General features: G+C 53.9%; 100 protein-coding genes, 3 pseudogenes and 1 riboswitch (2 of these 104 cut by a window edge). Of the genes and pseudogenes, 59 read left to right on the top strand and 44 right to left on the bottom strand.

Features of this window, described 5'->3' with window-relative positions:
* The 7 genes from ribF to rihC form a co-directional block, all read left to right on the top strand.
* A protein-coding gene (gene ribF, locus HV477_RS10440) for a bifunctional riboflavin kinase/FAD synthetase (RefSeq protein WP_000767311.1) crosses the window boundary here: on the top strand, window positions 1–124 show its 3' end. Its footprint begins 815 nt before the window's first position; the window shows 124 of its 939 coding nt (coding positions 816–939); the start codon falls outside the window, past its left edge; its stop codon occupies window positions 122–124.
* A gap of 44 nt (window positions 125–168) precedes the next feature.
* Window positions 169–3,003: an isoleucine--tRNA ligase gene (gene ileS / locus HV477_RS10435; RefSeq protein ID WP_001674865.1), complete on the top strand. Its 2,835-nt coding sequence runs from the start codon at window positions 169–171 to the stop codon at window positions 3,001–3,003.
* Window positions 3,003–3,503 carry a signal peptidase II gene (gene lspA, locus HV477_RS10430; protein WP_000042736.1) on the top strand — a complete coding sequence of 167 codons (501 nt, stop codon included), beginning with the start codon at window positions 3,003–3,005 and terminating at the stop codon, window positions 3,501–3,503. Before ileS ends, lspA begins: the two co-directional genes overlap by 1 nt.
* Before the next feature lie 154 nt (window positions 3,504–3,657).
* A complete protein-coding gene (fkpB, locus tag HV477_RS10425) occupies window positions 3,658–4,107 on the top strand; it encodes an FKBP-type peptidyl-prolyl cis-trans isomerase (RefSeq protein ID WP_000047269.1) in 450 nt (149 codons plus the stop codon).
* Window positions 4,108–4,109: 2 nt separating this feature from the next.
* Entirely contained in the window at window positions 4,110–5,060 is a 951-nt protein-coding gene (gene ispH, locus HV477_RS10420) for a 4-hydroxy-3-methylbut-2-enyl diphosphate reductase (RefSeq protein ID WP_001166422.1), read from the top strand.
* 199 nt (window positions 5,061–5,259) lie between these two features.
* Window positions 5,260–6,462, top strand: a complete 1,203-nt coding sequence (locus HV477_RS10415) for an XAC2610-related protein (protein ID WP_079898698.1) — start codon at window positions 5,260–5,262, stop codon at window positions 6,460–6,462.
* A gap of 15 nt (window positions 6,463–6,477) precedes the next feature.
* Window positions 6,478–7,398, top strand: a complete 921-nt coding sequence (gene rihC, locus HV477_RS10410) for a ribonucleoside hydrolase RihC (RefSeq protein ID WP_000127283.1) — start codon at window positions 6,478–6,480, stop codon at window positions 7,396–7,398.
* Between the two features lie 21 nt (window positions 7,399–7,419).
* Here the strand turns inward: rihC and HV477_RS10405 are convergent, their stop codons facing one another.
* The 6 genes from HV477_RS10405 to citS form a co-directional block, all read right to left on the bottom strand.
* Complete coding sequence (locus tag HV477_RS10405) at window positions 7,420–8,106, bottom strand: response regulator (RefSeq protein ID WP_000377406.1); 687 nt, start codon at window positions 8,104–8,106, stop codon at window positions 7,420–7,422.
* A 1-nt stretch (window position 8,107) separates the two neighbouring features.
* Window positions 8,108–9,727, bottom strand: coding sequence for a sensor histidine kinase (locus HV477_RS10400; RefSeq protein ID WP_001670823.1), 1,620 nt, complete (start codon window positions 9,725–9,727; stop codon window positions 8,108–8,110).
* A gap of 134 nt (window positions 9,728–9,861) precedes the next feature.
* Window positions 9,862–11,163 carry an oxalacetate decarboxylase subunit beta gene (locus HV477_RS10395; RefSeq protein ID WP_175064954.1) on the bottom strand — a complete coding sequence of 434 codons (1,302 nt, stop codon included), beginning with the start codon at window positions 11,161–11,163 and terminating at the stop codon, window positions 9,862–9,864.
* A gap of 15 nt (window positions 11,164–11,178) precedes the next feature.
* Window positions 11,179–12,945 (bottom strand): sodium-extruding oxaloacetate decarboxylase subunit alpha, encoded by a 1,767-nt coding sequence (oadA, locus tag HV477_RS10390; protein WP_079898694.1) that lies wholly within the window; start codon window positions 12,943–12,945, stop codon window positions 11,179–11,181.
* A 15-nt stretch (window positions 12,946–12,960) separates the two neighbouring features.
* Entirely contained in the window at window positions 12,961–13,200 is a 240-nt protein-coding gene (locus HV477_RS10385; RefSeq protein WP_001001155.1) for an oxaloacetate decarboxylase subunit gamma, read from the bottom strand.
* A 158-nt stretch (window positions 13,201–13,358) separates the two neighbouring features.
* Window positions 13,359–14,699, bottom strand: coding sequence for a citrate/sodium symporter CitS (citS, locus tag HV477_RS10380; RefSeq protein ID WP_000183602.1), 1,341 nt, complete (start codon window positions 14,697–14,699; stop codon window positions 13,359–13,361).
* Window positions 14,700–14,943: 244 nt separating this feature from the next.
* Between citS and citC the strand changes: the two genes are divergently transcribed.
* The 10 genes from citC to caiF all read left to right on the top strand — a co-directional run bounded on the left by citC (window position 14,944) and on the right by caiF (window position 27,062).
* On the top strand, window positions 14,944–15,987 hold the full coding sequence (gene citC / locus HV477_RS10375) for a [citrate (pro-3S)-lyase] ligase (RefSeq protein WP_072103227.1): 1,044 nt from the start codon (window positions 14,944–14,946) through the stop codon (window positions 15,985–15,987).
* 29 nt (window positions 15,988–16,016) lie between these two features.
* Window positions 16,017–16,310, top strand: a complete 294-nt coding sequence (gene citD, locus HV477_RS10370; RefSeq protein WP_000691461.1) for a citrate lyase acyl carrier protein — start codon at window positions 16,017–16,019, stop codon at window positions 16,308–16,310.
* Window positions 16,307–17,176 (top strand): citrate (pro-3S)-lyase subunit beta, encoded by an 870-nt coding sequence (gene citE / locus HV477_RS10365; RefSeq protein WP_001247809.1) that lies wholly within the window; start codon window positions 16,307–16,309, stop codon window positions 17,174–17,176. Before citD ends, citE begins: the two co-directional genes overlap by 4 nt.
* 10 nt (window positions 17,177–17,186) lie before the next feature.
* On the top strand, window positions 17,187–18,707 hold the full coding sequence (citF, locus tag HV477_RS10360) for a citrate lyase subunit alpha (RefSeq protein ID WP_000665574.1): 1,521 nt from the start codon (window positions 17,187–17,189) through the stop codon (window positions 18,705–18,707).
* Window positions 18,707–19,258: a citrate lyase holo-[acyl-carrier protein] synthase gene (citX, locus tag HV477_RS10355; RefSeq protein WP_079898692.1), complete on the top strand. Its 552-nt coding sequence runs from the start codon at window positions 18,707–18,709 to the stop codon at window positions 19,256–19,258. The genes citF and citX overlap by 1 nt, the downstream gene beginning before the upstream one ends.
* Window positions 19,236–20,144: a triphosphoribosyl-dephospho-CoA synthase CitG gene (gene citG / locus HV477_RS10350; protein ID WP_001103239.1), complete on the top strand. Its 909-nt coding sequence runs from the start codon at window positions 19,236–19,238 to the stop codon at window positions 20,142–20,144. Before citX ends, citG begins: the two co-directional genes overlap by 23 nt.
* Window positions 20,145–20,323: 179 nt before the next feature.
* The gene (gene dapB / locus HV477_RS10345) at window positions 20,324–21,145 is read left to right on the top strand and encodes a 4-hydroxy-tetrahydrodipicolinate reductase (protein WP_000544032.1); all 822 of its coding nucleotides are present in this window, start codon (window positions 20,324–20,326) and stop codon (window positions 21,143–21,145) included.
* 853 nt (window positions 21,146–21,998) lie between these two features.
* Window positions 21,999–23,147, top strand: a complete 1,149-nt coding sequence (gene carA / locus HV477_RS10335; RefSeq protein WP_000597284.1) for a glutamine-hydrolyzing carbamoyl-phosphate synthase small subunit — start codon at window positions 21,999–22,001, stop codon at window positions 23,145–23,147.
* An 18-nt stretch (window positions 23,148–23,165) separates the two neighbouring features.
* Window positions 23,166–26,393, top strand: a complete 3,228-nt coding sequence (gene carB / locus HV477_RS10330; RefSeq protein WP_079898690.1) for a carbamoyl-phosphate synthase large subunit — start codon at window positions 23,166–23,168, stop codon at window positions 26,391–26,393.
* Window positions 26,394–26,666: 273 nt separating this feature from the next.
* Window positions 26,667–27,062, top strand: coding sequence for a carnitine metabolism transcriptional regulator CaiF (caiF, locus tag HV477_RS10325; RefSeq protein ID WP_000333325.1), 396 nt, complete (start codon window positions 26,667–26,669; stop codon window positions 27,060–27,062).
* Between the two features lie 76 nt (window positions 27,063–27,138).
* Here caiF and caiE read toward each other — a convergent pair whose 3' ends face one another.
* From caiE to caiT, 6 genes are all read right to left on the bottom strand, one after another.
* Entirely contained in the window at window positions 27,139–27,735 is a 597-nt protein-coding gene (gene caiE / locus HV477_RS10320) for a carnitine operon protein CaiE (RefSeq protein WP_000122863.1), read from the bottom strand.
* Window positions 27,736–27,843: 108 nt separating this feature from the next.
* Window positions 27,844–28,629, bottom strand: a complete 786-nt coding sequence (gene caiD / locus HV477_RS10315) for a crotonobetainyl-CoA hydratase (RefSeq protein ID WP_000004376.1) — start codon at window positions 28,627–28,629, stop codon at window positions 27,844–27,846.
* A 53-nt stretch (window positions 28,630–28,682) separates the two neighbouring features.
* Window positions 28,683–30,236: a crotonobetaine/carnitine-CoA ligase gene (caiC, locus tag HV477_RS10310; RefSeq protein ID WP_079898689.1), complete on the bottom strand. Its 1,554-nt coding sequence runs from the start codon at window positions 30,234–30,236 to the stop codon at window positions 28,683–28,685.
* A gap of 62 nt (window positions 30,237–30,298) precedes the next feature.
* Window positions 30,299–31,516, bottom strand: coding sequence for an L-carnitine CoA-transferase (gene caiB, locus HV477_RS10305; protein WP_001016212.1), 1,218 nt, complete (start codon window positions 31,514–31,516; stop codon window positions 30,299–30,301).
* Window positions 31,517–31,627: 111 nt separating this feature from the next.
* Window positions 31,628–32,770 carry a crotonobetainyl-CoA dehydrogenase gene (gene caiA / locus HV477_RS10300; RefSeq protein ID WP_000347134.1) on the bottom strand — a complete coding sequence of 381 codons (1,143 nt, stop codon included), beginning with the start codon at window positions 32,768–32,770 and terminating at the stop codon, window positions 31,628–31,630.
* A 34-nt stretch (window positions 32,771–32,804) separates the two neighbouring features.
* Window positions 32,805–34,322, bottom strand: a complete 1,518-nt coding sequence (gene caiT, locus HV477_RS10295) for an L-carnitine/gamma-butyrobetaine antiporter (RefSeq protein ID WP_000787073.1) — start codon at window positions 34,320–34,322, stop codon at window positions 32,805–32,807.
* Window positions 34,323–34,802: 480 nt separating this feature from the next.
* Between caiT and HV477_RS10290 the strand changes: the two genes are divergently transcribed.
* From HV477_RS10290 to HV477_RS10260, 7 genes are all read left to right on the top strand, one after another.
* Window positions 34,803–35,573 (top strand): electron transfer flavoprotein FixA, encoded by a 771-nt coding sequence (locus HV477_RS10290; RefSeq protein ID WP_000692185.1) that lies wholly within the window; start codon window positions 34,803–34,805, stop codon window positions 35,571–35,573.
* Window positions 35,574–35,588: 15 nt separating this feature from the next.
* Window positions 35,589–36,530, top strand: coding sequence for an electron transfer flavoprotein subunit alpha/FixB family protein (locus HV477_RS10285; protein WP_079898688.1), 942 nt, complete (start codon window positions 35,589–35,591; stop codon window positions 36,528–36,530).
* A gap of 49 nt (window positions 36,531–36,579) precedes the next feature.
* Window positions 36,580–37,866, top strand: a complete 1,287-nt coding sequence (locus tag HV477_RS10280; protein WP_001287777.1) for an FAD-dependent oxidoreductase — start codon at window positions 36,580–36,582, stop codon at window positions 37,864–37,866.
* A complete protein-coding gene (fixX, locus tag HV477_RS10275) occupies window positions 37,863–38,150 on the top strand; it encodes a ferredoxin-like protein FixX (protein WP_000203736.1) in 288 nt (95 codons plus the stop codon). The genes HV477_RS10280 and fixX overlap by 4 nt, the downstream gene beginning before the upstream one ends.
* 146 nt (window positions 38,151–38,296) lie before the next feature.
* Window positions 38,297–39,637, top strand: a complete 1,341-nt coding sequence (locus HV477_RS10270) for an MFS transporter (protein ID WP_001674927.1) — start codon at window positions 38,297–38,299, stop codon at window positions 39,635–39,637.
* An 88-nt stretch (window positions 39,638–39,725) separates the two neighbouring features.
* Window positions 39,726–39,956: a YgdI/YgdR family lipoprotein gene (locus HV477_RS10265; RefSeq protein WP_001172090.1), complete on the top strand. Its 231-nt coding sequence runs from the start codon at window positions 39,726–39,728 to the stop codon at window positions 39,954–39,956.
* 299 nt (window positions 39,957–40,255) lie between these two features.
* Window positions 40,256–40,672 (top strand): hypothetical protein, encoded by a 417-nt coding sequence (locus tag HV477_RS10260; protein WP_162492987.1) that lies wholly within the window; start codon window positions 40,256–40,258, stop codon window positions 40,670–40,672.
* A 223-nt stretch (window positions 40,673–40,895) separates the two neighbouring features.
* Here HV477_RS10260 and srfN read toward each other — a convergent pair whose 3' ends face one another.
* Complete coding sequence (gene srfN / locus HV477_RS10255) at window positions 40,896–41,186, bottom strand: DUF1471 family virulence protein SrfN (protein ID WP_000745961.1); 291 nt, start codon at window positions 41,184–41,186, stop codon at window positions 40,896–40,898.
* An 897-nt stretch (window positions 41,187–42,083) separates the two neighbouring features.
* Here srfN and HV477_RS10250 point away from each other — a divergent pair.
* The gene (locus HV477_RS10250) at window positions 42,084–43,973 is read left to right on the top strand and encodes a sulfatase-like hydrolase/transferase (RefSeq protein WP_000066316.1); all 1,890 of its coding nucleotides are present in this window, start codon (window positions 42,084–42,086) and stop codon (window positions 43,971–43,973) included.
* Between the two features lie 350 nt (window positions 43,974–44,323).
* On the opposite strand, the pseudogene HV477_RS28995 reads toward HV477_RS10250, so the two are convergent.
* Window positions 44,324–44,404: pseudogene (locus HV477_RS28995) on the bottom strand (hypothetical protein); the annotation flags it as partial.
* 121 nt (window positions 44,405–44,525) lie between these two features.
* Here HV477_RS28995 and kefF point away from each other — a divergent pair.
* From kefF to folA, 3 genes are all read left to right on the top strand, one after another.
* On the top strand, window positions 44,526–45,056 hold the full coding sequence (kefF, locus tag HV477_RS10245) for a glutathione-regulated potassium-efflux system oxidoreductase KefF (RefSeq protein ID WP_000600708.1): 531 nt from the start codon (window positions 44,526–44,528) through the stop codon (window positions 45,054–45,056).
* A complete protein-coding gene (gene kefC / locus HV477_RS10240; protein ID WP_023234420.1) occupies window positions 45,049–46,911 on the top strand; it encodes a glutathione-regulated potassium-efflux system protein KefC in 1,863 nt (620 codons plus the stop codon). The genes kefF and kefC overlap by 8 nt, the downstream gene beginning before the upstream one ends.
* Window positions 46,912–47,108: 197 nt before the next feature.
* Window positions 47,109–47,588 carry a type 3 dihydrofolate reductase gene (gene folA, locus HV477_RS10235; RefSeq protein WP_000624379.1) on the top strand — a complete coding sequence of 160 codons (480 nt, stop codon included), beginning with the start codon at window positions 47,109–47,111 and terminating at the stop codon, window positions 47,586–47,588.
* Window positions 47,589–47,693: 105 nt separating this feature from the next.
* Here the strand turns inward: folA and apaH are convergent, their stop codons facing one another.
* From apaH to lptD, 6 genes are read right to left on the bottom strand one after another with little or no spacing between them, the layout of a single operon-like run.
* Complete coding sequence (gene apaH / locus HV477_RS10230) at window positions 47,694–48,542, bottom strand: bis(5'-nucleosyl)-tetraphosphatase (symmetrical) ApaH (protein WP_000257211.1); 849 nt, start codon at window positions 48,540–48,542, stop codon at window positions 47,694–47,696.
* A 10-nt stretch (window positions 48,543–48,552) separates the two neighbouring features.
* Entirely contained in the window at window positions 48,553–48,930 is a 378-nt protein-coding gene (gene apaG, locus HV477_RS10225; protein WP_000610894.1) for a Co2+/Mg2+ efflux protein ApaG, read from the bottom strand.
* Window positions 48,931–48,932: 2 nt separating this feature from the next.
* Window positions 48,933–49,754: a 16S rRNA (adenine(1518)-N(6)/adenine(1519)-N(6))-dimethyltransferase RsmA gene (gene rsmA / locus HV477_RS10220; protein ID WP_001065397.1), complete on the bottom strand. Its 822-nt coding sequence runs from the start codon at window positions 49,752–49,754 to the stop codon at window positions 48,933–48,935.
* Window positions 49,751–50,740 (bottom strand): 4-hydroxythreonine-4-phosphate dehydrogenase PdxA, encoded by a 990-nt coding sequence (pdxA, locus tag HV477_RS10215; protein ID WP_000093001.1) that lies wholly within the window; start codon window positions 50,738–50,740, stop codon window positions 49,751–49,753. Before pdxA ends, rsmA begins: the two co-directional genes overlap by 4 nt.
* Window positions 50,740–52,026 carry a peptidylprolyl isomerase SurA gene (surA, locus tag HV477_RS10210; protein ID WP_000800482.1) on the bottom strand — a complete coding sequence of 429 codons (1,287 nt, stop codon included), beginning with the start codon at window positions 52,024–52,026 and terminating at the stop codon, window positions 50,740–50,742. Before surA ends, pdxA begins: the two co-directional genes overlap by 1 nt.
* Window positions 52,027–52,079: 53 nt before the next feature.
* Window positions 52,080–54,440: an LPS assembly protein LptD gene (lptD, locus tag HV477_RS10205; protein WP_000746116.1), complete on the bottom strand. Its 2,361-nt coding sequence runs from the start codon at window positions 54,438–54,440 to the stop codon at window positions 52,080–52,082.
* A 253-nt stretch (window positions 54,441–54,693) separates the two neighbouring features.
* On the opposite strand from lptD, the gene djlA reads away from it, so the two are divergent.
* Window positions 54,694–55,506 carry a co-chaperone DjlA gene (djlA, locus tag HV477_RS10200; RefSeq protein ID WP_001200595.1) on the top strand — a complete coding sequence of 271 codons (813 nt, stop codon included), beginning with the start codon at window positions 54,694–54,696 and terminating at the stop codon, window positions 55,504–55,506.
* Window positions 55,507–55,600: 94 nt separating this feature from the next.
* On the opposite strand, the gene rluA is transcribed toward djlA, so the two are convergent.
* The 4 genes from rluA to HV477_RS10180 form a co-directional block, all read right to left on the bottom strand.
* On the bottom strand, window positions 55,601–56,260 hold the full coding sequence (rluA, locus tag HV477_RS10195; protein ID WP_000525198.1) for a bifunctional tRNA pseudouridine(32) synthase/23S rRNA pseudouridine(746) synthase RluA: 660 nt from the start codon (window positions 56,258–56,260) through the stop codon (window positions 55,601–55,603).
* Window positions 56,261–56,271: 11 nt separating this feature from the next.
* The gene (gene rapA, locus HV477_RS10190; protein WP_001116966.1) at window positions 56,272–59,178 is read right to left on the bottom strand and encodes an RNA polymerase-associated protein RapA; all 2,907 of its coding nucleotides are present in this window, start codon (window positions 59,176–59,178) and stop codon (window positions 56,272–56,274) included.
* A gap of 173 nt (window positions 59,179–59,351) precedes the next feature.
* Window positions 59,352–61,703 (bottom strand): DNA polymerase II, encoded by a 2,352-nt coding sequence (gene polB / locus HV477_RS10185; RefSeq protein ID WP_052932290.1) that lies wholly within the window; start codon window positions 61,701–61,703, stop codon window positions 59,352–59,354.
* Window positions 61,704–61,746: 43 nt separating this feature from the next.
* Window positions 61,747–62,367, bottom strand: coding sequence for a YdcF family protein (locus HV477_RS10180; RefSeq protein WP_000877512.1), 621 nt, complete (start codon window positions 62,365–62,367; stop codon window positions 61,747–61,749).
* Between the two features lie 517 nt (window positions 62,368–62,884).
* Between HV477_RS10180 and HV477_RS10170 the strand changes: the two genes are divergently transcribed.
* The gene (locus HV477_RS10170; protein ID WP_052932289.1) at window positions 62,885–63,304 is read left to right on the top strand and encodes a DUF4751 family protein; all 420 of its coding nucleotides are present in this window, start codon (window positions 62,885–62,887) and stop codon (window positions 63,302–63,304) included.
* A gap of 5 nt (window positions 63,305–63,309) precedes the next feature.
* Here the strand turns inward: HV477_RS10170 and araD are convergent, their stop codons facing one another.
* From araD to araB, 3 genes are all read right to left on the bottom strand, one after another.
* Window positions 63,310–64,005, bottom strand: coding sequence for an L-ribulose-5-phosphate 4-epimerase (gene araD / locus HV477_RS10165; RefSeq protein WP_000888684.1), 696 nt, complete (start codon window positions 64,003–64,005; stop codon window positions 63,310–63,312).
* A gap of 140 nt (window positions 64,006–64,145) precedes the next feature.
* Window positions 64,146–65,648 (bottom strand): L-arabinose isomerase, encoded by a 1,503-nt coding sequence (araA, locus tag HV477_RS10160; RefSeq protein WP_000151692.1) that lies wholly within the window; start codon window positions 65,646–65,648, stop codon window positions 64,146–64,148.
* 10 nt (window positions 65,649–65,658) lie between these two features.
* A complete protein-coding gene (araB, locus tag HV477_RS10155) occupies window positions 65,659–67,368 on the bottom strand; it encodes a ribulokinase (protein WP_000951812.1) in 1,710 nt (569 codons plus the stop codon).
* A 340-nt stretch (window positions 67,369–67,708) separates the two neighbouring features.
* On the opposite strand from araB, the gene araC reads away from it, so the two are divergent.
* Both araC and HV477_RS10145 read left to right on the top strand, forming a co-directional pair.
* Window positions 67,709–68,554 carry an arabinose operon transcriptional regulator AraC gene (gene araC / locus HV477_RS10150; RefSeq protein ID WP_000852387.1) on the top strand — a complete coding sequence of 282 codons (846 nt, stop codon included), beginning with the start codon at window positions 67,709–67,711 and terminating at the stop codon, window positions 68,552–68,554.
* A 118-nt stretch (window positions 68,555–68,672) separates the two neighbouring features.
* Complete coding sequence (locus tag HV477_RS10145; RefSeq protein WP_001148369.1) at window positions 68,673–69,440, top strand: DedA family protein; 768 nt, start codon at window positions 68,673–68,675, stop codon at window positions 69,438–69,440.
* Between the two features lie 38 nt (window positions 69,441–69,478).
* Here HV477_RS10145 and thiQ read toward each other — a convergent pair whose 3' ends face one another.
* The 4 genes from thiQ to sgrR all read right to left on the bottom strand — a co-directional run bounded on the left by thiQ (window position 69,479) and on the right by sgrR (window position 74,575).
* Entirely contained in the window at window positions 69,479–70,186 is a 708-nt protein-coding gene (gene thiQ / locus HV477_RS10140; RefSeq protein WP_079898685.1) for a thiamine ABC transporter ATP-binding protein ThiQ, read from the bottom strand.
* A complete protein-coding gene (gene thiP / locus HV477_RS10135) occupies window positions 70,170–71,780 on the bottom strand; it encodes a thiamine/thiamine pyrophosphate ABC transporter permease ThiP (protein WP_079898684.1) in 1,611 nt (536 codons plus the stop codon). The genes thiQ and thiP overlap by 17 nt, the downstream gene beginning before the upstream one ends.
* Window positions 71,756–72,739: a thiamine ABC transporter substrate binding subunit gene (thiB, locus tag HV477_RS10130; protein WP_175064953.1), complete on the bottom strand. Its 984-nt coding sequence runs from the start codon at window positions 72,737–72,739 to the stop codon at window positions 71,756–71,758. Before thiB ends, thiP begins: the two co-directional genes overlap by 25 nt.
* A gap of 31 nt (window positions 72,740–72,770) precedes the next feature.
* Window positions 72,771–72,870, bottom strand: a riboswitch (TPP riboswitch).
* Window positions 72,871–72,916: 46 nt separating this feature from the next.
* Entirely contained in the window at window positions 72,917–74,575 is a 1,659-nt protein-coding gene (gene sgrR, locus HV477_RS10125; protein WP_001139028.1) for an HTH-type transcriptional regulator SgrR, read from the bottom strand.
* A 92-nt stretch (window positions 74,576–74,667) separates the two neighbouring features.
* Between sgrR and sgrT the strand changes: the two genes are divergently transcribed.
* Both sgrT and HV477_RS10115 read left to right on the top strand, forming a co-directional pair.
* Window positions 74,668–74,790 carry a glucose uptake inhibitor SgrT gene (gene sgrT, locus HV477_RS10120; protein ID WP_001248755.1) on the top strand — a complete coding sequence of 41 codons (123 nt, stop codon included), beginning with the start codon at window positions 74,668–74,670 and terminating at the stop codon, window positions 74,788–74,790.
* A gap of 318 nt (window positions 74,791–75,108) precedes the next feature.
* Window positions 75,109–75,390 (top strand): DUF5339 family protein, encoded by a 282-nt coding sequence (locus tag HV477_RS10115; protein ID WP_000755258.1) that lies wholly within the window; start codon window positions 75,109–75,111, stop codon window positions 75,388–75,390.
* Window positions 75,391–75,443: 53 nt separating this feature from the next.
* Here HV477_RS10115 and leuD read toward each other — a convergent pair whose 3' ends face one another.
* The 5 genes from leuD to leuL form a co-directional block, all read right to left on the bottom strand.
* Window positions 75,444–76,049, bottom strand: a complete 606-nt coding sequence (gene leuD, locus HV477_RS10110; RefSeq protein WP_058215663.1) for a 3-isopropylmalate dehydratase small subunit — start codon at window positions 76,047–76,049, stop codon at window positions 75,444–75,446.
* A 10-nt stretch (window positions 76,050–76,059) separates the two neighbouring features.
* Window positions 76,060–77,460, bottom strand: coding sequence for a 3-isopropylmalate dehydratase large subunit (gene leuC, locus HV477_RS10105; protein ID WP_001140632.1), 1,401 nt, complete (start codon window positions 77,458–77,460; stop codon window positions 76,060–76,062).
* 2 nt (window positions 77,461–77,462) lie between these two features.
* A complete protein-coding gene (gene leuB / locus HV477_RS10100; RefSeq protein ID WP_079898682.1) occupies window positions 77,463–78,554 on the bottom strand; it encodes a 3-isopropylmalate dehydrogenase in 1,092 nt (363 codons plus the stop codon).
* Window positions 78,554–80,125, bottom strand: a complete 1,572-nt coding sequence (leuA, locus tag HV477_RS10095; protein WP_000082819.1) for a 2-isopropylmalate synthase — start codon at window positions 80,123–80,125, stop codon at window positions 78,554–78,556. Before leuA ends, leuB begins: the two co-directional genes overlap by 1 nt.
* Window positions 80,126–80,212: 87 nt before the next feature.
* A complete protein-coding gene (gene leuL, locus HV477_RS10090) occupies window positions 80,213–80,299 on the bottom strand; it encodes a leu operon leader peptide (protein ID WP_001575587.1) in 87 nt (28 codons plus the stop codon).
* A gap of 656 nt (window positions 80,300–80,955) precedes the next feature.
* Between leuL and leuO the strand changes: the two genes are divergently transcribed.
* The 23 genes from leuO (at window position 80,956) to mutT (ending at window position 108,328) form a co-directional block, all read left to right on the top strand.
* Entirely contained in the window at window positions 80,956–81,900 is a 945-nt protein-coding gene (gene leuO, locus HV477_RS10085; RefSeq protein ID WP_001115420.1) for a transcriptional regulator LeuO, read from the top strand.
* Window positions 81,901–82,221: 321 nt separating this feature from the next.
* Window positions 82,222–83,946, top strand: a complete 1,725-nt coding sequence (gene ilvI / locus HV477_RS10080) for an acetolactate synthase 3 large subunit (RefSeq protein ID WP_001748923.1) — start codon at window positions 82,222–82,224, stop codon at window positions 83,944–83,946.
* A gap of 2 nt (window positions 83,947–83,948) precedes the next feature.
* Entirely contained in the window at window positions 83,949–84,440 is a 492-nt protein-coding gene (gene ilvN, locus HV477_RS10075) for an acetolactate synthase small subunit (RefSeq protein ID WP_001563086.1), read from the top strand.
* Window positions 84,441–84,723: 283 nt separating this feature from the next.
* Complete coding sequence (gene cra / locus HV477_RS10070; protein WP_000762406.1) at window positions 84,724–85,728, top strand: catabolite repressor/activator; 1,005 nt, start codon at window positions 84,724–84,726, stop codon at window positions 85,726–85,728.
* A 605-nt stretch (window positions 85,729–86,333) separates the two neighbouring features.
* Window positions 86,334–86,792 (top strand): division/cell wall cluster transcriptional repressor MraZ, encoded by a 459-nt coding sequence (mraZ, locus tag HV477_RS10065; protein ID WP_000488294.1) that lies wholly within the window; start codon window positions 86,334–86,336, stop codon window positions 86,790–86,792.
* Between the two features lies 1 nt (window position 86,793).
* Complete coding sequence (rsmH, locus tag HV477_RS10060; RefSeq protein WP_000970444.1) at window positions 86,794–87,735, top strand: 16S rRNA (cytosine(1402)-N(4))-methyltransferase RsmH; 942 nt, start codon at window positions 86,794–86,796, stop codon at window positions 87,733–87,735.
* Window positions 87,732–88,097 carry a cell division protein FtsL gene (gene ftsL, locus HV477_RS10055; protein ID WP_000625651.1) on the top strand — a complete coding sequence of 122 codons (366 nt, stop codon included), beginning with the start codon at window positions 87,732–87,734 and terminating at the stop codon, window positions 88,095–88,097. Before rsmH ends, ftsL begins: the two co-directional genes overlap by 4 nt.
* A gap of 15 nt (window positions 88,098–88,112) precedes the next feature.
* The gene (ftsI, locus tag HV477_RS10050) at window positions 88,113–89,879 is read left to right on the top strand and encodes a peptidoglycan glycosyltransferase FtsI (RefSeq protein ID WP_000642235.1); all 1,767 of its coding nucleotides are present in this window, start codon (window positions 88,113–88,115) and stop codon (window positions 89,877–89,879) included.
* Window positions 89,866–91,353 (top strand): UDP-N-acetylmuramoyl-L-alanyl-D-glutamate--2,6-diaminopimelate ligase, encoded by a 1,488-nt coding sequence (murE, locus tag HV477_RS10045; protein WP_024146780.1) that lies wholly within the window; start codon window positions 89,866–89,868, stop codon window positions 91,351–91,353. The genes ftsI and murE overlap by 14 nt, the downstream gene beginning before the upstream one ends.
* The gene (gene murF, locus HV477_RS10040; protein WP_000626636.1) at window positions 91,350–92,708 is read left to right on the top strand and encodes a UDP-N-acetylmuramoyl-tripeptide--D-alanyl-D-alanine ligase; all 1,359 of its coding nucleotides are present in this window, start codon (window positions 91,350–91,352) and stop codon (window positions 92,706–92,708) included. Before murE ends, murF begins: the two co-directional genes overlap by 4 nt.
* Complete coding sequence (gene mraY, locus HV477_RS10035; protein WP_000964141.1) at window positions 92,702–93,784, top strand: phospho-N-acetylmuramoyl-pentapeptide-transferase; 1,083 nt, start codon at window positions 92,702–92,704, stop codon at window positions 93,782–93,784. Before murF ends, mraY begins: the two co-directional genes overlap by 7 nt.
* Before the next feature lie 2 nt (window positions 93,785–93,786).
* Complete coding sequence (gene murD / locus HV477_RS10030) at window positions 93,787–95,103, top strand: UDP-N-acetylmuramoyl-L-alanine--D-glutamate ligase (protein ID WP_000796443.1); 1,317 nt, start codon at window positions 93,787–93,789, stop codon at window positions 95,101–95,103.
* Window positions 95,103–96,347: a cell division protein FtsW gene (gene ftsW, locus HV477_RS10025; protein ID WP_001239803.1), complete on the top strand. Its 1,245-nt coding sequence runs from the start codon at window positions 95,103–95,105 to the stop codon at window positions 96,345–96,347. Before murD ends, ftsW begins: the two co-directional genes overlap by 1 nt.
* Window positions 96,344–97,411: an undecaprenyldiphospho-muramoylpentapeptide beta-N-acetylglucosaminyltransferase gene (gene murG, locus HV477_RS10020; RefSeq protein WP_000016611.1), complete on the top strand. Its 1,068-nt coding sequence runs from the start codon at window positions 96,344–96,346 to the stop codon at window positions 97,409–97,411. The genes ftsW and murG overlap by 4 nt, the downstream gene beginning before the upstream one ends.
* Before the next feature lie 118 nt (window positions 97,412–97,529).
* A complete protein-coding gene (murC, locus tag HV477_RS10015; protein ID WP_001096076.1) occupies window positions 97,530–99,005 on the top strand; it encodes a UDP-N-acetylmuramate--L-alanine ligase in 1,476 nt (491 codons plus the stop codon).
* Complete coding sequence (locus tag HV477_RS10010) at window positions 98,998–99,918, top strand: D-alanine--D-alanine ligase (protein ID WP_000763891.1); 921 nt, start codon at window positions 98,998–99,000, stop codon at window positions 99,916–99,918. Before murC ends, HV477_RS10010 begins: the two co-directional genes overlap by 8 nt.
* Before the next feature lies 1 nt (window position 99,919).
* Entirely contained in the window at window positions 99,920–100,750 is an 831-nt protein-coding gene (gene ftsQ, locus HV477_RS10005) for a cell division protein FtsQ (RefSeq protein WP_000075728.1), read from the top strand.
* On the top strand, window positions 100,747–102,009 hold the full coding sequence (gene ftsA / locus HV477_RS10000; protein WP_000588463.1) for a cell division protein FtsA: 1,263 nt from the start codon (window positions 100,747–100,749) through the stop codon (window positions 102,007–102,009). The genes ftsQ and ftsA overlap by 4 nt, the downstream gene beginning before the upstream one ends.
* Window positions 102,010–102,069: 60 nt before the next feature.
* On the top strand, window positions 102,070–103,221 hold the full coding sequence (gene ftsZ, locus HV477_RS09995; RefSeq protein ID WP_000462785.1) for a cell division protein FtsZ: 1,152 nt from the start codon (window positions 102,070–102,072) through the stop codon (window positions 103,219–103,221).
* A 100-nt stretch (window positions 103,222–103,321) separates the two neighbouring features.
* Window positions 103,322–104,239 (top strand): UDP-3-O-acyl-N-acetylglucosamine deacetylase, encoded by a 918-nt coding sequence (gene lpxC / locus HV477_RS09990; RefSeq protein WP_000595487.1) that lies wholly within the window; start codon window positions 103,322–103,324, stop codon window positions 104,237–104,239.
* 277 nt (window positions 104,240–104,516) lie between these two features.
* Entirely contained in the window at window positions 104,517–105,014 is a 498-nt protein-coding gene (secM, locus tag HV477_RS09985) for a secA translation cis-regulator SecM (RefSeq protein ID WP_000014336.1), read from the top strand.
* A gap of 61 nt (window positions 105,015–105,075) precedes the next feature.
* Window positions 105,076–107,781, top strand: a complete 2,706-nt coding sequence (gene secA, locus HV477_RS09980; protein ID WP_000905756.1) for a preprotein translocase subunit SecA — start codon at window positions 105,076–105,078, stop codon at window positions 107,779–107,781.
* 151 nt (window positions 107,782–107,932) lie between these two features.
* A complete protein-coding gene (gene mutT / locus HV477_RS09975) occupies window positions 107,933–108,328 on the top strand; it encodes an 8-oxo-dGTP diphosphatase MutT (protein WP_023261251.1) in 396 nt (131 codons plus the stop codon).
* A gap of 33 nt (window positions 108,329–108,361) precedes the next feature.
* Here mutT and HV477_RS28395 read toward each other — a convergent pair.
* Window positions 108,362–108,514: pseudogene (locus HV477_RS28395) on the bottom strand (aldo/keto reductase); the annotation flags it as partial.
* A 28-nt stretch (window positions 108,515–108,542) separates the two neighbouring features.
* Between HV477_RS28395 and HV477_RS09970 the strand changes: the two are divergent.
* Window positions 108,543–108,653, top strand: a pseudogene (locus HV477_RS09970) (LysR family transcriptional regulator); the annotation flags it as partial.
* Here the strand turns inward: HV477_RS09970 and yacG are convergent.
* The 3 genes from yacG to coaE are packed head-to-tail and all read right to left on the bottom strand — an operon-like array spanning window position 108,650 to window position 110,214.
* Window positions 108,650–108,841 carry a DNA gyrase inhibitor YacG gene (yacG, locus tag HV477_RS09965; RefSeq protein WP_001286419.1) on the bottom strand — a complete coding sequence of 64 codons (192 nt, stop codon included), beginning with the start codon at window positions 108,839–108,841 and terminating at the stop codon, window positions 108,650–108,652. The pseudogene HV477_RS09970 and the gene yacG overlap by 4 nt on opposite strands.
* A 9-nt stretch (window positions 108,842–108,850) precedes the next feature.
* Entirely contained in the window at window positions 108,851–109,594 is a 744-nt protein-coding gene (gene zapD / locus HV477_RS09960; protein WP_000557443.1) for a cell division protein ZapD, read from the bottom strand.
* Window positions 109,594–110,214, bottom strand: a complete 621-nt coding sequence (coaE, locus tag HV477_RS09955; protein ID WP_001270913.1) for a dephospho-CoA kinase — start codon at window positions 110,212–110,214, stop codon at window positions 109,594–109,596. The genes zapD and coaE overlap by 1 nt, the downstream gene beginning before the upstream one ends.
* A 225-nt stretch (window positions 110,215–110,439) precedes the next feature.
* Between coaE and HV477_RS09950 the strand changes: the two genes are divergently transcribed.
* A complete protein-coding gene (locus HV477_RS09950; RefSeq protein WP_001217358.1) occupies window positions 110,440–111,483 on the top strand; it encodes a GMP reductase in 1,044 nt (347 codons plus the stop codon).
* Window positions 111,484–111,513: 30 nt separating this feature from the next.
* Here the strand turns inward: HV477_RS09950 and hofC are convergent, their stop codons facing one another.
* From hofC to nadC, 4 genes are all read right to left on the bottom strand, one after another.
* Window positions 111,514–112,716: a protein transport protein HofC gene (gene hofC, locus HV477_RS09945; RefSeq protein ID WP_048591361.1), complete on the bottom strand. Its 1,203-nt coding sequence runs from the start codon at window positions 112,714–112,716 to the stop codon at window positions 111,514–111,516.
* The gene (gene gspE, locus HV477_RS09940) at window positions 112,706–114,091 is read right to left on the bottom strand and encodes a type II secretion system protein GspE (protein WP_079898681.1); all 1,386 of its coding nucleotides are present in this window, start codon (window positions 114,089–114,091) and stop codon (window positions 112,706–112,708) included. Before gspE ends, hofC begins: the two co-directional genes overlap by 11 nt.
* 9 nt (window positions 114,092–114,100) lie before the next feature.
* Complete coding sequence (ppdD, locus tag HV477_RS09935; RefSeq protein WP_000414989.1) at window positions 114,101–114,538, bottom strand: prepilin peptidase-dependent pilin; 438 nt, start codon at window positions 114,536–114,538, stop codon at window positions 114,101–114,103.
* 221 nt (window positions 114,539–114,759) lie between these two features.
* Window positions 114,760–115,343 carry the 3' portion of a carboxylating nicotinate-nucleotide diphosphorylase gene (gene nadC / locus HV477_RS09930; RefSeq protein ID WP_001135134.1) on the bottom strand. Its footprint extends 310 nt past the window's final position, so 584 of the gene's 894 nt are visible here — the last part of the coding sequence; its start codon lies beyond the right edge, outside the window — the gene reads right to left on this strand; it ends in the stop codon at window positions 114,760–114,762.

The raw sequence follows: 115,343 nt of genomic DNA, 5'->3' as shown, positions 1-115,343 counted from the left end.
TGTAATACTGCGTAAAAAGATACGTAATGAGCAGCGATTTGCGTCGCTTGATGAGCTAAAAGCGCAAATCGCACGCGATGAGTTAACGGCCCGCAAGTTTTTTGGGCTAGCCGGGCAGGTGTAACCCTGACGGTGTTTATCAAACCGAAATACGGAACCGAGAATCTGATGAGTGACTATAAATCGACCCTGAATTTGCCGGAAACAGGGTTCCCGATGCGCGGCGACCTCGCCAAGCGTGAACCGGGAATGCTGGCGCGTTGGACCGATGATGATCTGTACGGCATCATTCGTGCGGCCAAAAAAGGCAAAAAAACCTTCATTCTGCATGATGGCCCTCCATATGCGAATGGCAGCATTCATATTGGTCACTCAGTTAACAAGATTCTGAAAGACATTATCGTGAAGTCCAAAGGGCTGTCTGGATTTGACTCGCCTTACGTGCCGGGCTGGGACTGTCACGGTCTGCCTATCGAGCTGAAAGTCGAGCAGGAGTTCGGTAAGCCGGGCGAGAAATTCACCGCCGCTGAATTCCGCGCCAAGTGCCGCGAATATGCCGCTACGCAGGTTGACGGCCAGCGTAAAGACTTCATTCGTCTGGGCGTGTTGGGCGACTGGTCGCATCCGTACCTGACCATGGACTTCAAAACCGAAGCCAACATCATCCGCGCGCTGGGCAGAATTATCAAAAACGGTCATCTGCACAAAGGCGCTAAGCCGGTGCACTGGTGCGTTGACTGTCGTTCCGCGCTGGCGGAAGCGGAAGTTGAATATTACGACAAAACGTCGCCGTCTATCGACGTGGCGTTCCGTGCCGTCGATCAGGATGCGGTGAAAGCGAAGTTTGGTTTGCCGGGCGTGAGCGGCCCTGTGTCGCTGGTTATCTGGACCACCACGCCGTGGACGCTGCCGGCTAACCGCGCCATCTCCCTGGCGCCGGACTTTGATTATGCGCTGGTGCAGATCGACGGTCAGGCGGTGATCCTGGCGAAAGATCTGGTTGAAAGCGTCATGCAGCGTATTGGCGCGGCTGAATACACCATTCTCGGCACCGTTAAAGGCGCGGAGCTGGAACTGCTGCGCTTTACCCATCCGTTTATGGGCTTTGACGTGCCGGCGATCCTCGGTGATCACGTCACCCTGGATGCTGGTACCGGTGCCGTTCACACCGCACCTGGCCATGGCCCGGACGACTATGTGATTGGTCAGAAATACGGTCTGGAAACGGCTAACCCGGTTGGCCCGGACGGCGCTTACCTGCCAGGCACATATCCAACGCTTGACGGTGTTAACGTCTTCAAGGCGAACGATATCGTTATTGAACTGCTGAAAGAAAAAGGCGCGCTACTGCATGTCGAAAAAATGCAGCACAGCTATCCGTGCTGTTGGCGTCACAAAACGCCGATCATTTTCCGCGCGACCCCGCAGTGGTTCGTCAGCATGGATAAAGAAGGGCTTCGTCAACAGTCGCTGAAAGAGATCAAAGGCGTTCAGTGGATCCCGGACTGGGGTCAGGCGCGTATTGAATCAATGGTCGCTAACCGTCCTGACTGGTGTATCTCACGTCAGCGTACCTGGGGCGTACCGATGTCGCTGTTCGTGCATAAAGAAACGCAGGAGCTGCTGCCGATTGAGCGTACTCTGGCGGCGATGGAAGAGGTGGCGAAACGCGTTGAAGTTGACGGTATCCAGGCGTGGTGGGATCTCGACCCGAAAGAGATCCTCGGCGAAGATGCCGATCAATACGAGAAAGTTCCGGATACGTTGGACGTTTGGTTTGATTCCGGTTCCACCAGTTACTCCGTGGTTGATGCACGTCCGGAATTCGCCGGCCATGCTGCCGATATGTATCTGGAAGGGTCTGACCAGCATCGCGGCTGGTTTATGTCCTCCCTGATGATTAGCGTGGCGATGAAAGGCAAAGCGCCATACCGCCAGGTACTGACTCACGGCTTCACCGTCGATGGTCAGGGGCGCAAGATGTCCAAGTCCATCGGTAACACCGTGTCGCCGCAGGATGTGATGAATAAACTGGGCGCGGATATCCTGCGTCTGTGGGTAGCGTCTACTGACTATACCGGCGAAATGGCGGTCTCTGACGAAATCCTGAAACGTGCTGCCGACAGCTATCGCCGTATCCGTAATACCGCGCGCTTCCTGCTGGCGAACCTTAATGGCTTCAATCCGGCCACCGATATGGTCAAACCGGAAGAGATGGTGGTGCTGGACAGGTGGGCGGTGGGCTGCGCGAAAACGGCGCAGCAAGAGATTCTGAAGGCATACGAAGCTTACGACTTCCATGAAGTGGTACAGCGCCTGATGCGCTTCTGCTCCGTTGAAATGGGGTCGTTCTACCTCGACATCATCAAAGACCGCCAGTACACCGCGAAGGCCGATAGCGTCGCGCGTCGTAGCTGCCAGACTGCGCTGTATCATATCGCAGAGGCGCTGGTTCGCTGGATGGCGCCGATCATGTCCTTCACGGCTGATGAAATCTGGGGCTACCTGCCGGGCGAGCGTGAAAAATATGTCTTCACCGGCGAATGGTACGACGGGTTGTTTGGCCTGGAAGAGAATGAAGAATTTAATGACGCATTCTGGGACGATGTCCGCTATATCAAGGACCAGGTCAACAAAGAGCTGGAAAATCAGAAAGCCAATGGCATCAAATCGAACCTGGAAGCAAAAGTGACGCTGAAATATGCTGACGATGCTAACGGTACGATCAAGAAGCTGAAACTGTTGGGCGAAGAGGTCAGATTTATCTTCATTACTTCCCAGTTCGTGATTTCTGAGCAAGCGGGGGGTATTGATGATGAAAATATTCAGTACAATGCTGGTAATACGACAGTTCAGGCAGTGGTAACGCGTGCCGAGGGTGATAAGTGTCCGCGCTGCTGGCACTACACTACTGATGTCGGCAAGGTGGCGGAACATGCAGATATCTGCGGACGCTGTGTCAGCAACATCGCCGGTAATGGCGAACAACGTAAATTTGCCTGATGAGTAAACCACTCTGTTCAACAGGACTACGCTGGCTATGGCTGGTAGTAGTCGTGCTGATTATCGATTTGGGCAGCAAATACCTGATCCTCCAGAATTTCGCTCTGGGGGATACGGTAGGGCTGTTCCCGTCGCTTAATCTGCATTATGCGCGTAACTACGGCGCGGCTTTTAGCTTCCTGGCGGATAGCGGCGGCTGGCAGCGCTGGTTCTTTGCCGGGATTGCGATAGGGATCTGCGTAATTCTTTTGGTGATGATGTATCGCTCGAAAGCGACGCAGAAGCTGAATAACATCGCTTATGCGCTCATTATTGGCGGCGCGCTGGGTAATTTGTTCGATCGTCTGTGGCACGGCTTCGTTGTCGATATGATCGATTTTTACGTCGGCGACTGGCATTTCGCGACGTTCAACCTTGCCGATAGCGCGATCTGTATCGGCGCGGCGCTGATTGTACTGGAAGGCTTTTTGCCGAAGCCGACAGCGAAAGAACAGGCATAAGCGTAAATACCGGGTGGCGCTTATCCGGTTTTGTAGGCCTGATAAGCGCAGCGCCATCAGGCAAACGTGGTGCCGGATGGCGGTGAAAACGCCTTATCCGGCCTACGGTTTTATCGTTCTTTGTGCCTCCGGGCAAAACACGTGAGCAATTTGCATGTCTAAATCCGTACAGAGCAACAGCGCGATCCTCGTTCACTTCACCCTGAAACTGGATGATGGCTCAACGGCGGAATCTACCCGCAATAACGGCAAGCCAGCCCTGTTTCGTCTTGGCGATACCTCGCTTTCCGAAGGTCTGGAGCAGCAGCTTCTGGGGTTGAAAGAAGGGGAAAAGAAAGCGTTTTCTCTGGAGCCTGACGCCGCGTTTGGCGTCCCCAGTCCGGACTTGATCCAGTATTTCTCGCGCCGTGAGTTTATGGCGGCGGGCGAACCGGAAGTCGGGGCGATTATGCTTTTTACCGCAATGGATGGCAGCGAAATGCCTGGCGTGATTCGCGAAATTAACGGCGACTCGATTACCGTTGATTTTAACCATCCGCTGGCCGGGCATACCGTTCACTTTGATATTGAAGTGCTGGAAATCGATCCGGCGCTGGAGGCATAAACATGCAGATCCTGTTGGCCAACCCACGCGGTTTTTGCGCCGGGGTAGACCGCGCTATCAGCATTGTTGAAAATGCGCTCGCCATTTACGGCGCGCCAATTTACGTTCGGCACGAAGTCGTGCATAACCGCTATGTAGTGGACAGCCTGCGCAAGCGCGGGGCGATCTTTATAGAGCAAATTAGCGAAGTGCCGGATGGCGCCATTCTGATTTTCTCCGCTCACGGGGTTTCCCAGGCGGTGCGTAACGAGGCGAAAAGCCGCGATCTTACCGTTTTTGACGCCACCTGCCCGCTGGTGACGAAAGTCCATATGGAAGTGGCGCGCGCCAGCCGTCGCGGTGAAGAATCTATTCTCATCGGCCACGCCGGGCACCCGGAAGTGGAAGGCACCATGGGTCAGTACAGCAACCCGGAAGGGGGGATGTACCTGGTTGAGTCGCCAGAGGACGTCTGGACGCTGAATGTCAAAAATGAAGGCAAGCTCTCCTTCATGACGCAAACCACGCTTTCCGTGGACGATACGTCCGATGTGATTGATGCGCTGCGTAAACGCTTTCCGAAAATCGTCGGCCCGCGCAAAGACGATATTTGCTATGCCACTACTAATCGTCAGGAAGCGGTGCGGGCGTTGGCGGAGCAGGCTGACGTGGTGCTGGTGGTCGGCTCGAAAAACTCTTCTAACTCTAACCGGCTGGCGGAACTGGCCCAACGGATGGGAAGAACCGCGTTTCTTATCGACGATGCGGCGGATATCCAGGAGGCGTGGGTGAAAGAAGCCGCCTGCGTCGGCGTCACCGCAGGCGCTTCCGCGCCGGATATTCTGGTGCAGAATGTTATTGCGCGTCTGCGCGAGTTTGGCGGCGGCGAAGCCGTCACGCTTGAGGGGCGCGAAGAAAATATTGTTTTCGAAGTGCCGAAAGAGCTGCGTGTGGATGTTCGTGAAGTCGAATAAGATTTCACAATTCAGAAATCTGCCCGATGACGCTACGTTGACCAGATCTTAAGGATTTCTTTTGATATTCAATGTGCGACAGGAAAAATAAGGCGTAGTCGTCATCCGTTGCTAATGCCCCACCTTTTTGCTATTCATCTGAAAAACCAGCACAATCGTTGCTGGTTTTTGGGTTGTAATGCCTACAGGGATAAGGGAAATGGGCAAAATAAAATATGGATTGCCAACGTTACTCGCCATCGGCTTTTGGATGGACGCGGCAAGCGCTACGGTGCTGGAGCTACCTGCCTGGGAGCGAAACTATACCGGGACTATCGCGGGGAAACCGGTAAACGTTAATATCACGCGATTTGGTAACTCTCTTAATGGGTATTACTGCTATGAACCTTGCAATCAGCACAAGGCAGTGATTGTTCTACGCGGCTCACTCCAGGATAAAGAGGTGCATCTTGAAGAACGCGTAAAGGCGCTTTCGGGTTACTGGAATGCGGAAATCTCCAGCAGTGAGATTAAAGGCGAATGGACGTCCGCAGATAAAAAACGACATTTTCCTGTTGCCCTTATCTATTACAAACCTAAAAACTCCCCTGATATTGTGCTGGTCACGAACACGAATGATGCAGGGGGTTACGACCCTTCCAAAGAGATTGATTGCGGCAATACGCCGGCCATTTCGGCGATAAAATTATACCGTGATGGTAAACTCATACAGACCTTAGATACCGCCTCGGTGGGCACTTGTAGCCCGTTTATGCCTCAATGGGGGGATGTCAATTTTGATGGCTACCCGGATCTATCGATTGTAACAGAGTTACTTGCTGGGCCGGATGCTCCAGTTCAAACATGGCTCTATGACCCCGCCAAACAGCGTTATGTTGATGCGCCAGCGTCTTATCAGGAAATCACTTCACCAGAGATCGATGCTGAACATAAACAGATTGTCAGCTATTGGCGCGGCGGTTGCTGCAGCCATGGCGTCAATGTGTATCGCTGGAAAGGAAAAACGATTGAACTGATCGATCGCGGTGAAAGCTACTTTCAGCCTGTGATCAGTAAAGGCAAAATGTATAACTGCTACATGACACCTTCCTACGCTGATGGGCGTATTATTTATCCGCTAGTACGTAAAAATGGTCATTTGACGCCGCCTCTTAGCCTTGATGGGACGTGTCAATCTTTTTGGCTAACCGGTAATGTTCGTACCGTGATTCAGGCAGAAAAACCCGGCGCTGAGCCCGAATTTCTTGAGATTCAGTGGCAGGAAAACAAAGCATCGCCAGGGCGTTTTTGCCCATTAGTTCCGTTTGTCGAAGGTGATAAGCTAAGTCCGCGTCTGGTGACGGATGACGATGTGCCTGATGCCTGTATCAGTCGCGCTGAGTATGAAGATATAAAACAATAGGTCAGGAGAGCATTAATGACAGCATCCCTACACATTATTCTTGATACCGATCCGGGCATTGATGACGCGGCTGCGATTGCCGCTGCGCTGTTCGCCCCCCAGCTTGATCTGCAACTAATAACCACCGTTGCCGGCAACGTTTCGGTTGAAAAAACGACCCGTAATGCGTTGCAGCTTCTGCATTTCTGGAACAGCGATATCCCACTTGCCCAGGGGGCCGCGACGCCGCTGCTGCGTCCGTTACGCGATGCGGCATACGTCCACGGCGAATCCGGTATGGAAGGCTATGATTTTGTCGACCATCAGCGCCAACCGTTGGCGAAGCCTGCGTTTATCGCTATCCGGGATGTGCTGATGAACGCCCCGGAGCCCATGACATTAGTGGCGATTGGGCCATTGACCAATATTGCGTTGCTACTGATGCACTATCCGGAGTGTGCGTGTAACATTCGCCGTCTGGTGTTGATGGGCGGTTCCGCAGGGCGCGGCAATTTTACGCCTAATGCTGAATTTAACATTGCTGTCGATCCGGAGGCCGCGGCGCTGGTGTTCCGCAGCGGTCTGGAGATTGTGATGTGTGGGCTGGACGTCACGAATCAGGCAATGCTCTCGCCAGATTTTCTGAATAAACTGCCCGCGCTGAATCGCACCGGTAAGATGTTGCACAGCCTGTTCAACCATTATCGCAGCGGTAGTATGCGCACTGGCGTCCGGATGCACGATCTCTGCGCGATCGCCTGGCTGGTGCGTCCGGAGCTTTTTACCCTGCAATCCTGTTTTGTGGCCGTAGAAACGCAGGGGCAATATACCGCCGGTACCACGGTGGTGGATATTGAAGGGCGTCTGGGGCAGCCCGCCAACGCGCAGGTGGCGCTGGCGCTGGATGTGGACGGTTTTCGTCAGTGGGTGGCTGAGGTGTTTGCCTATGCGCCGTAATTACATGTTGGCGCCATAATCTCATACTTTGCCGCGATAGAGCCTCTCCGGCCTGCCCACTTTCCCGTAGCTGATCTCCGCTTCGAGAAAGTTATTTTTCACGCCTTGTTCCAGATAGCGTCGGGCAGTGGTTTTACTGCTGCCCAGAATTTGCGCCAGAGTGTCTGCTGTATGTACTGCCTGCGGGTCGGCGAATATTTGTCGTACCCGGTTGAAGGTGTTTTCATCAATTCCCCGCAGTCCGCTATTCGGTTCTGCGGTTTGTTCTTTGGCCTGGATATTAAATAAGGCATCAACGTGCGTCTGGTTTGCCTGCTCACTGGAACGTAACGAACTGCGGTAACGGGTGAACCGCTCCAGGGTATGCTGCAGGCGCTGATAATGTACCGGCTTAATCAGATAATCGAATACGCCCATGCGTAAGGCATCGCTGATGGTATCCATATGATTGTCGGCGGTAATGAAAATAATTCGCCCCGTGTAGTTGGTGCTGATGGTATGACGAATTAAATCGATCCCTTTGCCATCGGGTAAAAAATTATCCAATAGAATTAACTGTGGTTGATAGAGGCGTATTTGCTTCTTCGCACTTTCCAGTTTGTCTGCGATGCCGACGATTGAAAACTGGGGAAAAATCTTGATGGTGTCCACCAGGATTTCCGCTAGCATCGGTTCGTCTTCAACGATGAGTGTCGTAATGCTATCCATGTTATTCTTCTCTGGTAAAAGGGATATAGAGGGTAAAAATGGTGCCAAAAGGATTATTGTTATCGACGATAATGTCGCCATTGGCCTGCTTGACGTAGCTGTGCACCAACCATAATCCAATTCCGTGATCGCCGTTGTTGTGGGTGGTCACTCCACGCTCGAAAATATGCTGGCGGATATTTTCGTCAATACCACATCCCTGATCGGCAACTTCAATAATGACTTCATTACCTTCGCTATTGATCAGGCACTCAATCTGTCGCGAGCCTTCGCGATTGAGCAGGGTGGCGTTATAGGCGTTGTCCAATAAATTGCCAACAATCGAAATCCATTCATTATGCGAGAGCGATGACGGCAGGTGTTCAACAAAGCTTGAAGGATCGAAAATCAGCTCCAGCCCCAGCTCTTTTGCCCGATAATATTTACCGATTAATAGCCCCGCAAGGTGGTGGTCGCGGAAATTATGGGAAATAAAATCGAGTACTTTCTGGTGGCTTTCCGACTGCTGCTGAATCAGCGCCAGCGCATTATCGTAGCGCTTCAGGAACAGCAGTCCGGCAATGGTGGAAATAAGGTTGCGATGCTCATGCTGCACGGCGCGCAGGTTATCGGCGTATTGCCGCACCTGACTTAACTGCAGGCTGAGTGTATTGATATCGTCTTTGTTGCGAAAGCTAATAACCCAGCCCTGAGGCTGGTTGTCAATAATGACCGCCATGCGACTGGCGATGACTTTCATTTGGTTAAAGGTGACGATCTCATCTTTTTTGTTTTTTTGCGGCGCATCGTAAAAGAAGGCCTCCGGCAACACGACATGGTGGATTGCATAGCCAATGAGTTCAGACTCCGGTTGGCTCAGATTCAGTAAGCGGCGAGCCGTTTGGTTAATAGCGGTAATACGGTGATGGGAGTCAATGGCGATCAACCCTTCAAATACCGACTCAAACAACACGCTTTGCTGAATTAATAGTTGTGAAAGCTGCTGCGGCTCCATGTTAAGCATCTGCTTTTTAATATGCAGCGAGAAGCGGCGGGCGCAGTACAACAGCACCAGCAGCAGTAACGCCATCGGGAACAGCAACGAGCTGATTTGTAAGTTAAGCCAGCTCTCCAACTGTTCCAGAGTATAGCCGACGGAAACAATACCGATGACTTTACCGGTACTGTCCTGAATCGGGGATTTACCACGTAAGGAAGAGCCTAATGAACCTTTGCGCACCGATACGTAGCTTTTAGCGTTATACAGCGCGTCGTCGCTATCGCCGCCCTCCATATATTTGCCGATCTCATCCGGGTTGACGTGATACAGTCGCTGACCTTTTTCGTTGCCAACGGTAATGTAAGTCGCGTCCGAAAACGAGCGCATTGGGTCAATCAGCGCTTTGATGCGTGACAAATCATGCGCCTCTACGGCTTCAACTAATTCTGGCATAGCGGATATTTGCATTGCCTGAATAAGCGCACGTTGGCCCACCTGATAATGCAGGCGTTCTTTCGTGATATCGGTCAGATACCAGGTGATTGCCAGCATCACGATGGTGGATGTAAACAGGATCAGTAGAAATATCCGGTTTTGAAACGAGTGTCTGGCAAACCAGCGTGTAATTTCCCGTATAAACATATTGGTATTTAAATATTTAATTACGGTATTTTCTTGCATTCGGCATCACCGGAACCTGAACCAGTTCATACTTACTTTTCTTTCAGAAAAAATTTGGATGAAAATGGGATACGACATGCGTATCCCATCCACTATTACATCGCCAGCACGTATTTCAGCATCACGCCCGCGGCAATGGCCGAGCCAATCACCCCGGCCACGTTCGGCCCCATCGCGTGCATCAGCAGGAAGTTCTGCGCGTCTGATTCCAGGCCCACCTTGTTCGATACGCGGGCCGCCATCGGCACCGCCGACACCCCCGCCGAACCGATAAGCGGGTTGATTTTGTTCTTACTGCACAGGTTCAGCAGCTTCGCCATCAGCACCCCGGCCGCCGTCCCGATACCGAACGCAATCACCCCCAGCAGCAGAATGCCCAGCGTCTGCGGCTGCAGGAACTTGTCCGCCACCAGCTTCGCGCCCACCGACAGTCCGAGGAAGATGGTGACGATATTAATCAGCCCGTTCTGTACCGTGTCGCTCAGACGCTCCACCACGCCGCTTTCACGCATCAGGTTGCCAAAGCAGAACATCCCCAGCAGCGGTGCGGCGTCCGGCAACAGCAGGGCCACCAGCATGAGCAACACCACCGGGAAGAGGATTTTTTCCCGCTTGCTGACGGTGCGCAGCTGCACCATGCGGATTTTCCGCTCCGTCTCGCTGGTCAGCGCCTTCATAATCGGCGGCTGGATTAACGGCACCAGCGCCATATACGAGTACGCCGCCACCGCGATGGCCCCCAGCAGCTCCGGCGCCAGCTTGCCCGACAGATAAATCGCCGTCGGGCCGTCCGCGCCGCCGATAATGCCGATGGCCGCCGCCTGCGGCAGGGTGAAGGAAATCAGGCCGAAGTAGTTCAGCGTCAGCGCCCCCAGCACGGTGGCGAAGATGCCGAACTGCGCCGCCGCCCCCAGCAGCAGGGTGCGCGGGTTGGCCAGCAGCGGGCCGAAGTCGGTCATCGCCCCCACGCCCATGAAGATGACCAGCGGCGCGACGCCGGAGCCAATCGCCACTTTGTAAAACAGCGCCAGCACCCCCGGCGTGTAGCCCATGTCCACCGCCAGGTTCTCCATCTGGCTCTGCACCGACGGCAGCGCCAGCGCTAATGCCTCTTTAATGGCGTGCACGTCCGGCGCGCAGTTAAGCTTCGCGGCAATCACCGCCAGCTGCCCGGCGTCGTGATGCGCCAGCAGGCTTTCCAGCGCGGTCAGCGCCATGCCCGCTTCCGGGATGTTGGAGAGCAGCCCGCCGAAGCCAATCGGCAGCAGCAGTAACGGTTCGAACTTCTTCGCAATCGCCAGCCACAGCAGCAGCAGGCTCACCAGCAGCATGATGGCCTGGCCGATGCCAAGGTGCATCAGCCCCATGCCCTGAAGCAGGGCGTTCAGACTTTCCATTTCCGCTCCTCGTCCTTACGCCAGCGTCATCAGGGTGTCACCGACGGAGACCGCGTCGCCGGACTTCACCGCGATACCGCGGACGGTGCCGGCCTGCGCGGCGCGGATTTCGGTTTCCATCTTCATGGCTTCCAGAATCAGCAGCACATCGCCTTCGGCCACCGTCTGGCCTTCAGCGGCAATCACCTTCCAGATGTTGCCCGCCAGCGGCGCGGTGACCGGTGTGCCGGCGCCTGCCGGGGCGGCAGCGGCCGGCGCGGAGGCAGGAACGGCTGCCGTCAGCTGGCTGATATCGCCGCCGTCGCTGACCTTCACCACAAAGGCTTTGCCTTCCACTTCCACGGTGTAGATACCGGAGGCGGCAGGCTTCTCTGATTTTGCCACCGGCTGCGCGGCTTCCGCCTGCGGCACCGGCTCAAACGCCGCCGGGTTATGGCGGTTCTCAAGGAATTTGAGGCCAATCTGCGGGAACAGCGCCACGGTGAGCACGTCGTCGATAGCGTTTCCCGCAAGCTGAATACCCTTCTCCTGCGCCTGACGCCTGACGTCCGCTTCCAGTTCAGCCAGTTCCGGTTTGAGTAAATCCGCCGGACGGCAGGTCACCGGAGCGCCCCCTTCCAGCACCCGCGCCTGTAACGCGGCGTTCACCGGCACCGGCGTGTGGCCGTACTCGCCTTTCAGAATGCCCGCCGTTTCTTTGGCGATGGTTTTGTAGCGTTCGCCGGTCAGGACGTTGAGCACCGCCTGGGTGCCGACAATCTGCGAGGTGGGGGTCACCAGCGGGATAAAGCCGAGGTCCTCGCGCACGCGGGGGATTTCCGCCAGCACCTGGTCGAGTTTGTCCGCCGCGTTCTGCTGCTTCAGCTGGCCTTCCAGGTTAGTGAGCATTCCGCCCGGCACCTGGGCCACCAGAATGCGGCTGTCGTAGCCCTTCAGCTGGCCTTCAAAGGCATGGTATTTTTTGCGCACCTCGCGGAAGTAGGCGGCGATGTTTTCCAGCTTCAGGATATCCAGCCCGGTGTCGTGCTCAGTACCTGCCAACGTCGCCACCAGCGCCTCGGTGGCCGGGTGGCCGTAGGTGGCGCTCATGGAGGAAATCGCCGTGTCCACGCCGTCAACGCCCGCCTCGATAGCCTTCAGCAGGGCCATCTCCGCCATCCCGGTGGTGGCGTGGCAGTGCAGGTGCAGGCGCACGTCATAGCGTTTTTTGATTTCGCTGACCAGCTCATACGCCGCCACTGGCGTCAGGATACCGGACATATCCTTGATGGCAATCGAGTCGACGCCGGTTTCCAGCAGCTGTTCGGTCAGGTCCAGCCAGGTCTGCAGGGTGTGGGCCGGGCTGGTGGTGTAGGAGAGGGTGCCCTGGGCGTGCGCCCCGTGGCTGCGTACCGCCTGCAGGGCGGCCTTCATATTGCGCGGGTCGTTCATGGCGTCGAAGACGCGGAAGACGTCCATGCCGTTTTTGACGGCGCGTTCGACGAAGCGTTCCACCACGTCATCGGCGTAGTGGCGATAGCCGAGCAGGTTCTGGCCGCGCAGCAGCATCTGCAGGGGAGTCTTCGGCATGGCCTTTTTAAGCTCGCGCAGGCGCAGCCACGGGTCTTCGCCGAGAAAGCGGATACAGGCGTCAAAGGTGGCGCCGCCCCAGCACTCCAGCGAGCCGTAGCCCACGTCATCGAGCTGAGCGGCAATCGGCAGCATATCGTCAAGACGCAGGCGGGTGGCGAAAAGGGACTGGTGGGCGTCGCGCAGGACGACGTCGGTAATGGAAATGGTCATGGATCCCTCCGGGAATTAAGCGTTAAGGCGGTGATGGTGAATGGCGGCGGCAATCACCGGCTTTAAGCGGGTGAAGTCGTCCACGACGGGAACGGCACGCGGTGCGGGCGCGGCGACGGGTTCCGGGAAGAAGCGAGTAATCACGGCAGACATGCCGCGAATGGCAAAGATGAGCAGGAACAGAAAGCTCAGTACGAACCCCATCCCTAAAAACATCAGGGTGAAACCTTCACCCAGTAGTACAGCTTCATTCATGAATCATTTTCCATAATGAGAGGCACGACGGTGGCCTTGACGACAGCCTTCCTGGTGAATCCGGCTAAGGAGTAGAGTGGATTTCCCTTGGCCACCTCTGGCTTTGGCCTCTACTTTTCTCCAGGTCGTTTGCTGCCAAGACACCGCCGTGCGTTTTTTTACACCATCATGCTGAACACGATGCTAGCGATAACCAGCACAATACCGCCGCCCAGACGAGAGGAAATTTGTGCATATGAAATGAGGTTCATACGGTTACAGGCGGAGAGCACTTCCAGATCGCCGGAGCCGCCGCGGTTGGCCATACAAAGACCCGCAGTAATGGATGATTCAATCGGGTAGAAGCCAATCAACCAGCCCCCGATAGCCGCGCCGACGACTGCGCCGACCACAATGATTGCGGCGATAACGACGTTGGCGAACGTCAGGGCATCGATGATCTCTTGCAGATCGGTGTAGCAAACACCCACACCGACCATCAGCACCCACAGTAGCTGTTTGGAGAAGAAGTCAGAAAGACGTTTCGCCCCGGCTTTAATCTCCGGTGAGCAAAGACCTGATGCGTTCAGCGCAGCAACAATCAGGACCATCCAGGCGAAGTAGTGAATAGAGACGCCGCCGATGCTTGGCAGAATTTTCTTGGCAACAACATAGGCCAGCAGGAAGCAGGTGGTGGATAACACCATGCCAACCGCCGTTTCACGATGGGTAATCTGACCGGCCTTTTCATCATCTTCGGTTTTGAAGGAAGCCTTACGAACCAACTCACCTTCACCGCTAAGCCAGGTGTATTTTTTGCCTATCATATCGAGGAGGGCGGCGAAAATAATGGCGAAGATATTCGCAATGGTCAGAATAGCAATAGCCGTTGAGTAATACTCTTCGCGAGAACGTCCGGTAACCGAGTGATAAATTTCAGACAGAGGCACGGCGCCCGCGCCGTTACCACCGCCCATAATCGGCAGAACGTACAGCATCATGATACGGTCGACCGGGATACCGAAGCACAGACCAATGACGATACCGAAAAGGGACGCGCCGACAATCCCGGCGAGGATGGTTGGGATATAGCCCAGCAGTGATTTTAATAGCAGCTTACGGTTTACCGACAGGATCGCGCCTGTGATCAACACTGCGATAAACAGGTTAAGGAAGTTGCTTTTATCCATTACGTTGCTGATCGCATCAATTTCTTTCTGCGTAAATATGCCAGCATAGACAAAATAAGCTGCAACCAGAAATATCATAACCGGTGCGCCGCCAATATATTTATTGAAGATCGGTAAACGTTTGCCGATTTCACCAAAAATGGCCCCCATCACAAACATAAGGGCAAAACCACCGACTAAGTCAGTCGGTATAGCATTATAAAAATGAGAAAGTAATAAAGTAATTAATGCAAAAGCATAAAGCGGTAGCGGCATACCAAAGATTTTGAATCTGAGTAAATCGCTAGCCCCCTTTTTCTCCGTCGCCGAAGCCTGGGTCATGTTGGTCATAAACATTTTCCTGAGTATTGATGGATAACAAGACCCGCGCATACTAATAAATTCAATGAACCGTGAGATGTGACTATCTTCACTGAATGGTTGTGTTTTTAATTAATTTAATTATTTTTATTAACTCTGGTTAATTAAGGAAATAAAAACCATAAAGCTTATAAAAGCAAGGGGGAAAGTGTGATGTCTATTCCAGACGAGTAATACAAACGCTGGCGAAATATGCGACGTTATTTGCTGACGGATGCAGAATAGAGTGAATCTAATATTTAAACGCATTTATTTGCAAAAGGATGTATTGCGTCGCGAGTCGGTCGCCATGTTTCTGGAGGGCGTGGGACTCGCCCTGGAAGACGATTGTGAAATCGCGGTATGCGCATATTGGCAGGGTGAGATAGTCGGGTGCGGTTCTCTGGCCGGGAACGTACTGAAATGCATCGCCGTTTCCCCGGTTTTACAAGGGGAAGGGCTCAGCCTCAAACTGCTGACTGAACTGCTTACATTGGCCTACGAGTTAAACCGCAGCGAGCTTTTCCTGTTCACCAAGCCGCAAAATCGGCTGCTGTTTTCTGGCGCGGGGTTTTGGCCCATTGCGCAGGCAGGTGAGCTGGCGGTGTTAATGGAGAACAGCAGTGAACGGTTAGCGCGCTTTTGTCGCCAACTGGCGCTTTATCGTCAACCGGGAAAAACGATCGGCGCCATCGTCATGAACGCCAATCCGTTTACCTTGGGCCACCGTTATCTGGTGGAACAAGCAGCGGCAGCCTGTGACTGGCTGCATCTATTTGTGGTCAAAGAAGATGCTTCATTTTTTTCCTATACCGACCGTTGGGCGCTGATCGAACAAGGAATCGCGGGTATTGACAACGTCACGTTGCATTCCGGCTCCGCTTATATGATCTCGCGTGCGACGTTTCCCGGCTATTTCCTCAAAGAAAAAGGGGTTGTGGACGACTGCCATTGCCAGATCGATCTGCAACTCTTCCGTGAACATTTGGCTCCAGCGCTGGGGATTACCCATCGTTTTGTCGGCAGTGAACCGTTCTGTCCGCTGACCTGTGCCTATAACCAGCGAATGCACGACATTTTGCACGATCCGAAGCGTAGCGGCCCGGTTATTGAGGTCGTCGAGCTGGCTCGGGTGGAGAAAAACGGCGCGGCTATTTCCGCCTCTCGCGTCAGAAAACTGTATAGCGAACGTAATTGGCCGGCGATAAGCGCGCTGGTGCCTGCTGGCACCCTGGCATATCTGCAGCGGCATGCCGCCAGACACACTGAAACCATATGACGTAACACCGTTAACAAGGAACATAACTAATGAAAATCATTAAAGATGCCCTGGCAGGCACGCTGGAATCCAGCGATGTGATGATCAGGATTGGTCCATCCAGCGAGCCAGGAATTCGGCTGGAGCTAGAGAGTCTGGTGAAGCAGCAGTTTGGCGCGGCGATTGAGCAGGTGGTTCGGGAAACACTGGCGAAACTCGGCGTTGAACGCGCGCTGGTTAGCGTCGATGACAAAGGCGCGCTGGAGTGCATTTTACGCGCCCGAGTGCAGGCGGCGGCGCTGCGCGCTGCAGAACAAACGGAAATTCAATGGAGTGCGTTATGAGACCACGTCGCAGTATGTTGTTTATCCCCGGCGCAAATGCGGCCATGTTGAGCACCTCGTTTGTCTACGGTGCGGATGCGGTGATGTTCGACTTAGAAGACGCCGTAGCATTACGTGAGAAAGATACCGCCCGTCTTTTAGTCCATCACGCGCTTCAACATCCGTTCTATCAGGATGTTGAAAAAGTGGTGCGCATTAATCCACTGAACACGCCATTCGGTCTGGCCGATCTTGAGGCCGTCGTGCGTGGTGGCGCGGATATCGTGCGTCTGCCGAAAACCGACAGCAAAAACGATGTGCTGGAGCTGGAAGCGCAGGTTGAACGGATCGAGCGTGAATGTGGACGTGAAGTCGGCAGTACCAGGCTAATGGCGGCGATCGAATCAGCGAAAGGCGTGGTCAATGCCGTCGACATCGCCACCTCCAGCCCGCGCATGGTGGCAATTGCGCTGGCGGCATTTGATTACGTGATGGATATGGGCACCTGCCGGGGCGATGGCACCGAGCTGTTCTACGCCCGCTGCGCAGTGCTGCATGCGGCGCGCGTTGCGGGTATTGCCGCCTATGATGTCGTTTGGTCGGATATCAATAATGAAGAAGGCTTCCTGAAGGAAGTGCAGTTGGCGAAAGGGCTTGGTTTTAACGGTAAGTCCTTAGTGAACCCACGTCAGATTGAGCTGTTACATCAGGCTTATTCTCCGACACGTAAAGAAGTTGAGCATGCGTATGAGGTGATTGCCGCCGCTGAAGAGGCTGAGTCTCGCGGTCTGGGCGTCGTTTCACTCAACGGCAAAATGATTGACGGCCCGATTATCGACCACGCGCGCAAAGTGGTGGCGCTGTCGGCTTCCGGTATTCGTGATTAAGGAAGGAACCATGAAAGAGACTGTAACCATGCTCAACCAGCAATATGTCGTACCGGAAGGATTACAGCCCTACCAGGGGGTAACAGCGAACAGCCCGTGGCTTGCCAGTGAAACGGAAAAGCGTCGGCGTAAAATTTGTGACTCGCTTGAAGAGGCTATCCGTCGTTCCGGGCTTAAAAATGGCATGACGATATCCTTCCACCATGCGTTTCGTGGTGGCGACAAAGTCGTCAATATGGTGATGGCGAAGCTGGCGGAAATGGGATTCCGCGATCTGACGCTTGCCTCCAGCTCATTAATCGATGCCCACTGGCCGCTTATCGAACACATTAAAAATGGCGTGGTACGGCAGATTTACACCTCCGGGCTGCGCGGCAAGTTAGGGGAAGAGATCTCCGCTGGCCTGATGGAAAACCCGGTACAGATCCACTCTCACGGCGGCCGCGTAAAACTGATTCAGAGCGGTGAGCTGAATATTGATGTCGCTTTCCTTGGCGTGCCGTGCTGCGACGAATTTGGTAATGCTAACGGCTTTAGCGGCAAGTCACGCTGCGGCTCTTTGGGGTATGCGCAGGTTGATGCGCAGTACGCTAAATGTGTGGTGCTCCTGACTGAAGAGTGGGTCGAATTTCCCAATTATCCGGCCAGTATCGCGCAGGATCAGGTTGATTTAATCGTGCAGGTGGATGAGGTAGGGGATCCGGAAAAAATCACCGCGGGCGCGATTCGTCTGTCCAGCAACCCGCGTGAACTGTTGATCGCCCGGCAGGCGGCCAATGTGATCGAACACTCAGGTTATTTTTGTGATGGTTTCTCGCTGCAAACCGGCACCGGTGGCGCATCTCTGGCGGTCACCCGTTTCCTGGAAGACAAAATGCGTCGCCACAACATTACGGCGAGTTTTGGCCTGGGCGGGATCACCGGCACCATGGTGGATCTGCATGAGAAAGGGTTGATCAAAGCGCTACTGGATACGCAATCATTCGATGGCGATGCGGCCCGTTCGCTGGCGCAGAATCCACATCATATTGAAATTTCGACCAATCAATACGCTAACCCCGCTTCTAAAGGCGCGGCATGCGAACGCCTGAACGTGGTGATGCTGAGCGCGCTGGAAATTGACGTGAATTTCAACGTTAACGTGATGACCGGTTCAAACGGCGTACTGCGTGGCGCATCGGGCGGCCATAGCGATACGGCAGCAGGTGCGGATCTGACTATTATCACTGCGCCGCTGGTGCGCGGGCGTATTCCTTGCGTGGTAGAAAAGGTGCTGACTACCGTCACGCCAGGGGCAAGCGTTGATGTGCTGGTTACCGACCATGGTATTGCGGTAAACCCCGCGCGTCAGGATCTGCTTGATAACCTGCGTGCTGCGGGCGTGGCGCTGACGACCATCGAACAACTGCAACAGCGCGCTGAGCAACTGACCGGTAAACCGCAGCCGATTGAGTTTACCGATCGGGTGGTGGCTGTGGTGCGTTATCGCGACGGTTCAGTGATTGACGTGATTCGCCAGGTTAAAGGCTGATGAAGGGCACAGACCTGCTGTACCAGGGCCAGGCAGTTACGCTGGAGGAGATGCTACAAGCGCGCGATAAACGTGCCGCCAGGCAGCGTCAGGCGTTGAACTGCTATCGGCTACCGTTGATTTCCCTCACGCTGGTTGCACCGGGCGCCGTTAAAAACTCAGCGGTCTGGCGGCGTGTCGCCGATTACGCAATTGCCGAAATACTGGCGCTTTGCGAACAGAAGGAGTGGGTCAGCGTCTGGGAAATGCAGGTAAATGAACGCAGCGGCCCGGAATGGATGGCAGCGGTCTGTGCGCCGGCAATGGCGTTGAAACAGCACATGTCGACACTAGAGATGAGCCATCCGTTAGGGCGGCTTTGGGACATCGACATTATTGATAGCGACGGTAAGTCGCTATCACGCCGTGAACTCGGGCATCCTGCCCGGCCATGTTTGATATGCCAGCAGGATGCTCATCTCTGTGCCCGGGGCAAGCATCACACCCTTGACCTTTTGTTGGATGAAATTGCACGAAGGATTGAATGCTATGAACGTGAGCGTTGTGACTGAACGGCGTACGCCAGCGTACTCATCGCTGGCGGCTGGCGAACTTAATGGGTTGGTTGCAAGAGCGCTGCTGACGGAAGCCAGGCTGACACCAAAACCCGGTCTGGTCGATATTCGTAATTCGGGAGCGCATAGGGATATGGATCTGGCGGCATTTGAACGTAGCACTACCGCCATTGCTCCGTGGATGGAAAAGTTTTTTATCATGGGCAACAACACGGCGGCGCTGGCGGCAGAAAATGTCCTGGTGATGCTGCGTCCGCTGGGGATGGCCTGTGAGAATGATATGCTACAGGCGACCAATGGTGTGAATACCCATCGCGGGGCGATTTTCGCTTTTGGCCTGCTGAGCGCAGCGATTGGCCGACTTCTCGCGCGGGGAGAACCGTTGGAGCAAAATCGTATCTGCGACCAGGTTGCTCGCCTGAGTCGGAATATTGTTGCCCACGAGCTCTCAGCAAAAAAAGCGGGAAAACTGACAAAGAGTGAAACCCATTTCCAGTGTTATGGCCTGTCGGGCGCGCGGGGAGAAGCGGAAAGCGGTTTTCGAACCGTCAGAACGCAGGCTTTGCCGGTGTTTAACCGGGTCGTGCAGGAGCATGACGATACCCATCTTGCCCTACTGCAAACATTGTTGCATCTGATGGCGTGGAATGATGATACCAATCTGGTGTCACGGGGAGGCCTGGAAGGGCTTTACTACGTGCAGCAGCAGGCACAAAAATTGTTGTGGCAAGGGGGCGTATTGGTTGAGGGGGGCATTGAAGCGATGCAGTCCCTCGATGATGAACTCATCCTGCGTAACTTAAGCCCTGGCGGTAGCGCGGATTTACTGGCAGTGACCTGGTTTTTAAGTCATTTTTCTGCCGGTTCCCTCTATTCTGAGTAAGTTTCTCTTCTTTCATTCTCTCCAGCAATGATTCATCCTGCGGGATGAATCATGTCTTTTACTGATATCGCTCCCTGTTTATCATTAATTTCTAATTATCGGCGATTTTAGATGGCGGCCTCCGGGCGCGCTGGTTACTCTGAAAACGGTTTACGCAATTTTTACAAAAGAGAATAGCTATGCATGAAGCACAAATCCGCGTCGCCATTGCCGGCGCCGGTGGCCGCATGGGACGGCAGTTAATCCAGGCCGCCATGGCGATGGAAGGTGTTCAGCTGGGTGCCGCGCTGGAGCGCGAAGGCTCTTCCTTGCTGGGCAGCGATGCTGGCGAACTGGCAGGGGCGGGAAAGTCCGGCGTGATCGTTCAAAGCAGCCTTGAGGCGGTAAAAGATGATTTTGACGTTTTCATCGATTTTACCCGTCCGGAAGGCACGTTGACGCATCTGGCGTTTTGCCGCCAGCATGGTAAAGGGATGGTGATTGGTACTACCGGCTTTGACGACGCCGGTAAACAAGCCATTCGCGAGGCGTCACAAGAGATTGCGATCGTTTTCGCCGCAAACTTTAGCGTCGGTGTTAACGTCATGCTCAAGCTGCTGGAGAAAGCCGCGAAGGTAATGGGCGACTATAGCGATATTGAAATTATTGAAGCGCACCACCGCCATAAAGTGGATGCACCGTCGGGTACGGCGCTGGCAATGGGCGAGGCAATCGCCGGGGCGCTGGATAAAAATCTGAAGGACTGCGCGGTCTACTCGCGTGAAGGTTATACCGGCGAGCGCGTACCGGGCACGATTGGCTTTGCGACCGTTCGGGCGGGCGACATCGTCGGCGAACATACCGCGATGTTTGCCGATATTGGCGAGCGCGTAGAGATTACGCATAAAGCTTCCAGCCGCATGACGTTTGCAAATGGCGCGTTGCGATCGGCGTTATGGCTAAAAACGAAGAAAAATGGGCTATTTGACATGCGGGATGTGCTGGGGCTGGATGTATTATAGCGACTAAATACCTTCGTGATGTGGTTGTGGTAATCAAGATTAATTGATTACAAAGGGCAATATATTATTGCCCTTTTGTTTTTTTGCCCCCCGGTTATTCGGTCAGATAAATAACGCCTTTCACCATTCATGTTTCGACAGTTTCTTCTCCCACGACATGTTCTGCCGCAGTGGCTTACCGTATGCAAAAGGCACCTCGACCAGACTGATATCCATCGGGGGGCTAGTGCTGTTCCTCGGGATCGTTTTATCTCTTTTGCTTCAATAGGTTAGCTTTTTTATGCTGTAGTGAGGCTGGTTGTGGTCCAATCGTATGCGCCTGTCTTAAAGAAAAAGAAGTTAGATCTTTATATCTAAATTGGAGTTATCATTATATTGTCTTAACTTGCTATTTTTTGTGATTTTATGATGCGATTGATTTGTTTTTTGTTTTTATAACAAGTTGATTTTTAAATTCTTTTCTTGGTTAATTTTCTTAATTTTGAATTTTTATTCATTTAATAACATTAGTGGCTATTAAATGAATTTTTATCGTTGTTTTTTGTTGTTTTAATGTGAAATTTGACCATTTGGTCCACTTTTTATCATGCCAGCCAGTTTTTTGCGAACTCAAGGAAGCGCAAGCGTTTTCTATCGTCACTTAGTTGATCTTTTTGCCTATTAAACAGAATAACTTCCTTATAATGTGCAAAATAACATAAAAAATACCCTCTTTAAGTTGACTTTTATCCGGCTTAACTTCAGAATGCCGCCGTTTGCCAGAAATCCACGGGTAAGCAAATTTGCATTGCTTCATACTGACTGAATGAATTAATATGCAAATAAAGTGAGTGAATATTCTCTGGAGGGTGTTTTGATTAAGTCAGCGCTATTGGTTCTGGAAGACGGAACCCAGTTTCACGGTCGGGCCATAGGGGCAACAGGTTCGGCGGTTGGGGAAGTCGTTTTCAATACTTCAATGACCGGTTATCAAGAAATCCTCACTGATCCTTCCTATTCCCGCCAAATCGTCACTCTTACTTATCCCCATATTGGTAATGTCGGCACCAATGAAGCCGATGAAGAATCTTCTCAGGTTCATGCGCAAGGTTTAGTGATTCGCGATCTGCCGTTGATTGCCAGCAACTTCCGTAACACAGAAGACCTCTCTTCTTACCTCAAACGGCATAACATTGTGGCGATTGCTGATATCGATACCCGCAAGCTGACCCGACTGCTGCGTGAGAAAGGCGCACAGAACGGCTGCATCATTGCAGGCGATAGCCCGGATGCGAAGCTGGCGCTGGAAAAAGCGAAAGCATTTCCTGGACTGAACGGTATGGATCTGGCGAAAGAAGTGACCACGACGGAAACTTACCGCTGGACGCAGGGTAGCTGGACGCTGAAAGACGGTTTACCGGAAGCGAAATCTGAGGATGACCTGCCGTTCCATGTGGTGGCCTATGATTTCGGCGCCAAACGCAACATCCTGCGCATGCTGGTGGATCGCGGCTGCCGCCTGACGGTGGTGCCAGCGCAAACCTCTGCTGAAGAGGTGCTGAAAATGAATCCGGACGGCATCTTCCTGTCGAACGGCCCTGGCGACCCGGCCCCGTGCGACTACGCCATCGAGGCGATTAAGAAATTCCTCCAGACCGACATTCCTGTGTTCGGCATCTGCCTCGGCCATCAGCTACTGGCGCTGGCGAGCGGTGCGAAGACCGTTAAGATGAAGTTCGGCCATCACGGCGGCAACCATCCGGTAAAAGATATGGACAGAAACGTGGTAATGATCACCGCGCAGAACCACGGCTTTGCGGTGGATGAAGACTCGCTGCCCGCCAACCTGCGCGTGACCCACAAGTCGCTGTTCGACGGCACCCTGCAAGGGATTCATCGTACCGACAAACCGGCGTTCAGCTTCCAGGGACACCCGGAGGCGAGCCCGGGCCCGCACGATGCGGCGCCGCTGTTCGACCACTTTATCGAGCTTATTGAGCAATACCGTCAGTCCGCGAAATAATCAGGAGTAATAAGAGCCATGCCAAAACGTACAGATATAAAAAGCATCCTGATTCTGGGCGCGGGTCCGATTGTTATCGGTCAGGCGTGTGAGTTTGACTACTCCGGCGCTCAGGCGTGTAAAGCCCTGCGCGAAGAGGGCTATCGCGTCATTCTGGTGAACTCCAACCCGGCCACCATCATGACCGACCCGGAAATGGCCGATGCCACCTACATCGAGCCGATTCACTGGGAAGTGGTACGCAAAATCATTGAAAAAGAGCGTCCGGATGCGGTGCTGCCGACCATGGGCGGCCAGACGGCGCTGAACTGCGCGCTGGAGCTGGAGCGTCAGGGCGTGCTGGAAGAGTTCAGTGTGACCATGATTGGCGCGACCGCCGACGCCATTGATAAAGCCGAAGACCGTCGTCGCTTCGATATCGCGATGAAGAAAATTGGTCTCGACACCGCGCGTTCCGGTATCGCGCACACCATGGAAGAAGCGCTGGCGGTTGCCGCTGATGTGGGCTTCCCGTGCATCATCCGTCCGTCCTTTACCATGGGCGGCACCGGCGGCGGTATCGCTTACAACCGTGAAGAGTTCGAAGAAATCTGCGAACGCGGTCTGGACCTCTCGCCAACCAACGAGCTGCTGATTGATGAATCGCTGATCGGCTGGAAAGAGTACGAGATGGAAGTGGTGCGTGATAAAAACGACAACTGCATCATCGTCTGCTCTATCGAAAACTTCGATGCGATGGGTATCCACACCGGTGACTCCATCACCGTGGCGCCCGCGCAGACCCTGACCGACAAAGAATACCAAATCATGCGTAACGCCTCGATGGCGGTACTGCGTGAAATCGGCGTCGAAACCGGCGGTTCTAACGTCCAGTTCGCAGTGAACCCGAAAAACGGTCGTCTGATCGTTATCGAAATGAACCCGCGCGTCTCCCGCTCCTCGGCGCTGGCGTCGAAAGCCACCGGTTTCCCGATTGCCAAAGTGGCGGCCAAACTGGCGGTGGGTTATACCCTCGACGAGCTGATGAACGACATCACCGGTGGCCGTACGCCGGCGTCGTTTGAGCCGTCTATTGACTACGTTGTCACCAAAATTCCGCGCTTTAACTTTGAGAAATTCGCCGGTGCCAACGACCGTCTGACCACCCAGATGAAATCGGTCGGGGAAGTGATGGCGATTGGTCGCACGCAGCAGGAATCCCTGCAGAAAGCGCTGCGTGGCCTGGAAGTGGGCGCCACCGGTTTCGACCCGAAAGTGAGCCTCGACGACCCGGAAGCGCTGACCAAAATCCGCCGCGAGCTGAAAGATGCGGGCGCAGATCGTATCTGGTACATCGCCGATGCTTTCCGTGCGGGCTTGTCTGTGGATGGCGTGTTCAACCTGACCAACATTGACCGCTGGTTCCTGGTTCAGATTGAAGAACTGGTGCGTCTGGAAGAGAAAGTGGCTGAAGTCGGTATTACCGGCCTCAACGCCGACTTCCTGCGTCAGCTCAAGCGTAAAGGGTTTGCCGATGCGCGTCTGGCAAAACTGGCTGGCGTACGCGAGGCGGAAATCCGTAAGCTGCGTGATCAGTATGACCTGCACCCGGTTTACAAACGCGTGGATACCTGCGCGGCGGAATTCGCCACCGATACCGCCTACATGTACTCCACTTATGAAGATGAGTGCGAAGCGAACCCGTCCGTTGACCGCGATAAAATCATGGTCCTCGGCGGCGGCCCGAACCGTATCGGCCAGGGTATCGAATTTGACTACTGCTGCGTACACGCCTCGCTGGCGCTGCGCGAAGACGGTTACGAGACCATCATGGTCAACTGTAACCCGGAAACCGTCTCCACCGACTACGACACTTCCGACCGCCTGTACTTCGAGCCGGTGACGCTGGAAGACGTGCTGGAAATCGTGCGCATCGAGAAGCCGAAAGGCGTTATCGTGCAGTACGGCGGCCAGACGCCGCTGAAGCTGGCGCGCGCGCTGGAAGCGGCAGGCGTGCCGGTTATCGGCACCAGCCCGGACGCCATCGACCGCGCGGAAGACCGCGAGCGCTTCCAGCACGCGGTTGACCGTCTGAAACTGAAGCAACCGGCCAACGCCACCGTCACTGCCATTGAACAAGCGGTTGAGAAGGCGAAAGAGATTGGCTACCCGCTGGTGGTGCGTCCTTCTTACGTGCTGGGCGGTCGGGCGATGGAAATCGTCTATGACGAAGCCGACCTGCGTCGCTACTTCCAGACGGCGGTCAGCGTCTCTAACGATGCGCCGGTGCTGCTGGACCGCTTCCTTGATGACGCGGTTGAAGTGGACGTGGACGCTATCTGCGACGGCGAAATGGTGCTGATTGGCGGCATTATGGAGCACATTGAGCAGGCGGGCGTACACTCCGGCGACTCCGCCTGTTCCCTGCCGGCCTACACGCTGAGCCAGGAAATTCAGGACGTGATGCGCCAGCAGGTGCAGAAGCTGGCCTTCGAGTTGCAGGTGCGCGGCCTGATGAACGTGCAGTTTGCGGTCAAGGACAACGAAGTCTACCTGATTGAAGTCAACCCGCGTGCGGCGCGTACCGTACCGTTCGTCTCCAAAGCCACCGGCGTTCCGCTGGCGAAAGTGGCGGCGCGCGTGATGGCCGGCAAATCGCTGACCGAGCAGGGCGTGACCCAAGAAATTATCCCGCCGTACTACTCGGTGAAAGAAGTGGTGCTGCCGTTCAACAAATTCCCCGGCGTTGACCCGCTGTTAGGGCCAGAAATGCGCTCCACCGGGGAAGTGATGGGCGTGGGCCGTACCTTCGCGGAAGCGTTCGCTAAGGCGCAGCTGGGCAGTAACTCCACCATGAAGAAACAGGGCCGTGCGCTGCTCTCCGTTCGCGAAGGCGACAAAGAGCGCGTGGTGGACCTGGCCGCTAAGCTGCTGAAACAGGGCTTTGAGCTGGATGCCACCCACGGTACGGCGATTGTGCTGGGCGAAGCCGGTATCAACCCGCGTCTGGTGAACAAGGTGCACGAAGGTCGTCCGCACATTCAGGACCGTATCAAGAATGGCGAATATACCTATATCATCAACACCACCGCAGGTCGCCGCGCGATTGAAGACTCCAGGGTGATTCGCCGCAGCGCGCTGCAGTATAAAGTGCATTATGACACCACCCTGAACGGCGGTTTTGCAACGACGATGGCGCTCAATGCCGATGCCACCGAGAAGGTAACCTCGGTGCAGGAAATGCACGCGCAGATCAAAAAGTCGTAAACAAAGGGTCCGGCGGATATTGCTCTAACCGGACCTGTAATATAATGTTGAAAGGGTTTCTGTAAAGAAACCCTTTTTTTATCTTGCGTAAGGTCATTCCTGGAGAAGTCCGTTTCCGTAACCACATTTTCAATGTAATAAGCACGATATTGCTCACACTAATCAATATTTAAGTCGCATACTATCTTGCATATCCACAATTTTAATATGGCTTAGTTTTTATTAGTTTGGACAGGCCGTAGCCAGATTTTTAATTTGTGAAATGGTGTGCTTATGTGTGAAAAATATGTTGAAAGACCGCTTTATTTGTTAATTGCTGACTGGATGATGGCAGAGAACCGATGGATCACGGCCAGGGAGATTTCCCGTCAATTTGATATTGAACATTGCAAAGCAATTAATACGCTCTCCTATATTCTGTCAGAAGTGGGGGAAATTGTTTGTGAAGTGAAGATGATCCCTAACCAAATTGCAGGACGAGGCTGCCAGTGCCAGCGTCTGGTGAAAGTCGTGAGTATCGACTCTCAACTCTATCGCCGATTGAATCATAATTTGCAGGAAAGAAAAGTGAGCGTGGCGAAAACACCGCGGCTGTCTGCCGTTCCCCCCACAGAGCTAAACCGTGAGCAGAAATGGCAGATGATGCTCTCCAAGAGTATGCGTCGCTAATTGTCTGTTTACCTGCTGGCGGGGTAAACGGTAATTGACGCGTAGGCCGGATAAGCGTGAGCGCATCCGGCATCAATTACTGTGCTGATTTTGGCTTCACGTCCGTCGTGCCTTTCAGGCGCGGCCGGTTTTCTTCGACCTGCGTTAACGGCTTCGTTTCAGATAACCCCGTTCGACAACGGATCGCAAGATCCTGATATTCTTTGGTGTTGAGGCGTTTCCAGTGCAGCTCCTGGTCCGTAACCTGGCGTAGTACGCGCGCCGGTGAACCCACCAGCAGTTGCCTTGCCTCACCCTGAAATCCGGCTTTGACAAAACTCATGGCGGCGACAATGCTCTCTTCGCCAATCACTGCGCCGTCCATAATGACGCTATTCATGCCGACCAGGGCGTCCCGTCCCACCACGCAGCCATGTAGAATAGCGCCGTGGCCGATATGGCCGTTTTCATGCACGATGGTATCGGTATCGCAGTAGCCATGCATGATGCAGCCATCCTGCAGATTAGAGCCTGCCTCCAGGATCAGGCGACCATAATCCCCACGCAATGACGCGAGTGGGCCAATATAAACACCGGCGCCCACGATGACATCGCCAATCAGCACGGCGCTGGGATGGACAAACGCGTCCGGATGCACCACCGGGATCAGTCCTTCAAAGGCGTAATAGCTCATAGTTGTACCTCGGTTTTTTGCTGGATGGCAGCGTAAACACCTTATCCGGCCTACGGTTGCGCATGTGCTGTAGGCCGGATGAGCGAAGCGCCATCCGGCATAGTCACATTAACGACCTTTCCACACCGGATCGCGTTTTTCGGCAAATGCCTGCGGTCCTTCGAGCGCATCTTCTGAATGCAGTACCGACGGATAATGCTTCAGCACGCCGCTGCGGATGTAGCGGTAGCCTTCTTCTACCGGCATTTCGCTGGTCGCGCGATAAATCTCTTTCAGCGCCGCGATAGCCAGCGGGGCGCTATTGACCAGTTGTTGCGCCAGTTCGCGCGCGCTATCCATCAGTTCGCTCTGGCTGACAACGCGGTTCACGATCCCCCAACGCAGCGCTTCTTCGGCGCTCATTCGTCTGCCGGTCATTACCATTTCGTTGACGATAGCCGGTGGCAGCAGCTTAGGCAGACGCAATACGCCGCCGCTGTCAGGCACGATGCCGAGCTTTGCTTCCGGCAGCGCAAAACTGGCGTTTTCGGCGCAGACAATAAAGTCCGCCGCCAGCGCCAGCTCAAAACCGCCGCCAAACGCGTAGCCGTTCACCGCGGCGATAACCGGCTTATCGAGGTCAAATATTTCGGTTAAACCAGCAAAGCCGCCGGGACCAAAATCAGCATCCGGCGCTTCACCTTCCGCTGCCGCTTTTAAGTCCCAGCCAGCAGAAAAGAATTTCTCCCCGCCGCCGGTAATGATTGCTACGCGTAATTCCGGATCGTCACGGAAATTAAGAAAAGCTTCACCCATTGCAAAGCTGGTTTTGGCGTCAATGGCATTCGCTTTAGGTCGGTCGAGGGTAATTTCCAGGATCGGGCCGTTACGGGTCAGATGTAATGACTCACTCATAGTTCATCTCCAGATAAATAGTTTCCCGGCGGGAGGGATTCCTGCCGGAAGGTTTATTTCAGATTTTTTTTGATTATTTTTCCTGAACAGTTGCGCGGCAGGTCGGTTCTGATCTCCATAAAAGAGGGAACCTTGAATTTCGCCATATTGTTTTCGCAGAAGCTGAAAAACTCGGCTTCGCTTAATGTTTCACCTTCATTAAGGACGATAAACGCTTTAATGGCCTCATCACGGATCGCGTCTTTAATACCGACCACCACAATGTCCTGAATTTTCGGATGCGCAGAAATAATATTTTCCAGCTCGACGCAGGAGACATTTTCCCCGCCGCGTTTAATCATGTTGCAGCGTCTGTCGACAAAATAGAAATAGCCATCCTCATCCTGGTAACCCGAATCACCGGTATGTAACCAGCCCTCTGGTTCCAGCGCCCCGGCGGTTGCCTCCGGCTGCATGTAATACTCTTTGAAGATAGTCTTGCCGGGGATGCCTTTAATACAGATTTCGCCAATTTCTCCGGCGGGCAGCGGGCGATTTTGATCGTCGCGAATTTCAGCTTCATAGCTAAAACCCACGCGACCAATGGAAGGCCAGCGCCGTTTGTCTCCGGGACGGTCGCCAATAATTCCGACAATGGTTTCAGTCATACCATAAGAGGTCAGCAGCCTGACGCCAAAGCGTTCGGTAAAGGCGTCTTTTTCCTGCGCGGATAGATTGAGATAGAACATCACTTCGCGCAGATGATGCTGCCTGTCCGTTGGCGCGGCGGGCTGGACCATCAGCGTGCGGATCATCATCGGAATGCACTCGGTCACCGTCGCCTGATATTTACGTACCTGATCCCAGAAGGCCCTGGCGCTGTACTTCTCCAGGAGCACAAAGGTGCTGCCGGCGGAAAAGGCTGGCATTGCGGCGGTACACTGACAGTCGATATGAAAAGCGGGCATCACCGTCATGTACACGTCATCATCGCGCAGGGCGATTTGCCAGGCAGAGTAATAGCCTGCAAAACGCAGGTTATAGTGGGTAATCACCACCCCTTTTGGACGCGAGGTGGTACCGGAGGTAAACAGAATTTCCGCCGTATCGTCAGTGGATAACACGGGCGTATAGCACAGCGTGGTGGACTGGCGGGATTGCAGTTGGGTAAAGTGACTCACGCCGTCGTCAGCCGGAAGCTGCTCGCCAATCAGACAGATATGATTAAGCGGAGTGCTATTGTCCTGGCGTATTTCACGGTACATAGGATAAAACTGGGCGCTGGTAACCAGCAGACTCACCTGGCTGTTTTGCAGGATCCAGGCGCTTTCTTCGCCCAGTAAGCGGGCATTAATCGGCACCATAATGGCACCGATTTTTGCCAGTCCAAACCAGCAAAAGATGAATTCCGGACAGTTATCCAGATGCAGCGCGACCCTATCACCCTTGCGGATCCCTAAGGAATAAAAAAGGTTCGCCGTGCGGTTAATCTCTTCATTGAGCGAAGCATAGCTAAACTGCCGAACGATTCCCTCACAGGATTCGAAAATTAACGCCGTTTTATCTCCGTACACCCCGGCCAGGTCGTCCCACATCTGACGTAAGTTTTGTCCGCCAACGATATCCATATTGCTTTATCCACTGAAATCAGGCGTGAGCGCTAACCGGAAAACCGATTAGCGCATCGCGTTTAATCCTCAACTTTGGCCAGGCCTTTGCCGACCAGTTCCTTAATATCTGCTTCGCTATAACCAATGTTTTTCAGAATGGCGGCGGTATCCATGCCGTGTGACGGCATGCCACGCCAGATTTTCCCTGGGTTGTTTTTAAATTTCGGCATGATGTTCGGCCCTTTACAGGTGCGACCGTCCATTGTTTGCCACTGAGTAATCGATTCGCGGGCAACGTACTGCGGATTACCTTCCAGTTCCGGAATGGTGAGCACCTTCGCACAGGCGATATTCAGCTCAGCAAAACGCGCCTGAACGTCGGCGATGGTGTGTGTTGCCAGCCAGGCGTCCAGTTTCTCTTCGACGAGCGGGCCGTAAGGGCATTCCACGCGATGGATGAGCTGCGTGCCTTCCGGAACTTCCGGCGTACCAAGAATATGGGCCAGGCCAATATCTTTAAAACACTCGTTGATTTGCGTGATGCCGACCAACTCCATGACGATGTAACCATCGGCGCATTTATACAGGCCGCAACCGGCGTAGTAGGGGTCTTTCCCTTTCGTCATACGTGGACAGATTTCGCCGCCGTTGAAGTAGTCCATCATGAAATACTGACCCATGCGCAGCATCACTTCGTACATGGCGATATCGATGCTTTCACCTTTACCCGTTTCGCGTACTTTGTGCAGGGCTGCCAGCGCGGCTGTCGTCGCGGTCATCCCGGAGAAGTAATCGGCGGTATACGGGAAGGCTGGCATCGGCTGATCAACGTCGCCGTTTTGGATCAGATAACCACTGAATGCCTGCGCGATGGTGTTATACGCCGGAAGATTGGTGTACTCCTCGGTACCATACTGGCCGAAGCCGGAAAGATGGGCAATGACCAGTTTCGGGTTATGCTCCCACAGCACTTCATCAGTAATACCACGGCGGGCAAAGGCCGGGCCTTTACTGGCTTCAATGAAAATATCGGTGGTTTCCATCAGTTTCAGAAACGCTTCCCGACCTTCATCTTTGAAAATATTCAGCGACAGGGCGTGCAGGTTGCGGCGTGAGAGCTGCGGGTAGTTAGGCTGTACGCGGATGGTATCGGCCCATGCGACGTTTTCAATCCAGATAACCTCGGCGCCCCATTCGGCGAACATCTGTCCGGCGAATGGACCGGCGATTTCGATTCCTGAAAAAACAACGCGTACCCCAGCAAGCGGGCCAAAGGTTGGCATTGGTAAATGATTCATCATTTTTCTCCTGGCATTTTTTGCGGTATGTAGGCCGGATAAGCACAGCGCCATCCGGCATGATTGCCTGATGGCGACGCCCCGCGTCTTATCAGGCCTACAAGGGATCGATTAGCGGTATTGCTTAAGTACCGCACGACCCAACGTCAGGATCTGCATTTCATCAGAACCACCAGAAACACGGTCAACGCGCAGGTCACGCCAGAAACGCGTGATGCGGTGGTTGCCCGCGATACCAACACCTCCCAGTACCTGCATGGCGGTGTCTACCACTTCAAACGCGGCGTTGGCGCAGAAGTATTTGCACATGGCCGCGTCGCCGGAGGTAATGGTGCCGTTATCCGCTTTCCACGCGGCTTCCAGCAGCATATTTTTCATGGAGTTCAGTTTGATCGCCATATGCGCAAACTTCTCCTGAATCAGCTGGAAACGGCCAATAGCTTCACCAAACTGCACGCGCTGATTCGCGTAACGCGCAGCGTCTTCAAAAGCGCACATTGCGGTACCGTAGTTGGTCAGCGCGACGAGGAAGCGTTCATGGTCAAACTCTTCTTTCACGCGGTTGAAGCCGTTACCTTCCCGACCGAACATGTCTTTCTCGTCCAGTTCAACGTCGTCAAAGGTGATTTCACAGCAGCTATCCATGCGCAGACCGAGTTTCTCCAGTTTGTTGACCTTGATACCCGCTTTGCTCATGTCCACAAACCACTCGGTGTAAACCGGTTTATCCGGCGATGCACCGTCTCTCGCCATGACCACGATGTAAGGGGTATAGGCGCTACTGGTGATAAAGCACTTACTGCCATTGAGATAAACCTTACCATTTTTGCGTGTATAAGTGGTTTTCAGACTACCAACATCCGATCCCGCTCCCGGTTCAGTGATAGCAGAGTTCCACATCTGCTTACCGGTGCCCCGGAACGCCATGATTTTATCAATTTGCTCCTGAGTCCCTTCACGCAGGAAAGTGTTAAAACCTCCCGGCAATTGGTACAACACGTAAGTTGGCGCGCCAAGACGTCCCAGCTCCATCCAGACGGCGGCGACGGTAACAAAACCCGCTTCCAGACCGCCGTGTTCTTCCGGGATCAGCAGGCTATCAATACCCATATCCGCCAGCGCTTTTACAAAACGCTCAGGGTAGACGCTGTCACGATCGCACTCGGCAAAATAAGCTTCCCAGTTCTCACTGGCCATCAGTTCGCGAATACCGGCGACAAACAGCTCCTGTTCGTCATTTAAGTTGAAATCCATCTTTCAGCCTCTTGATCAATTGGGTTAATAAGAATTACTTGTCTTTCCAGTGCACTTTGGCGTCTTTAATAAAGGACAGCGTCACCATAATGTTGACGAAGAACAGCGGACATCCTCCGGCGATAATCGCGGTCTGAATCGGCTTCAACCCACCCAGCGCCAGCAGAACGATACCGATGATGCCGACCAGCACCGACCAGCCGATACGCACTAACAGAGGCGGCTCTTCACCATCGCGAACTTCACGACAGGTCGACATCGCCAGGGTGTAAGAGCAGGCGTTAATCAGCGTGACGGTGGCAATAAAGCAGAGGATAAAGAAACCCCACATGGTGGCGGTGCTGAGCGGCAAGGCGGCCCAGGTTTCGATAATGGCGCGCGCCACGCCGTGTTGCTCAATGAGTTGCGGAATGTTGAGGATGTTTTTATCCATCAGCAGCAGCGTGTTGCTGCCCAGCACTGTCCACAGGATCCAGGTAGACGCGGTCAGACCCATCACCATCCCGAAGCACAGTTCACGTACGGTACGACCACGGGAAATACGGGCCAGGAAGATACTCATCTGGATGGCGTAAATAACCCACCACGCCCAGTAGAAAACGGTCCAGCCCTGTGGGAAGCCGCCTTTACCGATGGCGTCGGTATAGAACAGCATCCGTGGCAGATGCATTAACAGCATCCCGACGGAGTCGGTGAAGTAGTTCATGATGAAGCTGGCGCCGCTGACGATAAACACCCAGCCGAGCATCAGGAAGCTCAGGTAGCTACGCACATCGCTGGCGATTCTGACCCCTTTTTGCAGGCCGCAGGCCACGCAAATCGCGTTCAGAATGATCCAGCAGGTAATGATGATGGCATCCAATTGCAGCGTATGCGGAATACCGAACAGCCATTGCATACACTCGGTGACCAGCGGGGTAGCCAGACCGAGGCTGGTGCCCATCGCGAAGATCAGCGCCACCAGGTAGAAGTTATCGACGATGGTACCGAACAACCCTTTCGCATGCTTTTCACCGACGAGCGGTACCAGCGTGGAGCTGGGGCGGATGACATCCATCTTGCGTACAAAGAAGAAGTAGGCGAAGGCCACGGAAAGGAAGCTATAGGTTGCCCACGGCAGCGGCCCCCAGTGGAACAGGCTGTACGCCAGGCCTATCTCTTTCGCGCCCGTGGAATTTGGTTCCAGGCCGAACGGCGGGGTGGAGATATAGTAGTAGATCTCAATAGAGCCCCAGAACAGAACCGCAGCGGATGTACAGGAGGCGAACATCATGAAAATCCAGCTGGCGGTGCTAAACTCCGGTTTTTCGTCACCTAATCTCTTTTTGGCATAGGGGCCAAAAACCAGCCAGAACCAGCCGAAGAGCATGACGACCATATACCATTCAAATGCCCAACCCCAGACGTTGGTGACATAACTGAATACCGCATTAATAACGACGTTAGCGGCATCAAGATCTCTGACTGTTAGCCAGCAAAGTATCCCGACAATTATTAATGGCGGAAAAAAAACCTTCGGTTCAATTCCCGATTTTTTCTTTTCATTTTTCATAAGTGAATTCCAGTGTGAAAACGAAATTTATTTAGCGTGCCAGTCCATGAACGTTTGTTTATTTATTATTAATGATTTGTTGATAAGTTTTTAACCTCTGGGACGCCTCAATGAGTAACTCATGATGGGTATTCACTTCGGGTGATTCTGTTATCTTCGTCACACTTTTTTGCGTTGATTATTTTGTGTCTAAATTTTGATTTTTGCTTTATTTATCAATTGATTGGTTGTGGTTTTTTAACTTTTTTAAGTATCTGGCGTTCAATATTGTTGAGCCAGCAAACAATATTGAAAATTTTCATATTTGGCATATTTCTTTCAATATTGGTGAGGTGCGTAACACTATTGAAAGTTACGAATATCAATGTGTGACATTTTCAATATTGGTGATTAAGGTTTTATTTCCGAATTAAAGAGCGTGATATCTGTATTTAACACCGCCGATATAAATACGTTTCCTTCATGATTTCTGGAGATGCAATGAAGATAATTACTTGCTACAAATGCGTACCTGATGAGCAGGATATTGCGATTAATAATGCTGACGGAACACTCGATTTCAGCAAAGCGGATAGCAAAATCAGCCAATATGATCTGAATGCAATTGAAGCTGCTTGCCAGTTAAAACAGCAGTTGGGAGACGCTCAGGTTGTCGCCATGAGCGTTGGCGGCAAAGCGCTGACTAATGCAAAAGGGCGCAAAGATGTCCTCTCTCGTGGCCCTGATGAACTGATTGTGGTCATCGACGATCAATTTGAGCAGGCGCTGCCGCAACACACCGCTACCGCGCTGGCCGCCGCGGCGCAAAAATCAGGTTTCGATCTACTTATCTGCGGCGACGGTTCTTCCGATCTTTATGCTCAGCAGGTTGGTTTGCTGGTGGGCGAAGCGCTGAACATTCCGGCGATTAACGGCGTGAGTAAAATCCTCTCTCTTACCGACAGCACATTGACGGTAGAACGCGAACTGGAAGATGAAGTTGAAACGCTGAGCATCCCGCTCCCGGCGGTGATCGCGGTTTCCACCGACATTAACACCCCACAAATCCCTTCGATGAAAGCCATTCTTGGCGCGGCGAAAAAACCGGTTCAGGTCTGGTCGCCTGCGGATATCGGGCTGAACAGCGTACCCGCGTATTCCGCACAACAGGTTGCCGCACCGAAGCAGCGCGAGCGTCAGCGTGTGGTGATTGAAGGTGACGGTGAAGAACAAATCGCCGCGTTTGTCGAGAATCTGCGCAAAATCATTTAATTATCAGGGGATGTTATGAACAAATTTTCCAGTGTCTGGGTATTCAGCGATACCCCTTCTCGTCTGCCCGAACTGATGAGTGGCGCGCAGGCTGTAGGTGAAAAAGTTAACGCGTTCGTACTGAACGAAGCGGACAGCGCGACAGCATGTCATTTGGGCGCGGATCATGTCTGGCTGCTCAGCGGCAAACCAGAAGACCGCATGATCGAAGACTACGCTGCTGCGATGGCTGAGACTATTCGTCAGCATAGCGAGGGCGGCGCGGTGCTGCTGCCGAATACGCGTCGGGGCAAGCTGTTGGCGGCAAAACTGGGCTTTCGCTTGTCGGCTGCGGTTTCCAACGACGCCAGCGACGTCGCCCTGCAGGATGGAAAAGCGGCGGTTAAACATATGGTCTACGGCGGTCTGGCGATAGGGGCAGAAACCATCGCTTCGCCGTTTGCCGTGATCACACTCAGCAGCGGAACGTTTGACGCACAACAACCGGATGCTTCTCGCAGCGGCGAGATGCACACCGTGCAGTGGCAGGCTCCGGCCACTGCCGTGACCCGCACCGCAACCCAGGCGCGTCAGAGCAACAGCGTTGACCTCGACAAAGCGCGTCTGGTGGTCAGCGTGGGACGCGGCATCGGCAGCAAAGAGAATATCTCGCTGGCCGAAGCGCTGTGCCAGACGATTGGCGCCGAGCTGGCCTGTTCCCGCCCGGTGGCGGAAAACGAGAAGTGGATGGAGCACGAGCGCTACGTCGGTATCTCCAACCTGATGCTCAAGCCTGAACTGTATCTGGCAGTGGGGATCTCCGGGCAGATCCAACACATGGTCGGCGCCAACGGCGCGCAGACGATTTTCGCCATCAACAAAGATAAAAACGCGCCAATCTTCCAGTATGCGGATTTTGGCATCGTTGGCGATGCGCTGAAGATCCTGCCTGCGCTGACGGCTGCCTTAGCGCGATAAACCATTTCGGGCAGGATGCGAAGGTATCCTGCCGCTGACAGGAGTACGTATGTCCGAAGATATCTTTGATGCCATCATCGTGGGTGCAGGTCTGGCCGGTTCGGTTGCGGCGCTGGTGCTTGCTCGCGAAGGTGCACAGGTGCTGGTTATCGAGCGCGGCAATTCTGCTGGCGCGAAGAATGTCACCGGTGGGCGCTTGTATGCACATAGCCTGGAACGCATCATTCCCGGCTTTGCGGATCAGGCCCCCATTGAACGCATGATCACCCACGAAAAACTCGCCTTTATGACCGACAACGGGGCGATGACTATCGACTACTGTAATGGTGAAGATGCTTCAGCGTCGCAGGTTTCCTATTCCGTCTTACGCAGTAAATTTGACGCCTGGCTGATGGAGCAGGCCGAAGAGGCGGGGGCACAACTGATCACCGGTATTCGCGTCGATAACGTCGTTCAGCGTGATGGCAAAGTCGTGGGCGTGGAAGCCGATGGCGATATTCTGGAAGCCAAAGTCGTGATCCTCGCTGACGGGGTGAATTCTCTGCTGGCTGAAAAGCTGGGCATGACCAAGCGTGTTGAGGCATCGCATGTTGCTGTCGGCGTGAAGGAACTGATCGAATTGCCGAAGTCGGTCATTGAAGATCGTTTCCAGTTACAGGGCAACGAAGGTGCCGCCTGTCTGTTTGCCGGAGCGCCGACCGATGGTCTGATGGGCGGTGGCTTCCTGTATACGAATGAAACAACCCTTTCCCTGGGGCTGGTCTGCGGTCTTCATCATCTGAAAGACGCGAAAAAATCGGTCCCGCAAATGCTGGAAGATTTCAAACAGCATCCGGCCGTTGCGCCGCTGATCGCCGGTGGCAAGCTGGTGGAATATGCCGCGCACGTTGTACCCGAGGCGGGAATGAATATGCAGCCTGAACTGGTGGGCGATGGCGTACTGATTGCCGGGGATGCTGCCGGCATGTGTATGAACCTCGGCTTTACCATCCGTGGTATGGATCTCGCCATATCCGCAGGCGAAGCGGCGGCGAAGACGGTGCTTTCGGCGATGAAGCGCGACGATTTTAGCAAGCAGTCGCTGGGTGAATACCGTCAGCATCTGGACGAAGGTCCGATGCGCGATATGCGCATGTATCAGAAACTACCGGCTTTTCTTGATAATCCCCGCATGTTTACCGCTTATCCCGAAATGGCGGTCAATATCGCGCGCGACCTGTTCACCGTGGATGGCTCCGCTCCGGTGCCGATGCGTAAAAAAATCCTGCGCCATGCGAAGAAAGTGGGCTTCATTAATCTGATGAAAGATGGCCTGAAAGGAGTGACCGTATTATGACATCTCCCGTTAATGTGGACGTCAAGCTGGGCGTCAATAAGTTCAATGTGGATGAAGACAGCCCGCACATCATTCTCAAAACCGATCCTGATAAACAGGCGCTGGAGGTGCTGATTAAGGCCTGTCCGGCGGGACTGTATAAAAAGCAGGACGACGGCAGCGTTCGTTTTGATTACGCCGGGTGCCTGGAGTGCGGAACGTGCCGGATCCTCGGCCTTGATACGGCGCTGGAAAAATGGGAATACCCGCGCGGGACGTTTGGCGTGGAGTTCCGCTACGGCTAATAAGTACGAAGTTGTGCCCCCGTTGGCCGGATAAGATGCGGTAGCGTCGCCATCCGGCAATCATGTGGCGCCAATGCCGGATGGCGGCGGAAACGCCTTATCCGGCCTACAGATGCGCTTTGCCCGTGTTGAAACAGGACATCACCATGCAGCAGCCCAGGAACTTTGATGACCTTAAATTCTCCTCCATTCATCGCAGAATTATGCTGTGGGGAAGCGGCGGCCCGTTCCTTGATGGCTACGTGCTGGTGATCATTGGCGTGGCGCTGGAACAACTGACGCCGCTATTGCACCTTGATGCTGAATGGATTGGCGCGCTCGGCGCGGCTACGCTTGCCGGACTGTTTATCGGTACCTCGTTGTTTGGCTATATTTGCGATAAAGTCGGGCGGCGTAAAATGTTCCTGCTTGATATTATCGCTATCGGCGTTATCTCCGTGGCGACCATGTTTGTTTCCACGCCGCTTGAATTGCTGGTGATGCGCGTTTTAATTGGCATTGTTATCGGCGCGGATTACCCTATCGCCACTTCCATGATTACGGAGTTTTCCAACACCCGCCAGCGCGCGTTCTCCATCGGTTTTATCGCCGCGATGTGGTACGTCGGCGCGACCTGCGCCAACCTGGTGGGCTACTGGCTGTATGACATGGAAGGCGGCTGGCGCTGGATGCTTGGCAGCGCCTTTATCCCGTGCTTAATCATTTTGATTGGCCGCTTTGACCTGCCGGAATCGCCACGCTGGCTATTGCGAAAAGGACGGGTAAAAGAGTGCGAACAAATGATGATCAAACTGTTCGGCGAACCGGTCTGCTTTGACGATGAGCCGCCGCAGGAGACCCGCTTCCTGCAGTTGTTTAACCGCCGTCATTTTCCGTTTGTACTGTTCGTTGCGGCTATCTGGACCTGTCAGGTAATCCCGATGTTCGCTATCTATACCTTTGGGCCGCAGATCGTCGGGTTACTCGGCTGGGAGCAGGGGCGCAACGCGGCGCTCGGCAATGTGGTGATTAGCCTCTTTTTTATGCTGGGCTGTATACCGGCGATGTTCTGGCTAAACAGTATTGGCCGTCGCCCTCTGCTTATTGGCAGCTTCGCCATGATGACTATCGCGCTGGCGCTGCTGGGGCTGGTGTCAAATCTGGGCATCATACTGGTCGTGGTGGCGTTTGCGGTATACGCCTTCTTTTCCGGCGGACCGGGCATACTGCAATGGCTTTATCCTAATGAACTCTTCCCGACGGATATTCGCGCTTCGGCCGTGGGGGTTATCATGTCATTAAGCCGCATCGGAACCATTGTCTCCACCTGGGCATTACCGATTTTTATTACTCGTTACGGTATTAATAACGTCATGCTGATTGGCGCGTTGATTTCGTTAGTCGGGCTTGGCGTATCGGTGATGTTTGCCCCGGAAACTCGCGGCTTGACGCTAACACAGACCGGAAACATGACTTTGCGCGGAACGCCATCGGATAACCCTCATTAAGAGTGTTCTGCATTTCTCCCTGCTTTTCGCCAATAACGCTACAGTTAACAGTCACATGCTAAAACAACTGAAAAGCAGGGAGAACACCATGCAAAAACGTCTTATGACCGCACTGTTTACCGCAGCAACACTATTCACCGTCGCAGGATGCTCTTCTAACCAGGCGGTTGAAACCACGGATGGCAAAACTATTGTCACCGACGGGAAACCCGAGGTCGATAACGATACCGGTATGGTGTCTTACAAAAACGCCGCCACCGGGAAAACCGAACAGATTAACCGCGAACAGCTGAAAAATATGAGCGAGCTGGATAATTAATTCAATTTTTTCTGGTTAGCCGCTCAATAATATTCTCTCTTTATGCGCATCCATTTATTCCCATGCGAATAAACGGATGCCTGAACAGGCAGGGACGCCGGAAAACGTCGAAATACGTTAGACCATTCGCCCGTGTTCCCGCTTTCCCCACCGCGCTGTCCGCTTACATGAGGTTACCCTCATCAACATTTCTCTGAACAGCGGCTCAACATTTCCCGGAAAAAAACATATCGCAGGGCATTTATTCTTATGATTAGGTATAAATGATGAGGTATAAGGAACAGGAGTCTGTAATGAAACTGAAACTAATACCTTTTTATTTTCTCGCGCTATTTTCTGCCGCCTCCGGGGCTACGGAGATAAACGCCTGCAAAGACCTGATCGGAACATGGAAAACCACGGCAGATAACCCGCCTTATACCATGACAATATTGCCGCCAGTAGAAGGCTGCGGGGAAAAATGTGTGAAACTGAACGTACGGTATGAACTTGACGTGACTCACCGCAACGCGCTTTATTGCCATGAAGGACAAGAGGGGGTAAAAGGGCAGGGACCCATGGTGATAGCATTTGAAGGGGCGTATGGTGGACACGCTATTGGAACCTATAACCGACAGCTGCAATTACTTTGGGCTGGCGTAATACCGAAAAATAAAAAGGGGAAATGGATAACGAAAATGGAAAGTTACTGGTTCAGGCAGGTAAAAGCGCACTAAACATCATCTTAAAACAGCCCGCAAAACCGTCTTATTCACGAAGGGCTTACTGCCTGCGCGCGCACATTCCAACGGCTTGCCTGCCCCGGATGAACTGTTGATAAAAAAGAGGGCCAGCATCTGTTTCCAGACGGCCCTGAGTGGATTGTGACGTAACATGGCACCTTGCTGGCGCTCTCTTATTATTTCATGCCAGTGCCATCGTTATGGCGCAATCAGAGCTTTATTTCGTCGCATCGTTATAAACTTCGGCAACGGCTTCAAAATTCGGACCATGCTCACGTGCAGCGATAATATGGTAATATTTTCCGCCTTTCGCATCGGCTAATTCTGACAGTTTTTCGCGTAGATCAGAGGGTGAGGAAATCTGCCCGCCACTCTGGGACACATTTATGGTGCCGACCTTAACCAGTTTGAAGTGGCTGATTTCTTGTTTAGAGACCTGCTCTGCCGCAAGTGTGCTGAATGAAGCAACCGTTGCCAGTAATGCGGCGGCAATAATGCGTTTTTTCATAGTTCTGTTCCTGTTGCATTGATGATAAGGTTTGCGCAATATCAGTAATCCGTAACGAAATTATTTATCCCCTTCATACTTCAGGTTGCTTATGTGTTGGCTACGGATTACCCGGCCCATCCATGGGCCTCGCCCTGACGGACCGTCGCACGCGACGTTCAAATCTGCTCCCGGCAGATTTGTCGCTCACCTCAGTCACATAATTATCTATGCTCCTGGTAACTCACTCCCTTACCGCCTTTAAGCAACTCGAATTATTTTGGGTAATAACCTCGGTTGATTATCTTAAAATAGCCTTATTTGGTGTGACCGTCTTATATCTTGTTATAGTCACCTATTTATGTTGTTGTCAATGTAAAATAATGCGCTGCCAGTTAAAAAGAAACTTAACCCCCTGTAAATAATAATTTTTATATTATTTCTTGTAATGACGGAATTTTTATTGAATCACACGGCAATACGCTAGTTTTATTCATAAGCAACATAACAGAATTGAGTTATGTTTTAATTTCACAGAGTGATATTACCGGTTGTATGTCTATGGTTACGCGGCCTGTTACTGATAGTGTTTCTTTCGGGGGGATTTTATTGTAGCGGCATAGGGTAATCACCGTAGCTGAAGGGAAAAGGCACGAACACAGCACTATAGAGTATGTTTAATAATGTATTTTTTTATGAAGTAATGTCTGCAGTTGTATCTCTAAAATAAAAACAATGAACTTTTCATCTAAATAATTTTTCAGTGAATTATGGTTATTTATTAATATATTTCTAATTTGAAATACAAATCAATTTATAACACATATTCTTACCCGGAAGGCATTGATACATATCCACGCTTCCTCGTACAGTAATAAATGAATATGTGATAAAGTTACTGACTACAGGTATAATAATATGAGTAATAAAAAAAATCTGTCCGCAGAAGAGACGGATCTTACGCGTAGGAAACTGTTAACCAGTGCCGGTATTCTTGCCGCAGGCGGTATGCTATCCGGCGCGGTAAAGGCTGATGAAAAATGCGCCGTCAAGGCGAAACCGGCGTGGGATAAACCGTTTACTGGCGAAATCCCGGAAAAATTGCCAGAAGGATATAATATTCTGTTAGTCGTGACCGACCAGGAGCGTTTTTTTCCTACGTTTCCTTTCCCGGTACCCGGCAGAGAGCGGCTCATGAAAACGGGGGTGACATTCTGTAATCATCAGAATACCAGTAATGTCTGTACGCCTTCCCGCTCCGTATTGTATACCGGCTTACATATGCCCCAGACAAAGATGTTCGATAATCTGGGATTACCCTGGATGCCTTATGACCTTGACCCCGCTCTTGGAACCACAGGTCATATGATGCGGGAACTGGGATACTATACGGCCTATAAAGGTAAGTGGCATCTTACAGAAAAACTGGAGAAGCCTTTGCCTGACGAAAAAGATGAGGATATTGATGTCGGGGATATTCCTGAACCAGAATTACATAAAATTATGGAAAAATATGGTTTTGCTGACTATCACGGCATCGGCGATATTATAGGCCATAGTAAAGGCGGCTATTTTTATGATTCAACCACCACGGCTCAGACTATAAATTGGTTAAGATGCAAGGGGCAGCCCTTGAATGACCAACACAAGCCCTGGTTCCTGGCCGTTAACCTCGTTAATCCTCATGACGTCATGTTTATTGATACCGATAAAGAGGGAGAAAAGGTACAGTGGCGTGGCGAGTTGGATCAGGATGATAATACCCTGGCGCCCACGCAGCCGCCGGAAAACGAGCTTTATCAGGCAAGCTGGCCGAACTATCCGCTGCCGGCAAACAGGCATCAGTCATTCAATGAGCAGGGAAGACCGCCGGCGCATCTTGAATACCAGACGGCGCGCGCTGCGCTGGAAGGGCAGTTTCCTGATGAAGATCGTCGTTGGCGTAAACTGCTTGACTACTATTTCAACTGTATCCGCGATTGTGATACTCACCTTGACCGGATATTAAATGAACTTGATGCCCTCAAGTTAACTGATAAAACGATTGTTGTATTTACTGCCGATCATGGTGAATTAGGCGGAAGCCATCAGATGCACGGTAAAGGCGCTTCCGTTTATAAAGAACAGATCCATGTACCGATGATTATTTCCCACCCGGCGTACCCCGGTAATAAGAAATGTCAGGCGTTGACCTGTCATCTTGATATCGCGCCGACATTAGTTGGGCTGACCGGTTTGCCGGAAGAAAAACAGCACCAGGCGTTAGGCAACCGCAAAGGCGTTAATTTTAGCGGATTGCTAAAAAACCCGGAGGGCGTTGCGGTTAATGCGGTGAGAAATGCCAGCTTATATTGCTATGGCATGATCTTGTATACCGATGCCCATTATCTCCACCGCGTTATCGCGCTACAAAGAGATAAACAAAAAACGGTGGCGCAAATCAAGCAGGAAATATCCCATTTGCATCCTGATTTCAGCCATCGTTCAGGGACGCGGATGATTAACGATGGTCGTTATAAGTTTGCGCGTTATTTCTCGCTAAGGGAGCATAATACGCCGGAAACCTGGGAGGATCTTATTAAGTACAACGATCTTGAACTTTACGATCTTAAAAATGATCCCGATGAGAACCATAACCTTGCTGCTGATAAACAGAAATATCAGGATCTCATTCTTACGATGAATGAAAAACTGAATAAAATTATCAAAGACGAAATTGGCGTGGATGACGGCAGTTTTATGCCGGATGCGGCCCGTGAGCCGTGGGATCTTACTATTGAGCAGTTTAACCGCATGGCGAAAGATTAAGAGCCTGCCCATTAGGCTATTTTATTCGCCATTTTGGGACCGGGCAGTGCTCAAAATCCTCACGTACTACGTGTACGCTCCGGTTTCTGCGCGCTGGTCGGCCCCAAACTGGCTTCAACAATTACGCCTACTGGGCCAGGCTCTAAGTACCTGACCCATTAGGTTAATTTATGCGTCGGCGATCTGGCATCCAGCGTGTCTGGAGGTTCAGATGCTGTTGGCGCTGCGCTTATTGGGCCTGTGTCATCATGTAATGGATTGATATTACAGTCATTACAGGCAAATTTAGCGCAGCGCCGCCCGACAAGAAGGCCTTAAACCGATTGGTCAACGATTTAAGGCTGCCATCATCACCAACCTTTCCACACCGGATCGCGCTTTTCCGCAAACGCCTGCGGCCCTTCGAGAGCGTCTTCCGGGGGCAGGATGGCGTCAACTCCTGGCTGGCGTTAATTCAATTTTTTCTGGTTAGCCGCTCAATAATATTCACTATTAGCCTGGCGAATTTGTCACTACACTTTGTAATAAAAAACAGATCATCACAGGCTAATCATGATCCTCATTATTTATGCGCATCCGTATCCGCATCATTCTCATGCGAATAAGCGGATGCTTGAACAGGCAGGGACGCTGGAAAACGTCGAAATACGTTCGCTTTATCACCTCTATCCCGATTTCAATATTGACGTTGCCGCCGAGCAGGAGGCGCTGTCGCGCGCGAGTCTTATCGTCTGGCAGCATCCGATGCAGTGGTACAGCGTCCCTCCTTTACTCAAATTATGGATGGATAAAGTCCTCACCCACGGCTGGGCTTACGGTCATGGCGGTACGGCATTGCACGGTAAACATCTGCTGTGGGCGGTAACGACCGGCGGTGGTGAAAACCACTTTGCTATCGGTTCACATCCCGGATTTGACGTCCTTTCTCAGCCGCTACAGGCGACGGCGCTCTATTGCGGCCTCAAATGGCTGCCGCCGTTTGCCATGCACTGCACGTTCATTTGCGATAACGACACCTTACAGGCGCAGGCGCGTCAGTATAAACAGCGTTTACTGGCATGGCAGGAGGTGAATCATGGATAGCCATACTCTACTGCAGGCGCTGATCTATCTTGGTTCGGCGGCGCTGATTGTGCCGATTGCGGTACGTTTGGGCTTAGGATCGGTGCTGGGGTATCTGATTGCGGGTTGCATTATCGGCCCCTGGGGGCTACGGCTGGTAACGGACGCCGAATCTATTCTGCATTTTGCGGAAATCGGCGTCGTGCTGATGTTGTTTGTTATTGGGCTTGAGCTGGACCCGCAACGGTTATGGAAGCTGCGCGCCTCGGTATTTGGCGGCGGCGCGTTACAAATGGTGATCTGCGGCGGACTGATTGGTCTGTTCTGCATGTTTCTTGGCCTGCGTTGGCAGGTGGCGGAACTGATTGGTATGACGCTGGCGCTTTCGTCCACGGCTATCGCCATGCAGGCAATGAATGAGCGTAACCTGACCGTTTCGCAAGTAGGGCGTAGCGCATTTGCGGTGCTCTTGTTCCAGGATATCGCGGCGATCCCGCTGGTGGCGATGATTCCGCTGCTGGCCGCCAGCGGCGCATCCACCACGCTTGGCGCGTTTGCGCTGTCGGCGTTGAAAGTCGCAGGCGCGTTGGCGCTGGTGGTGCTGCTGGGACGCTACGTTACGCGCCCGGCGCTGCGCTTTGTCGCGCGTTCTGGTTTGCGGGAAGTGTTCAGCGCCGTGGCGCTATTTCTGGTGTTTGGTTTCGGCCTGTTGCTGGAAGAGGTTGGGCTGTCAATGGCGATGGGCGCGTTCCTGGCGGGCGTTCTGCTGGCGAGTTCGGAATATCGTCATGCGCTGGAAAGTGATATTGAACCCTTTAAGGGGTTGCTGCTGGGGCTGTTCTTTATTGGTGTCGGCATGTCGATTGATTTCGGCACGCTGGTGGAGAATCCGCTGCGCATTCTGCTGTTGTTGGCCGGTTTTCTGGCAATCAAAATCGTCATGTTGTGGCTGGTCGCGAGGCCGCTGGGCGTACCGGCAAAACAGCGTCGCTGGTTTGCCGTCTTATTAGGCCAGGGAAGTGAGTTTGCGTTTGTGGTTTTTGGCGCGGCGCAAATGGCGGATGTACTTGAGCCGGAATGGGCAAAAGCGCTGACGCTGGCGGTCGCGCTGTCGATGGCGGCAACGCCGATTTTTCTGGTGCTGCTGACGCGCATGGAGAAGACCGCGACGGGTGAAGCGCGCGAGGCGGATGAAATCGACGAAGAGCAACCGCGGGTTATTGTGGCCGGGTTTGGACGATTTGGTCAGATAGCCGGGCGTTTGCTGCTGTCGAGCGGGGTGAAGATGGTGGTGCTCGATCACGACCCCGATCATATCGAAACGCTGCGTAAATTCGGCATGAAGGTTTTTTATGGCGACGCGACGCGTATGGATTTGCTGGAATCTGCCGGAGCGGCGAAGGCGGAGGTATTGATTAACGCCATTGACGATCCGCAAACCAATTTGCAACTGAGTGAACTGGTGAAGTCGCATTTCCCGCATCTGCAGATTATCGCCCGCGCCCGTGATGTCGATCATTATATTCGCCTGCGCCAGGCTGGTGTGGCGATGCCCGAACGTGAAACCTTCGAAGGCGCGCTCAAAAGCGGGAGACAGGCGCTGGAAGCGCTGGGGCTGGGGCGTTATGAAGCCCGCGAGCGCGCGGATCTGTTCCGCCATTTTAATACCCGGATGGTGGAAGAGATGGCGAAAGGGGAAAACGATCCGTTATCTCGCGCCGCCGCCTATAAACGTACCAGCGCGATGTTGAGCGAAATTATTACCGAGGACCGGGAGCATCTGTCGTTGATTCAGCGCCACGGCTGGCAGGGAACGGCTGAGGGCAAACATTCCGGGGAGGCCGCTGATGAACCCGAGGTCAAACCGTCAATCTAAAGTAAAAAATGTGATGTTCTGCAAACTTTACTGCTAATTGGCTGTTTTTGAACTACTGTAATGCTGGCGCTCCACATCAAATGAGTGGCGTCGCCAGCAGAACGAAAAATTTTCGTGCTCATCCTCTTTTCGTCAGTCGACGAAAGATTGCGCTTTACGTATAGTGGCGGCAATTTTTTTGTATCAGGAAATAATTAATGATCAGTCTGATTGCGGCGTTAGCGGTGGATCGCGTCATCGGTATGGAAAACGCCATGCCGTGGAACCTGCCTGCCGATCTCGCCTGGTTTAAACGTAACACGTTAAATAAACCTGTCGTCATGGGACGTCACACCTGGGAGTCCATCGGACGCCCCTTACCGGGACGTAAAAATATTGTTATCAGCAGCCAGCCAGGCACCGACGATCGCGTGCAGTGGGTGAAGTCTGTCGATGAGGCGATTGCCGCTTGCGGCGATGCGCCGGAAATTATGGTCATTGGCGGCGGGCGCGTGTACGAGCAGTTCCTGCCAAAGGCGCAGAAGCTTTATCTGACGCATATTGATGCGGAAGTCGAAGGCGATACCCATTTTCCGGATTATGAACCGGATGACTGGGAATCGGTATTCAGTGAGTTTCACGATGCCGACGCGCAGAATTCTCACAGCTATTGTTTCGAGATTCTGGAACGTCGTTAACGCTGTAGTGCCGGATGGCGGCGAAACGCCTTATCCGGCCTACTCTTGAGCCAGATGTCGCCAGATGTAGGCCTGATAAGCGTAGCGCCATCAGGCATAAACCTATCAGGCGTTGACCGCTTCGCCTTCGCCCATATCCATCTGGCGGTTTGACGGCTGCACAAAATACTGTTTATCTTCCCAACGTAAACAGGTCAACTCCCCGCCCCAGCAGCAGCCGGTATCCAGCGCGTAAATACCTTCTGGCGTCCCTTTCCCTTCCAGCGACGCCCAGTGCCCGAACGCAATGCTGTAAGCCTCGCTCACCGGCCCCGGAATGGCGAACCACGGCTTCAGCGGCGCAGGGGCATTTTCCGGCGACGCTTTGCTGTACATATCCAGTTGACCGTTAGGAAAGCAGTAACGCATACGGGTAAAGGCATTAGTAATAAAGCGTAGCCGCGCCAGACCGCTTAACTCCGGCGACCAGTTATTCGGCATATCGCCATACATCGCGTCGAGGAAAAACGGGTACGAGTCGCTCGACAGCACCGCTTCAACATCGCGGGCGCACTCTTTTGCCGTCTGCAAATCCCACTGCGGGGTAATACCCGCATGCGCCATGACCAGCTTTTTCTCTTCATCTACCTGCAACAGCGGCTGACGGCGTAACCAATTCAACAGCTCATCGGCGTCCGGCGCTTCAAGAAGCGGGGTCAGCCGGTCTTTAGGTTTGTTGCGGCTAATCCCGGCGAATACGGCCAACAGGTGTAAATCGTGATTCCCCAGCACCAAACGCACGCTATTGCCAAGTGATTTGACGTAGCGTAACACGTCCAGCGAACCGGGACCGCGGGCGACCAAATCGCCAGTCAGCCATAGAGTGTCTGTATCTGGCGTAAATTCCACTTGCTGTAATAAGGCGATCAGTTCGTCGTAGCAACCGTGAACGTCGCCGATGAGATAAGTTGCCATTGTTATAATTTTAGTGAATGAGTGTAGGGACGGCGAGTCGAAACACGGGAATGTCGATGGTAAAGGCGTCGCCATTTTCATCGATCATTTCGTAATGACCCTGCATGGTGCCCAGCGGCGTTTCAATTACCGCGCCGCTGGTGTACTGATACTCTTCGCCAGGCGCAATGCGCGGCTGGACGCCAACCACACCTTCGCCCTGGACTTCGGTTTCACGGCCATGACCATTGGTAATCAGCCAGTAGCGGCCCAATAGCTGCACTGGCGCCCGGCCCAGATTGCGGATGGTTACGGTATAGGCAAAAACGTAACGTTCATCGTCAGGTGAGGATTGCGCCTCAATGTAGACGCTTTGCACCTGAATACACACTCTGGGCGAATTGATCATGTTTAACTCTCCTTCAAAGGCGCGTTTTCCGACAGATAGTTGGCCATCTGGCAGTACTGCGCGACAGAGATATTTTCCGCGCGCATTGCCGGGTCAATACCCATTTCCGTCAATGTCTCAACGCTAAAAAGATTGCCGAGACTGTTACGGATCGTTTTACGGCGCTGGTTAAAGGCCTCGGTGGTAATACGGCTCAACACGCGAATATCTTTAACCGGGTAAGGCATTGTTGCGTGTGGAACCAGACGCACCACGGCGGAGTCCACTTTGGGCGGCGGCGTGAAGGCGGATGGCGGCACTTCAAGCACCGGGATCACCTGACAGTAATATTGCGCCATCACGCTTAAACGACCATACGCTTTGCTGTTCGGCCCTGCAACCAGACGATTTACCACTTCTTTTTGCAACATAAAGTGCATGTCGGCAATGGCATCAGTATAGCTAAAGAGATGGAACATCAGCGGGGTGGAGATATTATAGGGCAGATTGCCGAACACACGCAGCGGTTGGCCCAACTGCGCAGACAGTTCGCCAAAGTTCATGGTCATGGCGTCCTGCTGATAAATAGTCAGCTTCGGCCCTAAGAACGGATGGGTTTGCAAACGCGCCGCCAGATCGCGGTCAAGTTCAATGACCGTGAGCTTATCCAGTCGTTCGCCGACCGGCTCCGTCAGCGCCGCCAGACCGGGGCCGATTTCAACCATCGCCTGGCCTTTTTGCGGATTAATAGCAGAAACAATACTGTCGATCACAAACCGATCGTTGAGAAAGTTTTGCCCGAAGCGTTTACGGGCTAAATGGCCCTGATGGACTCGATTATTCATTGGGTATTAACAATCATTTTGATGGCGAGATTAAGCGCCGTAATAAAACTGCCGACATCCGCTTTTCCTCGGCCCGCCAGTTCAAGCGCGGTGCCGTGATCAACGGAGGTTCGAATAAAAGGTAGGCCGAGCGTAATATTCACTCCCCGACCGAATCCCTGGTATTTTAGCACGGGCAGGCCCTGATCGTGGTACATCGCCAGCACCGCGTCGGCATTATCGAGATATTTGGGCTGAAACAGCGTATCAGCAGGTAGCGGCCCGTTGAGTTTCATTCCCTGCGCCCGCAGCTCGTCGAGTACCGGAATGATGGTGTCTATCTCTTCCGTGCCCATATGACCGCCTTCGCCCGCGTGCGGATTCAGGCCACAGACAAGAATGCGCGGTTCGGCAATACCAAATTTGGTCCGTAAATCGTGATGCAAAATAGCAATCACTTCGTGCAAAAGCGCAGGGGTGATGGCGTCTGCAATCGCCCGTAGCGGCAGATGCGTGGTCGCCAGCGCCACGCGAAGTTCTTCGGTTGCCAGCATCATCACGACTTTTTTCGCCTGCGAACGCTCTTCGAAAAACTCGGTATGACCGGTAAACGGAATGCCTGCGTCGTTAATAACGCCTTTGTGCACGGGGCCTGTGATCAGCGCGGCAAATTCACCGTTCAGACAGCCATCACACGCTCGCGCCAGCGTCTCTACCACGTAGGGGCCATTTTCTACCGTCAACTGACCGGGGATGGCAGGCGCGCGCAGCGAGACCGGCAATAGGGTCAGCGTTCCCGCGGGCTGCGGCGCAGCGGGGACATCAGGCGAGTAAGGGAGAAGCGAGAGGGGCAGGCCGAGCATGGCGGCCCGCTCCGTCAGGAGCGCGCCGTCCGCACAGACGACCAGTTCAATCGGCCACGCGCGTTGCGCCAGTTGGACGACAAGATCGGGGCCAATCCCGGCGGGTTCGCCGGGAGTGATAACAACGCGTTGCGCACTGCTCATTAGTTACTCAAAATCTTAACGTAAGCGCTGGCGCGCTGTTCTTGCATCCAGGTCGCCGCTTCTTCTGAGAACTTACGGTTCATCAGCATACGATAAGCGCGATCTTTCTGCGCCGCATCGGTTTTGTCTACCTTACGCGTATCCAGCAATTCGATCAGATGCCAGCCGAAAGAGGAGTGTACCGGCGCGCTTATTTGGCCTTTATGCAGCTTCGTCAGCGCGTCGCGGAACGCCGGATCGAAAATATCTGGCGTAGCCCAACCCAAATCACCGCCCTGGTTAGCGGAGCCCGGGTCCTGAGAGTACTCTTTCGCCGCAGCGGCAAAGGTGGTTTTACCACTCTTAATGTCAGCCGCGATTTCTTCCAGCTTCAGGCGCGCCTGCTGATCGTTCATGATCGGCGACGGCTTAAGCAGAATGTGACGAGCGTGAACTTCGGTCACGGAGATACTCTGGCTCTGACCGCGCAGGTCATTTACTTTCAGAATGTGGAAGCCGACGCCGGAGCGAATCGGGCCGACAATGTCGCCTTTCTTCGCGGTGCTCAGCGCCTGGGCGAAAATCCCCGGCAGCTCCTGGATACGGCCCCAGCCCATCTGACCGCCTTTTAACGCCTGCTGGTCGGCAGAGTAGGTAATCGCCAGTTTGCCGAAATCTGCGCCGTTACGCGCTTCTTCAACAATGCTTTCCGCCTGGCGCTGTGCGTCGTTAACCTGCTCGGAGGTTGGGTTTTCCGGCAGAGCAATCAGGATATGGCTCAGGTTCAGCTCGGTGCTGGCGTCGTTTTGGGTGCCAATCTGTTTTGCCAGCGCGTCAACTTCTTGCGGCAAAACGGTGATACGGCGACGAACCTCGTTGTTGCGCACTTCAGAGATAATCATCTCTTTACGAATCTGGTTACGGTAGGTTGAATAGTTCAGCCCATCGTAAGCCAGACGGCTGCGCATCTGATCCATCGTCATATTGTTTTGTTTGGCGATGTTGGCGATGGCCTGATCCAACTGCTCATCCGTGATCTTCACCCCCATCTTCTGACCCATCTGCAGGATAATTTGATCCATAATCAAACGTTCCAGGATCTGGTGACGCAGCGTGGCGTCGTCCGGAAGCTGCTGACCTGCCTGACCCGCGTTGAGTTTGACTGATTGCATTAAGCCATCAACGTCGCTTTCCAGCACGACGCCATTATTGACGACGGCTGCGACTTTATCGACTACCTGGGGGGCAGCGAAACTGGTATTCGCGATCATGGCGATACCGAGAAGCAGCGTTTTCCAGTTCTTCATACTTTTTCCATTTCAATTAACCGCAATGCGGATTACGTTGTAAATCAATCAGATTACATAGAGCTTTGGTACGGCAGAATGTTCGAACGCAACATTTCTTGCGTGCCGAGGCCGTAGTTAGAGCTCAAACCGCGCAGCTCAATGTTGAAGCCAATCGCGTTATCATAAATCGCGTGTTGTTTATCGTTATCCCAACCGTTCAGCTTACGTTCGTATCCGACGCGGATCGCATAGCAGCAAGAGTTGTACTGCAAGCCGAGCATCTGGTCTGCAGGTTTGCTCGAATTGGTATCGAAGTAGTACGCGCCGACAATCGACCAGCGATCGGCAATCGGCCAACTTGCCACCGCGCCCACCTGGTTGATGCCGTTTTTATACTGCTCTGCCGTGGAATAATACGAAGGCAACGTAGCCTGAATATATTCCGGGCTGGCATAGCGGTAGTTCAACTGTACCAGACGATCCTGATCCCGACGGTATTCGAGGCTGCTGCTGCTGGTAGCGACGCTATCCAGACGGGTATCGTACTGCACTCCGCTACGCAGCCCCCAGCGTTCTGAAATACGCCAGTAAGTGTCGCCTGCCCAAACCAGCGAACCGGTTTTGTCGTCATTCTCCCATTTAATGTTGTCATCGCCGGTGCGAGACTCCGTGAAATAGTAGATTTGACCAACAGAAACGTTAAAACGTTCAACGGCGGCATCATCATAAATGCGTGTTGTGACGCCGGTCGTGACCTGGTTGGCGGAAGCAATACGGTCGAGACCGCCATAAGTGCGGTCGCGGAACAGGCCGTTATAGTCGGATTGCAGCAAAGAAGAATCGTAGTTATAGATGCCGCTCTGGTCGCGGTACGGCACATACAGGTACTGCACGCGTGGTTCCAGCGTCTGGGTATACCCCGGCGCCAGCATCGCCATATCGCGTTCGAAGATGAGCTTACCGTCGACTTTAAACTGCGGCATGACGCGGTTAACCGAATCTTCCAGCTTATTTTTATTGTTTGGATCGCTGTTATAGCTGTCCAGATTCGTTTGCTGATAGTGCGTCGCCATCAGCTTCGCTTCGGTGTTCAGGCTGCCCCAGCGGTTGGAGAGCGGCAAATTAATGGTTGGCTCCAGGTGGACGCGGGTCGCTTCCGGCATATTGTCTTTGGTGTTGACGAAATGTACCGCCTGGCCGTAAATCCGGGTATCAAACGGCCCGAGATCGTTATGGTAGTAGTTAACGTCTAACTGCGGCTCCGCAGAGTAGCTGCTGGTGTTTTGATCGTTAAAGACCTGGAATTGTTTGGTCGACACCGTAGCGTCAAAGTTTTGTACGGCGTAGCCGACGCTGAATTTCTGCGTTGCGTAGCCGTCGGTACTGGAACCGTACTTACTGTCGAAATCATTAAAGTAGCTGGAGTCGCTGACTTTGGTGTAATCGACGTTAAAACGCCACACCTGATCCATCACGCCTGAGTGCTGCCAGTAGAATAACCAGCGGTGCTTATCGCCCTCTTTGGGATGATCGTCCTCGTAGACTTTATCAGAAGGCAGATAATCTAATTCCATCAACCCGGCGCCTGCCTGCGTGAGATAACGGAATTCGTTCTCCCACATAATATTGCCGCGGCGGTGCATATAGTGCGGGGTGATGGTGGCGTCCATATTGGGCGCGATGTTCCAGTAATACGGTAAGTAGAACTCGAAATAGTTCTTGGTCGTGTATTTCGCGTTCGGGATCAGGAAACCTGAGCGACGTTTGTCACCGACGGGTAGCTGTAAATAGGGGCTATAAAAGATCGGAACCGGACCTACTTTAAACCGGGCGTTCCAGATCTCCGCAACCTGTTCTTCACGGTCATGGATGACTTCACTCCCCACCACGCTCCAGGTATCGGAGCCAGGCAGACAGGAGGTAAAGCTGCCGTTTTCCAGAATGGTATAACGGTTTTCGCCGCGCTGCTTCATGAGATCGGCTTTACCGCGCCCCTGACGGCCCACCATCTGGTAATCGCCTTCCCAGACGTTCGTGTCTTTGGTGTTCAGGTTCGCCCAGCCCTTCGGCCCTTTAAGGATGACCTGATTGTCATCATAATGCACATTACCCAGCGCATCGACGGTGCGTACAGGTTCCGGCTGACCTTCCGCCTGCTTCTGATGAAGCTGCACTTCATCCGCTTGCAGGCGGCTATTCCCCTGCATAATGTCCACGTTGCCGGTAAAAACGGCATCGTCCGGGTAGTTACCTTTAGCGTTATCGGCATTGATAGTAACCGGCAGATCGTTGGTATCGCCTTTTACCAGAGGACGATCGTAGCTCGGCACGCCCAACATACACTGTGAGGCGAGATCGGCTGCCAGCCCCTGATGACTATAAAGGGCGCTGGCGATCATGGTGGCCAGAAGAGTGGGAATACGTTTTTTCATACGTTGTATTTATTGTTCCATCATCGGTAGCGTTGCGCGTGACAAACGGTCACAGCCTAACTTACTCATCTTCGCTGCGCCAGTGTTAATCCTGCCGTTTAGCGTCTGTGGTGTTAGGCACGGCATTGAATGACAGGTATGATAATGCAAATTATAGGCGATGTCCCACAATTGACCGTAGCCTTCATTCGCAGAAAAGCACCTTATTTTGTGGGAGATAGCCTCACCGATAGCGTAACGTTTTGGGGAGTCTATGCAGTACTGGGGAAAGATAATTGGCGTCGCCGTAGCCCTGATGATGGGCGGCGGCTTTTGGGGCGTGGTCCTGGGTCTGCTGGTGGGCCATATGTTCGACAAAGCCCGCAGCCGAAAAATGGCGTGGTTTGCCAACCAGCGGGAACGGCAGGCGCTGTTTTTTGCCACCACCTTTGAGGTAATGGGCCACTTAACCAAATCAAAAGGACGGGTGACGGAAGCGGATATTCATATCGCCAGTCAGTTGATGGATCGTATGAATTTACACGGCGATTCACGTACAGCCGCGCAGAACGCCTTTCGGGTCGGAAAAGCGGATAATTACCCATTACGTGAAAAGATGCGGCAGTTTCGTAGCGTCTGCTTCGGGCGTTTTGATCTGATCCGGATGTTTCTGGAAATTCAGATCCAGGCGGCGTTTGCCGATGGCTCGCTACACCCTAATGAGCGGGAAGTGCTGTATGTGATTGCGGAAGAGCTAGGTATTTCCCGCGTACAGTTCGATCAGTTTCTGCGCATGATGCAGGGCGGCGCGCAGTTTGGCGGCGGTTATCATCAACAGTCCGGCGGCGGCTGGCAGCAGGCGCAGCGCGGCCCGACGCTGGAAGATGCCTGTAATGTGCTGGGGGTTAAAACCACCGACGATGCAACCACCATTAAACGCGCTTATCGCAAACTGATGAGCGAGCATCATCCGGACAAACTGGTCGCGAAAGGTTTACCGCCGGAAATGATGGAAATGGCGAAGCAAAAAGCGCAGGAAATTCAGAAAGCGTATGAGCTAATCAAAGAACAGAAAGGCTTCAAGTGATTGAATTGCCGGATGCGACTAGCGCCTTATCCGGCCTACGTTAATGAATGTAGGCCGGGCAAGCGAAGCGCTCCGGCATAAATTGGCTCTGAATTTAAAAATCTGCCGGGACTTTAAACGTCATGCTGGTGCCGTAAGCGGGATGGGTAATGGTCAGCATTTCGGCGTGTAACTGCAAACGCGGCGCCAGCGACAACGCTTCCGGCGAAGCGTAAAACCGATCGCCTAAAATCGGGTGGCCTAACGCCAGCATATGCACACGAAGCTGATGCGAACGCCCGGTGATCGGTTTGAGCACCACGCGGGCGGTATTATCCGCCGCAAACTCCACCACGTTATATTCCGTTTGCGCCGGTTTGCCGGTTTCATAACACACTTTCTGCTTTGGCCGGTTCGGCCAGTCGCAGATGAGCGGTAAGTCAACCAGCCCTTCCGCCGGGGAGGGATGGCCCCATACGCGCGCCACATACTGCTTTTTCGGCTCACGTTCGCGGAACTGGCGTTTTAGCTCCCGCTCCGCGGCTTTGGTCAGCGCCACTACAATCACGCCGCTGGTGGCCATATCCAGACGATGCACCGATTCTGCCTGCGGGTAGTCGCGCTGGATACGCGTCATAATGCTGTCTTTGTGCGCTTCCAGACGCCCCGGCACGGACAACAGGCCGCTGGGCTTATTGACCACCATAATGTGCTCATCCTGATACAGGATAACCAGCCAGGGTTCCTGCGGCGGATTGTAGTTTTCCATCCCCATGTACGGCTCCGTTATTGGTGCGTGACGACGATAAGACGCAGCGCGTCCAGACGCCAGCCTGCCTGATTCAGGCTTTCCAGCACCTGCTGACGGTTGCTGTCGATAGCGGCAAGTTCGTCGTCGCGAATGTTCGGGTTGACGGCGCGCAGCGCTTCCAGACGCGACAGTTCCCCGGACAGTTTTTCATCCGCCTCGCGACGCGCGTTATCAATCAGCGCTCTGGCGGACTTTTCAATCTGCGTCTCGCCCAGTTGCAAAATGGCGTGGACGTCCTGTTGCACGGCGTTAACCAGTTTGCTGCCGGTGTGGCGATTCACGGCGCTGAGCTGACGGTTGAAGGTTTCAAACTCGACCTGGGCGGCCAGATTGTTGCCGTTTTTATCTAACAGCATACGTACCGGCGTCGGCGGCAGGAAGCGGTTCAGTTGTAGCTGTTTCGGCGCCTGCGCTTCCACGACGTAAACCAGTTCGACCAGCAGCGTGCCGACGGGCAGCGCTTTATTTTTCAACAGCGAAATGGTGCTGCTGCCGGTGTCGCCGGAGAGGATCAGATCCAGTCCGTTACGGATGAGCGGATGTTCCCAGGTAATAAACTGCGCATCTTCGCGAGACAGGGCTACGTCACGTTCAAACGTGATAGTACAGCCGTCTTCCGGCAGGCCGGGGAAATCCGGCACCAACATGTGGTCGGACGGCGTCAGCACGATCAGGTTGTCGCCGCGATCGTCCTGGTTAATGCCGACGATATCGAACAGGTTCATGGCGAACGCGATCAGGTTGGTGTCGTCGTCCTGTTCTTCAATGCTTTGTGCGAGCTGTTGGGCTTTTTCTCCGCCGTTGGAGTGGATCTCCAGCAGGCGGTCGCGGCCCTGTTCTAACTGGGCTTTTAGCGCTTCATGTTGTTCGCGGCAGGATTTGATCAGATCGTCAAACCCGTCGGTTTCTTCAGGCGCGGCCAGATAGTTAATCAGACTGGCGTAGGCTGAATCATAAATCGCGCGACCGGTCGGGCAGGTGTGCTCAAAGGCGTCCAGCCCTTCGTGATACCAGCGAACCAGCACCGACTGGGCGGTTTTTTCCAGGTACGGGACGTGGATCTGGATATCATGCGCCTGGCCGATACGATCCAGACGACCAATACGCTGTTCCAGCAGATCCGGGTTAAACGGCAAGTCGAACATCACCAGATTGCTGGCAAACTGGAAGTTACGTCCTTCGGAGCCGATTTCGGAACATAACAGCACCTGCGCGCCGGTATCTTCTTCGGCGAACCAGGCGGCGGCGCGGTCGCGTTCGATAATCGACATGCCCTCATGGAACACGGCGGCGCGGATGCCTTCGCGTTCGCGCAGCACCTGCTCCAGCTGTAACGCGGTGGTCGCTTTGGCGCAGATCACCAGCACTTTTTGCGAACGATGGCTGGTCAGATAGCCCATTAGCCACTCAACGCGTGGGTCGAAGTTCCACCAGGTGCCGGTATCGCCTTCGAACTCCTGATAAATTTGTTCCGGATAGAGCATATCGCGGGCGCGATCTTCCGCGCTTTTACGCGCGCCCATAATGCCGGAGACCTTAATGGCGGTCTGATACTGGGTCGGCAGCGGCAGTTTTACCGTATGCAGTTCACGTTTCGGGAACCCCTTGACGCCGTTACGGGTGTTGCGGAACAGAACGCGGCTGGTGCCGTGGCGATCCATCAGCATCGACACCAGCTCATCACGGGCGGCCTGCGCATCGTCGCGATCGCTATTAGCGGCCTGCAACAGCGGTTCAATATCCTGTTCGCCGATCAGATCGCCCAGCCTGTTCAGTTCGTCGTTGCTGAGTTTATTGCCCGCCAGCAGCATGGCCACCGCATCGGCGACAGGTCGGTAGTTTTTCTGTTCTTCGACAAACTGTTCGAAATCGTGGAAACGGTTCGGATCGAGCAGGCGCAGACGGGCGAAATGGCTTTCCATCCCCAGCTGTTCTGGCGTGGCGGTCAGCAGCAGCACGCCCGGCACGCGTTCAGCTAACTGTTCGATGGCCATATATTCACGGCTCGGCGCATCGGTACTCCACACCAGATGATGCGCTTCGTCGACCACCAGCAAATCCCACTCGGCGTCGCACAAATGTTCCAGACGCTGCTTATTACGGCGGGCGAAATCCAGCGAACAGATCACCAGTTGTTCGGTTTCAAACGGGTTATACGCGTCGTGCTGCGCTTCGGTATAGCGTTCGTCATCGAACAGCGCGAAGCGCAGGTTGAAACGGCGCAGCATTTCTACCAGCCACTGGTGTTGCAGGGTTTCCGGAACAATGATCAATACGCGTTCCGCCGCGCCGGATAATAACTGTTGATGCAGAATCATCCCGGCTTCAATGGTTTTACCTAAGCCCACTTCATCCGCCAGCAGTACGCGCGGCGCGTGGCGACGACCCACATCATGAGCGATATTAAGCTGATGCGGGATCAGGTTGGTCCGCTGACCGCGCAGACCGCTGTATGGCATCCGGTACTGCTCGCTCTGAAATTTACGGGCGCGATAGCGCAGCGCGAACCGATCCATTCGATCGATTTGACCGGCGAACAGACGATCCTGGGGCTTACTGAAAACCAACTTACTGTCGAGCAGGACCTCGCGCAACGTCACATTGGTCTCTTCGGTATCCAGGCGGGTGCCGACATAAACAAGCAGGCCATTTTCTTCTTTTACTTCATCGATATGTAGCTGCCAGCCTTCATGGCTTGTAATCGTATCGCCAGGGTTGAACATGACGCGGGTCACGGGAGAATCACTGCGCGCATACAGGCGGTTTTCCCCCGTGGACGGGAAAAGTAAGGTGACGGTTCGCGCATCCATCGCAACAACGGTTCCAAGTCCCAGCTCGCTTTCTGTATCGCTGATCCAGCGTTGACCAAGTGTAAAAGGCATATGTGTTCGGCTCTATATCTTTAATTACAGGCATTACTCGCCATTCCCAGGCGACAGCACTGGATAATTGCGAGTATACGACCCCGCTACCAGGCTAATGTGGTAGTGGCGTTAATTAGGTCCAGGAATGGAAAGGGCGCTATGGTACTGGAAGGCGGCGCTTTCGTCACGCGTCAAAATAGCCCCAGTTGCCCGGTCAGTAGTGTAGCAAAATTATCTTCAACGAAGGGAAGAATTCCTTCCGCCACGGGTTGTAGCTGGCGGGTAAGATAGTGTTCGTAATCCAGCGGCGACTGCTGGTAATCCACGGGCTCGGGGCCGTTAACAGTCCAGACATATTTTATGGCGCCGCGATTCTGATACTGCGCCGGACGACCCTGCTTCAGGTTTTGTTCATCCGCCAGCCGGGCGGCGCGAACGTGCGGCGGAACGTTACGTTGGTACTCATGTAAAGGGCGACGCAGACGCTTACGATAAACCAGCTGCGCGTCCAGTTCGCCCGCCATCAGTTTATCGATAGTCTCGCGCACATAGTCTTGATAAGGTTCATTGCGAAAAACGCGCAGATACAGCTCCTGTTGAAAGCGCTGCGCCAGCGGCGTCCAGTCGGTCCGCACCGTTTCCAGACCTTTAAATACCATGCGCTGGCTGTCGCCTTCCTGAATCAGGCCCGCGTAGCGTTTTTTACTGCCAGTATCCGCGCCGCGGATGGTCGGCATCAGAAAACGGCAAAAGTGGGTTTCAAACTCCAGCTCCAGCGCGCTGGTCAACTTTTGCTGTTGTAACGTCTGCGCCCACCATTCGTTCACGTGACGCACCAGCCTGTGCCCGATTTCCGCCGCATCGGCTTCTGAATGCGCGCGCCGGAGCCAGACGAAAGTGGAATCGGTATCGCCATAAATCACGTCATAACCCTGCGCCTCAATCAGCGCTTTGGTCTGGCGCATAATCGCATGACCGCGCATGGTGATTGACGACGCCAGACGGGGATCGAAAAAGCGACAGGCCGTGGTGCCGAGTACGCCATAAAAGGCGTTCATAATGATTTTAAGCGCCTGCGAGAGCGGTTTATTGCCCTGACGTTTGGCTTCATCGCGCCCGTGCCAGATTTGGCTAACAATTTCCGGCAGGCAGTGCTTTTCTCGTGAAAACCAGGCGTCAAGGAAACCTTCGGTACTGTGTTCCGGATCCGGCTGCGCCATGCCTTCGACCAGCCCGACGGGATCAATCAAAAACGTGCGGATAATCGACGGGTACAGGCTTTTATAATCCAGCACCAGTACTGAATCGTATAATCCGGGTTGTGAATCCATTACGTAGCCGCCGGGACTTGCCAGCGGCGGCACTTCGCCGAGATTGGGCGCGACATAGCCGGCGCGGTGCATTCGCGGAAAGTAAAGATGCCCGAATGCGGCGACCGAACCGCCGTGGCGATCGACCGGCAGGCCGTTGATCGTCGCGCGTTCCAGCAAAAACGGCATGATCTCGGTTTTATGGAAAATGCGCGTGACCAGCTCGCAGTCTTTCAGGTTGTAGGTGGCGAGGGCGGGTTTATCCTGGGCAAAGCGGCGATCGATCTCATCCATACGATCCCAGGGATTATCAATGGATTTTCCTTCGCCGAGCAGTTCCTGCGAGACGGCTTCCAGCGAAAAAGACGAAAAATTCCAGAACGCGGATTTAAGCGCGTCGATACCATCGATAATGACTCGCCCTCTGGCCTGGGCGAAAAAAACGCCGTTTTTGAAGCCATGTTCGCGCCACTCCAGTTCGCTATTGTCTCGCCCCAGCCGTAAAGGGATACGGTAGCGTTCGGCATGTTTTTGCAGCATACGCAGGTCGAACTGCACCACGTTCCAGCCGATGATGACGTCAGGATCATGTTCGGCAAACCAGGCGTTGAGTTTTTCCAGCAGCTGCGGGCGGCTGGCGACATACACAAGCTCGAAGTCCAGTTGGCGGTCATCGCCATTCGCCGGACCCAGCATATAAACGGTACGCTGGCCGCAGCCTTCCAGACCAATGCAATACAGTTCGCCGTGTCGCGTGGTTTCGATATCCAGCGAGACCCATTTTAGCGGCGGTCGATAGTCGGGGTGGGGTTTAAGACGCGCATTGCGGATAACGCCGTTGCGCATCTCGCCGTCTACCCAAACGGGCGACGTAATAAAACGCTCCATCAGGTAACGTTCCGGCGGGCGTACATCCGCTTCATAAACGGTGACGCCGTTTTCGCGCAGCAGTTTCTCCATCCGCATAAGCTGGCGGTGAGTACGGCAATACAGACCGGATACCGGCTGACGATGAAAGTCTCGCAGCTGGAGCGGCGTCAGGCGATAGTCTTTTTCCGCCTGTAGCAGCGAGGCGGCGCGGGAGGTCTGGCTGGTCGGAATAAACGCCACGGACTCTTGCGGCGCCAGCGTCGCCTGCACAGGGCCGTTGTCTGTCGCCAGCCAGAAAGAGACCTCCGTTCCTTGCGGCGTATCCCGCCAGTGCCGGGTTAAAATGAAACCTGCCTGCGCCACGATGATTACCTGTCTAAAAAATTCACGCTAATTATAACCTGTTTTAGGGGGTAATACTGTTATTTTGTACAGGCATATAACGTAAAAGCCGATATCCGCTGTAATAAAAAGTTTCTCGCAGTAAGAAGCGGGTTTGCGCCCACCAGGATTTATAGCGGGTGGATCGCGTGGGTGATGAGCGGCTATCGATACCATTATCCTGAGCGATAGTTTTCAGACGCAGCATATGCAGCGGATCGCTGACCAGTAACGCTGTGCGCCATTGTTGTTGTCGCAGTATCTGTTTTGCGTAACGAATATTTTCGCGCGTCACGGTAGAGCGCTCTTCAATAAAAATTGCCTTAGCCGGAATGCCTTTTTCCAGAACGTATTGACGGGCTATCGCCGCGTCGGAAACCGTTGCGCCAGCGCCGTAGCCGCCGGTTAATACCAACGCGCGGACAATGTGTTGTTGGTAAAGCCAGATGGCATGATCCAGTCTGGCCTGAAAAACGGGAGAAGGCGTTTTTCCGCTAACGCCTGCTCCTGCGACAATCGCGCAGTCAGCTACGCGCGTCTGGTTTTGCTGACTGAACTGATAAATAGCGATGGCATTATGGATAAACACCGTAGCCATAATGAGAATGATGCCTGCCGCGATTCTGATGATGTAGCGATATTTCATGAATGAGTTCGTTCCCCGTGACGGGTGTAATGGATATTTTAACGATAAAATGGCTTTTAGCGTCAGATATTTTTGCTGACGTATATTTATCAATATAATGATGCCGGTATATACAGCAGATATAATTACCCTATAACTGCTAATTTTGAATCATGTTTATTTACCATTTTTCCCCATGTATTAGCTGTTTTGTGTCAAGTCTGTTTTCATACATTCAGTATTTTTCAGAAAGGCGCTTGTTCGAATCTGTTACTTATTTCTCGGATTAACAAAAAAGCGATATTTTTTGTTTGTTTTAATTAATGAAAAGTGTAACAATTTCATTTGGAACATCCGCACCGTCAGGTAGAAATATAATATTCCAATTGGCCGCTATGGTTAAATAAAAATGGATTACAGTGCGAATTCGTCGGGAACTCTCTGCATAATTTAATTTTTATTTTAGAATATAATTTTATTTTGACTTTCGGGTGCGGGTGTTTTTATCAAAATTTGTGGTATTCGGGAATGATCTTTTATGAATGTGAGTATGCAGGCGCGTCTGGTAGGGAACGACCGTTATCTTTTCGTCAATACTCAACGCGCTAACCCTTCCATAAAAACCGTGAGTCGATTTTTTGAGTATAAAACATGGACAGAACAGATTTGGCGTACCGAAATTATTGAAAACGGCAATGCTTTTTTTCACTGGCAAGGACACGACAGAAAAAGCGGACATCGGGATACCATTATTAACTATCTGTTAAATGGGCAACGCTGGCAGTCAACAATCGAGGATTATATTTTCTTCCATGCGCTGGAAGGAAAAGTGTTGCAGGGATATTATAATAATATTATTGAATATGTGAGTTCTGATCATTACGTCTATCAAAGCGCATTTGCTGAATATATCACCGACCAGATTCATCAACGCGCCCCCCATGGGACGCGTTTTTAGAGGCATTACTGCCCGTAATAGGCTTTTGCGCCGTGTTTGCGTAGATAGTGTTTATCCAGCAGGGATTGCTGCATGTCGGGCAACTGCGGCGCAAGCTGGCGGCAGAAGATCCCCATATAGGCCACTTCTTCCAGCACGATGGCGTTATGCACTGCATCCTCGGCATTTTTACCCCAGGCAAACGGGCCGTGCGAATGGACAAGCACGCCGGGCATTTGAGCGGCGTCAATGCCTTGTTTTTCAAAGGCTTCAACAATAACATTGCCCGTTTCCCATTCATACTCGCCATTAATTTCCGCCTCGGTCATTTTGCGAGTGCAGGGAATCGTACCGTAGAAATAGTCGGCGTGGGTGGTGCCCGTCGCCGGAATCGGCTGACCCGCCTGCGCCCAGATAGTCGCGTGGCGCGAATGGGTGTGTACGATGCCGCCGATAGTCGGAAATGCCTGGTACAACAGACGGTGGGTTGGCGTATCGGACGACGGTTTCTTATGACCTTCAACGACTTCACCGGTCTCCAGGCTGACTACCACCATATCGTCAGCGGTCATGACGCTATAATCGACTCCGGACGGCTTAATCACCAGTACGCCGCGTTCGCGATCGACGGCGCTAACATTACCCCAGGTGAGGGTGACCAGGTTGTGTTTTGGCAGCGCCAGATTGGCTTCCAGTACCTGGCGTTTGAGATCTTCTAACATTGTTTTCTCCCTGCCGGATGGCGCTTCGCTTATCCGGCCTACGAGCGACGGTGTGCCGGATGGCGACACAAATGCCTTATTCGGCCTACAGGACCGTAGGCCCGGTAAACGCAGTGCCACCGGGCAATCCGTTTCACCAATTAACGTTTGAACCCGTAATACACCTCGTTCCAGCGCAGCGCGTCCTTAAAGGCCGGCAGACGGGTATCGTTATCAATCACCGCGATTTCGATATCGTGTATTTCTGCAAACTGGCGCATATCGTTCAGATCCAGCGCGTGGCTGAAGACGGTATGGTGCGCGCCGCCAGCCAGAATCCACGCTTCGGAGGCGGTCGGCAGATCCGGCTGCGCCTTCCACAGCGCGTTAGCCACCGGCAGTTTCGGCAGGGAGTGCGGCGTTTTTACGGTGTCAATGCAGTTGACCAGCAGACGATAACGATCGCCGAGGTCGATCAGGCTGGCGACGATCGCCGGGCCGGTTTGGGTATTGAAAATCAAACGCGCCGGATCTTCCTTGCCGCCAATGCCGAGGTGCTGGACGTCGAGGATCGGTTTCTCTTCCACTGCGATGGACGGACACACTTCCAGCATGTGCGAGCCGAGCACCAGATCGTTGCCTTTCTCGAAGTGGTAGGTGTAATCCTCCATAAATGAGGTGCCGCCCTGCAGACCGGTTGACATCACTTTCATAATGCGAAGCAGAGCGGCGGTTTTCCAGTCGCCTTCGCCCGCAAAGCCGTAGCCCTGTTGCATCAGACGCTGTACGGCCAGACCCGGAAGCTGTTTCAGACCGTGTAAATCTTCAAAGGTAGTAGTGAATGCGTGGAAGCCGCCCTGTTCCAGGAAACGCTTCATACCGAGTTCAATACGCGCCGCCTCCCGCACGTTCTGGCGTTTATCGCCGTGGATTTGGGTGGCGGGCGTCAGGGTATAGCTGCTTTCATACTCGTCAATCAGAGCGTTGATATCGCCGTCGCCGATAGAATTCACCACCTGCACCAGATCGCCGACCGCCCAGGTATTGACCGAAAAGCCAAATTTGATTTGCGCGGCCACTTTATCACCGTCAGTCACTGCGACTTCACGCATATTGTCGCCGAAGCGGCAGACTTTTAGCTGGCGGGTATCCTGTTTAGAGACCGCCTGGCGCATCCAGGCGCCGATACGCGTATGGGCCTCTTTATCCTGCCAGTGACCAGTGACGACCGCGTGCTGCTGGCGCATCCGCGCGCCGATAAAACCGAACTCACGACCGCCGTGCGCAGTCTGGTTCAGGTTCATAAAGTCCATATCGATGCTGTCCCACGGCAGGGCGGCGTTAAATTGGGTATGGAATTGCAGTAGTGGTTTGTTAAGAATACTCAGCCCGTTGATCCACATTTTGGCCGGGGAGAAGGTGTGCAGCCAGACCACCAGCCCTGCGCAGCGATCGTCATAATTGGCGTCACGACAAATGGCGGTAATCTCATCCGGCGAGGTGCCCAGCGGTTTTAATACCAGTTTACATGGCAGTTTGGCTTCGGTATTCAGCGCGTTGACCACATGCTCGGCATGTTGGGTGACCTGACGCAGGGTTTCTGCGCCATACAAATGCTGGCTGCCAATCACAAACCATACTTCATAATTATCAAAAATCGTCATTGTCGTGTCCTTAATGAGTCAGGATTGCCTGATTGGCCGGGGTCGTTGGCGCCGGCGCGGCAGTCGGAAGATAATGTTGTTCTGCGCTTAGCGCCCACTGCTGGTAGCGGCGGTAAAGCTGTTCGAAGCGTTGCGCCTGTTCAGGGTGGGGGCGCAGAGTGCGTTCTACCGCGCTTGCCATGCTTTGCTGGGCGGCAGGAATATCGGCATGGACTTTCGCAGCGACGGCGGCAAAGATAGCGGCGCCTAATGCGCAACACTGGTCGGAAGCGACGATCTGCAACGGACGATTCAGTACGTCGCAGCAGACCTGCATAATGACCTGATTTTTACGGGCGATGCCGCCAAGCGCCATCACGTTATTGACCGCGATACCTTGATCGGTAAAACACTCCTGAATGGCGCGCGCGCCGAAGGCGGTCGAGGCGACCAGACCGCCAAACAGCGCTGGCGCGTCGGTGGCGAGATTGAGATCGGTAATGACGCCTTTCAGACGCTGATTAGCGTTTGGCGTGCGGCGACCATTGAACCAGTCGAGCACCACCGGCAGGTGATCCAGGGACGGATTTTTCGCCCAGGCGTCGGTGAGCGCTGGCAGTAGCTGCTTCTGGCTGGCGTTAATCTGGGGTTTCAGTTCCGGGTGCTGCGCGGCAAGTTGCTCCAGCGGCCAGCTCAACACGCGGCTAAACCAGGCGTAGATATCGCCGAAAGCAGATTGCCCCGCTTCCAGACCGATAAAGTTCGGCACCACGCTGCCGTCAACCTGACCGCAAATGCCTTTCACGGCGCGATCCCCGACGCTCTGTTTATCCGCAATCAGAATGTCGCAGGTAGACGTGCCGATGACTTTTACCAGCGTATTGGGCTGCGCGCCCGCGCCGACCGCGCCCATGTGGCAGTCGAACGCGCCGCCGGAAATCACTACGCTTTCCGGCAAGTCGAGGCGCTGCGCCCATTCGGCGCACAGGGTGCCCACGGGCAGATCGGCGGTGAAGGTTTCGCTAAATAACGGGTAGCGCAGATGACGGTTAATGCACGGATCGAGTTCATCAAAGAAGCTCGCGGGCGGCAGACCGCCCCAGCTTTCATGCCACAGTGTTTTGTGCCCGGCGCTGCAGCGGCCACGGCGGATATCCTGCGGGCGAGTGGTGCCGGAAAGCAGCGCCGGCACCCAGTCACACAGTTCAATCCACGAGACGGCGGCCTGCGCGACGGCGCTATCCTGGCGGGTGACGTGCAGAATCTTCGCCCAGAACCATTCGCTGGAGTAAATGCCGCCAATATAGCGGGAGTAGTCGACCTTACCTGGCTTATGGCACAGACGAGTGATTTCGTCGGCTTCTTCCACGGCGGTGTGATCTTTCCACAGCACAAACATCGCATTCGGGTTCTCGGCGAACTCTGGACGCAGCGCCAGGACGTTACCGTCGGCGTCAATCGGCGCTGGCGTAGAGCCGGTGCTGTCAACGCCAATGCCAACGACATTTGCGCGTTGCGCGGCGCTTAATTGTGCCAGAACGGCTTTCAGCGCGGCCTCCATTGACTCCATGTAGTCGCGCGGATGATGACGGAACTGGTTGTTCGGGCCGTCGCAATAACGGCCTTCTTGCCAGCGCGGATACCACTCTACGCTGGTGGCGATCTCGTCGCCGGTGGCGCAGTCCACTGCCAGAGCGCGCACTGAATCACTGCCAAAATCGAGGCCAATTGCAATTGCCATCGTCTTACTCCATCCAGAAAAACAGGTATGGAGAAACAGTAGAGAGTCGCGGCAAAAACCGTCAGGCAGGATCCGCTAATCTTATGGACAAAAATGCTAATACTTTGCAAAGTGTGACGCTGTGCAAATATTCAATGTGGACATTCCAGCCATAGTTATAGACACTTCTGTTACTTAATTTTATCGCCTGAACTGTACGCTTTTGTTACAAAGCGCTTTTCACAAGCGGGGTTGATACGTGCTTTCATCAAGCGCAAGGTCTTGCGGAGACGTAAGCACTGTCGTCCTGGTCAATATGGACAATTTGTTTCTTCTCTGAACATCGGGGGGTAGAGAAATCATGGCTGAAACGCAAAATGATCCGCTATTGCCGGGATATTCATTTAATGCCCATCTGGTCGCCGGACTGACGCCAATTGAAGCGAATGGATATCTGGATTTTTTTATCGATCGTCCGTTGGGCATGAAGGGATATATTCTTAACCTGACCATCCGCGGAGAGGGCGTCATTAATAATAATGGCGAGCAGTTTGTCTGTCGGCCTGGCGATATATTATTGTTTCCGCCGGGCGAGATTCATCACTATGGACGGCATCCGGATGCCAGCGAGTGGTATCACCAGTGGGTTTATTTCCGGCCTCGCGCCTACTGGCAGGAGTGGCTGACCTGGCCGACAATCTTTGCTCAGACAGGATTTTTCCGCCCGGACGAGGCGCGCCAGCCGCATTTCAGCGAACTGTTCGGGCAGATCATCAGCGCCGGGCAAGGGGAAGGCCGCTATTCTGAGCTACTGGCGATCAATCTGCTGGAGCAGTTGTTGCTCAGACGTATGGCGGTAATTAATGAGTCGTTGCACCCGCCGATGGATAGCCGTGTGCGCGATGCCTGCCAGTATATCAGCGACCATCTGGCGGACAGTCATTTTGATATCGCCAGCGTCGCCCAGCATGTCTGCCTGTCGCCCTCCCGGTTATCGCATCTGTTCCGCCAGCAGTTAGGCATTAGCGTATTGAGCTGGCGCGAAGATCAGCGTATCAGCCAGGCGAAACTTCTGCTTAGCACTACGCGAATGCCGATAGCGACCGTTGGGCGCAATGTTGGATTTGACGATCAGCTCTATTTTTCGCGGGTATTTAAAAAATGCACCGGGGCAAGTCCTAGCGAGTTCAGGGCCGGATGTGAATAAAAAGTGAATGATGTGTCCACAAAGATGTCATAAGCCGTAACTATTCGGATAATTGACGGCTTGACGAAGGGGGACGGGGTAAGCAGAATCCCTGCTTCATCACGCTGACGGACACACTATGCAAGCACTGCTGGAACACTTTATCACCCAATCCACTCTGTATTCGCTCATCGCCGTGTTGCTGGTCGCCTTCCTGGAATCGCTGGCGCTGGTGGGGTTGATTTTACCCGGCACGGTACTGATGGCGGGGCTGGGCGCGCTTATCGGCAGCGGCGAGCTCAATTTTTGGCATGCCTGGCTGGTGGGTATTATCGGCTGTCTGATGGGCGACTGGATTTCGTTCTGGCTGGGGTGGCGCTTTAAAAAGCCGCTACACCGCTGGTCTTTTATGAAAAAGAACAAGTCGCTGCTGGATAAAACCGAACACGCGCTGCATCAGCACAGTATGTTCACGATCCTGGTCGGACGTTTTGTCGGTCCGACGAGGCCGCTGGTGCCGATGGTGGCAGGGATGCTGGATCTTCCCGTAGCGAAATTTATTGGGCCGAACTTGATTGGCTGTTTGCTGTGGCCGCCGTTTTATTTCCTGCCGGGCATTCTGGCGGGAGCGGCAATCGATATTCCTTCCGATATGCAGAGCGGAGATTTCAAATGGCTGCTGCTGGCGACGGCGTTGCTGCTGTGGGTCGGAGGCTGGCTATGCTGGCGGCTGTGGCGCAGCGGCAAAGCGGCAGTCGATCGTTTAACCGCGTATTTCCCCCGCAGCCGTTTGCTGTATCTGGCGCCGTTGACGCTCGGGATCGGCGTGGTCGCGCTGGTGGTGCTGGTTCGCCACCCGCTGATGCCGGTATATATCGATATTCTGCGCAAAGTTGTGGGTTACTAACGATTCCTTTGCCGGATGGCGGCTTCGCCTTATCCGGCCTACAAAAGATGGGATTTGATGCCCAATAGCGCTGAGGCGCTGGCTTGACCGCTTAGTAGCTCGTCTGTTTTGCCTTGCCACGCAATGCGTCCGTCGGCGATGACGATTGACCGGGGCGCAATTCGCGCCGCATCTTCCACGCTGTGCGAGACCATCAACAGCGTGAGCTGTCGCTCGCGGCAGATATCGCTGACCAACGTCAGCATCTCCTGGCGCAGCGCGGGATCGAGCGCGGAGAACGGTTCATCCAGCAGCAGTACCGGCTGTTCGCGTACCAGGCAGCGCGCCAGCGCTACCCGCTGACGCTGGCCGCCGGACAGTTCGCCCGGTAAACGCGTCATCAGACTCTCAATGCCCATCTGACGTGCGATAGCGTCCCGTTTTTCCCGCTGGCTGGCGTTGAGCGTTAACCCGGGGTTTAGCCCCAGACCGATATTTTGCTGCACATTCAGGTGGCCGAATAAATTATTCTCCTGAAACAGCATTGAGACCGGACGGCGTGAGGGCGGCGTAAGCGTATGATCTTCGCCGGCAATCAGTAACGTACCGCTGGCAGGCGCAAGAAAACCGGCAATTAAATTCAACAACGTGCTTTTCCCCGCGCCGCTGGGGCCAAGAATCGCCACCTGCTCGCCGCGTTCTACCGCCAGCGTAAAACGCATCGGCAAATGATGGTAAAGCCAGGTGATATCAATCAGTTTTAGCATGTCGGCCCGGTAGTTTCTCTATGAGGGTAAATAACGTAAAGCAGAGCAGCAATAGTATCAGCGCGGTCACCGCGCCGTCCTGGCTGCGGTAGGAGCCGATCTGCTGATACAGATAAAACGGCAGCGTGCGGAAATTGTCATTGCCGAAAAGCGCGACGACGCCAAAATCACCGATAGAAAGTACGCAGGCAAACGCCAGCGCCTGCGCCAGCGGACGTTTCAGCGCCCGCAGTTCCACGACCTTTAACCGCGACCAGCCTTCAATTCCTAATGACTGGCACAGCATTCCATAACGGGCGGTAATATCGCGCATTGGGTTTTCCAGGACTTTTAGCGCGTAGGGGATTGCCATCAGCGCATTGGTGAAAATCACGATGCCGTCGGCGGATTCCGGTAAGCCAATGCTGTTATTGAGCAGTAAAAAGAAGCCTGTCGCCAGTACGATCCCCGGCATCGCGAGGATCAACATCCCGCTGAGTTCTAGCGTTTGTCCGGCGAATAGTTGCTGGCGTTGGCGTAGCTCGCGGCTACTCCACAGCAGCATCATGGTCAGCGCCACACACAGAACGCCCGACGCCAGCGCAATGCGTAGCGATGTCCAGACAGCCTGCCACAGAATGGGTTGCGCCAGCACCTCCGGCAGGCTGCGGTTGACGCCATCGACCACCACGGCGACCAGCGGCGGAAGCAGCAGCAGCAGCGCCAGCACGATTAATAAGGCGTCCGTCAGACGGCTGTGGAGACGATCGTCAGGATCGCGCCAGCCCTGCGTCAGCGTCATCCCCGGCGCAATCGCTTTGCTCAACCGTTGGCTTAGCAGTACCAGCGCCAGGCAGCAGACCATCTGGATTAATGCCAGCATCGCCGCGCGGGCGGGATCGTAGTCATAACTGAGCGCCTGAAAGATAGCCAGTTCGATAGTGGTGGCCTGCGGGCCGCCGCCGAGCGACAGGACCGTTGCGAAACTGGCGAAGCAGAGCATAAAAATCAGCGCCGCGACGGGCGGAATTTGGCGGCGCAGCCACGGCCATTCGACAAAACGGAAAAAATGCCAGCCGCGCATACCGAGCTGGGCGGCGAGCTGGCGCTGCTCGCCGGGAATGCTTTCCAACGATTGCAGCAACAAACGGCTCGCCATTGGCAGATTAAAAAAGACGTGCGCCAGTAAAATGCCCTGCAAGCCGTAGGGGGAGAATGTCCACTGAAGCCCCAGCATCTGCCACAGCGAGGCCAGCCAGCCCTGACGGCCATACACGCTAAGAATGCCGAACACGGCAACCAGTACCGGCAGAATCAGCGTCATGGCGCACAGACGCAGCAGCGCCAGACGTCCAGGAAAACGGCGTCGATAAAGCGCGCGGGCGAGAAAAACCGCCGGGACCACAGACAGCACTGCGGACAGAAACGCCTGCCAGAATGAGAAGCGCACCACATGCCACAGGTAGCTATCCCGCCAGATTGTCGACCACGCGCCCGACGGCGCGTTCAGCCAAAGCGCCAGAAAGGCCGCCAGCGAGACGGTTATCATCAGCGCGGCGGCGCACAGCCCCGGAATCAGCCAGCCGGGAATTAACGGCTGACGGCGCGTTGCCATTCGCTAATCCATACCTGGCGTTGTGCTGCCACTTGTTGCGGCGTGAATTCCAGCGTTGTGGCGGGTTTGGCCAATGATTCAAACCCTGCGGGTAAGGCGACGTCCGCTACCGGGTACATCCAGTTGCCGGTGGGTATGGCGTTCTGAAACGCCGGAGAAACCATAAATTTGAGGAATTTCTCCGCCAGTTCCGGCTGCTTACTGGCGACGGTACGCGCCGCGACTTCTACCTGTAAGTAATGGCCTTCGCTGAAGTTCGCGGCGGCGTAATTGTCCTTCTTCTCTTCAATAATGTGATACGCCGGAGAGGTGGTGTAACTGAGCACCAAATCGCTTTCACCTTTCAGAAATAAACCGTAGGCCTCGCTCCAGCCTTTCGTCACCGTCACCGTTTTGGCCGCCAGTTTTTGCCAGGCCTGCGGCGCGTTATCGCCATAGACTTTGCGCATCCACAGTAACAGCCCCAGCCCTGGCGTACTGGTACGCGGGTCCTGATAAATCACCCGCCATTTTTGATCGCTCTCGACCAGTTCTTTCAGGCTTTTCGGCGGATTTTTCAGCTTGCTTTTATCGTAGACAAAGGCGAAATAGCCGTAATCGAACGGCACAAATGTGTCGTTTTTCCAGCCGCCGGGCACCTTGACCGTCTCATTCGCCACGCCGCTTTTGGCAAAGAGTTTAGTTTGCGTGGCCGCTTCCAGCAGATTGTTGTCCAGCCCCAACACCACATCGGCTTTGCTGTTCTTCCCCTCCATCCGCAGGCGGTTGAGCAGTGAAACGCCATCCTCCAGCGCCACCAGTTTCAGCTCGCAGTTGCAATCGGCTTCAAACGCTTTTTTCACCGCCGGGCCTGGCCCCCAGTCGGCGGCGAACGAGTCGTAGGTATAGACGGTGAGAACGGGTTTGGCGAAAGCAGGCGCCGCGCACAGGAGTAAAAGCGGAAGATATTTTTTTAACACTTTGCACCTCAGTTAAAGAGTGGCAAAGGACTTGAGAGGTAACCTCAAATCCCTTCGCCGGCATTATCCGGATCAGGTTCGACGGGTATTTTCTCAGCGCGCGCATGAGCGCGGCACCCCGTTGAGTTCGGCGTTAGTGTAGTGATTTTGTTGCCGGGCAGCAATCAAGAGCTGGCGTTAAGGATCTGGCGGCGCAAACCACGCCGATTTAAAATCAAACCAGCCGAGGGTATTCATGCGCAGCCCGCGCATACTGCGTTGTCCCTGGATAATCAGCCAGTGGTGGATCAACGGCACAATCGCTTTGTTGGCCAGCAGTTGCTGGCACCAGTTCGCCAGGTTCATCTCGCCAGCGCGCCACTGCGCGGCGTCGTCCTGCCAGTCGCGCGGAATGCAGTTCTGCAAGAGCGGTACTTCGCACAAGTGCGCGAACAGCGAGAAATCCAGCGGCAGCGTAAAGTTAGCGCTATTGAGCCAGATATCGCTTTCGATCTCGCCGGCGTGCCATTGATCGTAGTCGATCTCCTGAATATGCAGATGCACCTGATGTTCAGCCAGAAGCGCGCTCATGATACGGGCGATAACCCGGTGCTCAATGTGTTCGCGATAGAAGGTCAGCGTGAGGGTTTCCAGCCCGGCGGGTTTTTCGCCCGGGCCTGGACGGGCGTGATGCCAGCGCGGTAAAAGCCCATAGGCCGGGAACCAGAGCTGCTGTAGCGGTTCATCGGCATGATAGAGTAAATTGGTGGGGGAGAGGACGTGGCTTACCCATTCTCTGACCTGCGGATGCGCGCCGCGCGGCGTTCTGGCGTCGAATAGCAGGTAATAGCACCCCTCTTCCAGTCGGCTTTCTATCGCTTTTTCACCGCCTTGTATCGGCCCTTCCAGCATCAAGCCGCAGGCCGGTTCTTCACTGATATCCGGCAGTACCCAGACGTTCACTTCGTCTATCAACGCCCGATAGCCGAAGTAATCATCAAAGGCGAGTATCTTGAGCTGGTTTGGCGTATTACGCCGCACGGCATAAGGCCCGGTGCCGATAGGGTGGCTGGCGAAATTAGCCAGCGTTTCCCACTCCCGCGGCAAAATCATCGCCGGGACCTGGCCCAGCAGCCACGGCAACCAGCGATCCGGCTGGGAAAGATGAATATCCAGCGTCCACGCGGTAGGGGAATCTATTTTTGTGATGTGCGAGTAAAGCGGAAGCGTATTGATACGCGTCAGCGAGGCGATGACATCTTCCATCTCCAGCTCGCGGCCATGATGAAAATGAATGCCGGGGCGCAGGTAGAAGCGCCACAGTAAAGGGGAAATTTGCTGCCAGTGGTGCGCAATGTCCGCTTCCAGTTCCCCGTTTTCCTCATTTACCCGCGTGAGCGAACTGAAAATTTGCCGGGCAATATGAGTTTCCGAGCGACGTAATGCGGTTCCCGGCAGGAGATTGTGCATCGGACGATAGTAAAGAACCCGCAGAATATGCCGCCCCTGGCGGAAGCTGCGTCCCAGATGGGAAATCAGCATTTGCCTGACAGCGCTTTTATCGCCGACCAGTTGTACCAGTTGATCGATTCGATCTTGTTCCAGCAGGTCTTCCGCCCGCTGCTGTTGCAGCGCCAGTCCGGTATACAGGAACGTCAGACGCGAACGCTTTCCGCGTCCAACCTCGGCTTCCCATGTTAGCCAACCGCGCGCCTGCATCGTATTTAGCAGCGTACGCATATGGCGACGCGAACAGTTCAGCAGATCCGCCAGCTCATTAAGCGTTGTGTCTTGCGTTTTACCGTCACAACATTGCCAGAGACGGATAAATTGTTGTTGCAGGCGACCTGAGGGCATAAAAGGGGAACTCCGATGAAAAACTCAGCAATTTTATTATCCCTATATTAGGCCAATAATATCTTTCGATGAAGCAAGAGGAAGAGGTCACTATGCGCCAGTTCTGGTTGAGATATTTTGCCGCGACGGAAAAAACGTCCTGGCTGGCTTGCCTGAGCGCGCCGCAGCGCTTAAAAATGCTCGCGGAACTGATGCAGTGGGAGGCGACCGATTGAAGCCAATTGCAGACATCATGTGTGACTGAGTATTGGTGTAGGCGATAGCCTAAAATCACCCGCCAGCAGATAATATCTGCTGGCTTTTTTTATTTCGGCTGTTTCTGGATGACGACGATGGGACGGCGTCTCAACGGGATTTATACGGCGGTTTCTGTGGTCACGCGGGGATGACCGGGCGAGTAAAAGACGTGTAATGTTGCGTGACAAGCGCCATTTTGCATGGTACTGAAACAGACTTTTTTTTATTTTTATCATCGCTAATCTTATACGCGTTATCGCATGGTGCTTTAACGTGTTTAGTACAAAGGAATGATAATGAAAAAGGTTTTTTTGCTTGCAGCGCTTTTTGCTATGTCCAACTCCTCTTTCGCGGCAATGGCTGAAAGTTGTCAGCAATATTTTAATGATATTGATGCCCTGGTTGAGCAGGCTGCAGCAACGAGTGAACAGGCAAAACAGCAATTTGACGCGATGAAGCCTCAACTCGAAGCGTCAAAAAAACAGTTGGAAACTGTAGCTGCATCTGACCAGGATGCTGCGTGTAAGCAGGCTCTGGCGTCAATGGTTCAGATTAAACAGGCTCTGGGATTAAAATAAGATAGATACCAGCAATAAGCGATGAGTATCGCTTATTGCTGGTCGTTTTGGTATCAACGCATAAACTCAGGCTGCTTGTCTTCGTACTCGGCAATCGCGTCTTCGTGCTGCAGCGTCAGCCCGATGCTGTCCAGACCGTTCAACATGCAGTGGCGGCGGAAGTCGTCGATTTTAAAGCTGTAGGTCTTATCGCCTGCTTTCACCACCTGTGCCTCCAGATCCACTTCAAATTTAATGCCCGGATTGGCTTTCACCAGCGTAAACAGCTCATCGACCTGTTCGTCGCTTAACTTCACCGGCAGCAGTTGGTTATTGAAACTGTTGCCGTAGAAAATGTCGGCGAAGCTTGGCGCGATCACCACTTTAAAGCCGTAATCGGTCAACGCCCACGGCGCGTGTTCGCGTGAAGAGCCGCAGCCAAAGTTTTCCCGCGCCAACAGTATCGACGCGCCTTGATATTCCGGAAAGTTCAACACGAATTCCGGATTTGGCTGTTGGCCCTTTTCGTCCAGGAAGCGCCAGTCGTTAAACAGATGGGCGCCAAAACCGGTGCGCGTAACCTTCTGCAAAAACTGTTTAGGGATAATTGCATCGGTATCGACGTTGGCGGCATCCAGTGGGACAACCAGGCCGGTATGCTGGGTAAATTTCTCTGCCATGGTAGTTTCCTTATTTGATGCTGCGAATATCGGCGAAGTGGCCGGTAACGGCGGCAGCGGCGGCCATCGCCGGGCTGACTAAATGCGTGCGACCCCCGCGGCCCTGACGACCTTCAAAGTTACGGTTGCTGGTGGAGGCGCAGCGCTCGCCCGGATTCAGGCGGTCATTATTCATGGCCAGGCACATGGAACAGCCCGGTAAGCGCCATTCAAATCCTGCTTCGATAAAGATCTTGTCCAGACCCTCCGCTTCCGCCTGCGCTTTCACCGGACCTGAACCCGGCACCACCAGCGCCTGCACGCCCGGCGCAACTTTGCGCCCTTTGGCGACTTCCGCCGCCGCGCGCAAATCTTCAATGCGCGAATTGGTACAAGAGCCGATAAAGACTTTATCGATAGCAACGTCCGTTAACGGTACGCCCGGCTGTAAGCCCATATAAGCCAGCGCTTTTTCGGCGCTGGCGCGCTCAACCGGATCGCTAAAGGAGGCGGGATCGGGGATGATGTCGGTGACGGAAATCACCTGGCCCGGATTCGTGCCCCAGGTCACCTGCGGCGCGATCTCTTCTGCTCGCAGGGTGACGACAGTATCAAAAGTCGCGCCGTCATCGGTTTTCAGCGTTTTCCAGTACTCGACGGCTTCGTCAAAATCGCGGCCCTTCGGCGCGTGCAAACGCCCTTTTACGTAGTTGAAAGTGGTTTCATCCGGGGCGACCAGACCGGCTTTGGCGCCCATCTCAATCGCCATATTGCACAGCGTCATGCGGCCTTCCATACTCAGCGCGCGGATCGCGTCGCCGCAAAATTCAACCACGTGTCCGGTGCCGCCGGCGCTACCGGTTTTACCGATGATCGCCAGCACAATGTCTTTGGCGGTAATGCCCGGCGCGGCGTTGCCCGTGACTTCAATCTTCATGGTTTTAGCGCGCCCCTGTTTCAGGGTTTGCGTCGCCAGTACATGTTCTACCTCAGAAGTGCCGATGCCGAAGGCCAGCGCGCCAAACGCGCCGTGGGTAGCGGTGTGGGAGTCGCCGCAGACGATGGTCATGCCCGGCAGGGTGACGCCCTGTTCCGGCCCCATCACATGGACGATGCCCTGATATGGGTGATTCAGGTCATACAGCTCGACGCCGAACTCGTTACAGTTCTTAATCAGCTCCTGCATCTGGATACGCGCCATTTCACCGGAAGCATTAATGTCTTTAGTCTGCGTCGAGACGTTGTGATCCATCGTGGCGAAGGTTTTCCCTGGCTGACGTACCGGACGATGGTGCGCGCGCAGACCGTCAAACGCCTGCGGAGAGGTGACTTCATGCACCAGGTGGCGGTCGATGTACAGCAGCGGCGTTTCGTTTGGCGCCTCAAAGACCACGTGGGCATCAAATAATTTTTCGTATAACGTTTTGGCCATGATTACACCCCTTCTGCGACATAGCGGGCGATAATATCGCCCATCTCATCGGTACTGACTGCGGCAGCGCCCCTGGCTAAATCGCCGGTGCGAACGCCCTCTTCTAATGCGCGATTGATCGCCTGTTCAATGGCCGTTGCCGCCTCATCGGCATTCAGGCTGTAGCGCAGCAGCAGCGCCAGCGACAGGATCTGCGCAATTGGGTTGGCGATATTTTTCCCGGCGATATCCGGCGCGGAGCCGCCAGCCGGTTCATACAGGCCAAACCCTTGCTCGTTCAGGCTGGCGGAGGGCAACATCCCCATTGAGCCGGTGATCATGGCGCATTCGTCGGACAGAATGTCGCCGAACAGGTTAGAGCACAGCAGGACGTCAAACTGCGACGGGTCTTTAATCAACTGCATGGTGGCGTTATCGATATACATGTGCGCGAGTTCCACATCGGGATACGTTTTCGCGACATCATTGACGATTTCACGCCACAGGATAGAGCTTTGCAGTACGTTGGCTTTATCAATAGAGGTGACTTTACGGCGGCGTTTACGCGCCGATTCAAAGGCGATACGGGCAATGCGCTCGATCTCAAAGCGGTGATAAACTTCGGTATCAAAGGCTTTTTCGTACTGACCGCTGCCTTCGCGGCCTTTTGGCTGTCCGAAATAGATCCCGCCGGTCAGCTCGCGCACGCACAGGATATCGAAACCGTTAGCGGCGATATCGGCGCGCAACGGGCAAAATGCTTCCAGTCCCTGATACAGTTTCGCCGGACGCAGGTTACTGAATAATTTGAAATGTTTGCGCAGCGGCAGCAGGGCGCCGCGCTCTGGCTGGCTTTCCGGGGGCAAATTTTCCCATTTCGGGCCGCCGACGGAGCCAAACAGAACGGCATCCGCCTGTTCACACCCTTCAACGGTGGCTTTCGGCAGTGGATGACCATGATTGTCGATAGCAATACCGCCGACGTCATAGCGGCTGGTGGTGATACGCATATCAAAACGGCTGCGTACCGCATCCATAACTTTCAGGGCTTGCGCCATGACTTCCGGGCCGATACCGTCGCCCGGCAGTACGGCAATATGATAGTTCTTCGACATTACACGGTTTCCTTGTTGTTCTCTTTATTTTGAGCTTTGCGTTGCAATTCTTTTTCAACTTCGGCGGCGCGCCAGATATTGTTCAGTACGTGCACCATCGCTTTGGCGGAGGATTCGACGATATCCGTCGCCAGCCCGACGCCGTGGAAGCGGCGACCATGATGGTTCACGACGATATCGACCTGACCCAGCGCATCTTTGCCCTGGCCTTTGGCATTCAGGTCGTATTTAACCAACTCAACGTCGTAGCCAGTGATGCGGTTAATCGCCTGATAGATGGCGTCGACCGGGCCGTTGCCGTTCGCCGCCTCGGCCTTGATCTCTTCACCACAGGCCAGCTTCACGGAAGCGGTGGCGATATCGCTGGAGCCGGACTGCACGCTGAAGTAATCCAGACGGAAATGCTCTGGTTCTTCTTGCTGTTTATTAATAAACGCCAGCGCTTCCAGGTCATAGTCGAACACCTGGCCTTTTTTGTCCGCCAGCTTCAGGAACGCGTCGTACAGGTGGTCCATGTTGTAGTCTGTGTCCTTGTAACCCATCTCTTCCATGCGATGTTTCACGGCGGCACGGCCAGAGCGGGAGGTCAGGTTCAGCTGTATCTGGTTCAGACCGATGGACTCTGGCGTCATGATTTCATAGTTTTCGCGGTTCTTGAGGACGCCATCCTGGTGGATGCCGGAAGAGTGGGCGAAAGCGCCGCTGCCGACAATCGCTTTGTTGGCCGGGATCGGCATGTTACAGATCTGGCTGACGGTCTGGCTGGTGCGCCAGATTTCGTGGTGATTGATGTTGGTGTGTACGTTCATGATGTCTTTGCGCACTTTAATCGCCATGATCACTTCTTCCAGCGCGCAGTTACCGGCACGTTCTCCGATACCGTTCATCGCGCCTTCAACCTGACGCGCGCCCGCATGTACTGCCGCCAGCGAGTTGCCTACTGCTATCCCTAAATCGTCGTGGGTATGAACGGAGATGATAGCTTTGTCGATATTGGGGACACGTTCATACAGGCCGGAAATGATTCCCGCAAACTCAAACGGCATGGTATAGCCCACGGTATCGGGAATATTAATGGTTCTCGCGCCGGCGTTTATAGCGGCTTCCACCACGCGCGCCAGATCGTCAACAGGCGTCCGGCCAGCATCTTCGCAGGAGAACTCTACGTCATCAGTGTAATTACGCGCCCGCTTAACCATGTATACCGCGCGTTCGATAACCTCATCCAGCGTGCTGCGCAGCTTGGTGGCGATGTGCATTGGCGAGGTGGCGATAAAAGTATGGATGCGAAACGCGTCGGCGACCTTCAGCGCCTGTGCCGCGACGTCGATGTCTTTTTCTACACAACGCGCCAGGGCGCAAACGCGACTGTTTTTGATGGTGCGGGCGATGGTTTGGACAGATTCAAAATCACCCGGAGAAGAGACCGGGAAGCCTACTTCCATGACATCAACACCCATGCGCTCAAGGGCCAGGGCAATCTGCAGCTTCTCTTTCGCGCTCAGGCTGGCCTGTAACGCTTGTTCGCCGTCGCGTAAGGTCGTATCAAAAATAATGACTTGCTGGCTCATGATGTGGTCCTTGTCTCCAGGGGCGCCTTGCGTCAGGCATAAAAAAACCCGCGCAACGGCGCGGGTTTTGTTTGACTTCGAGCTGACTTAATGTTGAATGCCGCCCACCGGTCTACCGCGCACAATAAATGCGTTGAGTAGTAGTAGCCCAGTGAAACGAACGATATGTGACATTAATTCAGCTCCAGCGAATGCGATATGCTTTTAGTGGTACTGGATATGCCGTTTAATGTCAACTCTGATTTCTGTCGCCATTGCATTTTGTTGACGATATCCGGATACGTACTTTAGCTAATTGTGCTGGGCTGCGCGTCCAATAAAGGATAAAAGAACGAGTGGACATTCATACTTTTCATTGTTTGAAATATTTAGGCATTTTTGTTTGCAAATTGGTTAGGGGAATGGCCTGTTAAAGGTATGCTAAAGGTTTGGTTTATCTTTTTGATTTGTTTTATATTTTAACAAATAACCTTGTTTGCTTAATGGATAAGGATAAAGTTATTGATAAATTAATGTTAACTTTTTAGCTATTAATAATATAAACATTTAATTGAAACTTAAATGATCATTCACTTGGTGTATGATTGTGTATTCGCCATAGTTATGGTTATATTGCTTGCGTAATTTAAACATTATGAATCGCAATGGTGTGACTCAGGACACATTACGCTTGCGCTGGCATTCTATTTGTCTCTGTCAGCGTCTTTATGTTTTCCGAATTTTAACGCTTTCCCTTTTTCTTATTTTATATGCATGGTAAATCATATTTTCAGGAATTATTTCTGCCTTCAGCCAGAAAAAGGGAGTTAAGCGTGACAGTGGAGTTAAATATGCCAGAGGTCAAAACCGAAAAGCCGCATCTTTTAGATATGGGCAAACCACAGCTTCGCATGGTTGATTTGAACCTATTGACCGTGTTCGATGCGGTAATGCAAGAGCAGAATATTACGCGCGCCGCCCACACGCTGGGAATGTCGCAGCCTGCGGTCAGTAACGCCGTAGCGCGTCTGAAGGTTATGTTTAATGACGAACTTTTTGTTCGATATGGACGAGGAATTCAGCCGACTGCCCGTGCATTTCAGTTATTTGGTTCAGTCCGTCAGGCGTTGCAATTGGTGCAAAATGAATTGCCGGGATCGGGGTTTGAGCCGACCAGCAGCGAACGTGTATTCAATCTTTGCGTGTGCAGTCCGCTGGATAATATCCTGACGTCACAGATTTATAATCGTGTAGAAAAAATTGCGCCAAATATTCATGTCGTTTTTAAAGCGTCGTTGAATCAGAATACTGAGCATCAGCTACGCTATCAGGAAACCGAGTTCGTTATTAGTTATGAAGAATTCCGTCGTCCTGAGTTTACCAGCGTACCGCTATTTAAAGATGAAATGGTTTTAGTCGCCAGCCGAAAACACCCGCGTATTAGCGGCCCGCTACTGGAAGGCGATGTTTATAATGAACAACATGCGGTTGTTTCTCTCGATCGTTATGCGTCATTTAGTCAGCCGTGGTATGACACGCCGGATAAACAGTCGAGCGTGGCTTATCAGGGCATGGCGCTTATCAGCGTTCTGAACGTGGTTTCGCAGACGCATTTGGTCGCTATTGCCCCGCGCTGGCTGGCGGAAGAGTTTGCGGAGTCGCTGGATCTGCAAATATTGCCGTTGCCTTTAAAACTGAATAGCCGGACATGCTACCTTTCCTGGCATGAAGCGGCTGGGCGTGATAAAGGGCATCAATGGATGGAAGATTTATTAGTTTCTGTTTGTAAGCGATAAAACCGGGCAGAATAAATCAGAAACAAATTCTGGTTTATTCTGCTTTTTAGCGTATATCAAAAATTTTATGCTGAATTAACGGTGAGCGATTCTTTTCGTCGCTGTGAAAAATAGATGAATTGCTGTAAGTCTGCATTTATAAGCGATTATTTATTACCTGGTGTGATTCAGACGGAGTATTTCTCCATTTCTTCTCTTCTTGCCTCCTGATTATTCTAACCTTCCCCATCTTTACGTCATTCCACCCAATTGCCAGGCGTGATAGCGAGCGGTTAAGGTGTCCGTCAAACCGTGATGACAGGTATAAAGTGGAGGCAAGCCGTGGAGATGTTGTCTGGAGCCGAGATGGTCGTCCGATCGCTTATCGATCAAGGCGTAAAGCAGGTGTTCGGCTATCCTGGAGGCGCAGTGCTTGATATTTATGATGCGCTACATACCGTTGGAGGGATCGATCATGTGCTGGTGCGTCATGAGCAGGCCGCGGTGCATATGGCGGATGGCCTGGCGCGAGCCACTGGCGACGTTGGCGTGGTGCTGGTGACTTCCGGACCGGGAGCGACCAATGCGATTACCGGGATTGCTACGGCCTATATGGATTCCATTCCGCTGGTGATTCTTTCCGGCCAGGTCGCCACCTCATTGATTGGCTATGATGCCTTTCAGGAGTGCGACATGGTGGGGATTTCCCGACCGGTGGTCAAACATAGCTTCCTGGTCAAACAGACGGAAGATATTCCCCAGGTGCTTAAAAAGGCCTTCTGGCTGGCGGCAAGCGGACGTCCTGGGCCGGTGGTCGTGGATTTGCCGAAAGACATTTTGAATCCGGCGAAAAAAATGCCGTATGCCTGGCCGGAGACGGTCAGTATGCGCTCTTACAATCCCACAACATCAGGACATAAAGGACAAATTAAGCGTGCCTTGCAAACGCTGGCGTCGGCAAAAAAGCCGGTGGTCTACGTTGGGGGAGGGGCGATAAGCGCGGCCTGCTATGCGCCGCTGCGCCACATCATTGAAACCTTTAACCTGCCGGTGGTCTCTTCATTAATGGGACTGGGCGCGTTTCCTGCTACTCATCGCCAGTCGTTAGGAATGCTGGGAATGCATGGCACTTATGAAGCCAATATGACCATGCATAACGCCGACGTGATTTTCGCTGTTGGCGTACGATTTGACGACCGCACGACGAATAATCTCGCTAAATATTGTCCGAACGCGACGGTATTACACATCGACATTGACCCGACGTCCATATCCAAAACGGTTAACGCTGATATCCCGGTGGTGGGCGATGCCCGCCTGGTACTGGAACAAATGCTGGAGCTACTGGCGCAGGATGCGCCGTCTCAGCCGCAGGATGATATTCGCGACTGGTGGCAGCAGATAGAGAGCTGGCGCGCCCGTCAGTGCCTGAAATATGACGCGGAAAGCGAAAGCATTAAACCCCAGGCGGTGATTGAAACCCTCTGGCGTCTGACGAAGGGTGACGCGTACGTGACGTCCGATGTAGGACAACACCAGATGTTTGCTGCTCTCTATTACCCGTTCGATAAACCACGTCGCTGGATTAATTCCGGCGGGCTCGGCACGATGGGTTTTGGCCTACCGGCTGCGCTGGGCGTTAAAATGGCCCTGCCGAAAGAAATGGTGGTCTGCGTGACCGGCGATGGCAGTATACAGATGAACATTCAGGAGCTGTCGACAGCCTTACAGTATGAACTGCCGGTACTGGTTTTGAACCTGAACAACCGTTATCTGGGGATGGTGAAACAGTGGCAGGATATGATCTATTCCGGTCGCCATTCTCAGTCTTATATGCAGTCGTTACCGGATTTTGTGCGCCTGGCGGAAGCCTATGGCCATGTCGGGCTGCAGATTAACCGTCCGGATGAGCTGGAAAGTAAACTCAGCGAAGCCCTTGAGCATGTGCGTAATAACCGACTGGTGTTCGTCGATGTCACCGTTGATGGCAGCGAGCATGTCTATCCGATGCAGATTCGCGGGGGCGGGATGGACGAAATGTGGTTAAGCAAAACGGAGAGGACCTGATGATGCGCCGGATTTTATCGGTATTACTGGAAAACGAATCTGGGGCGTTATCGCGGGTTATCGGCCTCTTTTCGCAACGCGGATATAATATTGAAAGCCTGACCGTCGCGCCGACAGACGATCCGACGTTGTCGCGCATGACTATCCAGACGGTAGGCGATGAAAAAGTGCTTGAGCAAATTGAAAAGCAACTGCACAAGCTGGTTGATGTGCTGCGCGTCAGCGAGCTGGGACAGGGAGCGCACGTTGAGCGGGAAATCATGCTGGTGAAAATCCAGGCCAGCGGCTACGGACGGGAAGAGGTGAAGCGTAATACGGAAATTTTCCGTGGTCAGATTATTGATGTCACGCCAACGCTGTATACCGTTCAACTGGCGGGCACCAGCGATAAACTGGATGCTTTTCTGGCCTCGCTGCGCGACGTGGCGAAAATTGTTGAAGTGGCGCGTTCAGGCGTCGTCGGGCTTTCGCGCGGCGATAAGATTATGCGCTGAGCAGATTCGCCGGATGACGACGCGGTTGCGTTTTATCCGGTCTACAGGCTGATATCTGGCCCAGGTCCGATAAGCGTAGCGCCATCAGGCAGGTTTGCCGGATATCAGCCAACAGGAATTATCGCCCAACCCAATATCACCGGTTGGGCTTTTTTTTGCGAAATCCGTGGTAACCCGGAATAAAAGCGGTTGCCGGAGTGATCAAACTGCGCTTAGATGTTAACGATTTTAACCCATGCCGACATAAAGGTTATGGTTTGTACAATTTACACAAGGGGCAATTGTGAAACTGGATGAAATCGCTCGGCTGGCCGGTGTCTCGCGCACAACTGCAAGCTACGTTATAAACGGTAAAGCAAAGCAATACCGCGTGAGCGACAAAACCGTAGAAAAAGTCATGGCGGTAGTGCGTGAGCACAATTACCATCCTAACGCTGTGGCTGCCGGGCTGCGTGCTGGACGCACACGTTCCATTGGTCTGGTGATCCCGGACCTTGAAAACACGAGCTACACCCGTATCGCAAACTATCTTGAGCGCCAGGCACGCCAGCGTGGCTACCAACTGCTGATCGCCTGTTCTGAAGATCAGCCGGATAACGAAATGCGCTGCATTGAGCACCTTTTGCAACGCCAGGTGGATGCAATCATTGTTTCAACTTCGTTACCGCCGGAGCATCCCTTCTATCAGCGCTGGGCCAACGATCCGTTCCCCATCGTCGCGCTCGACCGCGCGCTGGATCGCGAACATTTCACCAGCGTGGTCGGCGCCGATCAGGATGATGCCGAGATGTTGGCGGAAGAGCTGCGTAAATTCCCGGCGGAAACGGTGCTTTATTTGGGCGCGCTGCCGGAGTTGTCCGTCAGTTTCCTGCGCGAGCAGGGGTTCCGCACCGCATGGAAAGACGATCCGCGGGAGGTGAATTTCTTATATGCCAACAGCTATGAGCGCGAAGCCGCCGCGCAGTTGTTTGAGAAATGGCTGGAAACGCATCCTATGCCGCAGGCGCTCTTTACGACATCGTTCGCGCTATTACAGGGCGTGATGGACGTAACGCTGCGGCGCGATGGAAAACTGCCCTCGGATTTGGCGATTGCGACCTTCGGCGATCATGAGCTGCTGGATTTTCTGCAATGCCCGGTGCTGGCGGTGGCGCAGCGTCATCGTGATGTCGCGGAACGCGTGCTGGAGATTGTGCTGGCAAGTCTTGATGAACCGCGTAAACCGAAACCCGGCTTAACGCGTATTCGGCGAAACCTGTATCGTCGCGGCATTCTGAGCCGTAGCTAAAGGACCGGCGGTAAAAGACTCTCTCTTCTGCCGCCGTCAAACAAATGCGTATCAGTAAAAATATCCCTTAAATAATTAAGATTATTCCTTAAAATTATCCGAAAATTCTTTTTTATTACCTTTCTTTTGTCCGAAATCGTCCATATTCCACTAATTAAGACGTAACGAGTCTTTTCCTTTGTCTTGTTTTGTTACAAGCAGGCAAGAAATCGTCGAATTAACAGCCACTTTTTGTCTTTGGCGCGACAGTCGCTCGTAGGCGCTGGTATAGCAGGCGCTGCACACGTTAAACAGGCACTGTTAACACGGTGCAATATGTCCTAAAATGCCGCTCGCGTCGCAAACTGACACTTTATATTTTTCTCGGATTATATTGAGTCCGTTTTAAACGGCGGTGGGTCTTTGGTTTTTTTCTTACAAATATTCATAACGTTAATTTGGCTTGCGCGCTGGGCGGAAATTAATCAACGCAGATATTCGCCGTAAACATTGGCTTTTTTACTTCGGTAAGCGTTGTGACTTGCTTGACAAGCTTTTCCTCCGCTCCGTAAACTCCTTCGAGTGGGAATTTGTGGGATAAAGTGGTAAGAAGGGGTGAGACTGGCATGTTCCGGGGGGCAACGTTAGTCAATCTCGACAGTAAAGGGCGCCTGACCGTGCCGACCCGTTATCGGGAGCAACTGATCGAGAGCGCTACCGGTCAAATGGTATGTACCATTGACATCCATCACCCATGCCTGCTGCTTTACCCCCTGCCTGAATGGGAAATTATTGAGCAAAAGTTATCTCGTCTGTCGAGCATGAACCCGGTAGAACGTCGCGTACAGCGTTTACTGTTGGGCCATGCCAGCGAATGTCAGATGGATGGTGCAGGTCGATTACTGATCGCGCCAGTTCTGCGGCAACATGCCGGACTGACGAAAGAAGTGATGCTGGTTGGACAGTTCAACAAATTTGAGCTGTGGGATGAAACGACCTGGTATCAACAGGTCAAGGAAGATATCGACGCTGAACAGTCAGCTACCGAAACGTTATCGGAGCGGCTGCAGGACTTGTCTCTATAAGATGATGGAAAATTTTAAACACACTACGGTACTGTTGGATGAAGCCGTTAATGGGCTGAATATTCGTCCGGATGGTATCTATATTGATGGCACATTTGGTCGCGGCGGCCACTCGCGCCTGATCCTCTCGCAACTGGGCGAAGAGGGGCGCTTGCTGGCGATCGATCGCGATCCGCAGGCGATCGCCGTTGCGCAGACCATTAATGATCCTCGCTTCTCCATCATTCATGGACCTTTTTCCGCGCTGGCTGATTATGTCGCCGAGCGCGAGCTTACCGGCAAGATTGACGGGATCCTTCTCGATCTTGGCGTCTCTTCTCCGCAGCTTGACGATGCGGAGCGCGGTTTTTCATTTATGCGCGACGGTCCGCTGGATATGCGAATGGACCCAACGCGCGGCCAGTCTGCCGCCGAGTGGTTACAAACGGCGGAGGAGGCGGATATCGCCTGGGTGCTGAAAACATTCGGCGAGGAGCGTTTTGCCAAACGTATTGCTCGCGCCATTGTTGAGCGCAATCGCGAACAGCCGATGACCCGCACCAAAGAGCTGGCGGAGGTGGTTGCGGCGGCGACCCCGGTAAAAGACAAATTCAAACATCCCGCGACCCGTACCTTCCAGGCGGTGCGCATCTGGGTAAACAGTGAACTGGAGGAGATAGAGCAGGCGCTAAAAAGCTCGCTCAGCGTACTGGCCCCAGGCGGGCGGCTTTCAATCATCAGTTTCCACTCGCTGGAAGACCGTATTGTGAAACGCTTTATGCGTGAGCAAAGCCGCGGTCCGCAGGTGCCGGCGGGATTACCGATGACGGAAGCGCAGCTCAAAAAACTGGGCGGTCGTGAGTTACGAGCGTTAGGTAAGTTGATGCCGGGTGAAAAAGAGGTAGCTGAAAATCCTCGGGCCCGTAGTTCAGTTCTGCGTATCGCAGAGAGGACGAACGCATGATCAGCAGAGTGACAGAAGCCCTAAGCAAAGTGAAGGGATCGATAGGAAGCAACGAGCGCCATGCCTTGCCTGGCGTGATCGGTGACGATCTTTTGCGGTTCGGGAAGCTGCCACTCTGCTTGTTCATTTGCATCATTTTAACGGCGGTGACGGTGGTCACGACGGCGCACCATACTCGTTTACTCACCGCGCAGCGTGAACAACTGGTTCTGGAGCGCGATGCATTGGACATTGAATGGCGCAACCTGATCCTTGAAGAAAATGCGCTCGGCGATCACAGCCGGGTGGAGCGGATCGCAACGGAAAAGCTGCAAATGCAGCATGTTGATCCGTCTCAAGAAAATATCGTAGTGCAAAAATAAGGATAAACGCGACGCATGAAAGCAGCGGCAAAAACGCAAAAATCGAAACGCCAGGAAGAACAGACCAACTTCATCAGTTGGCGTTTTGCGTTGCTGTGCGGCTGTATTTTACTGGCGCTGGTTTTTTTACTTGGACGCGCGGCGTGGCTACAGATTATCGCCCCGGATATGCTGGTGCGTCAGGGCGATATGCGTTCGCTGCGTGTTCAGGAAGTCTCCACCTCACGCGGTATGATTACCGATCGTTCCGGGCGTCCACTGGCGGTCAGCGTACCGGTTAAGGCGATCTGGGCCGACCCGAAAGAAGTTCATGACGCCGGCGGCATCAGCGTTGGCGATCGCTGGAAAGCGCTTTCTACTGCGCTCAATATTCCGCTCGATCAGCTCTCCGCCCGTATCAACGCCAACCCGAAAGGGCGTTTTATTTATCTGGCGCGCCAGGTAAATCCTGACATGGCGGACTACATCAAAAAACTCAAACTGCCGGGGATTCATTTGCGTGAAGAATCACGCCGCTACTACCCGTCAGGAGAAGTAACCGCTCACCTCATCGGTTTTACCAACGTCGACAGTCAGGGGATTGAAGGCGTTGAAAAGAGCTTTGATAAGTGGCTTACCGGTCAGCCTGGCGAGCGAATCGTGCGTAAAGACCGCTATGGTCGCGTGATTGAGGATATCTCCTCCACTGACAGTCAGGCAGCGCACAACCTGGCGTTAAGCATTGATGAACGCTTACAGGCGCTGGTTTACCGCGAACTGAACAACGCGGTGGCGTTTAACAAGGCGGAGTCCGGTAGCGCGGTGCTGGTCGATGTCAATACCGGTGAAGTACTGGCGATGGCGAATAGCCCTTCCTATAACCCCAACAACCTTGCCGGTACGCCGAAAGACGCGATGCGTAACCGTACCATCACCGACGTGTTTGAACCGGGTTCTACGGTTAAGCCGATGGTGGTGATGACTGCGCTTCAGCGCGGTATCGTCAACGAAAATACGGTGTTGAATACCGTTCCATACCGAATTAACGGCCACGAAATTAAAGACGTGGCGCGCTACAGCGAATTAACCCTGACCGGGGTTCTACAGAAGTCGAGTAACGTCGGTGTATCCAAACTGGCGTTAGCGATGCCGTCCTCAGCGTTAGTAGATACTTACTCACGTTTTGGGCTAGGAAAGGCGACCAATTTGGGGTTGGTCGGAGAACGCAGTGGCTTATATCCTCAAAAACAACGGTGGTCCGACATAGAGAGGGCCACCTTCTCTTTCGGCTACGGGCTAATGGTAACGCCGTTACAGTTAGCGCGAGTCTATGCAACGATCGGCAGCTATGGCATTTATCGCCCGCTGTCGATTACCAAAGTTGATCCGCCTGTACCCGGCGAACGCATCTTCCCTGAATCCACCGTACGCACCGTGGTGCATATGATGGAAAGCGTGGCGCTGCCGGGCGGCGGCGGCGTGAAGGCGGCAATTAAAGGCTACCGTATCGCGATTAAAACCGGTACGGCGAAAAAAGTGGGGCCGGACGGTCGCTACATCAACAAATACATTGCTTACACCGCAGGCGTCGCGCCTGCGAGTCAGCCGCGCTTCGCGCTGGTGGTTGTCATCAACGATCCGCAGGCGGGTAAATACTACGGCGGCGCCGTTTCCGCGCCGGTATTTGGTGCCATCATGGGCGGCGTTCTGCGCACCATGAACATCGAACCGGACGCGCTGGCAACGGGCGAAAAAAATGAATTCGTAATTAATCAAGGCGAGGGAACAGGTGGCAGATCGTAATTTGCGCGACCTTCTTGCTCCGTGGGTGGCTGGACTACCCGCGCGAGAACTGCGAGAGATGACGCTCGACAGCCGTGTGGCTGCGGCGGGCGATCTCTTTGTGGCAGTGGTGGGTCATCAGGCGGACGGGCGTCGATATATCCCGCAGGCGATAGCGCAAGGCGTAGCTGCCATTATTGCAGAGGCGAAAGACGAGGCGACCGACGGTGAGATTCGCGAAATGCACGGCGTACCGGTTGTCTATCTCAGCCAGCTCAATGAGCGTTTATCTGCGCTGGCGGGCCGCTTTTACCATGAGCCATCTGAAAACATGCGTCTGGTGGCGGTGACCGGCACCAATGGCAAGACTACCACCACCCAACTACTGGCGCAGTGGAGCCAGTTGCTCGGCGAAACCAGCGCAGTGATGGGAACGGTAGGCAACGGACTGTTGGGTAAAGTGATCCCGACGGAGAACACAACCGGTTCCGCTGTGGATGTTCAGCATGTGCTGGCCAATCTGGTTGCGCAGGGCGCGACCTTCGGCGCGATGGAAGTCTCTTCTCACGGCCTGGTGCAGCATCGCGTGGCGGCGCTGAAATTTGCCGCCTCCGTGTTTACTAATTTGAGCCGCGACCATCTCGACTATCATGGTGATATGGCGCATTACGAGGCGGCAAAATGGATGCTTTATTCAACCCACCATCACGGTCAGGCAATCGTCAACGCCGATGATGAAGTTGGACGCCGCTGGCTGGCGTCGCTACCCGATGCGGTCGCGGTATCAATGGAAGGGCATATCAACCCTAACTGTCATGGTCGTTGGCTGAAAGCGGAGGCGGTGGAGTACCACGACCGCGGAGCGACGATTCGTTTTGCTTCAAGTTGGGGTGAAGGCGAAATCGAAAGCCGCCTGATGGGCGCGTTTAACGTCAGCAACTTACTGCTGGCATTGGCGACGCTGCTGGCGCTGGGCTATCCGTTAACGGATTTGCTGAAAACCGCCGCGCGTTTGCAGCCGGTTTGCGGGCGTATGGAAGTGTTCACTGCGCCAGGCAAACCGACGGTGGTGGTGGATTACGCGCACACGCCGGATGCGCTGGAAAAAGCGTTGCAGGCGGCGCGCCTGCACTGCGCCGGAAAATTGTGGTGCGTCTTTGGCTGTGGCGGGGATCGTGACAAAGGTAAGCGCCCACTCATGGGGGCCATTGCCGAAGAATTCGCGGATATCGTCGTGGTGACTGACGATAACCCGCGTACCGAGGAGCCGCGCGCCATTATCAACGATATTCTGGCTGGAATGCTGGACGCCGGGCAGGTCAGGGTAATGGAAGGCCGCGCTGAGGCGGTAACCAATGCCATTATGCAGGCAAAAGACAATGACGTTGTGCTGATTGCAGGTAAAGGGCACGAGGATTACCAGATTGTCGGCACGCAGCGTCTTGATTATTCAGACCGCGTGACCGCAGCGCGTTTGCTGGGGGTGATCGCATGATTAGCGTAACGCTCAGCAAAATTGCCGATGTCCTTGGCGCCGAACACCGCGGGGCGGATCTCACGCTCGATACGGTCATTACCGACACACGGAAAGTGACGCCGGGATGCCTGTTCGTGGCGCTGAAAGGGGAACGCTTTGATGCGCATGATTTTGCCGATAAAGCAAAAGCGAACGGCGCTGGCGCCCTGCTGGTCAGTCGTCCTCTGGATATCGATCTTCCGCAGGTGATTGTAAAAGACACGCGTCAGGCATTTGGCCAACTGGCCGCCTGGGTACGTATGCAGGTACCGGCGCGGGTGGTGGCGTTAACCGGTTCGTCCGGCAAAACCTCGGTCAAAGAGATGACCGCCGCGATTCTTAGCCAGTGCGGAAATACTCTGTATACCGCAGGCAATTTTAACAACGACATCGGCGTGCCGATAACGCTGCTGCGCTTAAACCATGATTATGACTATGCGGTAATCGAGTTAGGCGCTAATCACCAGGGAGAAATCGCCTGGACCGTTAGCCTGACGCGCCCGGAAGCGGCGCTGGTCAATAACCTGGCGGCGGCGCATCTGGAAGGTTTCGGCTCGTTGGCCGGCGTGGCGAAAGCGAAAGGCGAAATCTATACCGGTTTGCCTGAGAACGGTATCGCGATTATGAATGCCGATAATAATGACTGGCTGAACTGGCAAAGCATTATTGGCGATCGTCAGGTGTGGCGCTTTTCGCCGAATGCGGCAAACAGCGACTTTACCGCTGCGAATATCCACGTGACGTCACACGGTACTGAATTTACCCTGCAAACGCCGATGGGCAGCATTGATGTGCTGCTGCCGTTGCCGGGGCGGCACAATATTGCCAACGCGCTGGCGGCCGCTGCTTTATCAATGGCGGTGGGGGCTACGCTGACGGCGATTAAAGCAGGGCTGGCGGCGTTAAAAGCCGTACCCGGGCGTCTGTTCCCGATTCAGCTAAGTGAAAACCAACTGGTACTGGATGACGCTTATAACGCCAACGTCGGTTCGATGACCGCCGCAGTGCAGGTCCTTTCTGAAATGCCCGGCTACCGTGTGCTGGTGGTAGGCGATATGGCCGAGCTGGGCGCAGAAAGCGAAGCGTGCCACATCCAGGTTGGCGAGGCCGCAAAAGCGGCGGGTATTGATCGCGTGTTAAGCACCGGAAAACTCAGTCAGGCTATCAGCCACGCCAGCGGCGTCGGCGAACATTTTGCCGATAAAGCCGCGCTCATTGCGCGTTTACACGCTCTGCTTCAGGAGCAACCAATGATGACTATTTTAGTGAAAGGATCACGCAGCGCCGCGATGGAAGATGTGGTTCATGCGTTACAGGAGAAAGGTTCATGTTAGTTTGGCTGGCCGAGCATTTGGTCAAATATTATTCCGGCTTTAACGTCTTTTCTTATCTGACGTTTCGCGCCATCGTCAGCCTGTTGACCGCGCTGTTCATCTCTTTATGGATGGGCCCGCGTATGATCGCTCGTCTGCAAAAACTCTCTTTTGGCCAGGTGGTACGTAACGATGGCCCGGAATCGCACTTCAGTAAACGCGGTACGCCGACGATGGGCGGCATCATGATCCTGACGTCGATTGTGATTTCCGTTCTGTTATGGGCTTACCCGTCTAACCCGTACGTCTGGTGCGTGCTGGTGGTATTGATCGGCTACGGCATTATCGGTTTTGTCGATGACTACCGCAAAGTGGTGCGGAAAGATACCAAAGGGCTGATTGCGCGCTGGAAATATTTCTGGATGTCGGTTATCGCGCTCGGCGTGGCCTTTGCGCTTTATCTCGTCGGGAAAGACACGCCTGCGACCCAACTGGTGGTGCCGTTCTTTAAAGATGTTATGCCGCAATTGGGGCTGTTTTACATTCTGCTGTCCTACTTTGTCATCGTCGGTACGGGTAACGCCGTAAACCTGACCGACGGGCTTGATGGTCTGGCGATTATGCCGACTGTTTTCGTTGCCGCCGGCTTTGCGCTGGTGGCCTGGGCGACCGGGAACATGAACTTCGCCAATTACCTGCATATTCCGTATTTACGCCATGCGGGCGAGCTGGTGATTGTCTGTACGGCGATTGTCGGCGCGGGATTAGGATTCTTGTGGTTTAACACCTATCCGGCGCAGGTTTTTATGGGCGACGTCGGATCGCTGGCGTTGGGCGGCGCGTTGGGCATTATCGCCGTGCTGCTGCGTCAGGAGTTCCTGCTGGTGATCATGGGCGGCGTCTTTGTGGTGGAAACTCTGTCGGTCATCCTGCAGGTGGGTTCCTTTAAACTACGCGGACAGCGTATTTTCCGTATGGCGCCTATCCATCACCACTATGAACTGAAAGGCTGGCCGGAACCGCGCGTGATTGTGCGCTTCTGGATTATTTCGCTGATGCTGGTGCTGATTGGCCTGGCAACGCTGAAGGTACGTTAATCATGGCTGATTACCAGGACAAAAACGTCGTCATTATTGGTCTGGGCTTAACCGGACTCTCTTGCGTGGACTTTTTTCTCGCCCGCGGCGTGACGCCGCGGGTGATGGATACTCGCGTGACGCCGCCGGGTCTGGATAAGCTGCCGCAAGAGGTTGAGCGTCACGTTGGCGGCCTGAACGACGAGTGGCTCTTAGCGGCGGATTTAATCGTCGCCAGCCCTGGTATTGCTCTGGCGCATCCCTCTCTTAGCGCTGCCGCCAGCGCTGGAGTGGAAATTGTCGGCGATATCGAACTGTTTTGCCGCGAAGCGCAGGCGCCGATTGTGGCCATCACCGGCTCGAACGGCAAAAGCACCGTGACCACCTTAGTGGGCGAGATGGCGAAAGCGGCGGGCGTCAATGTCGGCGTTGGCGGCAATATCGGTCTTCCGGCGCTGATGCTGCTGGATGCCGATCGCGAATTGTACGTGCTGGAATTATCCAGTTTCCAACTGGAAACTACCTCAAGTTTGCAAGCGGCGGCGGCAACGGTGCTCAACGTCACTGAAGATCATATGGACCGGTATCCGTTTGGTTTGCAACAGTACCGGGCGGCGAAACTGCGCGTCTACGAGAAGGCGAAAGTGTGCGTGGTGAATGCCGATGACGCGTTGACGATGCCGGTACGCGGGGCCGATGAGCGCTGCGTCAGCTTTGGCGTCAATATGGGTGATTATCACCTTAATCGTCAGCAGGGCGAAACCTGGCTGCGAGTCAAAGGCGAGAAGGTGCTGAACGTGAAAGAGATGAAGCTTTCCGGTCAGCATAACTATACCAATGCGTTAGCGGCGCTGGCGCTGGCGGATGCCGTAGGTCTGCCGCGCGCCAGCAGTTTGAAGGCGTTGACGACATTTACCGGTCTGGCGCATCGCTTCCAGCTGGCGTTGGAGCATAACGGCGTACGTTGGATCAACGACTCGAAAGCGACCAACGTCGGCAGTACCGAAGCGGCGCTAAACGGTTTGCATGTGGACGGTACGCTGCATCTGCTGCTGGGCGGCGACGGTAAGTCGGCAGACTTTTCTCCGCTGGCGCGCTATCTGACCGGCGATCGTATCCGCCTGTATTGCTTTGGGCGCGATGGCGCGCAGCTTGCCGCACTGCGTCCGGAAATCGCCCAACAGACTGAGACGATGGAAGAGGCGATGCGTTTGCTGGCGCCGCGCGTTCAGCCGGGTGATATGGTGCTGCTGTCGCCCGCTTGCGCTAGCCTCGATCAGTTTAAAAATTTTGAGCAACGGGGCGATGTCTTTACCCGTCTGGCGAAGGAGTTAGGTTGATGCGTTTATCTCTCCCCCGTCTGAGAATGCCGCGCGTACCAGGCTTTGGCCTCCTGGCCTGGCTGTTTGCGGCGCTTAAAGGCTGGGTGATGGCTTCGCGCGATAAAGACGCCGACAGTCTGATCATGTATGACCGCACGCTGCTATGGCTGACCTTCGGGCTGGCGGCGATTGGTTTTGTCATGGTGACGTCGGCCTCCATGCCAGTCGGGCAGCGCCTGGCGAACGATCCGTTTTTGTTTGCCAAACGTGATGCGCTCTATATCTTCCTGGCATTTTGTCTGGCGATGGTCACGCTACGTTTGCCCATGACCTTCTGGCAAAAATACAGCACGACGATGCTGATTGCGTCGATCATTATGCTGCTTATCGTGCTGGTCGTCGGGAGCTCGGTCAACGGGGCGTCGCGCTGGATTGCGCTGGGGCCGCTGCGTATTCAGCCTGCGGAGTTTACCAAGCTGTCGCTGTTCTGCTACCTCGCGAACTATCTGGTGCGTAAGGTTGATGAGGTGCGAAATAACCTGCGCGGCTTTTTAAAACCAATGGGCGTGATTCTGGTGCTGGCGGTGTTACTGCTGGCGCAACCTGACCTCGGGACGGTGGTCGTACTGTTTGTCACCACGCTGGCGATGCTGTTTCTCGCCGGGGCGAAATTATGGCAGTTCATCGCCATTATCGGGATGGGCATCTCGGCGGTGATTCTGTTAATCCTCGCCGAACCGTATCGTATTCGCCGCGTTACCTCGTTCTGGAACCCCTGGGAAGATCCGTTCGGCAGCGGTTATCAGCTGACGCAGTCGCTGATGGCTTTTGGTCGCGGTGAGATATGGGGGCAAGGGCTGGGGAATTCGGTGCAGAAACTGGAGTATTTGCCGGAGGCGCACACCGATTTCATCTTCGCCATTATTGGGGAAGAACTGGGTTATATCGGTGTGGTATTGGCGCTTTTAATGGTATTCTTCGTCGCTTTTCGCGCGATGTCGATTGGCCGTAAGGCATTGGAGATTGACCACCGTTTTTCCGGATTTTTAGCGTGTTCTATCGGTATCTGGTTTAGTTTCCAGGCGCTGGTAAACGTTGGCGCGGCCGCGGGGATGCTGCCGACCAAAGGCCTTACGCTGCCGCTGATCAGTTATGGCGGGTCGAGTCTGTTGATTATGTCGACGGCCATTATGTTTTTATTACGTATTGATTATGAAACGCGTCTGGAAAAAGCGCAGGCGTTTACACGAGGTTCTCGATGAGTGGTCAACCGAAGCGGTTAATGGTGATGGCGGGTGGTACCGGCGGGCACGTGTTCCCCGGACTGGCCGTTGCGCATCATTTAATGGCCCAGGGCTGGCAGGTTCGCTGGCTGGGTACCGCCGATCGTATGGAAGCGGATTTAGTGCCGAAGCATGGCATCGACATTGACTTTATTCGGATCTCCGGTCTGCGCGGTAAAGGCGTAAAAGCGCTTCTGGCGGCGCCGCTGCGGATTTTTAACGCCTGGCGGCAGGCGCGGGCGATCATGAAGCGATTTAAGCCGGATGTCGTGCTGGGAATGGGCGGTTATGTTTCCGGCCCCGGCGGTCTTGCCGCCTGGTCATTGGGTATTCCGGTCGTTTTGCATGAGCAAAACGGTATCGCCGGGCTAACCAATCAGTGGCTGGCCAAAATCGCGACCACGGTGATGCAGGCGTTTCCCGGTGCGTTTCCGAACGCGGAAGTGGTGGGTAACCCGGTGCGTACCGACGTACTGGCGTTGCCGTTGCCGCAGGAGCGTCTGGCCGGTCGTGACGGCCCGATTCGCGTGTTGGTGGTCGGCGGTTCTCAGGGGGCGCGAGTCCTGAACCAGACGATGCCGCAGGTTGCCGCCAGACTGGGCGATACGGTTACAATCTGGCATCAAAGCGGAAAAGGCGCGCAGCACACGGTAGAGCAGGCGTATGCCGGGGTGGGACAACCGCAGCATAAGGTAACGGAATTTATCGATGACATGGCCGCCGCCTATGCGTGGGCGGATGTGGTGGTGTGCCGTTCCGGCGCTTTAACGGTGAGCGAGATCGCCGCCGCCGGGTTACCGGCGATATTCGTGCCGTTTCAGCATAAAGACAGGCAGCAGTACTGGAATGCGCTGCCGTTAGAAAACGCCGGCGCAGCTAAGATTTTTGAGCAGCCGCAGTTTACTGTAGAGGCTGTCGCCGACACCCTGGCGGGGTGGTCGCGCGAGGCGTTGTTAACCATGGCGGAGCGTGCCCGCGCGGTATCCATTCCGGATGCTACCGAGCGCGTCGCCAGTGAAGTCAGCCGGGTTGCCCGGACATAATTTGTGGCGGTGCCTTTTGCATCGCAGGGTTTTTCTACCCTCAATAATTTGGGTTGCAGGCAAGCCAACGCATCTGCAATTTGAAGTATGGCGGGTATTGGAGTTAATGGCGTAAAGAATGAATACACAACAACTGGCAAAACTGCGTTCCATCGTGCCCGAAATGCGTCGCGTTCGGCACATTCACTTTGTCGGCATCGGTGGTGCTGGTATGGGCGGTATTGCCGAAGTTCTGGCCAATGAAGGGTATCAGATCAGTGGTTCCGATTTAGCGCCGAATCCGGTGACCCAGCAGTTGACGAGCCTGGGGGCAACGATTTTCTTTAACCATCGTCCGGAAAATGTGCGTGATGCCAGCGTGGTCGTCGTTTCCAGCGCAATTTCCGCGGATAACCCGGAAATTGTCGCGGCGCATGAAGCGCGTATTCCGGTTATTCGCCGTGCGGAAATGCTGGCGGAACTGATGCGTTTTCGCCACGGCATCGCCATTGCCGGGACGCACGGAAAAACCACAACGACCGCGATGGTGTCCAGTATTTATGCCGAAGCGGGGCTGGACCCGACTTTCGTGAATGGCGGACTGGTGAAAGCCGCAGGCGTTCATGCGCGTCTGGGCCATAGTCGTTACCTGATTGCCGAGGCAGATGAGAGCGACGCATCCTTCCTGCATTTGCAGCCGATGGTCGCGATCGTCACCAACATCGAAGCCGACCATATGGATACCTATCATGGCGACTTTGAAAATTTAAAGCAGACGTTTATTAACTTCCTGCATAACCTGCCGTTCTACGGTCGCGCGGTAATGTGCGTCGACGATCCGGTCATCCGCGAGTTGCTGCCGCGGGTGGGGCGTCAGACCACGACGTATGGCTTTAGCGAGGATGCTGACGTCCGCGTAGAAGATTATCAGCAGATAGGGCCGCAGGGGCACTTTACGCTGTTGCGCCAGGGAATGCCGAATCTGCATGTCACGTTGAATGCGCCGGGTCGCCACAATGCCCTGAATGCCGCCGCGGCAGTGGCGGTAGCGACCGAAGAAGGCATTGACGATGACGCTATCCTGCGCGCGCTGGAAAGCTTCCAGGGGACCGGGCGTCGTTTTGACTTCCTCGGCGAGTTCCCGCTTGAGCCGGTGAATGGTAAAGCCGGGACGGCGATGCTGGTGGATGATTATGGCCATCATCCGACTGAAGTAGACGCCACCATTAAAGCTGCGCGAGCAGGGTGGCCGGATAAAAACCTGGTGATGCTGTTTCAGCCGCACCGTTACACGCGCACGCGCGATCTGTATGACGATTTCGCCAATGTGCTGACCCAAGTTGATGCGTTGCTGATGCTGGACGTTTACCCGGCGGGCGAAGCGCCGATTCCGGGCGCGGATAGCCGTTCTTTATGTCGTACGATTCGTAATCGGGGAAAAATTGACCCGATTCTGGTTTCCGATCCGGCTCAGGTTGCGACAATGTTAGCGCCGGTGCTGACGGGTAACGACTTGATATTAGTGCAAGGCGCAGGAAATGTTGGCAAAATTGCGCGTTACTTATCTGAAATCAAGCTGAAGCCGCAAATCCAGGAGGAAGAGCAACATGGCTGATAAAATCGCGGTCCTGTTGGGCGGAACCTCTGCGGAGCGGGACGTTTCGTTAAATTCCGGCGCGGCAGTGTTGGCCGGGTTACGTGAAGGCGGCATTGATGCGCATCCCGTCGATCCGCAAGAGATCGATGTCGCGCAGCTTAAAGCAATGGGCTTTCAGAAGGTCTTTATTGCGTTGCATGGCCGTGGCGGTGAAGATGGCACCTTACAGGGAATGCTTGAACTGCTCGGCCTGCCTTATACCGGCAGCGGCGTGATGGCCTCGGCGCTTTCCATGGATAAACTGCGCAGTAAATTGCTGTGGCAGGGCGCAGGCTTACCGGTTGCGCCGTGGGTCGCGCTGACGCGCGCTGAGTTTGAAAAAGGCCTTAGCGAAGAACAAAAAGCGCGAATTTCGGCGCTGGGTTTACCGCTGATCGTCAAACCCAGCCGTGAAGGCTCCAGCGTCGGTATGACGAAAGTAGTAGAAGAAAATGCTTTACAGGGTGCGTTATCATTGGCTTTTCAGCATGATGACGAAATACTGATTGAGAAATGGCTGTGCGGTCCGGAATTTACGGTGGCGATAGTTGGCGAAGAAATTTTACCGTCAATTCGTATCCAACCGGCAGGAACCTTCTATGATTATGAGGCGAAGTATCTCTCTGATGAGACTCAGTATTTCTGCCCTGCCGGTTTAGAAGCGTCCCAGGAAGCCGCGCTACAGTCTCTCGTCCTGCAGGCATGGAAAGCTTTAGGCTGCACGGGATGGGGGCGTATTGACGTCATGCTGGACAGCGATGGTCAGTTTTATCTGCTGGAAGCCAATACTTCTCCGGGGATGACCAGCCATAGTCTGGTGCCGATGGCGGCGCGTCAGGCGGGAATGAGCTTCTCGCAGTTAGTGGTACGAATTCTGGAGTTGGCGGACTGATATGTCGCAGGCTGCGCTGAACACGCGAAACAGTGATGAAGAGACGCCTTCTTCACGCCGCAATAATGGAACGCGTCTTGCAGGAATTTTATTCCTGCTGACGGTACTGTGCACCGTGTTTGTTAGCGGGTGGGTCGTGTTAGGGTGGATGGAAGATGCGCAGCGTTTACCGTTATCAAAGCTGGTATTAACCGGCGAGCGTCACTACACGCGTAACGATGATATCCGTCAGGCGATACTGGCTCTGGGCGCGCCGGGAACCTTCATGACGCAGGATGTGAACATTATCCAGAGCCAGATTGAGCGTTTGCCGTGGATTAAACAGGCCAGCGTCAGAAAACAGTGGCCTGATGAATTGAAGATTCATCTGGTTGAATATGTGCCGATTGCGCGTTGGAATGATCAACATATGGTCGATGCTGAAGGGAACACCTTCAGCGTGCCGTCAGACCGCATCGGCAAACAGGTTTTACCCATGTTGTATGGCCCGGAAGGCAGCGCGAGTGAAGTGTTGCAGGGATACCGCGAGATGGGGCAGGTGCTGGCTAAGGATAAATTCACTCTAAAGGAAGCGGCGATGACCGCACGTCGCTCCTGGCAATTGACGCTTAATAACGGCATTAAGCTCAATCTCGGCAGGGGCGATACGATGAAAAGGTTGGCTCGCTTTGTAGAACTCTATCCGGTTTTACAGCAGCAGGCGCAAACCGATGGCAAACGGATTAGCTACGTTGATTTGCGTTATGACTCAGGTGCGGCAGTTGGCTGGGCGCCGCTCCCCCCTGAGGAATCTAATCAGCAACAGAATCAGGCACAGGCAGAACAACAATGATCAAGGCGACGGACAGAAAACTGGTAGTAGGACTGGAGATTGGCACCGCGAAGGTTGCCGCTTTAGTAGGGGAAGTTCTGCCCGACGGTATGGTCAATATCATTGGCGTGGGCAGTTGCCCATCGCGGGGTATGGATAAAGGCGGGGTGAATGACCTTGAGTCAGTGGTGAAATGCGTTCAGCGCGCCATTGACCAGGCGGAATTGATGGCCGATTGCCAGATCTCCTCGGTATATCTGGCGCTTTCCGGCAAACATATTAGCTGTCAGAATGAAATTGGTATGGTGCCCATTTCCGAAGAGGAAGTGACGCAGGAAGATGTGGAAAACGTCGTGCATACTGCGAAGTCAGTGCGCGTGCGCGATGAACATCGCGTGCTGCATGTGATTCCTCAGGAGTACGCCATTGACTACCAGGAAGGCATTAAAAATCCGGTCGGTCTTTCCGGCGTGCGTATGCAGGCGAAAGTACATTTGATTACCTGCCACAACGATATGGCAAAAAACATTGTCAAAGCTGTTGAACGTTGTGGTCTGAAAGTTGACCAACTGATATTTGCCGGACTGGCGGCCAGTTATTCCGTGTTAACGGAAGATGAACGTGAACTGGGCGTCTGTGTCGTGGATATCGGCGGTGGTACAATGGATATCGCCGTTTATACTGGCGGCGCGCTGCGTCATACCAAAGTGATCCCTTACGCGGGGAACGTGGTGACCAGCGATATCGCTTATGCCTTTGGTACGCCGCCGAGCGATGCTGAAGCCATTAAAGTTCGCCACGGTTGCGCGCTGGGTTCCATTGTCGGTAAAGACGAGAGCGTTGAAGTACCGAGCGTAGGCGGGCGTCCGCCGCGCAGCCTGCAACGTCAGACGCTGGCGGAAGTGATTGAGCCGCGTTACACCGAGCTGCTCAATCTGGTCAACGAAGAGATATTGCAATTACAGGAACAGCTTCGCCAACAAGGGGTAAAACATCACCTGGCGGCGGGGATTGTGTTAACCGGCGGCGCGGCGCAAATCGAAGGGCTTGCTGCTTGCGCTCAGCGCGTGTTTCATACGCAGGTGCGTATCGGCGCGCCGCTGAATATCACCGGTCTGACGGATTATGCCCAGGAGCCGTATTACTCAACGGCGGTGGGATTGCTTCACTACGGGAAAGAGTCCCACTTAAACGGTGAAGCAGAAGTGGAAAAACGTGTTACGGCATCAGTTGGCTCGTGGATCAAGCGACTTAATAGCTGGCTGCGAAAAGAGTTTTAATTTTTATGAGGCCGCCAGATATTACGGCCTCAGGCGACAGGCACATGACGGAGAGAGATTATGTTTGAACCTATGGAACTAACCAACGACGCGGTGATTAAAGTCATCGGCGTCGGTGGTGGCGGCGGTAACGCTGTTGAACACATGGTGCGCGAGCGCATCGAAGGTGTTGAATTCTTCGCGGTGAATACCGACGCTCAGGCGTTGCGTAAAACGGCGGTTGGCCAGACCATTCAAATTGGTAGCGGCATTACCAAAGGTCTGGGCGCCGGCGCTAACCCGGAAGTCGGCCGTAACGCGGCGGACGAAGACCGTGAAGCGCTGCGTGCGGCGCTTGAAGGCGCAGACATGGTATTTATCGCGGCAGGCATGGGCGGCGGTACCGGAACCGGCGCGGCGCCAGTGGTTGCTGAAGTGGCAAAAGATTTAGGTATTCTGACCGTTGCCGTGGTGACTAAGCCTTTCAATTTTGAAGGCAAAAAGCGCATGGCATTTGCGGAGCAGGGTATTACCGAGCTGTCCAAGCATGTGGACTCGTTGATCACCATCCCGAACGACAAGCTGCTGAAAGTGCTGGGCCGTGGTATCTCCCTGCTCGACGCGTTCGGCGCGGCTAACGACGTGCTGAAAGGCGCGGTTCAGGGTATCGCAGAGCTGATCACCCGCCCGGGCCTGATGAACGTCGACTTTGCTGACGTGCGTACCGTGATGTCTGAAATGGGCTACGCAATGATGGGCTCCGGCGTGGCGAGCGGTGAAGACCGTGCGGAAGAAGCGGCTGAAATGGCTATTTCTTCTCCGCTGCTGGAAGATATCGACCTGTCCGGCGCGCGCGGCGTGTTGGTCAACATTACGGCGGGCTTCGACCTGCGTCTGGACGAGTTTGAAACCGTCGGTAACACCATTCGCGCGTTTGCGTCGGATAACGCCACCGTGGTTATCGGTACCTCTCTGGACCCGGATATGAATGATGAACTGCGCGTGACGGTAGTGGCGACCGGTATTGGTATGGACAAACGTCCGGAAATCACCCTGGTGACCAATAAACAGGTGCAGCAGCCGGTGTTGGATCGTTATCAGCAGCACGGTATGGCGCCGCTGACGCAGGAGCAAAAAACGGTCGCGAAAGTGGTTAACGACAATACACCACAGGCGGCGAAAGAGCCGGATTATCTGGATATCCCCGCATTCCTGCGTAAGCAAGCTGATTAAGAATTAGCTGGAATTTGGGATTCTGGGCTCTTTGTGCTAAACTGGCCCGCCGAATGTATAGTACACTTCGGTTGGATAGGTAATTTGGCGAGATTATACGATGATCAAACAAAGGACACTTAAACGTATCGTTCAGGCGACTGGCGTCGGTTTACACACCGGCAAAAAAGTCACCCTGACATTACGCCCTGCGCCGGCCAATACCGGGGTCATCTATCGTCGCACCGACTTGAATCCACCGGTAGATTTCCCGGCCGATGCCAAATCTGTGCGTGATACCATGCTCTGTACGTGTCTGGTGAATGAGCATGATGTACGGATTTCAACCGTTGAGCACCTGAACGCTGCTCTGGCGGGCTTAGGTATCGATAACATCGTTATTGAGGTTAATGCCCCGGAAATCCCGATCATGGATGGCAGTGCCGCTCCGTTTGTCTACCTGCTGCTTGATGCCGGTATTGATGAACTGAACTGCGCCAAAAAATTCGTACGCATCAAAGAGACTGTTCGGGTTGAAGATGGCGATAAATGGGCTGAATTCAGACCGTACAATGGTTTTACGTTGGATTTCACCATCGACTTTAACCATCCGGCGATCGATTCCAGCAGCCAGCGCTACGCGATGAACTTCTCTGCGGATGCGTTCATGCGCCAGATCAGCCGTGCGCGTACCTTCGGTTTTATGCGTGATATCGAATATCTGCAGTCCCGCGGCCTGTGCCTGGGCGGCAGCTTCGATTGTGCCATCGTTGTTGACGATTATCGCGTATTGAACGAAGACGGCCTGCGTTTTGAAGATGAATTCGTTCGTCACAAAATGCTCGACGCGATCGGTGACTTGTTCATGTGTGGTCACAATATTATTGGTGCGTTTACCGCGTATAAATCCGGTCACGCATTGAATAACAAATTGTTACAGGCAGTCCTGGCAAAACAGGAAGCCTGGGAATTTGTGACCTTCCAGGACGACGCAGAACTGCCGTTGGCTTTCAAAGCGCCTTCGACGGTACTGGCATAACGACATACGCTGTCGTATAAAATTCGACTGGTTAACCTGGCACTCTCTCCGGCCAGGCGAGCCAGTCGTTTTTTTTACTATCCTTTATCTGCGCTTTCCTTAATCAGCCATTTTGACAGGGTTAAATGGAAACACGGCGCGTTCGCTGTTTTCTTAGCCGATTTTCACCTTAGCTTCTCGTCATTACTGCTGTAGCGCGTACGCTTTAATGATAAGATTTGTGCGCAAATTGTTTTGATTCCGTAAGCCCATGAGGGGCATATCAGGTGGCAATGACGTGAGTGGAATACTGACGCGCTGGCGACAGTTAGGCAGACGATACTTCTGGCCGCATCTCTTATTAGGGATGGTCGCGGCGAGTTTTGGTTTGCCCGCGCTCAGTAACGCCGCTGAAACCAATACGCCTGCAAGGACGACCGCCAGCACCGCGTCTAAAGTTAACTTTAGCCATCTTGCGCTGTTAGAAGCCTCTAACCGTCGTCCCAATTTCACCGTAGATTACTGGCATCAGCACGCTATTCGCACGGTGATTCGCCACCTTTCTTTTGCAATGGCACCGCAAACGCTGCCCGTTGCCGACGCGCCGTCGCCATTACAGGCGCATCATATCGCCTTACTGAATACGCTCAGCGCGATGCTCACGCAGGAGGGCACGCCGCCGGCGATTGTTCGCCGCCTCTCCCTGGCGTATTTTGCGCCACAAACCGCATTTAGCATCCCGGCCTGGATAAGTCAGGCGCAGGGTATCCGCGCCGGTCCGCAACGTCTCAGCTAACGAAAAAAGACCCTTTTACTTTATTTGTAGCTCCGCGGCGCGGGGCATTTGAGACTTTATTATGCTAATCAAATTATTAACCAAAGTATTCGGTAGCCGTAACGATCGTACGCTGCGTCGTATGCGTAAGGCCGTCAGCCTTATTAATGCGATGGAACCGGAGATGGAAAAACTCTCCGATGACGAACTGAAAGCGAAAACCAACGAATTTCGCGCCCGTATTGAAAAAGGCGAAAGCGTAGAGAGCCTGATTCCGGAAGCGTTCGCGGTGGTGCGTGAAGCCAGTAAACGCGTCTTTGGGATGCGTCACTTCGACGTTCAGCTATTGGGTGGTATGGTGCTCAACGATCGCTGTATCGCCGAAATGCGTACTGGTGAAGGTAAAACGCTGACCGCAACGCTGCCAGCCTACCTGAACGCGCTGTCCGGCAAAGGCGTTCATGTGGTAACCGTGAACGACTATCTGGCGCAGCGTGACGCCGAAAACAACCGTCCGCTATTCGAATTCCTCGGTATGTCCGTTGGTATCAACCTGCCAGGTATGCCTGCGCCAGCCAAACGTGAAGCTTACGCTGCCGACATCACTTACGGCACTAACAACGAATACGGTTTTGACTACCTGCGCGACAACATGGCGTTCAGCCCGGAAGAGCGCGTACAGCGTAAACTGCATTATGCGCTGGTGGATGAGGTCGACTCCATCCTGATCGATGAAGCGCGTACGCCGCTGATCATTTCCGGCCCGGCGGAAGATAGCTCGGAAATGTACAAAAAAGTGAACAAAATCATTCCGCACCTGATTCGTCAGGAGAAAGAAGATTCTGACACTTTCCAGGGCGAAGGCCACTTCTCCGTTGATGAGAAAGCGCGCCAGGTTAACCTGACCGAACGCGGTCTGGTGCTGATTGAAGAGCTACTGGTGCAAGAAGGCATTATGGATGAGGGCGAGTCGCTCTACTCGCCTGGCAATATTATGCTGATGCATCACGTCACCGCCGCGCTGCGCGCGCACGCGCTATTTACCCGTGACGTGGATTACATTGTGAAAGACGGCGAAGTCATCATTGTTGATGAACATACCGGTCGTACCATGCAGGGGCGTCGCTGGTCTGACGGTCTGCACCAGGCGGTAGAAGCGAAAGAAGGCGTTGAAATTCAGAATGAAAACCAGACGCTGGCGTCTATCACCTTCCAGAACTACTTCCGTCTGTATGAAAAGCTGGCCGGTATGACCGGTACGGCGGATACTGAAGCCTTCGAATTTAGCTCTATCTATAAGCTGGACACCGTCGTTGTTCCGACCAACCGTCCGATGATCCGTAAAGATTTGCCGGATCTGGTCTACATGACCGAAGCGGAAAAAATCCAGGCCATTATCGAAGATATTAAAGAACGTACCGCGAACGGTCAGCCAGTGCTGGTCGGGACGATTTCTATCGAGAAATCTGAAGTGGTCTCCAGAGAGCTGACCAAAGCGGGCATCAAACATAACGTACTGAACGCAAAATTCCACGCCAACGAAGCAGGCATCGTTGCGCAGGCTGGTTATCCAGCGGCGGTCACTATCGCTACCAACATGGCGGGTCGTGGTACCGATATTATGCTGGGCGGTAGCTGGCAGGCGGAAGTCGCTGCGCTGGAAGCGCCGACGGAAGAACAGATTGCGCAGATTAAAGCGGACTGGCAGGTACGCCATGACGCGGTTCTGGCTGCCGGCGGCCTGCATATCATTGGCACCGAGCGCCATGAATCCCGCCGTATCGACAACCAGCTGCGTGGCCGTTCCGGTCGCCAGGGCGATCCGGGTTCTTCCCGTTTCTACCTGTCGATGGAAGATGCGCTGATGCGTATTTTCGCCTCCGATCGTGTCTCCGGTATGATGCGTAAACTGGGGATGAAGCCGGGCGAAGCGATTGAGCACCCGTGGGTGACGAAAGCTATCGCTAACGCGCAGCGTAAAGTAGAAAGCCGTAACTTCGATATTCGTAAGCAACTGCTGGAATATGATGATGTGGCGAACGATCAGCGTCGTGCAATTTATACCCAGCGTAACGAACTGCTGGATGTGTCTGACGTGAGCGACACCATTAACAGCATTCGCGAAGATGTCTTTAAGGCGACTATCGACGCCTACATTCCGCCGCAGTCGCTGGAAGAGATGTGGGATATCCCGGGTTTGCAGGAACGCCTGAAAAACGACTTCGACCTGGAGATGCCGATTGCCGAATGGCTGGATAAAGAGCCAGAGCTGCATGAGGAGACGCTGCGTGAGCGCATCCTGGCGCAATCCATCGAGGTGTATCAGCGTAAAGAAGAGGTGGTTGGCGCTGAAATGATGCGTCATTTCGAAAAAGGCGTGATGCTGCAAACGCTTGATTCCCTGTGGAAAGAGCACCTGGCGGCGATGGATTACCTGCGTCAGGGTATTCATCTGCGTGGCTATGCGCAAAAAGATCCGAAGCAGGAATACAAGCGCGAATCCTTCGCTATGTTCGCCGCGATGCTGGAATCGCTGAAATATGAAGTAATCAGTACCCTGAGCAAAGTCCAGGTACGTATGCCGGAAGAGGTCGAAGCGATGGAAATGCAGCGTCGCGAAGAGGCGGAGCGCCTGGCGCAGATGCAGCAGCTAAGCCATCAGGATGACGATGCCGCCGTGGCTGCCGATCTGGCCGCCCAAACCGGCGAACGTAAGATTGGACGTAACGATCCTTGCCCTTGCGGTTCCGGTAAGAAATACAAACAGTGTCACGGTCGCCTGAGCTAATGCGATAAACTTACCGGCCTGATAAGACATAATGTGTTGCCATCAGGTCAGTACTGGCATTATTGCCGAAGGGCGCTACGCTTATTCGGTCTGGCATTGAACACAGATAAAAAGGCGCAGGCGACTGCGCCTTTTTTATGGATGCAACAAGATGAAAAAACTGCAAATCGCGGTTGGGATTATCCGCAACCCGAACGACGAAATTTTTATTACCCGACGCGCCGCTGATGCGCATATGGCGAACAAGCTGGAATTTCCCGGCGGAAAAATTGAAGCCGGCGAAACACCAGAGCAGGCGTTGATCCGGGAGCTACAGGAAGAGGTGGGGATTACGCCAACACAGGTGACATTATTCGACACTCTGGAATATCAATTCCCGGATAGACACATTACGCTGTGGTTTTGGCTGGTTGAACGCTGGGATGGCGAACCGTGGGGGAAAGAAGGACAGCCGGGACGGTGGATCGCGCAGAACGCGTTGAATACGGAAGATTTTCCGCCGGCCAATGAACCGATTATTCGTAAATTACGCCAATTTTCGCCTTAGTGGGGGATCGCAACACGATCCCCATCGATCTTATTAGCGATTTAATGTCGACATAATTTCCGGCCAGTAGCGGGGGCCGGCCGCGGCGTCGTGAGGAAAAACCGCCTCAATTGCCGCCAGCTCCTGCGGGCTTAGGGTCAGTGATAACGCGCCGAGGTTTTCATCCACCCTGGCGCAGTGGCGGCTACGTTTCTGTTATAGCCTAATCTCGCCGGTTTATTTGTATTATCCCGGCCGCGCGCATATGGCGCCAAAACTACGCGTATTTATTGATTATTTTTGTCATAAGGCGATATTGCCGTCTCAACAGAGCTATCACCGTTAGCGCTCTTCGCTCCAGTCGTCGCTATCAGACTGGTCGCCGCTGCTGGCGATTCGTTTCTCTTCGGCGGCCCATTCGCCCAAATCAATTAACTGACAGCGTTTAGAACAAAATGGGCGGAAGGGGCTAATTTCCCCCCAGACGACCGGTTTACCGCAGGTCGGACAGTTTACGACGGTCACGTCAGACATTTTTACTCCTTAGCAACAGGCCAGTTCAAAATCAAGACGCTCCGGCACCAGACCATTTTCACTATCCAGCGGCATAAAGCGAATGGCAAAACGGCTCTTATGGCCGGAAATTTGCGGATAAAGTTGTGAATCGAGCGTCAGCATAAGACGCAGCAAATCGGCGTCGTCCCCGTTATCCTGATAAAAACCGTTCAGGCTGGTTTGCTTACGGAAAGGTGCTGAATTACGGATCAGATCAAGCACCAGCGTCAGCGCCTGGGTGAGGGGATTCAGGCTGGCAAGCCAGGTTTCAATCTGGGCGTCGCGCTGCGCCTGTTGTAGATGCAACCAGATATGCAGAGTGGGTAAATCGAAACTGCAACAGCCGCCAGGAATACTTAAGCGTTGACGCACAAGAGCAATCAAGCGATCTTCGCGTAGCTGCTGGCCAATCCTCGGGGCGGAGATCAGCACGCTGCCCGCCGATTTTAACTGCTGGCGCAGGGCTTCAATACGGTCTTGATCGACGCCGGGAACCTCAACCCAGGCCTGTAATTTACGCTGCTGGCGCTCCAGTTCTTTCAGCAGTTCGGTACGGACTTCGCCCCGTTCGAACACATCCAGTAGATCGCTGATGTTACGGAAAAAATGCAGTGCGCCAGCATGGTCTGCAATTGGCAGGTTGATGGAGAGCTGTTGGATCAAAAACTCTATGCGCAGCCACGTACGCATCTTCTCATTGAGAGGGTGTTCAAATAGGACCTGGGTGTGCATTACGGTTTTTCCTGTGAGACAAACTGCGACGCGAGCTTAAGATAACTGGCGTGCAGGCGGGCCACATCTGATGCGATAGCATCCGGTGCGCCGTTATTATCAATAACATCGTCCGCCACGGCAAGGCGCGCTTCACGCGTCGCCTGCGCAGCGAGAATGTGTTCAACATGCTCGCGCGTAACATCATCACGCTGCATTGTGCGTATGAGCTGCGTTTCGGGCGTCACGTCAACCACCAGTACGCGGTTGGCTTTTTGATACAGCCTGTTTTCAACCAGCAGAGGCACAACCCATAACACATAGGGCGACGTAGCCTGTTGAAACTGTCGTTGGGTTTCCTGCTGAATTAAGGGATGAAGCAGAGCGTTAAGCCAGGCTTTTTCTTCCGGATGCGAAAAAATACGCTCACGCAGCGCCCGGCGACGTAACGTGCCGTCGGCGGCGATAAGTTCAGAACCAAAATGTTCCGCTATTGCGTTCAGGGCGGGCTGCCCTGGCTCAACCATCTGGCGCGCGATAATATCCGCGTCGATGACGGTTATTCCGAGGTCAGCGAAGGCATCAGCGACGGTACTTTTACCGCTGCCAATACCGCCGGTTAAGGCTACGGTATACCTCATATCTCCAGCTTCCGGAATTTTAGTTTGATAATCAAAAGGTTAAATTTTAAACATACAAAGACGATACGCTCTGAGCATTAACCTACTATTCGCCAGGTAAATTTATGGGATTGTAACGTAAAAAAAGAGAATTTCGCAGTCTTGTACGGCCATGATTAGTGCGTATGATAGCGTCACTGGAGTTGTGAGTTTCGATTTTTCGCCATTAACCCCAGGAATCCGCACATGCGTATTGAAGAAGATCTGAAGTTAGGTTTCAAAGACGTTCTTATCCGTCCTAAGCGTTCTACCCTCAAAAGCCGTTCCGATGTCGAACTGGAACGTCAATTCACCTTTAAACACTCAGGTCAGACCTGGTCTGGCGTACCGATTATCGCGGCCAATATGGATACCGTCGGGACGTTTGAAATGGCGCAAGCGTTGGCCGGGTTTGATATTCTGACCGCTGTACATAAACATTATAGCGTTGAAGAGTGGGCAGCTTTTATCAACACGGCTTCGGCTGATGTTCTCAAGCATGTGATGGTTTCCACCGGGACCTCTGATGCTGATTTCGAAAAAACCGTGCAGATTCTGGCGCTGAATCCTGCGCTGAACTTTGTCTGTATTGATGTGGCCAATGGCTATTCAGAACATTTTGTGCAGTTCGTCGCGAAAGCACGTGAAGCATGGCCGACAAAAACAATCTGCGCAGGCAATGTGGTAACGGGCGAGATGTGCGAAGAGCTTATCCTCTCCGGCGCCGATATCGTGAAAGTGGGAATTGGTCCCGGCTCCGTATGCACGACGCGTGTAAAAACTGGCGTTGGTTATCCGCAACTGTCGGCGGTTATCGAATGTGCTGACGCGGCGCATGGCCTGGGCGGCATGATCGTCAGCGATGGCGGCTGCACCATGCCAGGCGACGTAGCAAAAGCCTTCGGCGGCGGCGCGGATTTCGTTATGTTGGGCGGCATGCTGGCGGGTCACGAAGAGAGCGGCGGCAGCGTGGTAGAAGAGAATGGCGAGAAATTTATGCTGTTCTACGGCATGAGTTCGGAATCTGCGATGAACCGTCATGTCGGCGGCGTTGCGAAATACCGCGCGGCAGAAGGTAAAACGGTTAAATTGCCGCTGCGTGGGCCGGTGGGCAATACCGCCCGCGATATCCTGGGCGGTCTACGCTCAGCCTGCACTTATGTCGGCGCGTCTCGCCTGAAAGAGTTGACCAAACGCACCACCTTTATTCGGGTGCAGGAACAAGAAAACCGCATTTTCAATAGCCTCTAATATTCTGGCTGGCGTAAATGTGCGCCAGCCTTATCCCATCCCGCTCATCGCGTCTCCCAAATGAAAAATCGGCAAATACATCGCCACCACCAGCGTACCGATAATTAAGCCGGTGATGATCAATAACGCCGGTTCCAACAGCGACGCCAGATTATCGGCCAGCGCCAGCGTAGATTCACTGTGGTGACGGGCAAGGTTATGCAGCATGATATCGAGTGAACCGGACGCTTCGCCCGTTCTGACCAGTTGCAGGCATAGCGGACTAAATTCCTGGGTATTTTTTAGCGCCAACCAGACCGGATTGCCCGCGGCGATCTCCTGATGTACCTGCGTTAAACGCTGTGACCAGTAAGGGCAGCCGAGACTATCGATAGCGCTTTCCAGTCCCTGAAGAAAAGGAATGCCTGCGCTTTGGGTTAATGCCAGTACGGTGAATATTTGCGCTAGTTTCTGGCCTCTTATCAGGCGACCCATAACGGGAAGCCGTAGCAGAAGACGCTGCCGCTGCGCTTGCCAGGACGGTTTTTGTTTTACCCTGCGGTGAGCGATAGCAACGAGCATCGTCAGGAACAAGATGAGCCAACCCCATGCCGACCCCCATTGCGCTATCGCGATAATACCGCGTGTCAGAAGAGGAAGCGGGGTATTGAAGCTACGGTAAATGGCGGCAAATTCCGGCAGGACAAAGTGCAGCATGGCGAAAACGACCAGGGCGGCCATTGTCAGAATAATGGCGGGATAGCGCAGAGCCTTTTTCACGCTAACCGTAATCTGCCGTTGCGCTTTTTGCTGACGGGCCAGTTCAAAGCAGCATTCGGCCAGTTTGCCGGTCAGTTCTCCGGTGCGGATCATCGTCTGGTAGAGCGGCGGAAATACCTGCGGCCAGGAGACTAATGCGCTGGAAAAAGGGACGCCCTGTTCAAGCTCGTGAGCCAGCGTGCGCAACAGCGCTTGCCATTGTCGGTGGGGATGCTGTTTCGCAAGGAGTTCCAGCCCTTCTGAAAGCGTCAGCCCGGCATGAATGAGCGTGGCCAACTGATGAATAATTTCAGCGCTTTGCTCTTCTTTCCACAGTGCGGCGTTAACGCCTATGCGCTTGATGCGAAGCGGCATAATGCGCTGATGTTGCAGGGTGATGATCAGCGCCAGACGATTGTCCACCCATACAACGTCTTGTTCCAGTTGACCTTTATCGTTAACGCCTTGCCAGCGCCAGAGCTGTTTAACGCTCATGGGGCATTCCCAGAACGCGCAGTATCTCTTCAAAGGACGTCATGCCTTGCTCAACGGCGCGACAGCCATTTTCAAAAAGCGTCCCTGTACCGGTCTGTTGGAGGTGGGCTTCCAGTGCTTGCGCCGATGCGCCGCTCGCAATTAACTGACGTAATGCCGGGGTAACGGTTAACACTTCGAATAACGCGGTTCGGCCATAAAAGCCGTGGTAGCAATGCTGACAGCCGCTTGCCTGCCAGTGCGGTAGCGCGCTGGGCCAAAGATTGGGCGATAGTACCACGGGATCGCTCAGGCGCTGTTTGCAGTGCGGGCAAAGCTTCCTTACCAGGCGTTGCGCTACCACCAGCGTAAGCGCCGATGAGATCATCCAGCGTGCTACGCCCATTTGCTGCAAACGTATCAGGGTTTCGCTGGTGGAGTTCGTATGGAGCGTTGAAAGTACCAGATGGCCCGTTTGTGCCGCCTTAATGGCGATTTCTGCGGTGTCGCCGTCACGAATTTCACCTACCATGATGATGTCAGGGTCCTGGCGTAAAAGCGCGCGCAGCACATTTTGAAAGGTGAGCCCGGCGCGGGGATGGATCTGCGTCTGGTTAATCCCATCCAGTGGAATTTCTATCGGATCCTCAACGCTACAGAGGTTGATACCCGGCGTATTCCGGGTTTGTAGCGCGCTGTATAGCGTGACCGTTTTTCCGCTACCGGTGGGGCCAGTCACCAGTACCAGCCCCTGAGGTTGCTGTAGGGCTTGTCTAAAAGCGGTAAGTTGTGCCCCGTACATGCCCAGCGTGTCCAGATCCAGCGTTTGTTCAACCTGATGCAACAACCGTAAGACGACTTTTTCGCCTTCTTTACAGGGAAGCGTGGCGATACGAAAAGAGATGCTGTCTCCCGACAGGTCAACGGTAAATTGCCCGTCCTGCGGCAGCCGATGTTCAGCGATGTCCAAATTTCCCAGGACTTTCAATCTGGCCGTCAGCGCAAGCCCCGTCTCTTTGGCGATGTCCTGCAGAATATGAAGAACGCCGTCGATGCGGAGTCTTATTCGGTAGCGGCTGGCGCCTGGTTCGAGATGGATATCAGAGGCGCGTTTCGCCATCGCCGAGCGTAATGTCTGATTGAGAAGCTGGGCCGCGGTTTCTCCACCTTTCGCGGCGTTTGTCGAGGGAGCCTGATCCGGCTTATGCCGATGATTTTCCATTTGCTGGCGAGTCCAGCACACAATATCAATCTGTTTTTGCGTGGCGAAATGCAGAGCGTCCAGTAACGCATGAGAGGGCGCGTCGACCACCGCAACAGTGATACTGTTGCTGGCGCTATTGATCAGTACAGCCTGATGACGTTGACACAAGGTGTTGAGCTGAGCGTCTTTCATCTTGTCTCCTTAGTTGGCGTCAAAACGGAAGACATCTTCACAAGCCTGTTGTAACGCGCTGTCGCTTTGAATATTGCAGTTACGCGTCCAGCCAGTAATGCCGTTAGCATTGTCCCAGGCGGGCGTCATGATGACGCTAAGCCCGCTCAGACTCTCCTGGCCGGTAAGCGTGATGACGCCTTTTTCCACGCTCATGCCCGAAACATAACGGGTGATGACGGGCGAGGGGATACCGTTGACGCCCGCATCGCATGTGCTCGTCCCACCATGTTCCAGAGCGCAGAGTTCGACGGCAGTACGGTAGGGGACAAACGTTTGCAACATATCCGTCAGCGCCGCTTTACGCAGATAGTTCTGGTAAGCCGGAATGCCAATGGCGCTTAAAATGGCGATGATGCCAATAACGACCATCAGTTCGATAAGCGTGAAACCGCGTTGTTTTTCCATTGTTCGCTCCTTGAGTTAGCTGGCGCTACTGTGGCAAACGCGGGAAGAGCGGGCGAGCGGCAAAAGGTAAAACGGGAAGGAGGATTCTGAAGATTTTCGCTGCGTTACATGACACGGCAACGTTATTGCGAGGCGCTACGAATATTTTACCGAATCACGACGCGGATCTACGGACAGGTGATTTATAGACCCGACGGCGCAGCGCCATCGGGCGGAGAGGATCAGCAAAAACGCATGGAGAGATCGAGCGCGCGCACGTGCTTGGTCAGCGCGCCAACGGAGATGAAATCCACCCCGGTTTCAGCAAATTCGCGTAAGGTTTCCGCGGTGACGTTGCCGGATACTTCCAGCCGCGCCTGGCCGTTGACGTGTTTCACCGCCTCGCGCATCTGGTCGGTGTTGAAATTATCCAGCATGATGATATCCGCGCCTGCTTTCAGCGCATCGTCCAGTTCATCCAGATTTTCGACCTCGACTTCTACCGGCACGTCCGGATGTAGCCAGAACGCTTTTTCCACCGCCTGACGAACCGAACCGGAGGCGATAATATGGTTTTCTTTAATCAGGAACGCGTCAGTGAGGCCCAGACGATGATTGGCGCCGCCGCCGCATAAAACTGCATATTTGAGCGCGGTGCGCAGACCCGGCAGCGTTTTACGCGTGTCGAGCAACTGGGTTTGGGTGCCAGCCAGCAGTCCAACGTAGCGGCGTACTTCACTGGCGACGCCGGAAAGGGTCTGGACAAAGTTTAGCGCCGTGCGCTCGCCGGTCAGCAATACGCGAGCCGGGCCGTTCAGTTCAAACA

It is taken from the genome of Salmonella sp. SG203 (genome assembly GCF_013350575.1).
Taxonomy (GTDB): domain Bacteria; phylum Pseudomonadota; class Gammaproteobacteria; order Enterobacterales; family Enterobacteriaceae; genus Salmonella; species Salmonella enterica.
The sequence above is the reverse complement of the archived record's forward strand: the minus strand, read 5'-3'. Positions and strand labels throughout refer to the sequence as shown.

Excerpts from the sequence above, each read along its gene's own strand:
- HV477_RS10115 (WP_000755258.1), top strand. The coding sequence starts at position 75,109 with ATGAAAAAGGTTTTTTTGCTTGCAGCGCTTTTTGCTATGTCCAACTCC.
- citC (WP_072103227.1), top strand. The coding sequence starts at position 14,944 with ATGCAGAATAGAGTGAATCTAATATTTAAACGCATTTATTTGCAAAAG.
- caiD (WP_000004376.1), bottom strand. The coding sequence starts at position 28,629 with ATGAGTGAGTCATTACATCTGACCCGTAACGGCCCGATCCTGGAAATT.
- araA (WP_000151692.1), bottom strand. The coding sequence starts at position 65,648 with ATGACGATTTTTGATAATTATGAAGTATGGTTTGTGATTGGCAGCCAG.
- caiE (WP_000122863.1), bottom strand. The coding sequence starts at position 27,735 with ATGAGCTATTACGCCTTTGAAGGACTGATCCCGGTGGTGCATCCGGAC.
- caiA (WP_000347134.1), bottom strand. The coding sequence starts at position 32,770 with ATGGATTTCAACTTAAATGACGAACAGGAGCTGTTTGTCGCCGGTATT.
- HV477_RS10170 (WP_052932289.1), top strand. The coding sequence starts at position 62,885 with ATGAATGTGAGTATGCAGGCGCGTCTGGTAGGGAACGACCGTTATCTT.
- carB (WP_079898690.1), top strand. The coding sequence starts at position 23,166 with ATGCCAAAACGTACAGATATAAAAAGCATCCTGATTCTGGGCGCGGGT.
- djlA (WP_001200595.1), top strand. The coding sequence starts at position 54,694 with ATGCAGTACTGGGGAAAGATAATTGGCGTCGCCGTAGCCCTGATGATG.
- citE (WP_001247809.1), top strand. The coding sequence starts at position 16,307 with ATGAGACCACGTCGCAGTATGTTGTTTATCCCCGGCGCAAATGCGGCC.
- HV477_RS10145 (WP_001148369.1), top strand. The coding sequence starts at position 68,673 with ATGCAAGCACTGCTGGAACACTTTATCACCCAATCCACTCTGTATTCG.
- HV477_RS10395 (WP_175064954.1), bottom strand. The coding sequence starts at position 11,163 with ATGGAAAGTCTGAACGCCCTGCTTCAGGGCATGGGGCTGATGCACCTT.
- araC (WP_000852387.1), top strand. The coding sequence starts at position 67,709 with ATGGCTGAAACGCAAAATGATCCGCTATTGCCGGGATATTCATTTAAT.
- ftsW (WP_001239803.1), top strand. The coding sequence starts at position 95,103 with ATGCGTTTATCTCTCCCCCGTCTGAGAATGCCGCGCGTACCAGGCTTT.
- HV477_RS10010 (WP_000763891.1), top strand. The coding sequence starts at position 98,998 with ATGGCTGATAAAATCGCGGTCCTGTTGGGCGGAACCTCTGCGGAGCGG.
- hofC (WP_048591361.1), bottom strand. The coding sequence starts at position 112,716 with ATGAGCGTTAAACAGCTCTGGCGCTGGCAAGGCGTTAACGATAAAGGT.
- coaE (WP_001270913.1), bottom strand. The coding sequence starts at position 110,214 with ATGAGGTATACCGTAGCCTTAACCGGCGGTATTGGCAGCGGTAAAAGT.
- mutT (WP_023261251.1), top strand. The coding sequence starts at position 107,933 with ATGAAAAAACTGCAAATCGCGGTTGGGATTATCCGCAACCCGAACGAC.
- ftsQ (WP_000075728.1), top strand. The coding sequence starts at position 99,920 with ATGTCGCAGGCTGCGCTGAACACGCGAAACAGTGATGAAGAGACGCCT.
- caiB (WP_001016212.1), bottom strand. The coding sequence starts at position 31,516 with ATGAATCATTTACCAATGCCAACCTTTGGCCCGCTTGCTGGGGTACGC.
- HV477_RS10415 (WP_079898698.1), top strand. The coding sequence starts at position 5,260 with ATGGGCAAAATAAAATATGGATTGCCAACGTTACTCGCCATCGGCTTT.
- citS (WP_000183602.1), bottom strand. The coding sequence starts at position 14,699 with ATGACCAACATGACCCAGGCTTCGGCGACGGAGAAAAAGGGGGCTAGC.
- HV477_RS09950 (WP_001217358.1), top strand. The coding sequence starts at position 110,440 with ATGCGTATTGAAGAAGATCTGAAGTTAGGTTTCAAAGACGTTCTTATC.
- leuD (WP_058215663.1), bottom strand. The coding sequence starts at position 76,049 with ATGGCAGAGAAATTTACCCAGCATACCGGCCTGGTTGTCCCACTGGAT.
- sgrR (WP_001139028.1), bottom strand. The coding sequence starts at position 74,575 with ATGCCCTCAGGTCGCCTGCAACAACAATTTATCCGTCTCTGGCAATGT.
- rsmA (WP_001065397.1), bottom strand. The coding sequence starts at position 49,754 with ATGAATAATCGAGTCCATCAGGGCCATTTAGCCCGTAAACGCTTCGGG.
- rapA (WP_001116966.1), bottom strand. The coding sequence starts at position 59,178 with ATGCCTTTTACACTTGGTCAACGCTGGATCAGCGATACAGAAAGCGAG.
- HV477_RS10180 (WP_000877512.1), bottom strand. The coding sequence starts at position 62,367 with ATGAAATATCGCTACATCATCAGAATCGCGGCAGGCATCATTCTCATT.
- ppdD (WP_000414989.1), bottom strand. The coding sequence starts at position 114,538 with ATGGAAAAACAACGCGGTTTCACGCTTATCGAACTGATGGTCGTTATT.
- ftsL (WP_000625651.1), top strand. The coding sequence starts at position 87,732 with ATGATCAGCAGAGTGACAGAAGCCCTAAGCAAAGTGAAGGGATCGATA.
- citD (WP_000691461.1), top strand. The coding sequence starts at position 16,017 with ATGAAAATCATTAAAGATGCCCTGGCAGGCACGCTGGAATCCAGCGAT.
- ilvN (WP_001563086.1), top strand. The coding sequence starts at position 83,949 with ATGCGCCGGATTTTATCGGTATTACTGGAAAACGAATCTGGGGCGTTA.
- HV477_RS10280 (WP_001287777.1), top strand. The coding sequence starts at position 36,580 with ATGTCCGAAGATATCTTTGATGCCATCATCGTGGGTGCAGGTCTGGCC.
- sgrT (WP_001248755.1), top strand. The coding sequence starts at position 74,668 with ATGCGCCAGTTCTGGTTGAGATATTTTGCCGCGACGGAAAAAACGTCC.
- leuB (WP_079898682.1), bottom strand. The coding sequence starts at position 78,554 with ATGTCGAAGAACTATCATATTGCCGTACTGCCGGGCGACGGTATCGGC.
- gspE (WP_079898681.1), bottom strand. The coding sequence starts at position 114,091 with ATGAAAGACGCTCAGCTCAACACCTTGTGTCAACGTCATCAGGCTGTA.
- yacG (WP_001286419.1), bottom strand. The coding sequence starts at position 108,841 with ATGTCTGACGTGACCGTCGTAAACTGTCCGACCTGCGGTAAACCGGTC.
- caiC (WP_079898689.1), bottom strand. The coding sequence starts at position 30,236 with ATGGATATCGTTGGCGGACAAAACTTACGTCAGATGTGGGACGACCTG.
- fixX (WP_000203736.1), top strand. The coding sequence starts at position 37,863 with ATGACATCTCCCGTTAATGTGGACGTCAAGCTGGGCGTCAATAAGTTC.
- dapB (WP_000544032.1), top strand. The coding sequence starts at position 20,324 with ATGCATGAAGCACAAATCCGCGTCGCCATTGCCGGCGCCGGTGGCCGC.
- caiT (WP_000787073.1), bottom strand. The coding sequence starts at position 34,322 with ATGAAAAATGAAAAGAAAAAATCGGGAATTGAACCGAAGGTTTTTTTT.
- murC (WP_001096076.1), top strand. The coding sequence starts at position 97,530 with ATGAATACACAACAACTGGCAAAACTGCGTTCCATCGTGCCCGAAATG.
- surA (WP_000800482.1), bottom strand. The coding sequence starts at position 52,026 with ATGAAGAACTGGAAAACGCTGCTTCTCGGTATCGCCATGATCGCGAAT.
- murG (WP_000016611.1), top strand. The coding sequence starts at position 96,344 with ATGAGTGGTCAACCGAAGCGGTTAATGGTGATGGCGGGTGGTACCGGC.
- pdxA (WP_000093001.1), bottom strand. The coding sequence starts at position 50,740 with ATGAGCAGTGCGCAACGCGTTGTTATCACTCCCGGCGAACCCGCCGGG.
- lpxC (WP_000595487.1), top strand. The coding sequence starts at position 103,322 with ATGATCAAACAAAGGACACTTAAACGTATCGTTCAGGCGACTGGCGTC.
- araD (WP_000888684.1), bottom strand. The coding sequence starts at position 64,005 with ATGTTAGAAGATCTCAAACGCCAGGTACTGGAAGCCAATCTGGCGCTG.
- leuA (WP_000082819.1), bottom strand. The coding sequence starts at position 80,125 with ATGAGCCAGCAAGTCATTATTTTTGATACGACCTTACGCGACGGCGAA.
- oadA (WP_079898694.1), bottom strand. The coding sequence starts at position 12,945 with ATGACCATTTCCATTACCGACGTCGTCCTGCGCGACGCCCACCAGTCC.
- kefC (WP_023234420.1), top strand. The coding sequence starts at position 45,049 with ATGGATAGCCATACTCTACTGCAGGCGCTGATCTATCTTGGTTCGGCG.
- fkpB (WP_000047269.1), top strand. The coding sequence starts at position 3,658 with ATGTCTAAATCCGTACAGAGCAACAGCGCGATCCTCGTTCACTTCACC.
- HV477_RS10285 (WP_079898688.1), top strand. The coding sequence starts at position 35,589 with ATGAACAAATTTTCCAGTGTCTGGGTATTCAGCGATACCCCTTCTCGT.
- rihC (WP_000127283.1), top strand. The coding sequence starts at position 6,478 with ATGACAGCATCCCTACACATTATTCTTGATACCGATCCGGGCATTGAT.
- zapD (WP_000557443.1), bottom strand. The coding sequence starts at position 109,594 with ATGCACACCCAGGTCCTATTTGAACACCCTCTCAATGAGAAGATGCGT.
- leuL (WP_001575587.1), bottom strand. The coding sequence starts at position 80,299 with ATGTCACATATCGTTCGTTTCACTGGGCTACTACTACTCAACGCATTT.
- srfN (WP_000745961.1), bottom strand. The coding sequence starts at position 41,186 with ATGAAAAAACGCATTATTGCCGCCGCATTACTGGCAACGGTTGCTTCA.
- apaG (WP_000610894.1), bottom strand. The coding sequence starts at position 48,930 with ATGATCAATTCGCCCAGAGTGTGTATTCAGGTGCAAAGCGTCTACATT.
- ispH (WP_001166422.1), top strand. The coding sequence starts at position 4,110 with ATGCAGATCCTGTTGGCCAACCCACGCGGTTTTTGCGCCGGGGTAGAC.
- HV477_RS10400 (WP_001670823.1), bottom strand. The coding sequence starts at position 9,727 with ATGTTTATACGGGAAATTACACGCTGGTTTGCCAGACACTCGTTTCAA.
- citX (WP_079898692.1), top strand. The coding sequence starts at position 18,707 with ATGAAGGGCACAGACCTGCTGTACCAGGGCCAGGCAGTTACGCTGGAG.
- mraY (WP_000964141.1), top strand. The coding sequence starts at position 92,702 with ATGTTAGTTTGGCTGGCCGAGCATTTGGTCAAATATTATTCCGGCTTT.
- murF (WP_000626636.1), top strand. The coding sequence starts at position 91,350 with ATGATTAGCGTAACGCTCAGCAAAATTGCCGATGTCCTTGGCGCCGAA.
- citF (WP_000665574.1), top strand. The coding sequence starts at position 17,187 with ATGAAAGAGACTGTAACCATGCTCAACCAGCAATATGTCGTACCGGAA.
- ftsI (WP_000642235.1), top strand. The coding sequence starts at position 88,113 with ATGAAAGCAGCGGCAAAAACGCAAAAATCGAAACGCCAGGAAGAACAG.
- leuO (WP_001115420.1), top strand. The coding sequence starts at position 80,956 with ATGCCAGAGGTCAAAACCGAAAAGCCGCATCTTTTAGATATGGGCAAA.
- murD (WP_000796443.1), top strand. The coding sequence starts at position 93,787 with ATGGCTGATTACCAGGACAAAAACGTCGTCATTATTGGTCTGGGCTTA.
- HV477_RS10385 (WP_001001155.1), bottom strand. The coding sequence starts at position 13,200 with ATGAATGAAGCTGTACTACTGGGTGAAGGTTTCACCCTGATGTTTTTA.
- folA (WP_000624379.1), top strand. The coding sequence starts at position 47,109 with ATGATCAGTCTGATTGCGGCGTTAGCGGTGGATCGCGTCATCGGTATG.
- citG (WP_001103239.1), top strand. The coding sequence starts at position 19,236 with ATGAACGTGAGCGTTGTGACTGAACGGCGTACGCCAGCGTACTCATCG.
- ileS (WP_001674865.1), top strand. The coding sequence starts at position 169 with ATGAGTGACTATAAATCGACCCTGAATTTGCCGGAAACAGGGTTCCCG.
- ftsA (WP_000588463.1), top strand. The coding sequence starts at position 100,747 with ATGATCAAGGCGACGGACAGAAAACTGGTAGTAGGACTGGAGATTGGC.
- mraZ (WP_000488294.1), top strand. The coding sequence starts at position 86,334 with ATGTTCCGGGGGGCAACGTTAGTCAATCTCGACAGTAAAGGGCGCCTG.
- caiF (WP_000333325.1), top strand. The coding sequence starts at position 26,667 with ATGTGTGAAAAATATGTTGAAAGACCGCTTTATTTGTTAATTGCTGAC.
- lspA (WP_000042736.1), top strand. The coding sequence starts at position 3,003 with ATGAGTAAACCACTCTGTTCAACAGGACTACGCTGGCTATGGCTGGTA.
- HV477_RS10405 (WP_000377406.1), bottom strand. The coding sequence starts at position 8,106 with ATGGATAGCATTACGACACTCATCGTTGAAGACGAACCGATGCTAGCG.
- ftsZ (WP_000462785.1), top strand. The coding sequence starts at position 102,070 with ATGTTTGAACCTATGGAACTAACCAACGACGCGGTGATTAAAGTCATC.
- lptD (WP_000746116.1), bottom strand. The coding sequence starts at position 54,440 with ATGAAAAAACGTATTCCCACTCTTCTGGCCACCATGATCGCCAGCGCC.
- HV477_RS10265 (WP_001172090.1), top strand. The coding sequence starts at position 39,726 with ATGCAAAAACGTCTTATGACCGCACTGTTTACCGCAGCAACACTATTC.
- secA (WP_000905756.1), top strand. The coding sequence starts at position 105,076 with ATGCTAATCAAATTATTAACCAAAGTATTCGGTAGCCGTAACGATCGT.
- rluA (WP_000525198.1), bottom strand. The coding sequence starts at position 56,260 with ATGGGGATGGAAAACTACAATCCGCCGCAGGAACCCTGGCTGGTTATC.
- kefF (WP_000600708.1), top strand. The coding sequence starts at position 44,526 with ATGATCCTCATTATTTATGCGCATCCGTATCCGCATCATTCTCATGCG.
- HV477_RS10270 (WP_001674927.1), top strand. The coding sequence starts at position 38,297 with ATGCAGCAGCCCAGGAACTTTGATGACCTTAAATTCTCCTCCATTCAT.
- apaH (WP_000257211.1), bottom strand. The coding sequence starts at position 48,542 with ATGGCAACTTATCTCATCGGCGACGTTCACGGTTGCTACGACGAACTG.
- HV477_RS10250 (WP_000066316.1), top strand. The coding sequence starts at position 42,084 with ATGAGTAATAAAAAAAATCTGTCCGCAGAAGAGACGGATCTTACGCGT.
- HV477_RS10290 (WP_000692185.1), top strand. The coding sequence starts at position 34,803 with ATGAAGATAATTACTTGCTACAAATGCGTACCTGATGAGCAGGATATT.
- leuC (WP_001140632.1), bottom strand. The coding sequence starts at position 77,460 with ATGGCCAAAACGTTATACGAAAAATTATTTGATGCCCACGTGGTCTTT.
- araB (WP_000951812.1), bottom strand. The coding sequence starts at position 67,368 with ATGGCAATTGCAATTGGCCTCGATTTTGGCAGTGATTCAGTGCGCGCT.
- thiQ (WP_079898685.1), bottom strand. The coding sequence starts at position 70,186 with ATGCTAAAACTGATTGATATCACCTGGCTTTACCATCATTTGCCGATG.
- rsmH (WP_000970444.1), top strand. The coding sequence starts at position 86,794 with ATGATGGAAAATTTTAAACACACTACGGTACTGTTGGATGAAGCCGTT.
- thiP (WP_079898684.1), bottom strand. The coding sequence starts at position 71,780 with ATGGCAACGCGCCGTCAGCCGTTAATTCCCGGCTGGCTGATTCCGGGG.